General features: G+C 52.0%; 107 protein-coding genes (2 of these 107 cut by a window edge). 58 read left to right on the top strand and 49 right to left on the bottom strand.

All coding sequences use genetic code 11. The features are described from left to right. The 16 genes from INP79_RS09490 to INP79_RS09415 all read left to right on the top strand — a co-directional run. Positions 1-318 carry the 3' portion of an efflux RND transporter permease subunit gene (locus INP79_RS09490; protein ID WP_194754054.1) on the top strand. The gene continues 2,829 nt to the left of window position 1, outside the view, so the window shows 318 of its 3,147 coding nt (coding positions 2,830-3,147); the start codon falls outside the window, past its left edge; it ends in the stop codon at positions 316-318. Positions 319-322: 4 nt separating this feature from the next. Then, positions 323-1,777 carry an efflux transporter outer membrane subunit gene (locus INP79_RS09485; protein WP_194754053.1) on the top strand — a complete coding sequence of 485 codons (1,455 nt, stop codon included), beginning with the start codon at positions 323-325 and terminating at the stop codon, positions 1,775-1,777. A gap of 161 nt (positions 1,778-1,938) precedes the next feature. After that, on the top strand, positions 1,939-3,210 hold the full coding sequence (locus INP79_RS09480; protein ID WP_194754052.1) for a nitrate regulatory protein: 1,272 nt from the start codon (positions 1,939-1,941) through the stop codon (positions 3,208-3,210). 431 nt (positions 3,211-3,641) lie between these two features. Then, complete coding sequence (locus tag INP79_RS09475; RefSeq protein WP_370583267.1) at positions 3,642-4,910, top strand: CmpA/NrtA family ABC transporter substrate-binding protein; 1,269 nt, start codon at positions 3,642-3,644, stop codon at positions 4,908-4,910. Between the two features lie 20 nt (positions 4,911-4,930). Then, the gene (gene ntrB, locus INP79_RS09470; RefSeq protein ID WP_194754050.1) at positions 4,931-5,857 is read left to right on the top strand and encodes a nitrate ABC transporter permease; all 927 of its coding nucleotides are present in this window, start codon (positions 4,931-4,933) and stop codon (positions 5,855-5,857) included. A 21-nt stretch (positions 5,858-5,878) separates the two neighbouring features. After that, complete coding sequence (locus INP79_RS09465; RefSeq protein ID WP_194754049.1) at positions 5,879-6,688, top strand: ABC transporter ATP-binding protein; 810 nt, start codon at positions 5,879-5,881, stop codon at positions 6,686-6,688. A gap of 88 nt (positions 6,689-6,776) precedes the next feature. After that, complete coding sequence (locus INP79_RS09460; protein ID WP_194754048.1) at positions 6,777-8,249, top strand: alginate export family protein; 1,473 nt, start codon at positions 6,777-6,779, stop codon at positions 8,247-8,249. An 18-nt stretch (positions 8,250-8,267) separates the two neighbouring features. After that, complete coding sequence (gene cobA / locus INP79_RS09455) at positions 8,268-9,053, top strand: uroporphyrinogen-III C-methyltransferase (RefSeq protein ID WP_194754047.1); 786 nt, start codon at positions 8,268-8,270, stop codon at positions 9,051-9,053. 20 nt (positions 9,054-9,073) lie between these two features. Continuing rightward, positions 9,074-11,500, top strand: coding sequence for a nitrite reductase large subunit NirB (nirB, locus tag INP79_RS09450; RefSeq protein WP_194754046.1), 2,427 nt, complete (start codon positions 9,074-9,076; stop codon positions 11,498-11,500). Between the two features lie 51 nt (positions 11,501-11,551). Then, positions 11,552-12,763 (top strand): NarK/NasA family nitrate transporter, encoded by a 1,212-nt coding sequence (locus INP79_RS09445; protein ID WP_194754045.1) that lies wholly within the window; start codon positions 11,552-11,554, stop codon positions 12,761-12,763. Positions 12,764-12,797: 34 nt separating this feature from the next. Then, positions 12,798-14,486 carry a bifunctional protein-serine/threonine kinase/phosphatase gene (locus INP79_RS09440; RefSeq protein ID WP_194754044.1) on the top strand — a complete coding sequence of 563 codons (1,689 nt, stop codon included), beginning with the start codon at positions 12,798-12,800 and terminating at the stop codon, positions 14,484-14,486. Between the two features lie 46 nt (positions 14,487-14,532). After that, positions 14,533-14,844 carry a nitrite reductase small subunit NirD gene (gene nirD / locus INP79_RS09435; RefSeq protein WP_194754043.1) on the top strand — a complete coding sequence of 104 codons (312 nt, stop codon included), beginning with the start codon at positions 14,533-14,535 and terminating at the stop codon, positions 14,842-14,844. A gap of 80 nt (positions 14,845-14,924) precedes the next feature. After that, positions 14,925-17,633, top strand: a complete 2,709-nt coding sequence (locus tag INP79_RS09430; protein WP_194754540.1) for a nitrate reductase — start codon at positions 14,925-14,927, stop codon at positions 17,631-17,633. Between the two features lie 461 nt (positions 17,634-18,094). After that, positions 18,095-20,659 (top strand): nitrite reductase large subunit NirB, encoded by a 2,565-nt coding sequence (nirB, locus tag INP79_RS09425; protein ID WP_194754042.1) that lies wholly within the window; start codon positions 18,095-18,097, stop codon positions 20,657-20,659. Between the two features lie 15 nt (positions 20,660-20,674). Beyond that, positions 20,675-21,055, top strand: a complete 381-nt coding sequence (nirD, locus tag INP79_RS09420) for a nitrite reductase small subunit NirD (protein ID WP_194754041.1) — start codon at positions 20,675-20,677, stop codon at positions 21,053-21,055. A gap of 21 nt (positions 21,056-21,076) precedes the next feature. Then, entirely contained in the window at positions 21,077-25,243 is a 4,167-nt protein-coding gene (locus tag INP79_RS09415) for a sulfite reductase subunit alpha (protein WP_194754040.1), read from the top strand. 193 nt (positions 25,244-25,436) lie between these two features. Here the strand turns inward: INP79_RS09415 and INP79_RS09410 are convergent, their stop codons facing one another. After that, positions 25,437-25,751 carry a helix-turn-helix transcriptional regulator gene (locus INP79_RS09410; RefSeq protein WP_194754039.1) on the bottom strand — a complete coding sequence of 105 codons (315 nt, stop codon included), beginning with the start codon at positions 25,749-25,751 and terminating at the stop codon, positions 25,437-25,439. A gap of 86 nt (positions 25,752-25,837) precedes the next feature. Between INP79_RS09410 and INP79_RS09405 the strand changes: the two genes are divergently transcribed. Both INP79_RS09405 and INP79_RS09400 read left to right on the top strand, forming a co-directional pair. Next, positions 25,838-27,028, top strand: coding sequence for an MFS transporter (locus tag INP79_RS09405; protein ID WP_194754038.1), 1,191 nt, complete (start codon positions 25,838-25,840; stop codon positions 27,026-27,028). A 24-nt stretch (positions 27,029-27,052) separates the two neighbouring features. Further along, entirely contained in the window at positions 27,053-28,159 is a 1,107-nt protein-coding gene (locus INP79_RS09400; RefSeq protein WP_194754037.1) for an NADH:flavin oxidoreductase/NADH oxidase, read from the top strand. 103 nt (positions 28,160-28,262) lie between these two features. Here INP79_RS09400 and INP79_RS09395 read toward each other — a convergent pair whose 3' ends face one another. Next, on the bottom strand, positions 28,263-28,904 hold the full coding sequence (locus INP79_RS09395) for a hypothetical protein (protein ID WP_194754036.1): 642 nt from the start codon (positions 28,902-28,904) through the stop codon (positions 28,263-28,265). Positions 28,905-29,629: 725 nt separating this feature from the next. On the opposite strand from INP79_RS09395, the gene INP79_RS09390 reads away from it, so the two are divergent. The 13 genes from INP79_RS09390 to INP79_RS09330 all read left to right on the top strand — a co-directional run bounded on the left by INP79_RS09390 (position 29,630) and on the right by INP79_RS09330 (position 40,682). Then, a complete protein-coding gene (locus INP79_RS09390) occupies positions 29,630-29,794 on the top strand; it encodes a Flp family type IVb pilin (protein ID WP_194754035.1) in 165 nt (54 codons plus the stop codon). Between the two features lie 83 nt (positions 29,795-29,877). After that, a complete protein-coding gene (locus INP79_RS09385) occupies positions 29,878-30,414 on the top strand; it encodes a prepilin peptidase (RefSeq protein ID WP_194754034.1) in 537 nt (178 codons plus the stop codon). Between the two features lie 54 nt (positions 30,415-30,468). Continuing rightward, on the top strand, positions 30,469-31,308 hold the full coding sequence (cpaB, locus tag INP79_RS09380; protein ID WP_194754033.1) for a Flp pilus assembly protein CpaB: 840 nt from the start codon (positions 30,469-30,471) through the stop codon (positions 31,306-31,308). 67 nt (positions 31,309-31,375) lie between these two features. Next, the gene (locus INP79_RS09375; RefSeq protein WP_194754032.1) at positions 31,376-33,016 is read left to right on the top strand and encodes a type II and III secretion system protein family protein; all 1,641 of its coding nucleotides are present in this window, start codon (positions 31,376-31,378) and stop codon (positions 33,014-33,016) included. 9 nt (positions 33,017-33,025) lie between these two features. Next, positions 33,026-33,325, top strand: a complete 300-nt coding sequence (locus INP79_RS09370; RefSeq protein ID WP_228519846.1) for a hypothetical protein — start codon at positions 33,026-33,028, stop codon at positions 33,323-33,325. A gap of 43 nt (positions 33,326-33,368) precedes the next feature. After that, complete coding sequence (locus tag INP79_RS09365) at positions 33,369-34,562, top strand: pilus assembly protein TadG-related protein (protein ID WP_194754031.1); 1,194 nt, start codon at positions 33,369-33,371, stop codon at positions 34,560-34,562. Between the two features lie 21 nt (positions 34,563-34,583). Continuing rightward, positions 34,584-35,075: a TadE/TadG family type IV pilus assembly protein gene (locus tag INP79_RS09360; RefSeq protein WP_194754030.1), complete on the top strand. Its 492-nt coding sequence runs from the start codon at positions 34,584-34,586 to the stop codon at positions 35,073-35,075. Then, positions 35,072-35,485: a TadE/TadG family type IV pilus assembly protein gene (locus INP79_RS09355; RefSeq protein ID WP_194754029.1), complete on the top strand. Its 414-nt coding sequence runs from the start codon at positions 35,072-35,074 to the stop codon at positions 35,483-35,485. Before INP79_RS09360 ends, INP79_RS09355 begins: the two co-directional genes overlap by 4 nt. Before the next feature lie 8 nt (positions 35,486-35,493). Next, a complete protein-coding gene (locus tag INP79_RS09350) occupies positions 35,494-36,648 on the top strand; it encodes an AAA family ATPase (RefSeq protein WP_194754028.1) in 1,155 nt (384 codons plus the stop codon). Between the two features lie 14 nt (positions 36,649-36,662). Next, positions 36,663-38,021 (top strand): CpaF family protein, encoded by a 1,359-nt coding sequence (locus tag INP79_RS09345; RefSeq protein ID WP_194754027.1) that lies wholly within the window; start codon positions 36,663-36,665, stop codon positions 38,019-38,021. Positions 38,022-38,024: 3 nt separating this feature from the next. Further along, positions 38,025-39,005: a type II secretion system F family protein gene (locus INP79_RS09340; RefSeq protein WP_228519845.1), complete on the top strand. Its 981-nt coding sequence runs from the start codon at positions 38,025-38,027 to the stop codon at positions 39,003-39,005. Between the two features lie 13 nt (positions 39,006-39,018). After that, on the top strand, positions 39,019-39,951 hold the full coding sequence (locus INP79_RS09335; protein WP_194754026.1) for a type II secretion system F family protein: 933 nt from the start codon (positions 39,019-39,021) through the stop codon (positions 39,949-39,951). A gap of 20 nt (positions 39,952-39,971) precedes the next feature. Further along, positions 39,972-40,682 (top strand): tetratricopeptide repeat protein, encoded by a 711-nt coding sequence (locus tag INP79_RS09330; RefSeq protein ID WP_194754025.1) that lies wholly within the window; start codon positions 39,972-39,974, stop codon positions 40,680-40,682. 185 nt (positions 40,683-40,867) lie between these two features. Here the strand turns inward: INP79_RS09330 and INP79_RS09325 are convergent, their stop codons facing one another. The 11 genes from INP79_RS09325 to INP79_RS09275 form a co-directional block, all read right to left on the bottom strand. Further along, positions 40,868-42,028, bottom strand: coding sequence for an LLM class flavin-dependent oxidoreductase (locus INP79_RS09325; RefSeq protein WP_194754024.1), 1,161 nt, complete (start codon positions 42,026-42,028; stop codon positions 40,868-40,870). Between the two features lie 28 nt (positions 42,029-42,056). Further along, entirely contained in the window at positions 42,057-43,151 is a 1,095-nt protein-coding gene (locus tag INP79_RS09320) for an LLM class flavin-dependent oxidoreductase (protein ID WP_194754023.1), read from the bottom strand. Between the two features lie 33 nt (positions 43,152-43,184). After that, positions 43,185-45,002, bottom strand: a complete 1,818-nt coding sequence (locus INP79_RS09315) for an ABC transporter ATP-binding protein (protein ID WP_194754022.1) — start codon at positions 45,000-45,002, stop codon at positions 43,185-43,187. After that, positions 44,995-45,846 carry an ABC transporter permease gene (locus INP79_RS09310; protein WP_194754021.1) on the bottom strand — a complete coding sequence of 284 codons (852 nt, stop codon included), beginning with the start codon at positions 45,844-45,846 and terminating at the stop codon, positions 44,995-44,997. The genes INP79_RS09315 and INP79_RS09310 overlap by 8 nt, the downstream gene beginning before the upstream one ends. 35 nt (positions 45,847-45,881) lie before the next feature. Next, positions 45,882-46,988 carry an ABC transporter permease gene (locus INP79_RS09305; RefSeq protein WP_194754020.1) on the bottom strand — a complete coding sequence of 369 codons (1,107 nt, stop codon included), beginning with the start codon at positions 46,986-46,988 and terminating at the stop codon, positions 45,882-45,884. Between the two features lie 8 nt (positions 46,989-46,996). Then, positions 46,997-48,595: an ABC transporter substrate-binding protein gene (locus tag INP79_RS09300; protein WP_194754019.1), complete on the bottom strand. Its 1,599-nt coding sequence runs from the start codon at positions 48,593-48,595 to the stop codon at positions 46,997-46,999. Beyond that, positions 48,595-49,818 carry an LLM class flavin-dependent oxidoreductase gene (locus tag INP79_RS09295; protein WP_194754018.1) on the bottom strand — a complete coding sequence of 408 codons (1,224 nt, stop codon included), beginning with the start codon at positions 49,816-49,818 and terminating at the stop codon, positions 48,595-48,597. The genes INP79_RS09300 and INP79_RS09295 overlap by 1 nt, the downstream gene beginning before the upstream one ends. Before the next feature lie 60 nt (positions 49,819-49,878). Beyond that, complete coding sequence (locus tag INP79_RS09290) at positions 49,879-52,575, bottom strand: TonB-dependent siderophore receptor (RefSeq protein ID WP_194754017.1); 2,697 nt, start codon at positions 52,573-52,575, stop codon at positions 49,879-49,881. Positions 52,576-52,727: 152 nt separating this feature from the next. Continuing rightward, the gene (locus INP79_RS09285; protein WP_194754016.1) at positions 52,728-53,159 is read right to left on the bottom strand and encodes a hypothetical protein; all 432 of its coding nucleotides are present in this window, start codon (positions 53,157-53,159) and stop codon (positions 52,728-52,730) included. A 518-nt stretch (positions 53,160-53,677) separates the two neighbouring features. Then, positions 53,678-54,868, bottom strand: coding sequence for an ammonium transporter (locus INP79_RS09280; protein WP_194754015.1), 1,191 nt, complete (start codon positions 54,866-54,868; stop codon positions 53,678-53,680). Between the two features lie 193 nt (positions 54,869-55,061). After that, positions 55,062-55,736 carry a hypothetical protein gene (locus INP79_RS09275; RefSeq protein WP_194754014.1) on the bottom strand — a complete coding sequence of 225 codons (675 nt, stop codon included), beginning with the start codon at positions 55,734-55,736 and terminating at the stop codon, positions 55,062-55,064. A gap of 80 nt (positions 55,737-55,816) precedes the next feature. Between INP79_RS09275 and INP79_RS09270 the strand changes: the two genes are divergently transcribed. From INP79_RS09270 to INP79_RS09260, 3 genes are read left to right on the top strand one after another with little or no spacing between them, the layout of a single operon-like run. After that, positions 55,817-56,125: a DUF3301 domain-containing protein gene (locus INP79_RS09270; RefSeq protein ID WP_194754013.1), complete on the top strand. Its 309-nt coding sequence runs from the start codon at positions 55,817-55,819 to the stop codon at positions 56,123-56,125. Positions 56,126-56,139: 14 nt separating this feature from the next. Beyond that, on the top strand, positions 56,140-57,012 hold the full coding sequence (gene gluQRS, locus INP79_RS09265; RefSeq protein WP_194754012.1) for a tRNA glutamyl-Q(34) synthetase GluQRS: 873 nt from the start codon (positions 56,140-56,142) through the stop codon (positions 57,010-57,012). A 35-nt stretch (positions 57,013-57,047) separates the two neighbouring features. Further along, positions 57,048-57,920: an Hsp33 family molecular chaperone HslO gene (locus tag INP79_RS09260; RefSeq protein WP_194754011.1), complete on the top strand. Its 873-nt coding sequence runs from the start codon at positions 57,048-57,050 to the stop codon at positions 57,918-57,920. A gap of 6 nt (positions 57,921-57,926) precedes the next feature. Here INP79_RS09260 and INP79_RS09255 read toward each other — a convergent pair whose 3' ends face one another. Continuing rightward, on the bottom strand, positions 57,927-58,721 hold the full coding sequence (locus INP79_RS09255; RefSeq protein WP_194754010.1) for an RNA methyltransferase: 795 nt from the start codon (positions 58,719-58,721) through the stop codon (positions 57,927-57,929). 767 nt (positions 58,722-59,488) lie between these two features. Between INP79_RS09255 and INP79_RS09250 the strand changes: the two genes are divergently transcribed. From INP79_RS09250 to INP79_RS09240, 3 genes are all read left to right on the top strand, one after another. Next, positions 59,489-60,205: a pseudouridine synthase gene (locus INP79_RS09250; RefSeq protein ID WP_194754009.1), complete on the top strand. Its 717-nt coding sequence runs from the start codon at positions 59,489-59,491 to the stop codon at positions 60,203-60,205. A 38-nt stretch (positions 60,206-60,243) separates the two neighbouring features. Further along, positions 60,244-60,567 carry a quaternary ammonium compound efflux SMR transporter SugE gene (gene sugE / locus INP79_RS09245; protein WP_194754008.1) on the top strand — a complete coding sequence of 108 codons (324 nt, stop codon included), beginning with the start codon at positions 60,244-60,246 and terminating at the stop codon, positions 60,565-60,567. A gap of 119 nt (positions 60,568-60,686) precedes the next feature. After that, a complete protein-coding gene (locus INP79_RS09240) occupies positions 60,687-61,676 on the top strand; it encodes a diguanylate cyclase (RefSeq protein ID WP_194754007.1) in 990 nt (329 codons plus the stop codon). A 21-nt stretch (positions 61,677-61,697) separates the two neighbouring features. Here the strand turns inward: INP79_RS09240 and INP79_RS09235 are convergent, their stop codons facing one another. Together INP79_RS09235 and INP79_RS09230 are read right to left on the bottom strand one after the other, a co-directional pair. Next, on the bottom strand, positions 61,698-62,138 hold the full coding sequence (locus tag INP79_RS09235) for a bacteriocin (protein ID WP_228519844.1): 441 nt from the start codon (positions 62,136-62,138) through the stop codon (positions 61,698-61,700). Between the two features lie 42 nt (positions 62,139-62,180). After that, positions 62,181-62,627, bottom strand: a complete 447-nt coding sequence (locus INP79_RS09230) for a glycine zipper domain-containing protein (RefSeq protein ID WP_194742645.1) — start codon at positions 62,625-62,627, stop codon at positions 62,181-62,183. 146 nt (positions 62,628-62,773) lie between these two features. On the opposite strand from INP79_RS09230, the gene INP79_RS09225 reads away from it, so the two are divergent. Then, complete coding sequence (locus tag INP79_RS09225) at positions 62,774-63,373, top strand: lipocalin family protein (protein WP_194754536.1); 600 nt, start codon at positions 62,774-62,776, stop codon at positions 63,371-63,373. A 60-nt stretch (positions 63,374-63,433) separates the two neighbouring features. On the opposite strand, the gene INP79_RS09220 is transcribed toward INP79_RS09225, so the two are convergent. The 3 genes from INP79_RS09220 to INP79_RS09210 form a co-directional block, all read right to left on the bottom strand. Next, positions 63,434-63,871: a BON domain-containing protein gene (locus tag INP79_RS09220; RefSeq protein WP_047517073.1), complete on the bottom strand. Its 438-nt coding sequence runs from the start codon at positions 63,869-63,871 to the stop codon at positions 63,434-63,436. Between the two features lie 146 nt (positions 63,872-64,017). Further along, positions 64,018-64,533: a BON domain-containing protein gene (locus INP79_RS09215; protein WP_194754006.1), complete on the bottom strand. Its 516-nt coding sequence runs from the start codon at positions 64,531-64,533 to the stop codon at positions 64,018-64,020. A gap of 139 nt (positions 64,534-64,672) precedes the next feature. Then, the gene (locus INP79_RS09210) at positions 64,673-66,163 is read right to left on the bottom strand and encodes a CHASE3 domain-containing protein (protein ID WP_228519842.1); all 1,491 of its coding nucleotides are present in this window, start codon (positions 66,161-66,163) and stop codon (positions 64,673-64,675) included. 277 nt (positions 66,164-66,440) lie between these two features. On the opposite strand from INP79_RS09210, the gene INP79_RS09205 reads away from it, so the two are divergent. The 5 genes from INP79_RS09205 to INP79_RS09185 all read left to right on the top strand — a co-directional run bounded on the left by INP79_RS09205 (position 66,441) and on the right by INP79_RS09185 (position 68,988). Next, positions 66,441-66,857, top strand: a complete 417-nt coding sequence (locus INP79_RS09205; RefSeq protein WP_194742649.1) for a YqjD family protein — start codon at positions 66,441-66,443, stop codon at positions 66,855-66,857. Positions 66,858-66,869: 12 nt separating this feature from the next. Then, on the top strand, positions 66,870-67,352 hold the full coding sequence (locus INP79_RS09200) for a hypothetical protein (RefSeq protein ID WP_194754005.1): 483 nt from the start codon (positions 66,870-66,872) through the stop codon (positions 67,350-67,352). A gap of 36 nt (positions 67,353-67,388) precedes the next feature. Then, on the top strand, positions 67,389-68,021 hold the full coding sequence (locus INP79_RS09195; RefSeq protein WP_194742651.1) for a response regulator transcription factor: 633 nt from the start codon (positions 67,389-67,391) through the stop codon (positions 68,019-68,021). A gap of 84 nt (positions 68,022-68,105) precedes the next feature. Next, positions 68,106-68,486, top strand: coding sequence for a response regulator (locus INP79_RS09190; protein WP_194742652.1), 381 nt, complete (start codon positions 68,106-68,108; stop codon positions 68,484-68,486). Between the two features lie 25 nt (positions 68,487-68,511). After that, complete coding sequence (locus INP79_RS09185) at positions 68,512-68,988, top strand: hypothetical protein (protein WP_194754004.1); 477 nt, start codon at positions 68,512-68,514, stop codon at positions 68,986-68,988. A 23-nt stretch (positions 68,989-69,011) separates the two neighbouring features. Here INP79_RS09185 and INP79_RS09180 read toward each other — a convergent pair whose 3' ends face one another. Then, the gene (locus INP79_RS09180) at positions 69,012-69,890 is read right to left on the bottom strand and encodes a TraB/GumN family protein (RefSeq protein WP_194754003.1); all 879 of its coding nucleotides are present in this window, start codon (positions 69,888-69,890) and stop codon (positions 69,012-69,014) included. 128 nt (positions 69,891-70,018) lie between these two features. On the opposite strand from INP79_RS09180, the gene INP79_RS09175 reads away from it, so the two are divergent. Then, positions 70,019-72,532 (top strand): patatin-like phospholipase family protein, encoded by a 2,514-nt coding sequence (locus INP79_RS09175; RefSeq protein WP_370583249.1) that lies wholly within the window; start codon positions 70,019-70,021, stop codon positions 72,530-72,532. A 24-nt stretch (positions 72,533-72,556) separates the two neighbouring features. Further along, entirely contained in the window at positions 72,557-74,200 is a 1,644-nt protein-coding gene (locus tag INP79_RS09170; protein WP_194754001.1) for an alkaline phosphatase D family protein, read from the top strand. Here the strand turns inward: INP79_RS09170 and INP79_RS09165 are convergent. Next, a complete protein-coding gene (locus INP79_RS09165) occupies positions 74,197-76,422 on the bottom strand; it encodes a YgiQ family radical SAM protein (protein ID WP_194754000.1) in 2,226 nt (741 codons plus the stop codon). The genes INP79_RS09170 and INP79_RS09165 overlap by 4 nt on opposite strands. 267 nt (positions 76,423-76,689) lie before the next feature. On the opposite strand from INP79_RS09165, the gene INP79_RS09160 reads away from it, so the two are divergent. Genes INP79_RS09160 through INP79_RS09145 form a run of 4 tightly spaced genes read left to right on the top strand, consistent with a single transcriptional unit; the run spans position 76,690 to position 81,403 of the window. Then, positions 76,690-79,476 (top strand): EAL domain-containing protein, encoded by a 2,787-nt coding sequence (locus INP79_RS09160; protein WP_228519841.1) that lies wholly within the window; start codon positions 76,690-76,692, stop codon positions 79,474-79,476. Positions 79,477-79,481: 5 nt separating this feature from the next. Continuing rightward, positions 79,482-80,180 carry a leucyl/phenylalanyl-tRNA--protein transferase gene (gene aat, locus INP79_RS09155; RefSeq protein ID WP_194753999.1) on the top strand — a complete coding sequence of 233 codons (699 nt, stop codon included), beginning with the start codon at positions 79,482-79,484 and terminating at the stop codon, positions 80,178-80,180. Beyond that, positions 80,167-80,907 carry an arginyltransferase gene (locus INP79_RS09150; protein WP_194753998.1) on the top strand — a complete coding sequence of 247 codons (741 nt, stop codon included), beginning with the start codon at positions 80,167-80,169 and terminating at the stop codon, positions 80,905-80,907. The genes aat and INP79_RS09150 overlap by 14 nt, the downstream gene beginning before the upstream one ends. A gap of 1 nt (position 80,908) precedes the next feature. Further along, a complete protein-coding gene (locus tag INP79_RS09145; RefSeq protein ID WP_194753997.1) occupies positions 80,909-81,403 on the top strand; it encodes a hypothetical protein in 495 nt (164 codons plus the stop codon). Positions 81,404-81,414: 11 nt separating this feature from the next. On the opposite strand, the gene INP79_RS09140 is transcribed toward INP79_RS09145, so the two are convergent. The 4 genes from INP79_RS09140 to ribD all read right to left on the bottom strand — a co-directional run bounded on the left by INP79_RS09140 (position 81,415) and on the right by ribD (position 85,333). After that, on the bottom strand, positions 81,415-82,056 hold the full coding sequence (locus INP79_RS09140) for a class II aldolase/adducin family protein (RefSeq protein WP_194754533.1): 642 nt from the start codon (positions 82,054-82,056) through the stop codon (positions 81,415-81,417). Positions 82,057-82,080: 24 nt separating this feature from the next. Beyond that, a complete protein-coding gene (gene mtnA / locus INP79_RS09135; protein ID WP_194753996.1) occupies positions 82,081-83,148 on the bottom strand; it encodes an S-methyl-5-thioribose-1-phosphate isomerase in 1,068 nt (355 codons plus the stop codon). Positions 83,149-83,419: 271 nt separating this feature from the next. Continuing rightward, positions 83,420-84,220 (bottom strand): TatD family hydrolase, encoded by an 801-nt coding sequence (locus INP79_RS09130; protein WP_194753995.1) that lies wholly within the window; start codon positions 84,218-84,220, stop codon positions 83,420-83,422. A gap of 6 nt (positions 84,221-84,226) precedes the next feature. After that, positions 84,227-85,333 carry a bifunctional diaminohydroxyphosphoribosylaminopyrimidine deaminase/5-amino-6-(5-phosphoribosylamino)uracil reductase RibD gene (ribD, locus tag INP79_RS09125; RefSeq protein WP_194754532.1) on the bottom strand — a complete coding sequence of 369 codons (1,107 nt, stop codon included), beginning with the start codon at positions 85,331-85,333 and terminating at the stop codon, positions 84,227-84,229. A gap of 160 nt (positions 85,334-85,493) precedes the next feature. Here ribD and INP79_RS09120 point away from each other — a divergent pair, with 160 nt between their 5' ends. Together INP79_RS09120 and INP79_RS09115 are read left to right on the top strand one after the other, a co-directional pair. Continuing rightward, positions 85,494-87,641 (top strand): RimK family alpha-L-glutamate ligase, encoded by a 2,148-nt coding sequence (locus INP79_RS09120; protein ID WP_194753994.1) that lies wholly within the window; start codon positions 85,494-85,496, stop codon positions 87,639-87,641. Beyond that, positions 87,638-88,777, top strand: coding sequence for a phosphoserine transaminase (locus tag INP79_RS09115; protein ID WP_194753993.1), 1,140 nt, complete (start codon positions 87,638-87,640; stop codon positions 88,775-88,777). Before INP79_RS09120 ends, INP79_RS09115 begins: the two co-directional genes overlap by 4 nt. A gap of 12 nt (positions 88,778-88,789) precedes the next feature. On the opposite strand, the gene INP79_RS09110 is transcribed toward INP79_RS09115, so the two are convergent. The 4 genes from INP79_RS09110 to INP79_RS09095 form a co-directional block, all read right to left on the bottom strand. Then, complete coding sequence (locus tag INP79_RS09110; protein WP_024929304.1) at positions 88,790-89,167, bottom strand: hypothetical protein; 378 nt, start codon at positions 89,165-89,167, stop codon at positions 88,790-88,792. Positions 89,168-89,186: 19 nt separating this feature from the next. Next, on the bottom strand, positions 89,187-89,651 hold the full coding sequence (gene nrdR / locus INP79_RS09105; RefSeq protein ID WP_194753992.1) for a transcriptional regulator NrdR: 465 nt from the start codon (positions 89,649-89,651) through the stop codon (positions 89,187-89,189). Positions 89,652-89,672: 21 nt separating this feature from the next. After that, positions 89,673-90,920 (bottom strand): serine hydroxymethyltransferase, encoded by a 1,248-nt coding sequence (gene glyA / locus INP79_RS09100; RefSeq protein ID WP_194742669.1) that lies wholly within the window; start codon positions 90,918-90,920, stop codon positions 89,673-89,675. 383 nt (positions 90,921-91,303) lie between these two features. Continuing rightward, positions 91,304-93,322, bottom strand: coding sequence for an AsmA family protein (locus INP79_RS09095; protein WP_194753991.1), 2,019 nt, complete (start codon positions 93,320-93,322; stop codon positions 91,304-91,306). Between the two features lie 142 nt (positions 93,323-93,464). Between INP79_RS09095 and iscX the strand changes: the two genes are divergently transcribed. From iscX to INP79_RS09080, 3 genes are read left to right on the top strand one after another with little or no spacing between them, the layout of a single operon-like run. Next, positions 93,465-93,659, top strand: a complete 195-nt coding sequence (gene iscX, locus INP79_RS09090; protein WP_194742671.1) for a Fe-S cluster assembly protein IscX — start codon at positions 93,465-93,467, stop codon at positions 93,657-93,659. After that, positions 93,660-95,066, top strand: coding sequence for a phosphomannomutase/phosphoglucomutase (locus INP79_RS09085; protein ID WP_194753990.1), 1,407 nt, complete (start codon positions 93,660-93,662; stop codon positions 95,064-95,066). It abuts the gene before it with no gap. Between the two features lie 11 nt (positions 95,067-95,077). Continuing rightward, a complete protein-coding gene (locus tag INP79_RS09080) occupies positions 95,078-95,584 on the top strand; it encodes a TIGR02281 family clan AA aspartic protease (protein WP_194753989.1) in 507 nt (168 codons plus the stop codon). A gap of 36 nt (positions 95,585-95,620) precedes the next feature. Here the strand turns inward: INP79_RS09080 and INP79_RS09075 are convergent, their stop codons facing one another. From INP79_RS09075 to INP79_RS09055, 5 genes are all read right to left on the bottom strand, one after another. Further along, the gene (locus tag INP79_RS09075; protein WP_194753988.1) at positions 95,621-96,064 is read right to left on the bottom strand and encodes a hypothetical protein; all 444 of its coding nucleotides are present in this window, start codon (positions 96,062-96,064) and stop codon (positions 95,621-95,623) included. Positions 96,065-96,158: 94 nt separating this feature from the next. Continuing rightward, on the bottom strand, positions 96,159-96,521 hold the full coding sequence (locus tag INP79_RS09070) for a putative quinol monooxygenase (RefSeq protein ID WP_194753987.1): 363 nt from the start codon (positions 96,519-96,521) through the stop codon (positions 96,159-96,161). A 23-nt stretch (positions 96,522-96,544) separates the two neighbouring features. Continuing rightward, positions 96,545-98,098 (bottom strand): M48 family metalloprotease, encoded by a 1,554-nt coding sequence (locus INP79_RS09065; protein ID WP_194754531.1) that lies wholly within the window; start codon positions 98,096-98,098, stop codon positions 96,545-96,547. A 38-nt stretch (positions 98,099-98,136) separates the two neighbouring features. Further along, entirely contained in the window at positions 98,137-99,768 is a 1,632-nt protein-coding gene (locus tag INP79_RS09060) for an alpha-D-glucose phosphate-specific phosphoglucomutase (protein WP_194753986.1), read from the bottom strand. A gap of 93 nt (positions 99,769-99,861) precedes the next feature. Further along, positions 99,862-100,521: a YoaK family protein gene (locus tag INP79_RS09055; protein WP_194753985.1), complete on the bottom strand. Its 660-nt coding sequence runs from the start codon at positions 100,519-100,521 to the stop codon at positions 99,862-99,864. Positions 100,522-100,729: 208 nt separating this feature from the next. On the opposite strand from INP79_RS09055, the gene pqqA (INP79_RS15585) reads away from it, so the two are divergent. Then, positions 100,730-100,801: a pyrroloquinoline quinone precursor peptide PqqA gene (gene pqqA, locus INP79_RS15585; protein WP_081624291.1), complete on the top strand. Its 72-nt coding sequence runs from the start codon at positions 100,730-100,732 to the stop codon at positions 100,799-100,801. Positions 100,802-100,878: 77 nt separating this feature from the next. On the opposite strand, the gene INP79_RS09045 is transcribed toward pqqA (INP79_RS15585), so the two are convergent. After that, a complete protein-coding gene (locus tag INP79_RS09045) occupies positions 100,879-101,694 on the bottom strand; it encodes a sulfite exporter TauE/SafE family protein (protein ID WP_194753984.1) in 816 nt (271 codons plus the stop codon). A gap of 104 nt (positions 101,695-101,798) precedes the next feature. On the opposite strand from INP79_RS09045, the gene INP79_RS09040 reads away from it, so the two are divergent. Beyond that, complete coding sequence (locus INP79_RS09040; RefSeq protein WP_194753983.1) at positions 101,799-102,425, top strand: LexA family transcriptional regulator; 627 nt, start codon at positions 101,799-101,801, stop codon at positions 102,423-102,425. A gap of 69 nt (positions 102,426-102,494) precedes the next feature. Here INP79_RS09040 and pqqA (INP79_RS09035) read toward each other — a convergent pair whose 3' ends face one another. Further along, positions 102,495-102,566 carry a pyrroloquinoline quinone precursor peptide PqqA gene (gene pqqA / locus INP79_RS09035; protein ID WP_081624291.1) on the bottom strand — a complete coding sequence of 24 codons (72 nt, stop codon included), beginning with the start codon at positions 102,564-102,566 and terminating at the stop codon, positions 102,495-102,497. 145 nt (positions 102,567-102,711) lie between these two features. On the opposite strand from pqqA (INP79_RS09035), the gene INP79_RS09030 reads away from it, so the two are divergent. Then, on the top strand, positions 102,712-104,016 hold the full coding sequence (locus tag INP79_RS09030; RefSeq protein ID WP_194753982.1) for a Y-family DNA polymerase: 1,305 nt from the start codon (positions 102,712-102,714) through the stop codon (positions 104,014-104,016). A 13-nt stretch (positions 104,017-104,029) separates the two neighbouring features. On the opposite strand, the gene INP79_RS09025 is transcribed toward INP79_RS09030, so the two are convergent. The 3 genes from INP79_RS09025 to INP79_RS09015 form a co-directional block, all read right to left on the bottom strand. After that, positions 104,030-104,896, bottom strand: a complete 867-nt coding sequence (locus INP79_RS09025) for a DMT family transporter (RefSeq protein WP_194753981.1) — start codon at positions 104,894-104,896, stop codon at positions 104,030-104,032. 66 nt (positions 104,897-104,962) lie between these two features. Then, a complete protein-coding gene (locus INP79_RS09020) occupies positions 104,963-105,256 on the bottom strand; it encodes a DUF1330 domain-containing protein (protein WP_194753980.1) in 294 nt (97 codons plus the stop codon). Beyond that, positions 105,253-105,945 carry a type 1 glutamine amidotransferase domain-containing protein gene (locus INP79_RS09015; RefSeq protein ID WP_194753979.1) on the bottom strand — a complete coding sequence of 231 codons (693 nt, stop codon included), beginning with the start codon at positions 105,943-105,945 and terminating at the stop codon, positions 105,253-105,255. The genes INP79_RS09020 and INP79_RS09015 overlap by 4 nt, the downstream gene beginning before the upstream one ends. A 97-nt stretch (positions 105,946-106,042) precedes the next feature. Here INP79_RS09015 and INP79_RS09010 point away from each other — a divergent pair, with 97 nt between their 5' ends. Continuing rightward, on the top strand, positions 106,043-106,951 hold the full coding sequence (locus INP79_RS09010; RefSeq protein ID WP_228519840.1) for a LysR substrate-binding domain-containing protein: 909 nt from the start codon (positions 106,043-106,045) through the stop codon (positions 106,949-106,951). 6 nt (positions 106,952-106,957) lie between these two features. On the opposite strand, the gene INP79_RS09005 is transcribed toward INP79_RS09010, so the two are convergent. From INP79_RS09005 to INP79_RS08960, 10 genes are all read right to left on the bottom strand, one after another. Beyond that, positions 106,958-107,596, bottom strand: coding sequence for a response regulator transcription factor (locus tag INP79_RS09005; protein WP_194742684.1), 639 nt, complete (start codon positions 107,594-107,596; stop codon positions 106,958-106,960). Next, positions 107,593-108,972, bottom strand: coding sequence for an ATP-binding protein (locus tag INP79_RS09000; protein ID WP_194753978.1), 1,380 nt, complete (start codon positions 108,970-108,972; stop codon positions 107,593-107,595). The genes INP79_RS09005 and INP79_RS09000 overlap by 4 nt, the downstream gene beginning before the upstream one ends. Positions 108,973-109,068: 96 nt before the next feature. Next, positions 109,069-110,031: a beta-propeller fold lactonase family protein gene (locus tag INP79_RS08995; protein WP_194753977.1), complete on the bottom strand. Its 963-nt coding sequence runs from the start codon at positions 110,029-110,031 to the stop codon at positions 109,069-109,071. A gap of 152 nt (positions 110,032-110,183) precedes the next feature. Continuing rightward, positions 110,184-111,248: a YncE family protein gene (locus INP79_RS08990; RefSeq protein WP_228519839.1), complete on the bottom strand. Its 1,065-nt coding sequence runs from the start codon at positions 111,246-111,248 to the stop codon at positions 110,184-110,186. A gap of 26 nt (positions 111,249-111,274) precedes the next feature. Further along, positions 111,275-111,667, bottom strand: coding sequence for a thioredoxin family protein (locus INP79_RS08985; protein WP_194753976.1), 393 nt, complete (start codon positions 111,665-111,667; stop codon positions 111,275-111,277). Between the two features lie 14 nt (positions 111,668-111,681). Then, positions 111,682-112,029, bottom strand: a complete 348-nt coding sequence (locus INP79_RS08980; RefSeq protein ID WP_194753975.1) for a hypothetical protein — start codon at positions 112,027-112,029, stop codon at positions 111,682-111,684. Between the two features lie 25 nt (positions 112,030-112,054). Further along, positions 112,055-112,651: an SRPBCC family protein gene (locus INP79_RS08975; protein ID WP_194753974.1), complete on the bottom strand. Its 597-nt coding sequence runs from the start codon at positions 112,649-112,651 to the stop codon at positions 112,055-112,057. 31 nt (positions 112,652-112,682) lie between these two features. After that, the gene (locus tag INP79_RS08970; RefSeq protein ID WP_194753973.1) at positions 112,683-113,771 is read right to left on the bottom strand and encodes a vWA domain-containing protein; all 1,089 of its coding nucleotides are present in this window, start codon (positions 113,769-113,771) and stop codon (positions 112,683-112,685) included. Next, positions 113,771-114,373 carry a hypothetical protein gene (locus INP79_RS08965; protein ID WP_194753972.1) on the bottom strand — a complete coding sequence of 201 codons (603 nt, stop codon included), beginning with the start codon at positions 114,371-114,373 and terminating at the stop codon, positions 113,771-113,773. The genes INP79_RS08970 and INP79_RS08965 overlap by 1 nt, the downstream gene beginning before the upstream one ends. Beyond that, positions 114,370-115,343, bottom strand: partial view of a VWA domain-containing protein gene (locus INP79_RS08960; RefSeq protein WP_194753971.1) — the 3' portion only. 58 nt of this gene lie beyond the right edge of the window; the window shows 974 of its 1,032 coding nt (coding positions 59-1,032); its start codon lies beyond the right edge, outside the window — the gene reads right to left on this strand; the stop codon is at positions 114,370-114,372. Before INP79_RS08960 ends, INP79_RS08965 begins: the two co-directional genes overlap by 4 nt.

The following is a 115,343-nucleotide window of genomic DNA, read 5'->3' as shown; positions in this document are numbered from 1 at the left end:
GCTATCCTGATTGTCGAATTCGCCAAACATTTACAAGAGCGCGGCCAGCCATTACTCACAGCCACGCTGGAAGCGGTGAAACTGCGCTTGCGGCCTATCCTGATGACGTCGCTCGCCTTTATTTTTGGCGTACTGCCGCTGGCATTTAGTCACGGTGCAGGCGCAGTTAGCCGCCAGGCGATTGGGACCGGCGTACTCGGCGGCATGCTGACAGCCACCTTCCTCGGTGTGTTTTTTGTGCCACTGTTTTATGTGCTGATCCGCTCACTGTTCCCTTATCACGCAGAAAATGCGCCAGCAAACACAGCCCACGATTAAATCTATGAAAACATTACCTCAGAAAAAGTTGGCAGGATTACTGGCGCTCACACTGAGCCTGAGTGGCTGCATAGACCTGGCACCGTTTTACACACGACCAGCCGCGCCAGTCCCAGCCACATTGGGCACGGCACAAAGCGACCCCAAAGCGTTTACTGACCTGCCATGGCAATCCTTTATCAGCGATGAAAAATTGCGCCAGGTGATTGACCTTGCATTAAAGAACAACCGTGACCTGCGGGTGGCTGCCCTGACTATAGAGAGGTCACGTGCACTCTATCAGGTGCAGCGCGCAGACCTGTTCCCAACCATCGCCGCCAGTGTCACCGAAACCGCCTCCAAAGGCATGGCCAGTGCTGCCAACAATACGGCAGGCAACACCTCTGGTGCGACCACAGGCACCGCTGGCAGCAGTAACAGCAGCGGCAATATCTCGCATATTTACCGTGCCACCGTCGGCTTTAGCGCCTACGAACTTGACCTGTTTGGCCGCATACGCAACCTCAACCAGCAGGCCTTGCAAACCTTTTATGCCAATGAAGAAAATCGTCATAGCACGCAGATCAGCCTGATTGCAGAAGTAGCCACCGCCTGGCTGACATTGGCCGCTGACAAGCAACGCCTTGCCATCGCGCAGCAAACGCTGCAAAGCCAGCAAGCCACTTACGATATCAACCAGAAAATGTTTGAACTGGGCGTCGCCAACGCGCTGACCTTGAAGCAATTGCAAACCAGTGTCGATAGCGCGCGCGTCGCCATCGCTACTTATACCATGCAGATCAAGCAGGACAGCAATGCACTCAACCTGCTGGCCGGGAGCATGGTGCCTGAACAGTGGCTACCAACAAGCCATTTGTCCAGTGTCGTGTTCACCCAGTCTTTGCCTGGCGGCATCAGCTCTGACACCTTGCAGCAACGGCCAGATGTACGCGCGGCAGAACATTTGCTGGAAGGCGCCAATGCCAATATCGGCGCCCTGCGCGCAGCCTTTTTTCCTACCATCAGCCTGACCACCACGGTCGGCTCAGCCAGCACAGAGTTGTCCGGCCTGTTTGCCAAAAACTCCGGCATCTGGACCTTTGTGCCGCAAATCAGCCTGCCTATCTTCAATGGTGGCCGTAACCGCGCCAATTTGACCTCGGCAGAAAAAAATCGCGATATTCTGCTGGCACAATACGAAAAAACCGTGCAAACCGCCTTCCGCGAAGTGGCTGATGTACTGGTACAACGTGAAGGCTTGCAATCACAACTGGAGGCACAGCAATCGTTGAAAAATGCGGCTTCGGCGGCTTTCCTGCTGGCAGATGCTCGCTTCAAGAATGGCGTGGACAGCTACCTGGTCGTGCTGGATGCCCAGCGTACGCTCTACACGGCAGAACAGTCACTGGTCACCCTGCAATTGAGTGATGCCACCAGCCAACTCACCTTGTACAAAGTCATGGGCGGCGGCTGGCATTAACCATCGCCACCAGACCACTCTTTTAGCTCCCGCCACAGATTCACGGTGCTGAGTCAGTGCGGGTGCTTTACCTCTCCCCCTCTTGCCGCACATGGGGCGACACCGTTAGAATTCACCCCCCTTTAAAAAGACGCGCACGTTTCTTGCTTTAATTTTTGCAAATGCAGACAGAAATCACTTCCGAACACACCATCATCCTGGCCAAGATCAGACATGTTGAAGAGCTGGAGCGGCTCGTCATTTGTACTGAATTTGTCGAATCACTGGGACAGATGATTCACCAGATCCAGGCCGAGCGTGGCGCCAGTTGCTTATACCTGGCCTCGGCCGGGCAACGCTTTGCCAAGGAGCGGGCTGATCTGGTGGCGCACAACACCTCACTCGACATCCAGTTCAAGCAGGCTTTGCAAAAGCACCTGGATGCAAACCCGCTGGCAGATGCTCGGCAACTGACGCTGGTATCGTGGGTTTTGCTCGGCTTTGACCAGCTCACCGCATTGCGGCACCAGGTCACGTTACAGAAAATCTCTTTTATTGATTGCATACAATCGTTTACCCGCCTGATTGGCAGCCTGGTGTCACTGATTTTCGAAATCACCGACAATACCGTCAACAGCAAGATTTCAACCAGCTTGCTGGCACTCTACAACCTGGTGCAAGGCAAGGAGTTCGCAGGCCAGGAGCGCGCCGTAGGCGCGTATATGTTTGGCTCGGCCAGTGTGCAACAACCACATCAGCAAAAACTGCTGGAACTGATTGCCTTGCAGGAACGGCATTTTGAATCGTTTTGCCAGTTTGCCTCCCCGGCCTTGCGTGAGGCCTGGGCCAGCGCAGGCGTGACAGAAAACGAGCGCAAACACCAGCAATACCAGGCCAAACTGACCGGTGCCAGGCCAGGCCAAGCCTTGCAGGCCAAAGATGCAGACTGCTGGTTTGAGCTTTGCAGCCAGCGGCTGACCGAGCTATGGCAAATCCAGTGCCAGCTCATCAGCGATATGCACCAAACCCTGCAAATCCTGGTCGCAGAGGCGCAACAAGACCTGGCCAACACGCGCAAGCATTTGCAGCAATTGCAAGATAAAGCCAGCGTTTCCAGCCGCGATAGTGCCTTCTTCAATCTGTCGATTCCGGTTGAAAACGCCTATGGCTTTTTAACGGATACGGCCAGCCAGCCCTATCCGATAGAGTCCGTCATCTCCCTATTGCAGCAGCAATCGCAGCAAATTGCCGAAATGGAATCCGAGTTGTCAGAAACCAAAAAGGCACTCACTGAAAGAAAGCAAATCGAGCGCGCCAAAGGCTTGCTCATGAGCACCTTGGGGCTAAGCGAAGTCGACGCTTATAAAACCATGCGTAGCACGGCCATGGAACAAAAACGCAAAATCATCGATGTAGCAGAAAACATCCTGCTACAACACAAGCAGCCGCAATAATGGTGCGATAGACATGGTGCATCCGCACTTGTATGGTGCGCACATTTTGTGCGCACTGCCGCGCAAAATACACACACCAATCAAAAAAATCACATAAAAATCATCCACTTAAAAACAAACAAAAAACTGGCACACCATTTGCTAATTACCGTTTAAGCAAGCTCATCCTCACCAGGCGGGCAAGCGAACGGAGCAGTCATCAATGGCGATCACCGCTTCGATATAACAAGCATTTATATCCACTGCAACGCGGTGGGCAATGCAGGACAAAGGCGTCCTGAGTGTAGACAAACGATTGTCTGCATTCAGGACGCCTTTTTTGTTTTTACGTTTCCAGTTAATTCACTTTCCAGGGAGTAAACATGAGCAGTTCTGATAAAAAAACAACGGTTGAGTCTGCGGTGGTTGAGTCAGCAGCACCAACCACGATAATGACGCCCACCACACTAGTGACGGTTGACCAAACACGCCGCCAGTTCTTCCGCCAGGCGATTGCCGGTGCCTTTGGTGCCGCCGCCATGATGAATATGGTGCCTTCTGCTGTACGCAGCCAGGCTTGGGCTGCAGGTTCAGATGCACCGGAAATCACCGAAGTGAAAGTTGGTTTTATTCCACTGACCGACTGTGCGCCTATCATCGTCGCTGCACAAATGGGCTTCGATAAAAAATACGGTATCAAAATTGTGCCGTCCAAAGAGGCTTCCTGGGCAGGTGTGCGCGACAAGCTGGTCAACGGTGAACTGCATGCCGCTCATGTGTTATACGGCCTTGTGTACGGCGTGCAAATGGGCATAGGCGGCCAGCAAAAAGACATGAACGTGCTGATGACGCTGAACCACAACGGCCAAGGTATCACGCTGGCTAACCAGTTGAAAGAAAAAGGGGTGACCAGTGGCGGAACATTGAAACGCCTGCTGGATAACGAAAACCGCGACTTCACGTTTGCGCAGACTTTCCCGACCGGCACCCATGCCATGTGGTTGTATTACTGGCTGGCGAACTATGGCATCAACCCAATGCAAGACGTCAAAACGATCGTCGTGCCTCCACCACAAATGGTCGCCAATATGCGTATCGGCAATATGGACGGCTACTGTGTGGGCGAACCATGGAATGCACGTGCGATTTACGACAAGATTGGTTTCACTGTCGCCACAACACAAGACATCTGGACCGATCACCCGGAAAAAGTATTGGGCACCACGGCTGATTTTGCCGCCAAAAATCCAAACACCGCGCTGGCATTGACCAAGGCCATCCTGGAAGCTTCCCGCTATATCGACGCCACCAAGAACCGCGCCGAAGTGGCCAAGCTGATTGCAGGCAAGGCTTATGTGAATGCACCGGAAGAAGTCATTGAAGGCCGCTTCCTGGGCCACTACGACAACGGCATTGGTAAAAAATGGGAAGACCCGAACTACATGAAGTTCTTCAACGATGGCAAAGTCAGCTTCCCTTACCTGTCCGACGGCATGTGGTTCCTGACCCAACACAAACGCTGGGGCTTGCTGAAGTCCGACCCTGATTACCTGGGCATCGCGAAGAAAGTGAACCGCATCGACATCTACACCGAAGCCGCTAAATCACTGGGTATCGCAGTGCCGACAGACGTGATGCGTAGCAGCAAACTGATGGATGGCGTGATCTGGGATGGCAAAGACCCTAAAGCTTATGCCAACAGCTTCAAGGTCAAAGCCTAGTCTTTTAAAGGAGAGTCACCATGAGTGTCGTCAGCTTTAACAAGGAAAAAATCATGCAAAAAAGCGGGGAAGCTGCGAAAGTAGCACCTGAAAAACCTGTTGTTTCTGTGGTTAAACCTCTCTCGACCACAGCCACAGCAGCCAGTCCTCCGGCACCAAAACGCTGGAAAGGGGCGGCAACGGCCAAGCTGGTCTTTGAGTGGTTGTTGCCGCCTGTGATTGGTTTGCTGGTATTTGCAGCTATCTGGGCCACGGTTTCTGCACTGACCCAGGGGCTGCCAGGTCCGGTGAAAACCTGGCAATCGGCCGTCGAGCTGTTCAGCGACCCGTTTTACATCAACAATCCGAACGACATGGGCATAGGCTGGAACATCCTGAACTCGCTCAAACGCGTCGCCACTGGTTTCGTATTAGCAGCGATTGTTGGCATCCCCATGGGCTTTGTGATTGGCCGTTACACATTCATGTCCAGAATGGCAGCCCCCATTATCAGCCTGCTCAAACCGGTATCGCCACTGGCCTGGCTGCCGATTGGCCTGCTGGTATTCAAAGCCGCTAACCCGGCAGCGATCTGGGTGATTTTCATTACTGCCGTCTGGCCCATGATTATTAACACCGCCGTCGGCGTCAGCAAAGTGCCGCAAGACTATATGAATGTGGCCAAGGTACTCAACCTGTCCGAGTGGAAAATCGTCACCAAAATCCTGCTGCCGTATGTCATGCCATACATGATGACCGGCGTCCGCCTCTCTATCGGCGCAGCCTGGCTGGTGATTGTGGCGGCTGAAATGCTGACCGGCGGTGTTGGGATTGGCTTCTGGGTATGGGATGAGTGGAACAACCTGAATGTAGAGCACATCATCATCGCCATCTTTATTGTCGGCATTGTTGGCTTGCTGCTGGAACAGTTGCTGGTGCTGGTCGCAAAACGCTACAGCTACGAATAACCGGGAAAAGGATTCTTAATTATGACGACCAATGTAATGCAAGACCGTTATGTGCTGATTGAAAACGTCAACATGACATTCCATACCAAAAAAGGCAGTTTTCAGGCACTCAAGGACATCAACCTGAACATCCGTGAAGGTGAGTTCATTTCCATCATCGGTCACTCCGGTTGTGGCAAATCCACCGTGCTGAACCTGATTGCCGGTTTGCTGCAACCCAGCGAAGGCTACCTGTTTTGTGCCGGGCGTGAAATTTCCAAACCAGGCCCGGAGCGCGCTGTGGTGTTTCAAAACCACTCTCTGCTGCCATGGCTGACTTGCTTTGAAAATGTCTACCTGGCCGTAGAACGCGTGTTTGGTGAGAATGAAGGCCCGACACAACTGGCTGAACGCACCCGTGCTGCGCTGGAACTGGTGGGCCTGAGTCACGCCATGGAAAAGCGCCCCAACGAAATCTCAGGTGGCATGAAACAGCGCGTGGGCATTGCCCGTGCCCTGGCGATGGAACCGAAAGTCCTGCTGCTGGATGAGCCCTTTGGCGCACTCGACGCACTCACCCGTGCCAGTTTGCAGGATGAGCTGATGAGCATCATGGCACGCTCTGGCTGCACCGCCGTGATGGTCACGCACGATGTAGATGAGGCCGTATTACTGTCAGACCGCATCGTCATGATGACCAACGGCCCGGCAGCCACCATAGGCGAAATTCTGGAAGTGGATCTGCCACGTCCGCGCAAACGTCTGGAACTGGTAGAAGACCCAAGTTACACACATCTGCGCAGCGAAGTATTGAAGTTTTTGTATGAGCGCCACGCTAAAAAAGCAGCATAGATAAAAGTAGTGCTGACGGGCGGTCACCCGCCAGCACCGCATACCTCATCGAAGTATGGTTACCCCACATTGCATAAAGGAGCAACACATGAACGCTAACTCACACCCACGCTTGCGTCAAGTTTCAGTCGCAATTTTACTGGCCGCTTTAAGCATGCAAGCCATGGCAGAGGAAGAAGCACTCCCTGAATACACCTTCATGGATGCCATTAAAACTGGCAAAAATATGACCAGTTTCAGACTGCGTTATGAATATGTGGATCAGGATGGTTTGCAACCAGGCACATTCCCTAACAACACAGCAAACCCGACAGCAAATAAAGAGCTGAAAGCGGCCAATGCGCTGACCTTGCGCAGCCTGATCGGCTGGCAAACAGCGCCATACCATAATTGGAGTGTCGCTGGTCAGTTGATTAATGTTTCCAAGTTGTCTGACAACTTTAATGACAGCACCAACAACACCTTGATTAACAGCGTTTCTAACCAATCCAGCAATGTCGAATACGCCAAGGTTGTGGACCCTGACTACACTGGCGTCAACCAGTTGTTTGTCGAGTGGACCGGCATTAAAAACACACGCGTACGTGCTGGTCGTCAGCAGGTAAATCTGGACAATGTACGCTTTATTGGTGATATCGGTTTCCGCCAAGTCATGCAGGTATTTGATGGCGTATCGATTTTCAACAAGACCATTCCTGACACTGAAATTTTTGCTGCTCACTTTGAAGGCGTAGAGCAAATTACCAGCAAGTACCGCTCTGATGGTGCACTGGATATCGTCAACGCACGCTATCGTATTTCCCCGACCGAATTTCTGGTGGGTTATGCCTATCTGGATGGTTTCCAGGACTTAGGCATGGGCCGTGCCTGGTTTGGTAATGGCACGACACCTGCAGCCAATGCAGCTGGCAAAGGAGGCGCTGCCAACCAGAATGCAGACCAGGGCAACAAAATTATCGGTGTTCGCCTGGATGGTACACACCCGTTTACCCCGAATTATCGGGCACACTACACCGCAGAATACGCCAAGCAAACAGATTACAGTGGCGGTGACTCACGCATTGACGCCCACTACTACAAATTGGGCGGCGGATTTGGTATCGATAACTTCAATATGCGACTTGATCAAGAATTGTTGTCCAGCAATAACGGCAAGTATGCCTTCCAGACCCCGCTGGGTACTAACCACCTCTTTCAGGGCTGGGTAGACAAATTCTTGGCAACGCCACTTGAAGGCATTAAAGATACCTTTGTTACGGCAACTTACCGCTATGGCGACTTTGTATTTTTTGCTGACTACCACCTGATTGACTCAGACAAAGATTTTTATACTACTGGTGGCGGAAGCAGCCGCAATGGCAGCCGTTACGGTACTGAATGGAATGCCGCAGTGACCTGGAATGTGGACAAGAACTGGATGACCAAACTGGAATACGGCAAGTTTAGTGAAGACGACCACTATGCTTTATTGCCAAACCTGGCCAGCAACAATGCTGCAGCCATCCGTGGCCGTGTGCGCGACACCGAAAAATTATGGCTGACTGCCATGTATACGTTTTAACCTGATAAGGAATTGCCTATGACTTCAGCCGCAAAAGTTTATTTAGTCGGAGCTGGCCCAGGAGACCCGGACCTCATTACGCTCAAGGCCATCAAGGCCTTGCAGCAAGCCGAGGTGGTGCTGGTCGATGACCTGGTGAACCCGGCCCTGCTCGCGCATTGCCCGCAGGCACGCATCGTGCCGGTCGGTAAGCGCGGCGGCTGCAAGTCTACCCCGCAGCACTTTATCAACCGTATGCTGGTCGCTCTGGCCGAGCAAGGACAAGTGGTCGTTCGCCTCAAGGGCGGCGACCCGTTTGTGTTTGGGCGTGGTGGTGAGGAAATGCTGGCTTTGCGTGCGGCCAATATTCCTTACGAAATTATCCCAGGCATGACCAGCGGGCTGGGCGCTTGCGCCAGCATGGAGGTGCCAGTGACGCACCGTGGCTACAACCACGGCGTGACGCTGATTACCGGCCATACCCAGAACGGCGAACCGCTGCCATGGCAAGCCCTGGTAGAAAGCAATACCACACTGGTGATTTACATGGGTATGCAGCACCTGCCCGAAATCACACGTGGACTGATCAATGCAGGCATGTCAGCCGACATGCCTTGTATGGTGGTAGAGAATGGTACCCGCCACAACCAGCGGGCGGTGACTTCTTCTCTGCAAGCGATCCCTTACCTGGCACATACCGAAGGCCTCAAAAGCCCGGCGATTATTGTCGTCGGTACAGTGGTGACATTAGCTAAAAACAGCCAGCAAGAACAAGACTGGCAAGCAAACCTGCAAACCTGGCTCAGCGTAGCCAATGCAGCATAAATATAACAGGAGCGATTTTGATGATAAAACAGAAACTGGTGGTCGTTGGCAACGGCATGGCCGGCATGCGGGCAGTGGAAGAACTGCTCAAAATTGCACCGGACATGTATGACATTACCGTGTTTGGCGATGAGCCTTACCCTAACTATAACCGCATCATGTTGTCGCCGGTGCTTGCCAATGAGCAGACCATAGACGACATTATCCTAAACACACGTGAATGGTACGCAGAGAATAATATTACCCTGCATACTAGTGCGCGCATCAACAAGATAGACCGCAAAGCGCGTGCCGTAACTGCCGAGAATGGTATCACCGTCGAATATGACCGCCTGCTACTGGCGACGGGCTCCAAGCCATTTATCTTGCCTATCCCGGGTGCTGACCTGGAAGGCGTGCTGGGTTACCGCGACATTAAAGATACCAACGACATGATTGCTGCGGCCAAAACGCACAAGCATGCGGTGGTGATCGGCGGTGGCTTGCTGGGCCTGGAGGCGGCCAACGGCCTGAAAATCCAGGGCATGGATGTCACCGTGGTACATAAAAACGAGTGGCTACTGGAGCGCCAGCTAGACAAAGTCTCAGGCAAGATGTTGCAAAAATCCCTCGAAGCGCGTGGCCTGACCTTTTTGCTGCAAAAAAACACTGAGCAACTGATAGGCAAAGATGGCCGCGTCGTCGCGGTACGCTTTACAGACGGCCAGGAAATCCCGGCCGACCTGGTGGTGATGGCCGTTGGCATCCGCCCCAACTACGCCCTGGCCGAATCCGCTGGCATTCATTGCAACCGCGGCATTGTGGTCAATGACACCATGCAAACCTATGACCCACGCGTCTATGCGGTGGGTGAGTGTGTGAGCCACAGAGGCATTGCCTACGGCCTGGTGGCGCCTTTATTTGAAATGGCCAAAGTGTGCGCCACACATTTGGCCAACTTCGGCATCGGTCTATACAAAGGCTCTGTCACTTCAACAAAACTGAAAGTGACTGGCATTGATTTGTTTTCGGCCGGTGATTTCATGGGCAGTGACGATGCCGAAGAAATTTTGCTGCACGACGCGGTCGGCGGGGTTTACAAAAAACTCGTGATCAAAGATGACACAATCATCGGTGCCGTGCTGTATGGCGATACGACGGATGGGGCCTGGTATTTCCAGCTGCTGCGCGACAGGAAGCCGATACACGAAATTCGTGATCACCTCATGTTCGGGCAGGACAGTCTGGGCAATACCGGCCACCAGGGTCAGGACAAAGTGTCCACCATGACTAACGAAATGGAAGTGTGTGGCTGTAACGGTGTTTGCAAGGGCACCATCGTCAAGGCCATCCAGGAAAAAGGCCTGTTCACCATAGACGACGTCAAGAAACAAACCAAAGCCGGTTCCAGCTGCGGCAGTTGTACTGGCCTGGTCGAACAGATTCTGGCTTCGACGCTGGGTGGCGGCTATGCGCCGCCTTCCAGCAGCAAAGCCGTGTGTGGCTGCACTGACTTCAACCACGAAGAAGTACGCGATGAAATCCGTAAACATAAATACCTGAGTATCCCGGCTGCCATGAAAGGCATGGGCTGGAAAACGCCTAACGGTTGTGCGACTTGCCGTCCGGCCATGAATTACTACCTGATTTCGACCTGGCCACATGAGGCCAAGGATGATCCGCAATCCCGCTTTATCAACGAGCGCGTGCATGCCAATATCCAGAAAGACGGTACTTACTCTGTCATTCCGCGCATGTATGGCGGCGTCACCTCGCCTGACCAATTGCGCAAAATTGCCGATGTCGCCGACAAATACCAGGTGCCGATGGTGAAAGTCACTGGCGGCCAGCGCATTGACCTGCTGGGTGTAAAAAAAGAAGACCTGACCAATATGTGGGCAGATCTGGATATGCCATCTGGCTACGCTTATGGCAAATCTATCCGCACCGTGAAAACCTGCGTCGGTTCCGAGTTCTGCCGTTTTGGTACGCAGAACTCCACCCAACTCGGCATCGATATTGAGAAAGCCTTTGACCATATGTGGGCACCACACAAGGTGAAATTCGCTGTCTCTGGTTGTCCGCGCAACTGCGCTGAATCCGGCATCAAGGACGTCGGCGTCATTGGTGTCGACTCCGGCTGGGAAATCTATGTTGGCGGTAATGGCGGCATTAAAACCGAAGTGGCGCACTTTTTATGCAAGGTCAAAACGGCCGAAGAAGTCATTGAGTACTCCGGCGCCTTTATCCAGATCTACCGTGAAGAAGCACGCTATCTGGACCGCACTGTGCACTGGATAGAACGTGTCGGCCTCGACTATGTAAAAAAACGTATTCTGGAAGATGCCGAAGGCCGCAAAGCAGCCTACGAGCGTCTGCTATATGCCTTGCAGGGTTCGGTCGATCCCTGGGCTGAGCGCGTCCAAAAACGCGATGAACACAAAGAATTCGACACCATTACCATTTAATCTAAAATGTGGCGGACGGCAGCAATGCGCGTACGCCCGGGAGAGTACAACATGCAAAAAAGCTTTTGGGAAGTCGGACATAAACCGACCTTATTTTCAGCCTTCTTTTATTTTGACCTGAGCTTTATGGTCTGGGTCATGCTGGGGCCACTGGCGGTGCAAATCGCGGCAGACCTGCAGTTAAACCCGGCACAAAAAGGCCTGATGGTCGCTACCCCTGTGCTAACCGGCGCTATTTTGCGCATTGTCATGGGCGTGCTGGTAGACCAACTCAAACCGAAAAAAGCCGGCCTGATCGGCCAGGTCATTGTGATCGCCGCCCTGCTCACCGCCTGGTTGCATGGCATACAAACTTATCAGCAAGCCTTGCTGCTAGGCATGTTCCTCGGCTTTGCCGGGGCCGCCTTTGCCGTGGCCTTGCCATTGGCCTCACGCTGGTATCCGCCAGAGCATCAGGGCACAGCGTTGGGCATTGCTGGTGCCGGTAACTCAGGTACAGCATTAGCTGCCCTGTTTGCGCCAGGCCTGGCAGTCGCGTTTGGCTGGAGCAATGTATTCGGCCTGGCGCTGATTCCGCTGCTGATTGCGCTGCTGGTGTACTCCGTTTTTGCCAAAGATGCGCCAGATGCGCCTGCAGCCAAATCACTGTCGCAATACCTGGCGGTGTTAAAAGACAAAGATGCCTGGTGGTTTATGTTTTTCTACAGCGTGACCTTTGGCGGCTTTGTCGGCATGGCGTCTTCACTCACCATTTACTTCCATGACCAATATGGCCTGGACCCAGTACACGCTGGTTACTTTACCGCCGCCTGCGTGTTTGCCGGTTCACTGGTACGCCCATTCGGTGGTTTGCTGGCTGACCGTATCGGTGGCATCCGCTCCCTGAGCACCATGTATGTACTGGCTGCTATTTTCCTGTTCATCTTGAGCTTTGGCATGCAAACACAAGCTGCGGGCCTGGCAGTGGTCGTGTTAGCCATGGCATCCCTGGGCATGGGCAATGGCGCGGTATTCCAACTGGTGCCGCAACGTTTCCGCAAGGAAATCGGCGTCATGACCGGCCTGGTGGGCATGGCAGGCGGCGTAGGTGGTTTTTACCTGGCCTCCAGCCTGGGCTACTCCAAACAAATCACCGGCAGCTACCAGATCGGCCTGACCATTTTTGCAGGACTGGCTGTGCTGGCATTGGTAGGCTTGTCTAGCGTGAAAAACCGCTGGCGTACTACCTGGGGTTCTGCCACTGTGACCAGTGCTAAAATCTAAACCAATCTCCACCGGTCATGAAACGGAACCATAAATGAAGTTAACCTTCAGTGTAGGCGAAAGCAGTGTCACAGGGCCCAGGCCTCGTAATGAGGACTATATCGGCCTGGTGACGCCTGCTGACGCCCAACTGGGGATCAAGGGTGCACTGCTGGCTGTGGCGGATGGCATCAGTGGCGGCGCCGGTGGCGCCGAAGCCGCTGAAATGACCGTGCGCACCTTGTCGGCAGACTACTATGCGACCCCTGACACCTGGACCGTACAGCATGCGCTGGACAAGGTCATTCAGGCCGCCAACCGCTGGGTGCTATCACAGGCACGTAAGCACAGCCACATGGCAGGCATGGCCACTACCTTATCGCTCATGGTGTTGCGCGGGCAACGCTATGTACTGGCACACGTGGGTGATACCCGTATTTACCAACTGCGCGAGCAATCCTTGCAATGCCTGACCACTGACCACGTCTGGGATAGACCAGACATGCGCCACGTGCTCAAGCGTGCGGTCGGCCTGGATGACCAGTTAAGTGTCGATTACGCCGAAGGCTTGCTGCAAACCGGCGACGTCTATGCCATTGTCAGTGATGGCGTGTGGGCAGCGCTGGGTGAGGCTGATATACACAAAGTGCTGATGCTATATCACACCCCGCAACTCATGGCCGAGCACCTGACCAACCAGGCACTGGAAAAAGGTGGCCAGGATAATGCTTCGGCTGTCGTGGTGCGTATTGACCAAGTCGGGCAGGACCACCTGACCGATATGCTGGCTGATGCACTGAGCCTGCCAGTTCCAGCCAAGCTGGCGATTGGCGACCAACTGGACGGTTTTACCGTCACGAAAATCCTGCACGACTCACGCGTTAGCCTGCTGTATCAGGTCAGGAATCCGACAGGCCAGTTGTTTGTGCTCAAAACACTACAGCCAGCCAGGGCTGATGACAAAACCAGTTGCGAAGCCTTGCTGAACGAAGAGTGGCTGGCCAAACGCGTGGTCTCACAATGTGTGCCACAGGTGCTGCCACTCACCCGTGAACAGCGCAGCGCACTCTATTACGTGATGACCTGGCATGAAGGCGCCACCTTGCAGCAGCGCCTGGAAGCCGGACATCATTTCACCATGAACGGCGTGGCCAATATCGGCCAGGACTTGCTACGCGGCTTGAGCATGTTGCACCGCTTGAATATCGTGCACCGCGACATCAAACCGGCCAATATTCATATCGGCAGCGACAACCGCCTGCGCATCCTTGACTTGGGCGTGGCGCTGAACACCACCTTGCCCATGCCTGAGCAGATGGAAAACCCCGGCACACCAAGTTTCATGTCGCCAGAACTGTTTGATGGCAAAGTGGCTGACCGTCAGGCAGATATCTACGCCGCCGGGGTGACGCTATATCACTTGCTGACCCGTAAATATCCTTACGGCGAAATCGAACCTTTCCAGTCCCCGCGCTTTGGCGAGCCTATCCGCCCTAGCCGCTATCGCCCGGAAATTCCGGCCTGGCTGGAAAACGTGATTTTAAAAGCCATTGCCAGAAAACCGGCTGACCGTTTTGAAACGGCCGAAGAGATGCTGCTGGCACTGGAACATGGCGAACTGAAGCCGATCGTGATTCCGCGTACGCCGCTGATTGCCCGCGCACGCCTGGTCAAATGGCAATGGCTGGCCGTGATTTCATTGTGTATTAACCTGTTATTGATTTATTTGTTACTGGTCTCTTAAGCCATTGCGCTGTGAAACCCAGAGTCAAATTGGAAACGAGGAAATAATGAGTTGGACAAAAATTTGCCCGGTAAACGACATCCCAGCCCTGGGCGCACGTGTTGTGCGCCACGGCGAAGTGGAGATTGGTGTCTTCCGCACCGAAGATGACCGTGTCTTTGCGCTCAACAATAGCTGCCCGCACAAAGGCGGCCCGTTGTCACAAGGTATTGTCTATGGTGACAAAGTCGCCTGCCCATTGCATAGCTGGAAAATCAGCCTGGTCGATGGCAAGGCAGAAGAGCCGGATGTCGGCCATACCGCCTGCTATGCCGTCAAAGTGGAAAACGGCGACGTTTACCTGCAATTAGAAAAGTAGTTTAGCAAACCAGGCAATCTATGACGCAACAGCAACAACTTCAGGCATCCAACCATACGCTGACGACGGCAGAACCAGTCATGTTCTACCCGCAACGGCGTGAAACACGCAGCACCTGCTGCTATTGCGGGGTGGGCTGCGGCGTCATTATTACCACGGAAGGCAAGCAGATTGTCGACGTCAAAGGCGATCCCGAACACCCGGCCAACTTTGGCCGCCTGTGTACCAAAGGCTCTACACTACACCTGACCGCCAAGCTGGATGCACGTGCGCTGTATCCGGAAATGCGCCTGGACAGGCAACAGCCGCGTGAGCGCGTGACCTGGGATACCGCCTTGAATCATGTTGTGGACAAGTTTGCCGACATTATCCAAACTCACGGACCAGATGCGGTGGCCTTCTACATCTCCGGCCAGTTACTCACTGAAGACTATTATGTGTTTAACAAACTGGCCAAAGGCCTGATAGGCACCAACAATGTCGATACCAACTCACGCCTGTGCATGAGCTCAGCCGTGGCAGGTTATAAAGTCACGTTGGGCGCCGATGCACCCCCGGCCTGCTACGAGGATATCGACCATACACAATGCCTGTTTATTGCTGGCTCCAACACCGCCTTTGCGCACCCGATTGTATTCCGCCGCATTGAAGATGCCAAGGCTAAAAATCCGGACATGAAAATCGTCGTCGTTGACCCGCGCCGTACCGACACCGCACAAGTGGCCGATTTGCACCTGGCCATCTTGCCCGGCACTGACGTGGCGCTGTTTAACGGCCTGCTGCATGTCATGCTGTGGGAAGGCTTGCTGGATATGCAATATATCCGCGACCATACCGAAGGCTTTGAAGCACTCAAGGAAACCGTGCGCGAATATACGCCAAAAATGGTGGCCGATATTTGCGGCATCGCTGAAAAAGATATTATCCAGGCCGCCAAATGGTTTGGCCTGGGCCCAACGCTCTCCATGTATTGCATGGGGCTTAACCAGTCCATCCACGGCACCGAGAAAAATGCCACCCTGATTAACCTGCACCTGGCCACCGGCCAGATCGGCAAGCCAGGCGCTGGCCCGTTCTCACTGACCGGCCAGCCTAACGCCATGGGCGGTCGCGAAGTGGGCGGCATGGCTAATTTGCTGTCTGGCCACCGTGACCTGGCCAATGCCGAGCACCGCGCAGAAGTCGCCCGCTTGTGGGGGCTGCCTGAGGTGCCTGCCACGCCAGGCAAAACCGCCGTCGAAATGTTCGAAGCCGTCAAAAATGGTGAAATCAAAGCCATCTGGATTGCCTGCACCAACCCAGCGCACTCCATGCCAGACTTGAATAATGTACTGGCCTCGTTGCGCAATGCCGAGCTGATCGTTTTGCAGGATGCATTTAACAACACCGACAGCAACCAGTACGCCGACGTGTTTTTGCCTGCCACGACCTGGGGTGAAAAAGAAGGGACGGTCACCAACTCCGAGCGCCGCATTACGCGTGTACGCCCAGCGGCACCCAAGCCGGGCGAAGCACGGCACGACTGGGAAGCCGTGGTGGAATTTGCGCAGCGACTGGAACAAAAGTTAGGTAAAACCAGCACCCTGTTTAATTACCCGGATACCGAAACCATTTTTAACGAGCACCGTGAAACCACGCGTGGACGTGACCTCGACATCACCGGCCTGAGCTACAGCATCCTCGAAACACAAGGTCCGCAACAATGGCCGTTTAAACCTGGCGCCAACCAAGGCGAAGCACGTTTATATACCGATGGCGTGTTCCAGAAACCAGGCGGCAAAGCGCAGTTTATGAGCGCCGCGTATAAGGGCACCGCCGACAAACCAGATGCGCGCCACCCTTTCCACCTGCTGACTGGCCGCCTGCGTGACCAATGGCATGGCATGAGCCGCACCGGTATTGTGCCGCAGCTGTTTAACCATGAAGAACAGCCAGTGATCTGGATGCATGCAGACGATATGCAGCGCCGTGCGATCAAGCATGGCGATATTGTCAAAGTCAGCAACAAACGAGGCAACCTGGTCGTCCGCGTGCAAGCTTCTGACGAAGTGCAACCGGCGCAACTTTTTATGCCTATGCACTGGAGCAGCCAGTTTATGCACGGGCTGGGCGTCAATGCATTGATGCCGCCTGCTTTTGACAAAACCTCCAAGCAGCCCGAGCTCAAACACACGGCGGTCAAAATCGAAAAATTAGACTTACCATGGCAAATGGTGGTCATGCGCAATTGCGAAGACGCACAACTCATCAGCAAGGTGCGCAAATTGCTCAAGTCATTTGACTACGCCAGCTGCGGTTTATATGGCCGTGATGCCGGCATGGTCATGCTGCGTGCCTCACATCATGCAGCGCCTGACGCGGCATTGATCGCCGAGCTGGATGCCCTGCTGGACATGACAGAAGATGCCCCCATGCTGACATATAACGATGCCAAGCGTGGCATCAGTAAACATATCCTGGTGGAAGAAAACAAGGTCACCGGTGTTCGGCTCATTGGCGAAACGCTGGCCGCCGACTGGTTGCGTGAAGTGATGACCAAGGGCGAGCTCACCAATGAGCTACGCCGCTGGGCACTTGCGCCCCTGAGCGCACCACCAGCCGGGCAACACAGCCGTGGCAAAATCATCTGCAATTGCCTGGATGTCTCGGAAAACGAAATCATGGAAACCCTGGAAATGGGTGCGGATCTGCCCACCTTGCAGAACAAACTCAAATGCGGCACCAGTTGTGGTTCATGCGTGCCAGAGCTCAAGCGCCTGGTCAAACTGCATGGCAAAGTGCACGCCTGATGAGCGCCAAACCATATTTATAATGAAGCAATACTGAGCGAAAGATCAATTCTGGTGCAATTGCACTGATATGCATCATTATCGTGCGTCAGCCTTACTCCGCCCCTTTGTCGGGACAGGTATCGGGTGGAAAAATCGTTCTGCCAGCTAGTGATAAACCAAGGTAGAACAATCACTTAAAGCATTCAAACCACTCACAGCAATCCCTTCTAAAATTCTGGCATGCCAATTGCTTATCTGGCATTAAATCTCGTTTATTGACGACGAAAAATTTTTAACAAGGGCATTTCCGCAGTCAGGAAATCCCTTTATGGACAACGGCGTCCATAGCTTATTTACATGCTGCCAAGGGTGGTTGCTAGATAAGCTATGGGCGCCTTTTTTCGTTTTTAAGCCTGGTAAATATTGAGTTAAACCGCAACGCATGTATCCATATGCTTGCATCAGATGGGGAACACACGATGAATCAACTTACCCGCGTAGTAGTTGTCGGCAACGGCATGGTGGGACATTATTTTATGCAGGAACTGGTGAAACGCCATCCAGACCTGTTAGCCGCAAACCTGCAAGTCACCGTCTTGGGTGAAGAACCACGCCCGGCGTATGATCGTGTGCACCTCTCCAGCTTTTTCTCAGGCAGCTCCGCTGAAGACTTATCCTTAGTCGAGCCTGGCTTTTATGACCGCCCTGGCCTGGAATTACGCCTGAATGCGCGCGTTGGCCATATTGACCGCCACCAGCATACCGTCACGCTGACAGACAACACCGTCCTGCCATACGACAAGCTGGTACTGGCCACCGGCTCTTTCCCCTTTGTGCCTTCCGTCGCTGGCCGTGATCGCGAAAACTGCTTTGTCTATCGCACCATTGAAGACCTGGAAGCAATGACAGCCGCAGGCAAAACCGCTAAGAGCGGCGTAGTCGTCGGCGGCGGCCTGCTGGGCCTGGAGTGTGCCAAAGCCTTGAAAGACATGGGCCTGGATACCCACGTGGTGGAATTTGCGCCACGCCTGATGGCGGTACAAGTAGACGAAGCTGGCGGCAAAGTGCTACGCAGCAAGATCGAGGAACTAGGCGTACACGTGCACACCAGCCGCAACACAACAGCCATTGTGGATGGTGCAACGGCTCGTCACCGCATGGTATTTTTTGATGAAACCTGGCTGGAAACTGACATGATCGTGTTCTCTGCCGGTATCCGCCCACGTGACGAACTGGCACGTGACGCTGGCCTGGCCATAGGCGCCCGCGGCGGCATCGCCATTGATGACTTCTCCCGCTCCAGTGACCACGACATCTACGCCATCGGCGAATGTGCTAGCTGGAACGATGAAATGTACGGACTGGTCGCACCTGGCTACGACATGGCCCGCACGGCTTGCGCACATCTGACAGGTGAAACCACCTCCACCTTCCAGGGCGCGGACATGAGCACCAAGCTCAAACTGATGGGCGTGGATGTCGCCAGTGTTGGTGACGCCCATGGTAAAACCCATGGTTGCCGCAGCTATCAGTACACGGATGAAGTACGCAATATCTACAAAAAAATCGTCGTCAGCGAAGATGGCAAAAAACTGCTGGGCGCGGTGCTGATCGGTAATGCCGATGAATATGGCACGCTGCAACAGATGACAGTCAACGAAATGGCCTTGCCGGAAAATCCTGAGTTCCTGATTTTGCCAGCCAGCGATGGTAAAGAAAAACCTGGCCTGGGCGTAGATGCCTTGCCTGACACGGCGGTGCTCTGCTCCTGTAACAACGTCAGCAAAGGCGCGATTGGTGAGGCCGTGGCGGCGGGTAATTGCAGCATAGGTGCCATCAAGTCCTGCACCAAAGCGGGTACGGCTTGTGGTGGCTGCGTGCCACTGGTCACGCAAGTGATGAAGGCGCAGATGGTGAAACTGGGCATGACCGTCAACAACCACCTGTGCGAACACTTCCCTTACTCACGCCAGGAGCTATACCACCTGGTGCGCGTCGAGCAGATTAAAACCTTTGGCGAGCTGTTGCACAAGCATGGCAAAGGCATGGGTTGCGATATCTGCAAACCGACCGCGGCCAGTATCCTCGCCTCTTGCTGGAACGACTTTATCCTCAAGAAAGACCTGGCCTCACTGCAAGACTCGAACGACTACTTTTTGGGCAATATCCAGAAAGATGGCAGTTACTCCGTCGTCCCGCGTATGCCGGGTGGTGAGGTCACGCCTGATGGCCTGATTGCCATTGGCCAGATTGCCAAAAAATACAATTTGTATACCAAGGTCACTGGCGGTGCCCGTGTCGATATGTTCGGTGCCCGCGTTGAGCAATTACCTAATATCTGGGAAGAATTGATCGCGGCTGGTTTCGAGTCTGGCCATGCTTATGGCAAATCATTGCGCACCGTAAAAAGCTGCGTCGGTTCTACCTGGTGCCGTTATGGCGTGGACGACAGTGTCGGGCTCGCCGTGCAGTTAGAGAACCGTTACAAAGGCCTGCGCGCCCCGCACAAAATCAAGTTTGGAGTTTCTGGTTGTACGCGTGAATGTGCCGAAGCCCAAGGTAAGGACGTCGGTTTGATCGCTACTGAGAATGGCTGGAACCTGTATGTATGCGGTAACGGCGGCATGAAACCGCGCCACGCCGAGCTCATCGCCAGCGATCTGACCAAAGAAGAAGCGATCCGCATGATAGACCGCTTCCTGATGTTCTACATCCGCACCGCCGACCGCCTGCAACGCACCAGCACCTGGCGTGACAATATGGAAGGCGGCCTGGACTACCTGCGCGATGTGGTGATTCATGACTCGCTGGGCCTGGGCGCCGAGCTGGAAGCACAGATGCAGCACGTGGTGGACAACTACCAGGATGAATGGAAAACCGCCGTCAATGACCCAGAGGTACGCAAACGCTTCCGTAGCTTCGTCAATAGCCAAGCAGGGGACAGCAACATCGTCTTCGTGAACGAACGCGAACAGATGCGTCCTGCCACCGTAGAGGAAAAGAGAAGCGCAAAAGTGATTCCTATCCTCGCCACCACAGAATAATCAATGGAGTCACAGATGAGTCAAGTACAACAAGCAGCATCAGAGGCTGCTATCAATCAAATCACGGGCGATGTAGGCGCCTGGCACCTGGTGTGTGCGCTAGAAGACATCTGGCCGAATATGGGCGTATGCGCCCTGCTCGAAGGCCGTCAGGTTGCCATTTTCCGCCTCCAGGATAACCAGCTCTACGCCATGGATAACTATGATCCGCACAGCGACGCCAACGTGCTCTCTCGTGGCATCGTCGGCGACTTGGGTGGAGAACGTGTAGTCGCCTCCCCTATCTACAAGCATCACTACCAGTTGCGCACTGGTGTTTGTATAGAGGATGCAAGCATCAGCCTCAAGACTTACCCGGTAGAGCTGCGCGATGGCGCAGTCTGGGTGCAGGTCTAGGTCACATCGGGGTCCGGGTCTATGGTCACGCAGGTAAAATCAGTCTGTCCTTATTGCGGTGTCGGTTGCGGCATTGTGATGGAAGTAGAAAACCATAAAGTGATCAAGGTCTATGGCGACAAGCAGCATCCGACCAACTTTGGCCGCCTGTGCACCAAAGGCAATACCTGCGCACAAGCGATTGCAGACTCTGGCCGCTTGGAATATGCCTATGTGCGCCCGGCACGCGGGCAAGAATCGGTGCGCACCGGGCTGGATATTGCCATCAAGGAAACCGCCCGCCGCCTGCGCGCCATTTTGGACCAACATGGCCCGGATGCGATTGCCCTGTATGTTTCAGGTCAGATGTCGATAGAATCGCAGTACCTGGCTAACAAGCTAGTTAAAGGTTATCTCGGCAGCAACAATATTGAATCCAACTCACGCCTGTGCATGGCCAGCGCAGGCAGTGGCTATAAATTATCACTGGGCGCAGATGGCCCACCAGGCTCTTACCAGGACTTTGACCAGACGGATTTGTTCTTCGTCATTGGTGCCAATATGGCCGATTGCCACCCGATTTTATTCCTGCGCATGATGGACAGGGTGAAAGCCGGGGCGAAATTGATTGTGGTAGATCCACGCCGCAACACCACCGCTGACAAAGCAAACCTGTTTATGCAGATCAAGCCGGGCACCGACTTAGCCTTACTCAATGGCCTGTTGCATCTGCTGGTCAAAAATGGCCACACCGACGCCGCATTTATTGCCGAATTCACCGAAGGCTGGGAAGTCATGCCAGACTTTCTGGAAGCATATTCGCCAGCAAAAGTCGCCGACATCACAGGCCTCGATGAACACGCACTCCGCCAGGCCGCGGAGTGGATAGGCACCAGCAAAAACTGGATCAGTTGCTGGACCATGGGGCTTAACCAAAGCACGCATGGCACCTGGAATACCAATGCCATTTGTAATCTGCACCTGGCGACCGGCGCCATCTGCCGCCCTGGCAGCGGCCCGTTCTCTCTCACCGGGCAACCTAACGCCATGGGCGGGCGCGAGATGGGCTATATGGGCCCGGGGCTGCCAGGCCAGCGTTCGGTGCTGGTCGAACAGGATCGCCAGTTTATCGAAAACCTGTGGCAGGTGCCCGAAGGCACGCTGCACACCCGCCTGGGTGGCGGCACCGTAGCCATGTTTGAGCAAATGATGGCTGGCGACATCAAAGCTTGCTGGGTGATTTGCACCAACCCGGTCGCCAGCATGGCTAATCGTAAAAATGTGATTGCAGGCCTGGAAAAAGCCGAGCTGGTGATTGCGCAGGATGCCTTCCTGGATACCGAAACCAATCGCTATGCCGACATTTTGCTGCCTGGTGCCCTATGGGCCGAAGCAGAAGGCGTGATGATTAACTCAGAACGCAATATGACCTTGATGCAGCATGCCGTGAACCCGCCGGGTGAAGCCATGGCGGACTGGCAGATTATTGCCAAAGTCGCTTGCGAAATGGGCTTTAGCGAGGGCTTTAACTACGCCTCTGCTGCCGAGGTATTTGAAGAAATCACGCGCGCCTCTAACCTGAAAACCGGTTATGACATCCGCGGTGTGAGCCATGACAAGTTACGCCAGCAACCCCTGCAATGGCCATGTGCGCCAGACAACACAGAAGATCGCCATCCGATTCGCTATCTCAACGACGGCATCAGCCAGAAGCTGACCATTCGCGAAGATGGCAGCCAACCGCGCATTGCGTTTGCCACCGCCAGCGGCAAAGGCGTGTTTTTTGCCCGCCCGCATATGGAGGCGGCAGAACTGCCTGACCCGGACTATCCCTTTGTATTGAATACCGGCCGCCTGCAACACCAATGGCATACCATGACCAAAACCGGCAAGATTGCCACATTAAACAAACTGAACCCTGGCCCGTTTGTAGAGCTGCACCCCGAAGATGCTGCTGCGTTGGGCATACAAGACAAAGACCAGGTCGAGATTCGCTCGCGGCGTGGCCGTGCAATATTACCGGCCGTGGTGACCGACCGCGTGCGCGCGGGTAACTGCTTTGCGCCTTTTCACTGGAACGATGTCTTCGGTGATGACCTCACCATTAATGCCGTCACCAGTGATGCCATAGACTCCATTTCGCAACAACCCGAATTCAAATTCTGCGCCGTCGCCATGACACGCGTCGCGCCCGCTCAGCGCCCCGCTAGCCAGGCAGACGATGCGCACATCACAGTCACCAGCACAGGTGACTCGACAAAGAATAATAAGGAACTCAATATGAAAGATATCGACGCTTTAGCCAGGTTGCTGGGGCTAGATAAGCAACCGGAAATTATTCTGGATGCGCAGGAACAACTTTACTTGCAAGGATTTGTCACCGGCTTGCGTACCGAAGAATCGCGCCAACTGGGTGGCGTGCCCACGCTGCCGGAAAATGCACCGCTCACTCCGGCCAAACATATGTTGATTAACGGTATTCTGGCAGGCTTGTTTGCACGTAGCTGGCTGCCAGAGGGCGCTAGCCTGCCTGCAGGCTTGCCAGATTTTTCGACAACGCAAACAAGTGCCACCGCCACAGTCACGATTCTTTGGGCCTCACAGACAGGCAATGCCGAAGGCTTTGCCGAAAAATGTGCCGAGCGTATCAAAACCAGCGGCCTCAAGGCTGTAGTCAAAACGATGGACAGCATCAATCTGGCAGACCTGGCCATGACCAGCCAAGTGCTCCTGCTTGCCAGCACCTTTGGCGATGGCGACCCTCCGGATAATGGCAGCCAGTTCTGGCAGGCAATCCAGGCAGACAATGCACCAACCCTACAGAATACGCAGTTCTCGGTACTGGCCTTTGGCGACTCCAACTACGATCAATTCTGCGGCTTTGGCCGCAAACTGGATGCACGACTCGAAGCGCTGGGTGCACAACGCCTGAGCGATCGTGTGGACTGTGAGCCGGACTTTGAACAACCCGCTAACGAATGGCTGGGCAAAGTGATGACTGCCTTAGCCAATAGTACCGCCAGCGTGGCGCAACCCGCCATGGCACTGGCAGGCGATGTGGATGAAGCCGTGGCAGAAACGGTCGTAGCAACGCCTTCAGGCTATACCCGCCAGCATCCCCTCAAAGCACCATTAGTCATTAACCAGCGCCTCAATGCCAACGGTGCAGAGAAAGAAATACGCCAGTTTGGCTTTGACCTGAGCAATAGTGGCTTTAGCTATGAAGCGGGCGATGCACTCGGCGTCTGGCCCACCAACTGCCCCGAACTGGTAGGCGACATGCTGAATGCGCTCAAACTCTCCCCCTCCACCATAGTGAGCGTCAAAGATCACGGCGACATCGCTTTAGTCGATGCACTATCGCATCACTTTGAGATTGCCCGCATCACGACTGACCTGCTCAAATTTGTGCAAGCACGCAGTGCTAGCACCACGCTTGCCAGTTTGATGGCCGACGAAAAAACCCTCAAAGACTGGCTATGGGGTAAACAAATTATCGACGTATTACAGGCATATCCGATCAAGGTAGAAGCAAGCGAATGGCTGGTAGTGTTAAAACGCCTGCAACCACGCCTTTACTCCATTTCGTCCAGCCCGAAAACGCATCCCAACCAAGTGCACCTGACGGTTTCCACCGTGCGTTACGGCAAAGACAACGCGCGTGGCGGCGTTTGTTCCACCTTTATGGCCGACCGTGCTGGCGATATTAATGTGCCTATCTTTTTGCAACGCTCTGCACATTTCCGCCCACCAAAAAACCCGGATGCTCCATTGATTATGGTCGGCCCCGGCACCGGCATCGCGCCATTTATCGCCTTTTTGCAAGAACGCCAGGCCACCACAGCGCCCGGTAAAAACTGGCTGTTTTTTGGTGAGCAGCACGCTGCCACAGACTTTTACTACCGCGAAGAATTAGAGACACTACAACAAGCAGGCGTGTTAACCCGCCTGGATACCGCCTTCTCTCGCGACCAGGCTGACAAGATTTATGTGCAACACCGCATGCTGGAGCAAGGCGAGCAGCTATGGCAATGGCTGCAACAAGGTGCGCACTTTTGCGTGTGCGGCGATGCCAGCCGCATGGCAAAAGATGTGGATGCAGCCTTGAAAAACATTATTCAAATTCACGGCAAGATGACGGCAGAAGCCGCGGCTGACTATGTCGCCAAGATGGCGCAGGAAAAGCGCTATGTGCGGGACGTTTACTAACGAATATGTGCAACGGGAAGAACGTCATGCTGGCTTGATGTAAGTCCGTATGCAACATTGTGAACGGCTACATTTTCAGCCCATACACTATGTGAAGCTGTAGTCGATCTGATTATCTGATGGAAAAAACATTAAAGCCCGCAAAATAAAAAACACCTCTGAATTTGAGGTGTTTTTCAACAATAAATCATACTTATGATGATTTATTCAGTGCAATTAAAACCGACTGCAACACCCCAGGAAACTTCTGCTCAATCTCCGCAACCCTGAGTGCATTCATATGCTCTGTGCCTTCAATCAAGGTTTCAACTAATCCGGCTGCGCGCAGGATTTTAAAGTGATGCGACATGCTGGATTTAGGACGATTCAGGTCGAGTTCGCCGCAGGTGAGTTTGCGGCCAGCATTCGCCAAACGGCCTACAATCTCCAGGCGCGTCGGGTCAGACAGCGCATACATAATGTCTGTGAGCTCTACCTGATCCATATTGGGATGTTTAATTTGCCGCATATGTAAAATTTATCACAACGCTTGATATTATTCCATAGTTCGACTATATTCGAACTATGGAAGTTAATAAAAGTGTTTAAGCTGCAATGAAAAAAGAACCATCTTCACAAGGCATCCCCCTCGCCTTATATGCCCTGATGGCCGGCGCCTTTGGTATCGGCACCACTGAATTTGTGATTATGGGCTTGTTGCCAGAAGTGAGCCGCGACTTGCAGGTCAGCATCCCCATGGCTGGCTTGTTGATCAGCGGTTATGCGCTGGGCGTGGCGGTCGGCGCGCCCATCATGTCCATCCTCATGGCCAAATTTTCGCGCAAGCGTTCGTTATTGTGGCTGATGGCCATTTTCACGCTGGGTAATTTGATCTGCGCGGTGGCGCCTGATTACACCACGCTGATGATTGCACGCGTGGTGACTTCGTTTGCGCATGGCACCTTTTTTGGCATAGGCGCAGTGGTCGCCACCAGCCTGGTGCCTAAAGATAAACGCGCGCTAGCAATTGCATTAATGTTTACCGGCCTGACGGTCGCCAATGTGATTGGCGTACCTGTGGGGACCTGGTTAGGCCAATTACTGGGCTGGCGATCAACCTTTTGGGCGGTGACCATGATAGGTCCGTTGGCGTTGGCCGCCATCTATTTTCTGGTGCCCAGTGACCATCATGCAGAAAAAGTGGCAGTTAAGTCTGAGATCAATGCCTTATTGCAACCGCAGGTCATTGCCGGCTTACTGCTGACCATTATTGCAGACACCGGCTTGTTCGCCATACTCACTTATGTCGCACCGATTTTGACCGATGTGGCTCATTTTTCACCCACTGCCATCTCCCCCGTATTTTTATTGTTTGGGGTAGGCATGATGATTGGCAATATTATTGGCGCCAAACTAGCGGACATCAACCTCGATAAAACACTGATAGGTGCGTTGATGTTTATCATCGCCACCTTGGCCTCGTTCTCGCTGTTTTCGCATAACCAGATTGCCGTCGTCAGCCTGGTGGGCTTACTCGGCATTGCGGGCTTTGCGATGGTGCCGTCATTACAGATAAAAATCCTCGAAAAAGCCAGCGGCGCACCTACCCTCGCCTCCGCCATGAACATTGGTGCCTTCAATGTGGGTAATGCCGCCGGTGCCTGGGTCGGGGGGCTGGTTATTTCCTCAGGATTAGGACTCACCTCGATAGGCTGGATTGCTGCCTGCATTGTATTTGTCGGACTCGTATTGGCGGTGGTCGAACTGCGACTGGTTGCAAGCCGCCCTCATTCAACACCTGCGTAAACACCTAATCATCAAAGGACCATCATGGCTGACTTATTTTCAAGCTATCAATTAAAAGATGTCACTCTCAGAAACCGCATTGCGATTCCACCTATGTGCCAATACATGGCCGAAGACGGCGTGGTGAATGACTGGCATTTGGCGCATTACACCACCCTCGCCCGTGGCGGCAGCGGCTTGGTGATTGTAGAAGCCACTGGCGTCGCGCCAGAAGGCCGTATTACACCGGGCTGCCTGGGCATATGGAATGATGCACAAGCTGAAAAACTGCGTGAAATTGCGGCGGCGATTAAAGCGGCTGGTGCAGTGCCCGGCATCCAGATTGCGCATGCAGGCCGCAAAGCCAGTGCAAATAAACCGTGGGAAGGCGATGACCATATCTCGGCAAATGACTCACGTGCCTGGCAACCTATTGCACCTTCGGCCATTGCGTTTGGTGGTGACTTGCCACGCGTGCCAACAGAAATGACGATTGCAGATATTCAACGCGTAAAAAATGACTTTGTCGCTGCGGCCAAACGCGCGCTGGATGCAGGCTTCGAATGGCTGGAAATCCACTTTGCGCACGGCTACCTCGGGCAAAGCTTCACCTCCGCCCATTCCAACCACCGCACAGATAGTTACGGCGGCAGTTTTGAGAACCGCTCACGCTTTACCATTGAAACACTGGAAGCGGTGCGCGAAGTGTGGCCAGAGAACTTGCCACTCACTGCACGATTCGGCGTCATTGAATACGATGGCAAAGATGAAGAAACCTTAAGTGAGTCAATTCAACTGGTGAAAGCCTGGAAACAACGTGGCCTGGATATGCTGAGCGTCAGTGTAGGCTTTACCATTCCGCAGACCAATATTCCCTGGGGCCCTGCATTCCTTGGACCAATCGCGCAACAAGTCAGAAATGAAGCCGGCATTTCAGTATCGTCTGCCTGGGGGTTTGGTGCACCAACACTTGCGGATAATGCCATTCGCCAGGAACAACTAGACTTGGCCATGATAGGCCGTGCGCATCTTGAGAATCCGCACTGGCCTTACTTTGCGGCAAAAGCGTTGCATAAGGAGAATCCCGCCTGGGTGCTGCCAGCGCCTTATGCACATTGGCTGTCACGTTACAGAAGCCCTACTCAGGAATAATCAACCACGTTCCCCGATAAACCTGCCAGCTGGCAGGTTTATTTTTTCATGCCTTTCAGTAAAAAAGTGATGTCTCCGTAACAAAAAACATCGGTAAAAACCATTATCCATCATAACCCATTAATTTTAAGCGGTTCAGCTCACTGCTATTTTCAGCACTGTGGCACTCCAGCACAGCCAGGTCACCCTCTTTAAAATTAAGCTTGTCCATCGAGTTAATGTTTTTGGCAAATTGGGCGTTCAGCTCGCCGCACCTCTTATTACGGCTATTGACATACTGCAGATACTCTTTTTTCCTGAGTTCGGCCGCGGATGAACCATCATTCATCAGTTTGGTATACACGTTTCTCAAACGGAGTTCGGAAATGCTCCACAAACTGAAAGCAACCGTCTCATTGTTAATACTGGGTTCTGCAGCAGAAGTTTCTACCGTGACAATCTCACGCCTGGGTTCAAGTATGGTCTCTGTCGTTTGCACAGGAGGCGGCGTACTCTCAACCTCCAAGGAAGCTGCCTTTGCCGGCGCTGTTGACTCTCCCTGTTGCGAAGGCGTGATCAAGGCAGGCGCAGCGTTAATATCCAACTCCTCCTCAATGGAAGGTAGTTCTACCTGCTGTTCGGATGTTGTTAAACTGTCTACCACCGCCGCAGCAGGCTCAACGATTGGCGGCAATACCACATCTTTCCAGTTGACGACCATCCATACCAAGACAGCCAACCCTATCGTATAGAACAGGAAGGTCACATATAAACTCCATTTCTCATGTCCTATGTGACTACTACCGCAGTTGGGACAGTGAGCCGTTTCAACGTCATCTGATGGATACCAGACCTGCCCGCACGATGCACAAACCTGCTGGGGTGAAAGAAAAATACTCATCCTATTCGCTTTATTAGTTAGTGGATTGATGAATGACATACAGTTTTAATGTGCGTTCATTTTGATTAAAGCGATTGTTTTTTCACTGGTTCACTTTTCACTTTCACACCCGTCTGATTTATTTGACTCAGCCGACAGATTCAATTCCCCGGCAGCATACATTTGCCATTTACCTGTATCCAACCTCTCGCTCAGCTAACTTTTTTGAAATACACAAAACCCAGTAATGATTTTGAATCTATGCCAATTTATTGAACATGTCCGATGGGGAGGGAAGAAAGGTGTCAACGTTAACGCCCCGCTAATGAAAATCATTATCATATTTTCATGACATTCACAATTACATTTACACCAAACATAGTAAATGTTGGTTAAATACCACGTATTTTAGTGGGGTATCTATTGCTTTTAATTTTGCAAGTTCGATACTGTAATCATTGTATTTCCGTGAATAGTTATCCAGGTAATTATTTTCACGATAGCCCAAATGGGTACTTGGCGACTAAAAAACAATACGTAAAATACAATCATGAAATACGCAATAGATCTTGTATTTCATGTGACAAAAAATATCTTTTCGGGAGATGATGATGAGCGCAATCGTTAAATTTATGAAGGATGAAGATGGCGTCGTCGCCATCGAGTATGTCATTATTGCTGCAGCACTGGTCGGTGTACTGGCTGCCGTATTTTCTGGGATGGGTACCACTCTGACCACCAAGCTGCAGGCCATTGTGAACAGTATCACCACCTAGACTCAGCAAGCGTATCGGGTTCAGCCTATGATATCCATTAAAACCTCTTACCCCACTGGTGAGAGGTTTTTTTGTTTCTGAACATGACAAGTTACGCAGTGCTTGAATTATGGTTATTGGCCGGTGTATTGATTTACGCCTGTTACACCGACCTGCGATTTCGCAAAGTGTATAACACACTGATTGTATTTGGCCTGATAAGCGGTTTGGGACTATGGCTATTAAATGCCAGCGCATCAGGCGCGATGCAATGGTTACAAGGTGTGGGGTTAGCGTTCATGTGCTTTATGCCACTTTATTTGCTGAAAGGCATGGCAGCAGGCGATATCAAGCTTGCCATGGTAGTCGGTGGCATTGTAGGTTCGGCGGCATGGATGCCAGTTGCGGTGTGTATCTATCTAGTTGGTGGAGTGTTGGCGATGGGAGTGGTGTTAATGCAAAAACGGGGCATGCAACTCATCAGAAATGTGAATGCACTACTGTTTTTCAGGTTACACCATACGCCTATCCAGCTAGGTATGGAGGATGAGACAGATGGCATCAACAGTGTAGGCAGAATGCCGTACGCACTGGCGATTGCGATAGGTACGTTGATGGGGGTGTACACACAGTATATGTAGTCTGGCATTCACGACCATTTCATTTGCAAGTTTTTTTCGAAAAAGAGAACAAAAATGAATATGCGTGCAATGACAATGTTGTTGTTTGCCTTGTTAGCAGCGATTGGAGCGGTCGTAGCGGCATCCAAATGGTTGCAAACACGTTCGATGCAAACTGAAAAAGTAGTGGTGATGGTCAGCCCACTCAATATGGGTGAAAAAATCAATGTGGGGATGCTGAAACGCATCGATTGGCCCAAAACCAGTTTACCCGAGGGCTTCTTTGGCGAGGTCGAGAAGCTAGACGGACGGGTAGTCAAATATAGCCTGCAAAATGGCGAGCCTGTGCTGGAGTCAAAACTGGCACCAGTGGGCTCTAAAGGCGGCTTATCTGCCGTGATTGCCGAAGGCAAGCGCGCCATCACGGTCAAAGTCAACGAAGTGGTCGGCGTGGCTGGTTTCGCGCTGCCAGGCAATTACGTTGACATGATCGTCAATACCAACCAGGCCGAACGCAACGGCGACGAAGACAATATTTCCAAGATCGTCCTCAAGCACATCCTCGTGCTGGCCGTGGGCGATGACGTCAATGCCAATGCCGACAAACCCAAAGTCGTCAATGCCGTCACCCTCGAAGTCACCCCGGAGCAGGCAGAAATGATAGACCTGGCACGCAGTGTCGGCAATCTCTCCCTGGTATTACGCAATCAGGCCGACCCCGGCGATGTTGCTACCCAGGGTATCACTAAAGAAGCCTTGTTATCTTTGGTCCCGAAAAATACAGGGCCGGTGATGCCCGTGATCAGTAAACCCAAGACTAAAAAAATGATTGTTGCGGCAGCGGCGCCAATAGTGGTGACTAAGAAATGTACCAAGGTATTAACAGGGACGACTGAGTCACTTGAGTGTTTTTGACTCAAAAAGTAAGTGAACAATAACTCAAACAATATTGAAAACCTTAGGTTTTCAGAGGGGGTCGATCATGGATTTCTTCTCATTGAAGAGAACGCATATCGCATTTGATCACAAGTCAAAATATGCGTTGAAGTTGTCTCTACTGGCCGCGGCGCTCATCACTGCCACGTTGCCTTCCTTGTTGATTTCGGCCGAGAAAACCAAAGCGGCAGTCATTGAAACCAACGATTACATTGGCAATGGCGATGCCAACTGTGACGGCGAAATTGCCCACCCCACCACCATGCACCTGCCGCTGGGCAAGTCTACCTTAATGAGCCTGCCGGAGCCGCTGGCGACACGCAGTGTGGGCGACCCTGGCATTTTGCAAACCAAGCTGGTCTCATTAAAAACCCTCTATCTGCTTGGGGTGAATATAGGCACGACCAATATGATCATCAAAGGCAAGAGTGGCAAATGCACCTTTGTCGATGTGGTCGTCAATATGGATGCAGAAGGGTTGCTGCAAACATTATCAGAATTGCTGCCTGAGGAAAAAAACATCAAGGTCACTGCCGCCGCAGATTCGCTCATCGTCTGGGGCTCGGTGGAGGATGCATTGACGGCCAACCGGGTGATTGATATTGCACAGACCTTTGTCAGAAGAAGAACCATGCCGGTATTCGCCAGTGGCGACAACACCCAGATGCAAATGCAGATGCAGATGCAACAACAGCAACAATCACAGCAGCAGCTGAATAATCCGCTACTACAAGAGTTTGTGAATCCACGCATTGTAAACATGCTCACCGTCTCAGCCCAGCAACAGGTGATGCTGGAGGTGAAAGTAGCCGAAGTGTCGAAAACGCTGCTGGATAAACTAGGCGCTAGTATTGCCCTGAGTAAAACCTCAGGCAGTTGGACTTACACCTTGTTAGGTAACTTCCTGTCGACATCGGGCAGTGCCACCGGCGGCTCCATTGGTGGCTTCAAGTCAGCCAATAAAAACTTCACTTTGGATGCCGAAAAACGCGATGGCTTAATCAAGGTGCTGGCTGAGCCAACCATCATGGCCATTAGCGGCCAGGAAGGCAGTTTTCTGGCCGGCGGGCGTATTTTCATCCCTGTGGCGCAAAATGCCGGCGCGGGCAACACCATCACGCTGGAAGAAAAAGAGTTTGGTGTAGGCGTGAAATTCACTCCTACTGTACTGGCGGGTGGACGCATCAATCTACGCGTGGCACCAGAGGTCTCAGAGCTCAATCGTGAAGGCATAGGCGTGACCGCTACCGGATTTAGTGGCACCGCCATTTTACCGGCCTTCACCACCAGAAAAGCCTCGACCACCGTACAACTGTTTGACGGACAAAGCTTCGCCATTGGTGGCTTAATCAAAAACAATACCACAGCCAATATCAAGGCTTTCCCGATTCTGGGAGAGATTCCGATCATCGGTGCATTATTCAGAAGCTCTGACTTTCAGAACGATAAAACCGAACTGGTATTTGTGGTCACACCGCACCTGGTGAAACCAGTGAACCCGGCAGACATTGACCTGCCTACCGGCCGCCATACAGACCCTAACCGCAAAGAGTTTTTCCTGGGCGGCAAACTGGAAGGTAAACCGGACGGAGATACGCCAGCCAAGACCAATGCTGACGAAAAACAACCCGCAAAAAAAACTGATGAACCAAGCGCAGACAATGCGACTGGATACGATCTTAAATAGGATGCCAAAATGAAACCGCTAAATCTATATGTGTTGTTGGGAGTGGCCGTCGGTGTGTCAGCATGTCAAAGCACCATGCCACGATATGAACGCGAGTTTGGTGAAAGCGTCCGCAATACCCTGCAGGCGCAGATCATACACCCGGCTGCCGCCAATAACCCTGACCCGGTCAATGGGCTGGATGGCCGCGCTGCGCGTGACTCGATTAATAGTTACCAGAAGTCGTTCTCCAAACCTGTCCCTCAACCCAGTGTATTTAATTTTGGGGTGGGCGGCACCAGTTCGAATAACGGCACAGGCAACCAGTAGACAGGGAGCGTATCCGCATCAGTTTCTGCCTATGGAGATTGATATGTTAATGACCAGACATTGCAAACAAGCTAAGCAGTCAGGTTCGATTGCGCTGATGGTATTGCTGTTTTTGCCATTATTGCTGGTGATGGGCGGCCTGGGCGCGGATTTAGGCAAACTGTATGTGACTAAATCCGAGCTGCAAAATGCAGCAGATGCCTGTGCGCTGGCTGGGGCGGCACAATTTGATGGCCTGACCAATGAACAAACCAGGGCCTCCGGTGCCGGGCTGACCGTGGCGCAAAATAACCGTGCCTATTTCCAGAAAAATGCGATTGCCTCTGGCGAAGTGACGATTACTTTTCCAACGTCATCCAATGGCGTTAATGGTAAATACGTACGTTGCAGCATTAGCCGTAGTGGCATCAGCAACTGGATTACGCCGCTATTGAACCGCATAGGCGGTAGTGTGAATGCCACCCAGGCACTGACTGCGGTTGCCACCGCCACCACCCTGCCCTCACAAACGGCCTGTGCCATTCCGATTGGCATTTGCCAGCCAGATGTCGCCGGAAAAAATCCGGGCGACTGGCTGTCTGGCATCGCGTCACCAAACAACGGCAACAAAGACACTACACTCTCCGGCCATTTCCGCTGGGTAGACTTTACCAGTGGCGGTGGCGGTGCCAATGAGCTGGCAGATATATTGAGTGGCAAACAGTCTACCGATTGCTCGGTGAAGGCATCGACAAATCAATATATAGGCACTCCTGGCTACAAAGCCTCATTGCGTGATGACTTTAATACCCGCTTTGGTATCAAAAAGAAAAACGAAGCCTCCTCAGGCTACTTTCCAGACGTGAGCGGCAAAGGCTACTACAACCCAGCCCAGACCAATCGCTATGTGGCCGACTTTGTGCCCAACGCTGTGCCTAACAATACCGCTTATAGCGATATTTCGGGCATCACTATCAGCAATGCATACGGTTATATGACTAGCACAGACCTCAAAGCATATGGCACTAACCGGCGGGTAGCCATTGCACCGGTGGTGGATTGCACAACAATGAAGCTCAAATCATTTGTTTGCGTGTTTTTGCTGCATCCGATGCCGACCACCAGCAGCGTCAACTTTAATATGTATATTGAATATCTGGGCAATGCATCTACCTCCGTCACGCCTTGCAGCAAGGCAGGCGGCCTGGTGGGTGGCGGCTCAGTGCTGGGGCCCAAGGTGGCGGCCTTGGTCGAGTGATGGCGGAATGGTGAAATCATCATGAACAAACGCACAACACATTCCGGGATCGCCGCCATCGAGTTGGCGGTGGTGCTGCCTTTTCTGATCATTGTCATGCTGGCAGGCGTCGACCTGGCCAAGACCATGTTTCAGTATAACGAGCTGGTCAAAAATGTACGCGATGCCAGCAAGTACCTGGCCGGACATACGCGGCCGATGAATTGTGCCTCCACCACAGATCCGGAGGTCCTGGCTTACAAAACAGCAGTGACTGAAAGCAAAAACCTGGCTGTTTGTGGCTCGCTCAGCAGCTGTTCGACCGCCTCTGTCTCTGGTCTATCCACCAGCAAGGTACAGATTCAGTATGTGATGGTCGGCAGCGTGACCATGGTCAAAGTCGGCATCAATAGCATGAGCCTATCTTATATCACCAAGCTGTTTTCAGGCTCACTGGCGCTGGGCAATATATCCAGCACGTTTTATCAACCACAACTGGATACAATCAGCACGAGCTGTAATCAACTGACATGAACACACGCAAATCACAACAAGGGGTCTATGCCATCGAGTTTGTACTGGTCTCGGGATTTCTGTTTCTGCTGCTGTTTTCGATTGTCGAGCTAGGCAAAGTGTTGCACTACTACGATGCAGCCTCACAGGCTACGCGCGCGGCAGCCCGTTTAGGCACGGTTTGTACCCAGAATAGCAATGCCATCAAAACACAGGTCACCAGCCGCCTGCCCTTTGTCACGAGCAGCAATGTGGTGGTGACTTATTTGCCGGGCGGATGCACGGTGGCGGATTGCCAAACCATCACGGTGGCATTGAGCCAGGCCGTTTATACCTCGGCAGTGTTTGGTTTTAATGTGACCATGCCCAGTTTTACCACCACGCTCCCCAGAGAAAGCCTGGATAGTCAATATAACGCTAAGTGTAGTTAGGTGTGGATATGAAAATACTAATAATAAGTGAAAACAACCAAGTCATTCAAAGCCTGTCAGGCTTCCAGACGCTCTACCAGCGGGGCTTTGAATGTGTTGCCTACCAAACCAACCTGGTGAGCGCCAACCAGAAAATTGCCGCCGAACGGCCAGATGTGCTGATGATTGATGTCAGCCGCTCGGATGTTGCCGAGTTTGACCTGATTGAGCGCTACAAAACACAATACAGCCAGATGACGTTCATGCTGTTATCTGAGGAGGTCACTTCTGAAATGCTGCTCAAAGGGATTCGGGCCGGTTTTTCTGAAGTGTTGGCGCTGCCATTGTCAGAGCAAAGCCTGATTGCGGCACTGGAACGTTATATGGCCAGGTCACGCGCAACGCGTGGCGTCTCGACTAAGGTCATCAGCGTGATCTCCTGCAAAGGCGGTGCCGGCGCAACTTTTGTGGCCACCAATCTGGCTTATGTCATGGCCGAATATACCCACAAGCGCATTTTGCTGATTGATGCCAATCCCTATTTTGGCGATGCTTGCATGTATTTGTCAGATGAAAAAGCCGGGGCTTCACTGGCCGAGCTTTGCCAGCAGATTCACCGCCTGGATTATGCGTTTCTGGATTCCTCGCTGATTGAAATCACGCCACGCCTGAAAGTGCTGGCAGCCTCGGATAATCCTGCGCATGCCTCGGACGTCAAACCTGAACACCTGGAAAAAATCATCGAGGTAGCGGGTAATTATTACGACCTGATCATCCTGGATTTGGGCCGCCATATTGATGCATTGACGGTCAAGGCGATGGACCTGAGCCATCAGATACTGCCCGTGGTGCAGTTAGTGCTGCCCTATATCCGCGATGCCAATTACCTGTACCGGATTTTCAGTTCGCTGGGCTACGCCAAGGAAAAAATCTATTTCCTGGTCAATCGCTACGACAAGAATGACAAGTTAAAAATTTCAGACTTTGAGCAAGCACTGGGCTTGAAAGTCAGCGACACACTACCCAACGAGTATGCCCTGGTGAACCACGCCATCAATCAGGGCGAAGCCGTTTACAAACTGAATCCGAAATCAGACATGGCAAAAAAACTTAAACAACTGGCTGAAAAATTCACTGGTGAAAAAGTGGCCTCTGCCGGATTTTTCTCTAACCTTTTTAAATAGCCGGAGGCTGCATCATGTCTCTTCGTGAAAAATTGCAATCCGCCAATAGCAGCTTTAATGCACACCATCATCATATGGCCGAAAATGGCCAAGATAGTGGCGGCTACTCCGCGCTGAAAAGGCAGGTACATACCCAGATTCTCGATCGCATTAACCTCGAGAAACTGGCGACCTTGTCGGATGAGCAAATTAAAAAACAGATCAACGAGCTGGTCAGTGTCATTGTTGACGAACAAAGCATTGCCCTCAACACGGCTGAAAGAGGTTCACTGGCCAGGGATATTCAATATGAAATGTTTGGCCTGGGACCGCTGGAACCGCTGCTGAACGACCCAGCCATCTCCGATATCCTGGTCAACGGCTACAACCAGGTCTATATAGAACGCAAAGGCATGCTGGAATTAACGCAGGTGGAATTCCAGGATAACCAGCACTTGCTCAATATCATTGAACGCATTGTCAGCCAGGTCGGCAGGCGGGTCGACGAATCCAGCCCGATGGTGGATGCCCGCCTGGCCGACGGCTCACGGGTCAACGCGATCATCCCGCCGCTGGCGCTGGATGGCCCGGTGATGTCGATTCGCCGTTTTTCGGTGAGCCCGTTGCTCACTGACGACCTGATCAAACTCAAAACCATGACGCCGCAAATGGCGAACTTAATCAGCGCCTTCTCAAAATCCAAAATGAATGCCGTCATCTCAGGCGGCACTGGTAGCGGCAAAACCACCATGCTCAACCTGGTGTCTGGTTTTATCCCCAAAGACGAACGCATCGTCACCATTGAGGACGCGGCCGAATTACGCATGCAACAACCGCACGTGGTGCGGCTGGAAACCCGGCCACCCAATATTGAGAACAAGGGCGAAGTGACGCAAACCGCGCTGGTGCGCAATGCCTTGCGCATGCGTCCAGACCGGATCATTTTGGGCGAAGTGCGTGGTGCCGAAGCACTGGATATGTTGCAGGCAATGAACACCGGCCATGAAGGCTCGTTTGCCACCATCCATGCCAACAGCCCGCGCGATGCCCTGGCCAGGATGGAAAACATGGTAGGCATGGCAGGCGCCAATTTAACCTTACTGGCAACCCGGCAACAAATCGCCGCCGCCATCAATGTGATTATCCAGGTCTCCCGCCTGGTGGACGGCACACGCAAAATCGTCAGTATTCAGGAAATCACCGGCATGGAAGGTGAAACCATTGCCATGCAGGAGATTTATGGTTTCAAGCAAACCGGTGTCGATGAACAGGGTAAAGTCAGGGGCTACTTTTATGCGACTGGCGTCATCCCGACGTTTATGCAACGGCTTAAATCCTATGGGGCTGCACTGCTGGAGTCCGATTTTGACCCGACAGTCAGGTACGAGGTGTAGCTTATGAAGATCAATACACAACTCATGTTATTTGCGGTACTCGGCTTTTTCGCCTGTTTTCTGTTTTTTGAAGCGATCCTGCTGGTATGGAAAGAAAAGCATAGCGCAGAGGCCAGAAAACTTGCCAGCCGCCTCAAGGGCGTTGCCAGCGACAATGTTTACCGCAATGAAATCAGCATCCTGCGTAGCCGCATTCAAGACAGCCAAAGCCAGTTAATAAAAATTATAGGGTGGTTCTTTGATATCAGGGAGTTGGATATCCTGTTACTGCAATCTGGCAAGTTATGGTCTGTCGAGCAATTTACCCGCTATATTTTCCTGTTCTTTGTCTCAGGGTTTGTCATCGGCCTGGTGTCTGGTTTTGACTGGATATGGTGCATGCTATTTGGTGCCTGCGCCAGCCTGCTACCATTAATGCACATCTATCTCGAGCGCAGCAAACGCCTGAAACTGGTAGAGCAACAGCTACCGGATGCCATCGACTCCATGGCGCGCTCGCTGAAAGCGGGCCACTCGTTCCAGAGCGCTTTCAAGATTGTCAGCGATGAATTCGCCGAACCACTGGCCGGGGAATTCCGTATCTCCCTTGAGGAGACCAATCTTGGCGTACCGCTGGGCGAGGCCATGTTAAATCTTAGTCGGCGCGTGCCGATTACCGACTTGAAGTTTTTTGTGATTGCTATCCTGATTCAGCGCGAATCAGGCGGCAACCTTGCCCATGTGCTGACGTCCATGAGCAAGATTATTCGTGACCGTTTTCAGTTAATGCGCGACATCAGCACACTGAGTGCCGAAGGCAGGACCTCGGCCTGGGTCATGTGGCTGATGCCGGTGATGATTGTGCCGTTAATGAGTGCTATTACGCCTTATTATGCCAAGCTGCTATTCGGCACAGAAGTGGGGCTGACATTATTGAAAATCGGTTTTGTCTTGATGATATTTGCAGGTTTATGTATGCGCAAGATTATTCAAATCAAAGTGTGATTGGCGGTCTATCATGAACGAAATCATTGTTTACATCTGTGTCTTCGTTGCCGTCTTTGCCCTGGCAATGTTTATGTTTTCGTTGTTCTCGCATGACAAATATGCGCGAAGGCTAAAATCGCTGCAAACCACACAACACAGCACGCAACTTAAATCAGATGCGGATGACGAATTCGCCTTTAAAGTCGTCAAGCTGGTCGAGCCGTTTGCCAAACTCACCTTACCCAAAGATGGTTGGGAAACCTCACCCCTTAAAGTGCAGTTTCTGCAAGCTGGCTGGCGCGGCGAATATGCACCCAGTTTATTCTTCGGCATTAAGACGCTGCTGACCTTTGCCATTCCGCTCTTGTTTTACCTGCTGTTAAAAGAGCAGTTTTCACGTGACAACTCGCTCAGCCTGGCCGTCATTTTGTTCTCAGGGGCCGCCATGGGTCTGGTGCTACCAAAAATATACCTGGATTTTGTCATCAGCCAGCGCAAGGAAGAGATTCTTGGCGCGTTTCCAGATGCGCTGGATTTGCTGGTGATCTGCATGGATGCTGGCCTCAGTTTTGACCAGGCACTTACACGCGTGTCACATGAAATCAAAATCAAGTCAAAAATCCTGCACGATGAAATGGAACTGATTCTGATTGAAGTGCGCTCAGGAAAAAGCCGTGAGCGTGCACTCAGGCATTTTGTCCTGCGTGTCGGCATTGAGGATATCAATAGTTTTGCCTCTATGATTATTCAGGCCGAGCGCTATGGCACCAGTGTCAGTGAGTCACTCAAGGTCAGCTCCGAAGAGTTGCGTTTGAAAAGAAAGCAACGCGCAGAAGAGAGAGCGGCAAAGATTCCAGTCAAGTTACTGTTCCCTGTGGCTTTCTTTATGCTGCCAACCTTGCTTTTTATTCTGGCGGGTCCCGCAATCATGGAAATATTCAGCGCGATCCATCTTGGCCCCTAGCATGTAAGGAGGAAGCTGCGATGCATTTAACCTATATAGTGATCTTTTCTTCACTCCTGGCACTGGGATGCAGCCACCAGATCCGTGACGAAAAACAGGCCTCGTTCCAAATCAAGCCTACCAGCAATATCGAACTAGTCTCAGCCAGCTCAGCCGCTGATTACGACCAGATAGGCCTGAATTACGAACGACTCAACAACATCGACATGGCGGTGGTCGCCTATCAAAAAGCGTTGCACATGGAGCCGCAACACATTGCCAGCCTGCAACATTTAAGCGCGCTACTCATGCGCCACAATCGCACCGACGAAGCCATTGCGGCTCTGGAACAACTGGTCAGCATTGAACCCAGCGCCAAAAATTATAACAACCTGGGCTTTGCCTATATGCAGAAACAGGATTATGCCCATGCAGAAAAGGCCCTGCATGACGCAATCGCCGTGGATGGTCAGTACCTCAAAGCCAAAAACAACCTGGCGTTACTTGAAATGTCAGTAGCCGCCGGTAAAAGTGAGCCACTGGTAATGGCACAAGCGCCTGCCGCATCCCACACATCGCCAGCGACCTTGCAACAGAAAGGTAAATACATCTATGGCTTGGAATATCAAACCAGCCCACCTGATGCACCAGCGGATGCAGTGGTCACCGTCGACGCGCAACCCGCCAAAAAACCAGGCACTGGTGCGCTGAGTGCGATATTGAAATTACTCTCGCTGGCGCTGCTGCTCTAATCGCTTGTAGCCAAGCGCGAACGTACTCCGTTTTGCAGCAGGTTGAGATTGGTATCACAAATATCACTCGCAGCCCCCAAGACGCTGCAAACAAAAAGCCTGCCATCAAAAGTGGCAGGCTTGTTTGTTGACTCAGGCACATCACTGATTACTCTTGGCAACAAAAGACTCCTGAGACAGGTCGTTCAATCCTCAGTCACCTGCTGCCTGCGCTTTAATAATGGCAACACATGCTCGCCCAATCTGTAGGTTTCCTCCAGATGCGGATAACCTGCCAGAAAGAACATTGAAATACCCAGGTCTTGGTATTCCTGTATGCGTTTCGCTACGTTTTGATAGCTGCCCACAATCGCGCAACCAGGTGGAATGCCGATGTAACCAAAACCAGACCAGACGTTGGGGTGAATAAAGAAATCTTCAAAGCGCTTTTCTTCTTCACTCAAATAGTCATACTCATGACTCAAACGCCTTGCTGAGCGCAGTCCGGCATGAGCAGCCACCGACTTGGCAGCTTTGGTTTGAATCCCGTCATCAAAAAATCTTCTGGCCTCTGCAAAAGCTTCCTCTTCTGTAGCTCTTGCAATCACATCAATGGATAGCCCGAAACGGATATTATCGCGGCCATATTGTTTGGCTCTATTTTTGACATCCGCAATCAGGGCAGAAATTTCAGCTGGGGTTTCAGCACGCATCAAATAATAATCTGCATGCTTAGCGCCAAACTCACGGGCCGGAATAGACGAACCGGCGGTGCAGATCAGCGGTAAAGCCGCTTTTTTGTGCGCGCCCTTTCTGCCACCACCATCGGCTGAATAATACTTACCGCTAAAATGAAATGATTCGTTATTCCAGTAGCCTTTCACTACTTGCAAAAACTCATCGGCCCGTTCATAACGATCGTCATGTGAGATGTTATCCCCCACTTGCTTTTGCACCACTTCAGAACCGCCGTTGATAATATTCCACACCAACCTATTGCGGCTGGCACGTTGGTAGGTGGCAGCCATTTGCACGGCCGCCCAGGGGGAGAAATGATATGGCTGAAAGGCCGACACAAATTTCAATCGCCGCGTTTCCCTTGCCAGCAGTGAGCACACCGTCCACGGCTCCTCACCGCCGGGTGCATTCACCATCAGCACACCATCAAAGCGGTTGATTTCGGCTGCACGCGCAATCTGCGATAAATAATCGATATAGCTAAAATCATCTTCAACATCAAATTCAGACACGGCACCTGTACCCTCACCCGGCGTTCTATGCCAGTCACCCCGATTTCTCGGATCTCCTGGCAAATATTGCGTGTCCCCATGTAAAGGTAAACGCGTGAAATATAAAGTATCACTCATGTTTATTTTTCTATCCTGTCCACTTGATCTATAAACCAACCACTTTCGTGGCAGCCTGTTTGGCGGCTTCCCGTTTACGCACCTCTTCCCTGACAGCAGGAATAATGTAGCGGCCATAGTCAATCGCGTCATATAACGGGTCATAACCACGGTTCAGGAAAGTCGTCACACCAAGATCGTAATAGGCCAGGAGGGATTCAATAATCGTCTCTGGCGTACCAACGAGTGAGGTCGAGTCAGTACCGCCACCAATGGCCGTAGAAGTGGCCATAAACAGGGCTTTGTCATGCACATCGCCTTTTTGTGCAATAGCAAGCTGTCGCTCGGCACCACCACTATTGCCGCGGGCACTGGTGAATGGATTAGGCTGGTAATGTTGCTTTAATGAAGCGACAATATGGTTGGCTTTTTCCCATGCCAATGCCTCTGTCGCGCCAATAATCAGGCGTACCGACATACTCACCCTGGGCGCAACCACGCCAGCTTCTTTTGCATAGGCATTCAATTTACCAATGCGTGCCGCAATATCCTCCAGAGGTTCAGCCCACAATGCATATAAATCCGTATGTTGTACCGCTACCTGGTATGCCCCGTCCGAAGAGCCTCCCAGCGAAAGAGGGATATGTGGTTGTTGTACCGGCTTAATCGGCGAAAAGCCGCCTTTAATCTGAAAATACTTGCCTTCAAAATCAAATGGTTGCTCTGAGGTCCAGGTTTTTTTCACAATCTCGAGGTATTCGCCTGCACGCTCATATCTGGCCGCCTTATCCACCAGATTCTCACCATGTTCAGGCTCTGCCGCGTGGCCGGTGACTGTGTGCAACCGGATTCGGCCACCTGTCGTATGATCCAGCGTGGCATACGCTCGTGCCGCAAGCGTGGGCGCAACCAATGCAGGTCGGTGTGCCAGCATAAATCCTAGTTTTTCGGTATGTGCAGCCGCGTAAGCTGCCAAAAACATAGGGTCGCCACCACCATTCGCTATCAGCACCCGGTCAAAATCCGCCTGCTCATGCGCCCTGGCAAGGTCGCGTAAATACTCAAGGTCAATTTTCCCCCTATTCGCCGCCACAGGCGCTAACTGATTTCTGGGAAATAACCCGCCAACAAACTCTACCGGCATGACACGCTCTCTTTCAACATATTGATTTAATGATTAAATATCAACGATTGACGGTGAATCGTTAATTAACTCCTTAGTGTAGGGTTGGCGCGGCTGATCAAGCAACGTATCTACCTCCCCTGACTCCACAATGCGTCCATGTTTCAAGACCAGCACACGATCTGATATCGAACGCACAATGCCCAAATTGTGGGTGACGAAAATGATCGCCAGCCCATTTCTCTGCAATGACTTGATTAACTCTAAAATGGCTGCCTGTACGGAAACATCCAATGCAGAGGTGATTTCGTCGCAAATCAGCAAACTGGGCTCACATACCAGTGCCCGTGCAATCGATACCCGTTGCAGCTCACCGCCGGATAACTCCTTGGGGAAGCTGTCGGCGATGCGGGGATCAAGCGCGACACGTTTCAAGGCGGCAGCAACCACTTCATGGCTATCTTTAAGTTTTGACGGAAAATAATGGCGGACGGTATTTAACAGGGTCTGCCTCACCGTTTGCCTGGGGTTGAGTGACTGGTATGGATTCTGGAAAATATACTGAATTTGATGGCTAAACGCGGCAGACCGCCCTCTTGCAGCAAGCGCCAATGCCTGACCGTTGAAATACAAACTTCCCAGCGCCTGTGCATTGAGCCCCGCAATTGCTCTTGAAATCGTCGTTTTGCCAGAGCCGGACTCCCCCACCAAGGCCAGGCACTCACCTTTTTTCAAATGAAATGAAATGTCCTTCAATACCTGTTTGCCATCAAAACTGGCGGATAAATGTTTCACTTCCAATAATGGTTGTTGACTGCCCAAGACTAAGACACGTGAGCTCGCGGGCCCAGTCGAACGAATGATTTTGAGTTGAGGTGCGTGTGCTGGGAGATTGATGCATGCAACTGCATGATCCTCACGCGCACTCAGCGGCTCTAATGCTGGCATACTGGTTTTGCACTCTAATTTGGCCCGTTTGCACCGGGGCTCAAACACACAACCTGCCCCCCTGGATTGCAAAGAAGGCGCATTGCCTATGATGGGCACAGGAATCGTATGTAAATGAATATCAGGAATGGCGTTGATTAAACCTTGGCTATAAGGATGAAGCGGCCGCGAAAACAGTGCAGTCGCACTGGCTTTTTCAGCAATGCGGCCACCATATAAAACAATCACATGGTCGGCGATTTTTTTCACTACGGCTAAGTCATGCGATACATACACCGCAGCAACGCCATAGTGTTGGCATAATTTTTTAACCGTCAACAATACTTTGGCCTGAGTCGTCACATCCAACGCCGTGGTTGGCTCATCCAGGACGATCACACTGGGGCGAGTGATAAAGGAGAGTGCTAGCAACACCCGCTGCTGCTGCCCCCCAGAAAGCTGGTGCGGATAGCGGTGCAGAAACGCATCCTCATGCGGAAGCTCTACCTCTTTTAAAGCGTTGACGATACTCGCCTGTTGCTGGGCTACATCCAAGCCAGGCTCGTGCGACCTCAGCACATCCGCCAAATGGGACCTGATAGTGATCAGTGGATTTAAGGCCGTGGACGGATTCTGCGGGACATAACTGACCTGCTTTCCCCTCACCTGGCGTAACGCCTCCTGATCCAGTCTTAGGACATTCAATCCTGCAACATTGACTTCGCCATGCACAATTCTGGCGCCATGACGCGTATGCGCCAGCAAGGCAGTTGCAATGGTTGTTTTTCCTGAACCTGACTCGCCAACCAACGCGAGTATTTGCCCTGCCAATACAGTGAAACTGATATCGGAAACAATCGCTGTACCATCGTTCAAACTGACGTCCAGGTTTTTGACCTCAAGCGCCAGGCTTGCCTGCGGCTGCACATGTAATTGATTAAGCATGCTCACTGACCTCAGTGGATTCATTGATTCTGGAAAACTTCCTTCCGAAGCCCTCAGCAAGTAAGTTAGTGCCCAAGGCAAAGAGTGCAATTAATAAAATCGGAACAAGAATGGAGAAGGGTTGGATCTGTAATCCACCTTTGTTCTCATTAACCATCAATCCCCAGTCAGCCTCGGGTGGCGCCACGCCATAGCCTAAAAAACTCAGCCCCGAGAGTAAGGCCACCGACCATGACAGCATGGTGCCCAGATGAATCAATAGCGGCGTTAGAATGTTAGGCAGGATTTCACGCAACAGGATTTGGTGATGGGGATAGCCCATCATCTCCGCCACTTCAATGTACTCATGTTTTGAGATAGACAGTGCCAATCCCCTGGTTAAACGAATGACACCAGGTACAAAAGCAATCGCTACGGTAATTGCAATCAACCATTTATCCCGGCCTAACATCGAGACAACAAGCAATACCAAAATAAGATGCGGGAATGCCAGGAAAATATCAGCTGTCCAAATAATGACTTGATCAACTCTCCCCTTAAAAAAGCCAGCCACCAGGCCCAAAACCACTCCTAGCACAAGGCCTAGCAATGCAGAGGCTATCGACATCCAAACGATAGAGATGCCGCCATGCAATACCCTGGAAAATACGTCCTGTCCGAGATAATCAGTGCCTAAAGCGATCCCTGCTTGTGGCAAGCTATATCTGGCATCCACCATTTCCTGGGCGGCATAGGGTGCTAGCCATGGTCCCAATATTGCCAAAAGCAAGATCAAGGACGTCAGCAGCAAGCCGACATTGATCTGGCTGTTATTTGAGTAAAAAAACTGTTTGATTGCGTGCATGATGTGATGTTTCAACCTATCTGGTTAACAGAAATTCAGGCAGTTCTGAGCTTGGGTGTTAATAACACGGTCACCACATCCGCCAGCAGATTGATCACCATCACTCCCGAAGCCAAAAACACCACCACAGCCTGGATAACTGGGATATCCCGAATATCCACAGCGGCATTTAAGGCGCTGCCTATCCCTGGATAAGCAAATACGACCTCCACTACCAATGCCCCGCCGAGGAGGACACTGGAAATTAAGGCAATCGCCTGTATGGCAGGAATCACTGCATTGGGAATGGCATATTTCCAGATGATTTGCGTGCGACTCAAGCCTCTTAAATGGGCGGAAATAATAAAGTCTGACTGCAGCACCTCAATTAAAGAGCCCCGGATCAGGCGCACCAGGTAAGGCAGGCTTGATAACACCAGGGTGAGCATGGGCAGTACCATAAACTGCAACTGGCTCCAGACAGACTGGTTCGCTTGAATCAGGGAAACCGCTGGAAAAATATTAAACACCAAGGTTGAAAGCAACATCACCAGGCCATAAGCGATGGCAAAACTGGGCACCGCTTTCACAAAAATCAGAAACGAAATTGCCAGGCGATCCAATAACGCATCTTTATGCAAAGCGAGATAAATACCGATGGTGAACGCCGCAGGGATTAATACCAACAGTGTCAAGCCCAATAAAATCAGTGTATTTTTTACTTTACCTGCAATGAGATTTACCACCGGCATCTTAGAGTCGATTGAAATGCCAAAGTCTCCCACTAGAGCCGGTTTTATCCAGTGGAGATATTGCGTCACCAATGACTGGTCAAGCCCTAATTGATGACGCAATATTTGAGTTGCTTCTTCAGAAGCCTCCGGCCCCAGAATAACGCGTGCCGGGTCGGAAGGCAGTGCTTGGGTGGCGACAAACACCAGCATTGAAATGACAAACAAACCAAGAATGCTTGAAAGCGTACGTTTAGCTATCCACTTTAACAAATTGGTAGAAATGATCCCCTTTTTGCGCACATGACTGGGCAACGGGCTGCTGTGTTCTGTCACCTCTGCCAGTCCTCGGTCGATAGGGCCAGCAGTTGCAGGCAACGAGATCTGTTCAGGCGTCACAGATGAGAAATCTTTGAGCTCTAGATTTTGCATAGCTTGATTTACACCGATTGATTGAGCCATAACTTGTCAAAACGCCAGGTTGGGAAATGTGAACGCTCGGGCTTCAGGCCGCCAACAGATTGAGAAGCCAGGTCCAGCGTATTCACAAAGGACCATATGATTAAGCCACCTTTGTCATGCTGGATCTGCTGTGCCTCATGGACCAAAGGCGTACGCTTCTCAAGGTCTTTGGTAGAAATCGCCTGCCTGAACAAGGTGTCGAACCGCTCATCTGCAAAATGTGTTTTATTGGCACTGGAAAGAAAGCTGTCCACGGTAGATGCTGTATGTAAAAAGCTACCACCCAGTTTGCTATTGCAGCTCAATTGCCAATCTGCACGTTTAGGGCCACCAAATGTCGCCGCATCCACCTGGTTGATTTTAATATTCACGCCAGCTTTTTTCGCTTGAGCGGCAAACACTTGCGCTACTGGCGAACCACCGGCCACAGCAGAAAGTCCAGGCCCTACGGTGAGCTCCACGGTCAACCCTTCATAGCCCGCCTGCTTAATGAGTGATCTCGCCTGCTCAGGGTCATATGGCCGTTGTGGGATCGCGCTGTTAAAAGTGGGATCCAAAGGCGAGTAAATATCATTAGCGACTCTGCCCTGACCTGCCAACGCACGATCAATCACCTCTTGCCGATCAATCATTAACCTGAAAGCCTGCCTTACACGGTCATCTTTAAAAGGCTCCACACTCAGGTTTAAATCTATCGATTGGAAACCATGCGTCTGATTGGTAATGACCTGGATATTTTGGTTGCGATTGAGCGCAGTGACTTGCTCAGGCGCAACGCCGTTTGCCATATCAATCTGACCGCTTAATAGCGCGGAAATACGTGCATACTCATCTTTAAAATCAATAATCTCCAATTCATCTGGATAAGGCTGACCAGACTTGTAGAAATTAGCGAAGCGGGTAAAAACAGAGCGTTGTCCAGGCACAAACTCTTTGAGCTTAAACGGTCCTGCTCCCACGGGATTGGTCACTGGGTGATAATCCACTGGCACAATGCCGCCAAAGTTCACCCAGGCATCTGGTAAAGAGAGTAATCCCGTACCACCTCTAATCGGGATTTGTACGGTACGATCATCCAGTTTGACTAAGTTATCCCTATCAATCCACTTCACGTAGCCTAAGTAAGGCGACGCCAGTTCAGGGTCGGACAGCCGACGGGTTGAGAAAATCAGATCGTCTGCGGTAATGGTTTTACCATTATGAAACTCCAGGTCTTTTTTAAGACGAATAGTCCACAATGTCGCATCATCATTGACTTCAACTTCCTCAGCTAACGCCAGGTCTGGCGTCATGTGCTCGCTCCATTCCCACAGTTTGCTGTACAACGCAAAACCACGAATGATGGCACTGGCAGTGGTAGGCTTATGCGCATCCAAATCCCCTGCCTTACTGCCATCAATAATGCCCATGCGTAGCCTGCCACCATATTTTGGTGTACTTGATTGCGTAGAGACGCCTTGAGCGGTAGATGCCTGCTCATCTCTGCATCCAGATAGCAAACCTCCACCCAAGAGCAAACTACCGCCAATGGCAGCGCCTCTGATGAGAAAGCCTCTTCTTGATAATTCGCTGCTCATTACGCGGCCTCCTGCTGATTCACATGAACATCTTCCGGACGTACGCCTCGCAATGGATAGTTTTCTTTACGCACCGGTGATAACACCGGCACTTCAAAACCATGATCCAGGTCCAGAAGCGGGAACAGCAAATCGGCCACGCGATGGGCCTCTTCAATTAATGGCCAGCCGGACAAAATGAAGGCGTGGGTGCCATTTGCCTCAAACTCTTTAATCCTGGCCGCCACATTCTTTGCGCTGCCGACCAGCGTCGTACCCGATAGTGGCGCAACGATGTTAAAGCCATGCAAGGCAGGCCCAGTCCACACATTGGGATAGATTTCGTAATCTTTGGCTTTGGGCAGATACCCTGCTCTGACCGCCTCAATATTTTTTTGTACCTGAGGATTGTCACTCTTGAAGGTTTCAAAAGTTTCGCCCGGCGGCAGTTGCCTGATAATGCAATCCTTAGCGTACTGCACTGAGGTGCGGTCAACTAAATATTGCGCATACTCCCAGGCCTCTTCTTCGGTTTCGCGTACGATAATTTGCAACCGTGTGCCAAAAGTGAGTTTTCGGCCCAATTTCTCTGCTTCTGCGCCCACCCTTTTAAACTTCTCGCATAATGCAGGCGGTTTGTCGGCAAAGCTGAGGTATACATCCAGCAACTTGGCCGCTTGCTCCACGCCAGGTGCGGAGGTACCCGCTCCCCACAACGGAATACTAGGCAAGTGCTGGGTGAGCTGGCCGCGGTTAGGCGTCACCAGCGGCGATGGCTTGGGCGCAATCTTGATATATTTGCCGTCATAGCCACTACTATCGCCCGCATACACTTTGCTGAAAGCATCCCAGTACTCATAGCTAAACAAGTAGCGTTCATCATGTTTGATATGAAATCCCAGAGAGGGCAGCACACCGTCGTTGCCATTAATCACGTTGTAAATCAGGCGTCCGCCGGAGAAGCGGTCTATAGTCTGTGCGATTTGGGCCAGCTTGGCAGGGGCGATCAGGCCAGGATGCACGGCAGCGACAAATTTCATGCGCTTGGTGGTCGCCAGCATAGAGGCGGTTAAGGTATGCACCTCATCTTGCCCGGTGGCAAGCAATGCCCCGTAAAACCCTAATTTATCAATGGTGCTTGCCAACTGTTGCAAGTGCTCGAACCCGGTGTTCCAGCGCCCATCTGCCTCCCATGGCACGGGACCATCAGGAGCGGTGAGATACCATAAAATTTTGACTGCCATTTGTATTCCTCTTACTTAGCTAATAAATCATTCACAATCCATATTGACCTTGGCGCAACCTTAAAAACGGTATGCATAAGTCGCCTGAATCGCGAAGGGGGCTGTTGGGGTAATAAACTCGGAGGTGCCGCCAGTTAAGCCAGTGACATAATTCTTTTGATTAGTGATATTCAAGAACCTGATAGAACCATCCCATTTAGGCTGGCGGTAATACACCGTCAGATTCAGGTTGTATTCATTCGGCACTTTGACGGTACGTGCAATATTGGTATACCAGCTACTGGTCCACCAGCCTGCAAGCTCAGCGCCCAAGCCAGAAGGCAGGCGATAATCCAGAAATGCATTCACAGAGTATTTGGGAATGGCAGGCGCAGTGATGGAGCCTGGCGCCGCCGCCCTGGTCAGCGAGTTGCCATCTGCAAACACGGTTGCATTGTCAGCCACAAACCCGACTGGCGAGAAGAAGCCTGAAGGGTACGAAATATTGCTATATTTGGCATTAATCGTTGATAGGTTTGCACCCGAGCTTAAGCGATCTGTCGCTTGGAAGCGTATAGCAGATTCCAGCCCTTTCACTTCCAGGTAAGTCATTTTGCCTGTGGTGTCCGGACTCAGGTCACGTGTCTGACGATAGCCAGCCAATGAGATGAACAGTCTGTTGGGGATAGGCTCAGACTTAATCCCAACTTCACGCAGCTCACTTAAGCTGTGGAAAGCCAATGGATTCAAGGTGTTGCCAGAAGGCGCCCATGTAAGCACATCGGCAAAACCACCGGTATTTAATGCATAGGAGTGATCATAGGTGTAATAAATGGTGGTGTTCTCCAGCGGCTTGAAATAAGCCGAAGCTTGCACGCTAGGCAGCCAGAAGTTTTGCTCATCACTGCGCTCCTGACCGGCAGCGACCACCAGCGGGTTCTTGATCTTGGCATTAATATGGGTAGTGTTTAAGCCCAAGTTAAATCCGACCCGTTGATTAATGGCGATATTTTGCTGTGTAAAAAAGGAGCTGCTGGTCCAACTGCCTTCACCGGTATACACCGCACCACCACTGGCAGGAGAGCCCCCTACTTCGGCATACAAACCATCACCAGCCGGATACATTCTTGGCAAGTTCAAATAGCCAAAATAGCTAGACAGTTGAGGCACACCTGCCGTACCAATCCATGAGCCAGAATCACCAGTCACCGGCAAGCCATATAAACCGGCAGGCGTTTTAAGCGATAGCGGCGCCGTTAAATCATAGGGAGCCACCGTGAAGCTGTTATTGGCAGCCAGTGTTTTAAAGCGCTCGTGACGAATCGCAAAGCCGGTATTGCTATTGTCCTGAATGTCCAAACCAAACAAGTTGAAATTGGTTTTTCCACGCAACTCAAAACGGTTATCAAAAATCTTGTCTTCAAATTGCGCCAGGAAACTCCCGATGGAATTGGTCGTGTCTTTTGAGTATTGAAAGAAACTACTATTGACAATAGACCAGTTCGGATTGAGGTCTACCGCTATCTTTAATTGTGAGGTACCACGTTTGGCGGTGTTTTCATCATTCGGGTTTGAGAAGTCATTTCTGGAGACTGAGGTGAGGCCATTACCAGCAAGCGTTGGATCATATACCCAGCCGCGTACGGTGCCTGCCTGTCCTGGCGTCGTGAACGGCGCGGCAACGGTTGCTCCGGCGATAAACTGGCCTTGCGCATTTCGTGTACGTTGCTGCCAGCCGATGACTTGTGAGTTATAACTGCCATTGGCGTAAACAGGTGAGTAATATTGCGTCACCCCACCAACAACCTTGCTGATAATAGGTGTGGCACGGCCAGCGTAATACTTGCCACTATCAATTAACTCTTGGGTCGCCCGGTTCCAGCCATGCGTGACGTTAAAATCATAGTAGTCATCGTAACTGGCGTTCCAGTCAATACGCACATTATCAGTTGGTTTGAAAGCCAGGGCACCGTAGACGGCATTAAAGTCATTGCTGACATTCTTGTAATAATCATTCGACCGTTGCGGCGTAATACTGACGCGGTAAGCCACCTTGTCATTGATCGGGCCGGTGGTGTCATAGGTAACCCGTCCCGAAAAATATGAATCACCACTCGGAATCAAGGTGCCGAGTTGCACGTTGATTTGGCTACGCTGCTTGTCAAAGTCCGGTTTCTTGCTGATGTAGTTGGCATAACCGCCACTACGTGAACTCGGCCCAAACACTTGTGAAGGCGGACCAGCCACAATATCGACGGACTCAAATGCATTCAGGTTGAACGGATGACGCACATTGTAAGTACGTTGGCCATCCTGGAATATTTCTGAGTTCTGGCCACGGATTAACGGCGCAATCGACACATTCTGGCCGCCGTTCCTGGTGATTCCTGGTGCATACTTCACCATATCATCCGCGGTTTTGATCGGATCTCGTTCCAGTTGCTCTGCTGAAATCTGAGAGACTGAGCGTGTAGTATCTAATACTGTTGTTTCAGTGCCGTAGACTGACGAGCTCGGTCTTGTGGGTAAAACGGTTTTTAGCCGCTTGCGCTTCACAACAACCGCGCCTAACTCGCTATCTGATTCTGCACTCGCCGTGTCCTCGTCAATGCCTTCGCTGTTTAACGCTACTGGCTGCTGACTGGCGGCTTCATTAATATTGGTTTCTGCTGTGTCCTGCACCTCGGCAAATGTACTGGTTGTGGCGATAAAATTAAAAATGGTTGCACCGGTAATTAACTGCTTGAATGCGATTGAACGCCTCTTCTTAACTGACATGCTCTTCCCTTATTACGTTTTATAAAACTGACGATTGCAATTTTTCCAATTGCCTTAATTTTGATAAGGGAGATGGCAATTCACGTGCCAGACATTTTTTAAAGCAAATTACAAATCAAAAAGAATGTCTCCAGGCGCGGCTAAAAACATGATTAATTTTTGTTCGCCTTCAACAGACTTTTATGGCGTCGTATAAAGGTATACACATACGATGTTGAAATCTTTTTTGCCAGGTACTTCTCAAGTTCCTCCTTTAATACCTTCGCATCTATCTCATTGTTTAATTGATATTTTTCTCTAAACTGTGCGACAAACTGAATTTCTTGCTCAGCACTCATCACCACATGGTGCCTCCCCCCTCGAGACGCATGTTTCAAGGGTTTCCCATGTAAAAACCTGGAGCGCAACTGCGATACCCAATTATTAGAAAAGCCCAATACCTTGGCTGTCTCATCGATATCCATTTGATGCGCTGTAGGCAAGATAAACGCTAAAGCCTGCTTAATTTGATCTACATTTTTTGACTCTTTTATAATTTGGTAAGCCGTTATTTTGAGTTTTTCGTATTCTTGGTCATCCACCATGTCACCTGCGCTTTATTCTTTAGTTTTGATTTGCAATTGAATTTCTTTTAAAAAAAGCAATGTTTATTCATGCGCATTTTTTTGTCTCAGTACAAACATACTGTTTGTAAATTAACAGTTAAAACATTCTGAAATTTCATTACTTTTGATGTGAATGAATAGCAAGTTGGCGCATGGATGCTTTATGGCCCATAAAGGCCCGATCCACCCCGGCAAAATCATTCATTTACAAGTGACTAATTCGCAATATATATGCCAGACAACCGCAACAGTCCTTGTTTTATCTAAAATCAAGGTGTGTTGCGGAAGCGGGAATGTTGCTATGCAATCACCACTTCACAGGTGACTGGTATGAAGCAGTGCTGCAAAATACATCGCAGCACGCATGGCAATAGAAGACTGAGTTCGCACAAATACTTAAAGCAAATGCCAAAAGCAAAAAGGCCCTAAACGTTGGTTCAGGGCCTTTTTAATCAATCTCTCAAGAACTGAGCGATATACGTCATCACACTATGTAGCTAATCACCAGACACAGACGGAATTTTATGAATACTTAAATCAGCACCATCAAACTCAGACTCAGCGTCAAGCCGAATACCGACCAGCTTTTTCAACAAGCCATACACGACGGTTCCGCCTATCACGGCAATCACTACACCGGTCAATGTGCCTATCAATTGGCTGACAAAGCTCACGCCGCCCATACCGCCCAGTGCGCTGCAGCCAAAAATACCCGCTGCAATGCCGCCCCAGGCGCCGCACAAGCCGTGCAATGGCCAGACACCTAATACGTCATCGATTTTGAGGCGGCTTTGGGTCACCGTGAATGCCCACACAAACAGGCTGCCTGCCACTGCACCAGTGACTAGTGCGCCTAGCGGGTGCATCACGTCTGAGCCCGCGCACACCGCAACCAGGCCGGCTAATGGGCCGTTGTGTACAAAACCCGGGTCATTTTTACCCAGCACCAGCGCCGCCAACGTGCCGCCTACCAGCGCCATGAGGGAATTAACCGCCACCAGGCCGGAGATATTTTGAATCGATTGTGCAGACATGACGTTAAAGCCAAACCAGCCGACCGTGAGTATCCAGGCGCCTAAAGCGAGGAAAGGAATATTCGAAGGCGGATAGGCATGCAGGCGGCCATCCTTGGTATAGCGGCCATTACGTGCACCCAGCAGGATGACAGCGGCCAATGCAATCCAGCCACCCATGGCATGCACCACCACAGAACCCGCGAAGTCATGAAAACCTGCGCCAAAGCTGGCTTTCAGCCAGTCTTGAAAACCGAAATGGTTATTCCAGGCAATGCCTTCAAAAAACGGGTAAACAAACCCGACAATCAGGAAGGTTGCGGCCATTTGCGGGTTAAATTTGGCACGCTCGGCAATGCCGCCGGACACGATGGCCGGAATCGCAGCCGCAAATGTGAGCAGGAAAAAGAATTTCACCAGGTCGTAGCCACTTTTCGCTGCGAGGACATCCGCGCCGCTAAAAAAGTTGATGCCATAGGCAATGCTGTAACCAATGAAAAAATAGGCAATGGTAGACACACAAAAATCCACCATGATTTTGACCAGGGCATTGACCTGATTTTTTTGACGCACGGTGCCGACTTCCAAAAAGGCAAACCCGGCATGCATTGCCAGCACCATGATGGCTCCCAGCAATACAAACAAGACGTCATTCGCTGACACTAATGCTTCCATTTCGCTCTCCAACTATCGTTTTATATACATGGGCGTTTGCCTTGCAGGCACGCCTTATTTTTTATGCGCATGGGGAAAGCAAATATCAGACCATTTATATGTGGTTGATTTTAAAGGAAGTGCATTTTAGGCTATCGCCAAAATGCACCAAAAACGAACACACTAAAGTGCATTGCACATTTTAAGTGCATTTTTACATAATTTCAGGTGGTTGCAGTTGTTTGAGCATTTCCACTGCATCAGGATGCGCTGCCCAAAAATAGTAAAACTCACGCACGGCGTTTAAAAACAGGTGGCGGGTATTTTTGAGGTTAAATAAAGGTAAGGTCGCATCGGCGGTGATGCGGAAAGCATTTTTCTCTGTCATCGGTGCTTCACGCAAACGCAGTAACATCAGTTTTGCCATGCGTGTGCGCAGCTCAATGTCCATCTCCTGCTTATGCTCCATGGACTTAAGCGCTTTGACATAACCGTTGAGCGCCCATAGCTCTGAGGTTTCAAACTTCTCAGACTGCAAGGCTGGCCAGACGGACTGCAAGTCGATGACGGCCGGTTGCCAACTGATGGGGTGCAACTCAAAACCAACCGTGTCTGCATACTGCATGACAGCTTTGACATCGCCACGCCAAAACGGGTAGAACTCGCGGATAATGGTGAGCAACTCAGGCCAGCGTGGTGCCGGTTTATCGGCCAGGCAATCGTCAACCGCCTGGCGGTAAGCGGTGCTGGTACACTCCAGGTCTGCCAGTAGGGGGCTTAACTCTGCCAGCAAGGCATCGCGCTGCGCCATAATGGCGTCATCCGCCCCCTTACCATGCAATAAATTATAATAAGCTTGAATAGCGTCTGCTTCGCGACTTGAACTCATAACAGGCTGCACTGATATTAGGAATATGAACTTGAAACATCATACACTGAAACATATGATCGCTTTACGGGAGAACAACAATGGCTGAATGGGCTTTATTAGCCATTTTAATTGCTGGCGCATGGTTTTGGATGGACTCTGTCGCCAAACGCGAAGCGGCCTTAAAGATAGGCCGTCAACTGGCAGAGCGTTGCCAGTTGCAGTTTTTAGATGAAACTGTCGCCTGCTCGCGCGTCGGCTTTGCTCGCGACGGCAATGGCCGCATGCAACTGCAGCGCACTTATACTTTTGACGTCTCCAGCCAGGGCGTGGAGCGCATGGCCTGTCATTTGCAACTACGCGGCGCGCAACTGGTGGCTTGGCATATTCCGCCCTACGCAGCACAATAACACTCCCTCAACATATGGTCGTCGGCCGCTTTGCTCCCTCACCCACCGGGCCCTTGCATTTTGGCTCACTGGTCGCTGCGGTCGCCAGTTATTGCGATGCAAAAAATCGTGGCGGACAATGGCTATTGCGCATTGAAGACGTGGATCAAACCCGATATGTTGCGGGCGCCAGCGAAGAGATTATTAATACCCTGCAACGCTACGGCTTTGTGTGGGATGGCGACATTGTTTACCAAAGCCAGCGCAGTACACACTACCAAACCGCCTTGGAGCAACTGCACCAGCGTGGCCTGGCCTACCCCTGCACCTGCTCACGCAAAGAGATTGCCGATTCCAGCACACTGCTCGGCATAGAAGGCGCCATTTACCCGGGCACCTGTTTGCAACATGCCACCAAACCTGGCGCCGCAACTGCCTGGCGCATCAAAACAGACACGCAAACCATTGCCTTTGCAGACCAGATTCAAGGCCAGCAGCAACACCAGATGGCCAGCGACATTGGTGACTTCGTCGTGAAACGCGCCGATGGGCTGTTCAGTTATCAATTAGCCGTAGTGGCAGATGACGCATTGCAAGGCGTGACACATGTGGTGCGCGGGGCTGACTTGCTCAACTCCACCACGCGGCAAATTTACCTGCAACAGTTACTGGGCTACCCAACGCCGGTTTACGCCCACATTCCGTTGGTACTCAATGCCGACGGCCAAAAACTAAGCAAACAGACATTGGCCACTGCATTACCAGACGATAATGTCGTCGCGACACTGGTCGCAGCCCTCACTTTTCTGCAACAACGATTACCGGATAATGCCCTGTCATTGCCACTGGCAAACTTGTGGCAATGGGCCATCGCCCACTGGCAACTGCCGAAAGTTACCAGCGATTAACAATTAGGGCGTCATCCAAATGGTAAAATAGCGGTATGAACCAAGATCGCAACCAAGACCAATTACACCCGTTTATTTTTGAGCAGTCTGCCGTGCGTGGCAACTGTGTCCAATTAGACCAAAGCCTGTCGACCGCGCTTGAGCACCAGACATTGCCACCGGCCTTGAAAAAAGCCATCGGCGAGTTTACCGCCGCCAGCGTGCTGCTGACCGCCACCCTCAAAATGCAAGGCAAGCTGATTTTGCAATTGCAAAGCCAGGGCGCATTGCAATTACTGGTGGTGGAATGCACGTCCGGGTTGAATATCCGCGCCACAGCCAAAGTCAGCGGCGAATTGCATGGCGACCACCTCACGGCCTGGCTCAAACAAGGACAATTAGTGATTACCTTAATGCCAGAAGAAGGCGAGCCCTATCAGGGCATTGTGCCGCTAGAAGGCGACAGCATTGCCAGCATGCTGGAAAACTACATGTTGCGCTCGCAACAAATTGATACGCGTTTGTGGCTAGCCTCAGATGGTGAACGCGCCTCAGGCTTGCTACTGCAAAAGTTGCCGCAACAACAAGAAAGTGACCTGGATTGCTGGAACCGCGTGCAACACCTGGCAGGCACCGTCACCGATCAGGAATTGTTAAACCTGGACACCGTCACGCTGCTGCAACGCCTGTTTGTAGAAGAAGATGTGCGCTTGTTCAGTGGCCGTGAAGTGCAGGCCTTTTGCAGTTGCTCACAAACCAGCGTCACCAATATGCTGCAAATGCTGGGCATGGCCGAAGTACGCAGCATCATTGAAGAACAAGGCAGCGTGCAGATTCAATGTGACTTCTGCAACAAGCACTATGTGGTCGACGAGCAGGAAGCGCTGGCCTTATTTGACGAAGACGATGACCACGAGGTCACGCACTAAAAACAGTTAATCCGCCAGCAAGCGTTGGCGCTGACACTCAAACAGCGCCACCGCCGTGGCCGCCGCGGCATTCAGTGACTCCAGCGCCAATGTCCCCTGATGCGCCATCGGGATGGTAATACAGGTGCTCACGGCAGATTGCAAGGCGGCTGAAATTCCCGCGCCTTCATTGCCCACAGCAAACAGCACCGGCTCACGCAAGGCTTGCTGATACAAGCTGTCACCCTGCATGGTCAGCGCCAGGGTTTTACCGGCAAACGCATCAACGACTTCTACCGCATCAACCCCTTCCACCACCGGCAACACAAACTGCGCGCCCTGCCCGCCACGCAACGCCTTGGGCGACCAGGCATCAGTACAGCCCTTGCTCAAATAAGCCACCTGCACCCCGGCCGCCGCCGCCGTGCGTAACATACTGCCCAAATTACCCGGGTCTTGGATATCCTCAATCAGCAAGGCAAAATCCACGCTCTCAGGTAAAGCTGGCTCAGGAATATCCACCAGTGCCATCACGCCACTGCTAGACGCCACCGGCGCCAGTTCGGCAAACATCAAGGTCGGCAGCAACATGGTATCCACATCAGACAACCGCTGAATCAACCCAGTCGCCTCTACCGTGCTATGCCCTTCCGGGATAATCAGCAAACGCGGCTCGCCATAGGTTTGGCAATACGCCTCGATTAAATGCACGCCCTCGAGCAACGTTGACGCTGTTTTTTTACGCTCGCGCGACTGATCGAGCAGTTTGCGTAGCTGTTTAAAAACGGGATTATCGCGAGAGGTGATGTGTTTGAAAGCCATGAGTGGGATTATACGTGAATTGGTTAGGTCGCTGATTTGGGATTGGCTGGAAAAAGGATTCTTTTGTATTTTGGATGATGAATTTAGGCTAGGTTCTTTTTCGCCCTTAGGCGAGTTACTTTTCTTTGCTTGCACAAAGAATAAGTAACCAAAAGAAATGCACCCCAGCTTCCGCTTGTATCCTGTGCTACTCGGCTTGCCGGGCATCCATCGAAACTCGCCCTGACAAGCCACACAGAACGTGGCTTGTTGCGGAACTCGGACAGTCGATGGCCGAAAACTCCCGTCAACCCTGCGTTGCTCGGCGCGGCAGATGGGGACCCCGAAACCCAGATGAACACCACCATTAGTGCTCTTAACAAACCAATCTGGTTTTTTAACCGTTCAAGCTTCTATGCTGTAAGTTTGGCGAGATAAGTCCCATCCCATCACGCTGAGTAGCGGAGACAAAATAAGAGTAGAGGGAGCGACTGTCCGAATCCCGCAGCAGCTCACGTTTTGTGTGAGCTGCCAGGTTGAGTTTCGTGACCGGCTTATTTTGTTGAGCAACGCAAGGGAGCCTTTAGGCCGTGATGGCTGGGTGCCCTCCTCTTTGGTTACTTTCTGAGGGGCAAGCATCAGAAAGTGACTCGCCGAAAGGGCGAAAAGGATTCTGACAACCCAATCCACACGCTCCCTAACATGCCAACCAATCCAAGAATCACTTTCTAGTACATCAAAAAACCAGTCACCCCAAAGCCCCCTCCCAATTCACGTATAATCCCATCATGGCAAAAACATTAGATCTAGAACGTATCCTGCATCGCCAGGGTTTTGGCACACGCAAGATGTGCCGCATTTTAATCATCAACGAAGAAGTCACCGTCAACGGTGAAATATGCGATGACCCGGACGCCAAATTTGCCCTGGACGACACACTTCACTTCACCGTGAGTGGCGAAGCCTGGCAATATCGCGAACATAGTTATCTACTAATGCACAAACCTGCGCATTATGAATGCACGCACAAAACCCAGTTCCACCCAACCATTTATACCTTGCTGCCCGAGCCGCTGGTGGAACGCGGCATTCAATGTATAGGCCGCCTGGACGAAGATACGACAGGTTTGATTTTACTGTCGGATGATGGACAGTTTATCCATAAAGTCAGCTCGCCCAAGCACCACGTGCCCAAGGTATATGAGGTGACTTGCAAACACGCCTTGAGTGCGGCTGACCTTGAGCATTTGCTGACCGGCGTTAAACTGATTGACGAAGAGGAAACCATTGCGGCACTGGCGGTGACCAGCGTGTCGGCAACGGTGATCCACATGACGCTGGCGGAAGGAAAATACCACCAGGTCAAACGCATGATTGCTGCAATTGGCAACCGTGTTGATGCGTTGAAACGCATTCAAATTGGCCAACTAACCCTGCCTGACTCATTGGCGGCAGGCGAATGGCGCTGGCTGACGGCTGAAGATTTAATTGCTGTCCAGTCTTAATGTGCGCCTTGTAATCACATCACTCACAAGGAAATTCTATGACGTGGCTAACCCTGGTAATTGCTGGCTTGTTTGAAACGGCCTGGGCCATAGGCTTGAAATATACGGATGGATTCACCCGCTTCTGGCCATCATTCTGGACCATTCTGGCCATGGTGATCAGCGTCTGGTTATTGGGTCTGTGCGTCAAGTCTTTGCCCGTAGGCACAGCTTATGCCGTGTGGGTGGGCATAGGCGCCGTTGGTACGGTAATTGGCGGAATCTGGCTGTTTAATGAACCGGTTTCTGCACTACGCATCATCAGTTTGTGCTTGATTATGGCAGGAATTATCGGACTTAAACTCGCCACCTCGCAGACTTAATCACGCGGCCTTCAAGCAAAGACCGTCAAAACAGACGGGGGAAACAAGTGTATTTTTTTGTATCCGCACGCAAAAAAGCGGTATGATCATGACACCATCGTTTGACTGGAGCGAGTATTTTGCAACCTCCCGCCATCCCGGCCAATGAAATAGAGCGCCTGCATGTATTACATGCACTGGCTATTCTCGACACCCAGGCAGAAGAACGTTTTGACCGCCTGACCAGGATTGCAACGCGCATGTTCGATGTGCCGATTGCGCTGGTCAGCCTAGTGGATACCAACCGCCAGTGGTTCAAGTCGTGCATGGGTTTGCCTGTACTGGAAACGCCCAGAGACATTTCCTTTTGCGGTCATGCCATTTTGGGCAATGACACTTTTGTCATCAATGATGCCTCAAAAGACCCGCGTTTTCTGGACAATCCCCTGGTGACGGCTGCACCGCATATCCGCTTTTATGCAGGCAGGCCGATACGCACGATGCGTGGCTTTAAAATTGGCACCTTATGCCTGATAGACTCCAAGCCACGCGTCTTTGACGCCGAGGATCTCGCGGACCTGAACGATCTGGCCGTGATGGTGGAAAATGAGCTGGCTGCGATTGAAATGGCAACCATGGATGAACTGACCGATTTAAGTAATCGGCGTGGATTCATCATGCTCACTGAGAAATACCTGAACTACTTCACCCGCCACCACGTGTTTGCCACGCTGGTCTTTCTGGACTTGAACGGATTTAAACCGATTAATGACACTTATGGTCATGACGAAGGCGACCGGGCCTTGCAGGCTTTTGGCAAGGGATTGAAACTGGTGGGCCGCAGCTCAGATATTTTTGCCCGGCTGGGTGGAGACGAGTTTGTCATATTGCTAGCGAATGCCCGCCAGCACGAAGCACACATTTATGTAGACCGCTTAACGACGTACCTGGATACGGTCAGACAGCAGCAACGTCAACCATACCAACTCTCGTTTGCGCAAGGCATCGTCGAGTTCGACCCACAACTGCCAAAATCCGTTGAGCAACTGCTGGTGGAAGGCGATGCACTGATGTATCAACGCAAAAAATCTACCGCGTTGTTACACCAGCCTCACCCCGCCATTAAATGACTTGAATGGACGGGGACCAGCTTAACTACCCAGCAATTTTTGCGCTTTGGCCGTGGCGTTATTGGCCGAACGTTTTTTAGCGCTGACCGCATGGTGATTTTTTCCGGACCCGGCCTGTTGTGCCACACAGGCACCACCGGCACTGCCCAGACCAGCGCCGATCACGGCCAGTAATCGGCCGCCACCCAAGCCGCGGCCGAGAATCGCGCCGCCGGCACCGCCGACCGCCCCACCCAGCATGGTATGAGGCTGCGTCTTGCCACCATTGGCAACCACGCTACCAACGGCGCCACCGACTGCCCCGCCCAATATCTCACCGGCTGGGCCCAGCATGACTGCACCAATCGCTGAACCAGCCAGGCCACCGACGCCACTGGCACCGACGGCCTGATTGTTGCAACTTTGCGCCTGCGCAACATGACTCAGGCATAACAGGCTGACAGATAATCTCCAGATTCTCATACAGATCCTCCAGGCTAAATGCCCATGCGTGATGATTGGGAGTTAATCATGATCATGATGACCACGGCCATGATGGTGGCCATGTTTTTTACCTTTTTTACCACGGTAACTTCTCTGGTATGGATCAGGTTCGTCAATCACTTTACCAACCACTGCGCCGCCAGCACCACCTACTCCTGCGCCAACCACCGCACCAGTCGTGGTTCCGCTCACCTTACGACCAACAATCGCACCGGTTGCGCCGCCAGCGGCACCACCCAAAATAGCGCCTGTACGACCTGAACGGCCAGTCGTCGCCGCACCTCCCAGGCCACCACCTACAGCGCCACCAATCACTTCACCCGTGCTGCCACCGAGTACGCTACCTACCGCAGTGCCTGCAGCGGCGCCTACGCCACCGCCCAACCCGGTTTCCAGATTATCCGCCATGGCGGTTGTCGATAACAATGCCAATACACCCCATACCTTGCACATATTTAAAAATTTCATATCTTCCCTTGTCTGAATAACTACTTGCTTGAATGTTGCCTTGATTAATTTTATCGTTTGAATTTATGTTATTTTAAACTGTCCTCTCAGACAGCATTGCTTTTAATATCTTGTTTTTTAATATTCCCAACCGACTCACTGACATGATGCCAGCTACCCGTTTATCACTGCTGCTTTGCCCTTTGCTTGCGCTGACCTTAACCGCCTGCTCAGCCCCTTTACCACCACAAGCAGCACAGGCCGTTGTAAAACGTTTTGACCCGACCCAATATGTGGGCACCTGGTATGAAATCGCCAGATTGGACAACACATTTGAAAAGGGGCTGGAACAGGTGACTGCCAACTACAGCATTGAGCCGGATGGCACACTCAAAGTGGTTAACCGTGGATTTAGTCCAGAGAAAAACGACTGGAGCGAAGCCATAGGCAAAGCCAAGTTTGTCGATCCGGCCAATGCAGATGGCAGCCGTACTGGCCGCCTCAAGGTATCGTTCTTCGGGCCGTTTTATGGCGATTACAACATTCTCGAAGTAGACCAGCCTTATTACAACTATGCCCTGGTAAGCAGTGGTCGTGACTACTTATGGATACTGTCACGCACACCGCAACTCACCTACCCCATCAAACAGCACCTGATGGCCAAAGCCAAAGAGCTGGGATTTGCCACTGACCAGTTATTGTTCATCCGCCAGTCCAACCAGGTTGAGTACGAATCCGGTCGACATGTGATGCCCCAGCATCACTAACTCCTGCCGCGTCAATCCACTGGAGATCAACGCGCGGGAGGGCTGCCCCTCCCGCTCTGTTCATTGCGCGTCTATCTGTTTGCTTTCTGGCTGCTCACTTTCAGGCCCGGCCGCGGGCGCATCCATCACAGGATCCAACCCTGCTGGCACAGGCGCTGGCACGACTTCACCCGTGCTATAGCGCAATGCGCCTAATACCGCATACACGCCATCGGCCTGCTTGGCCAGTTTGGTGACCGTTTCCACATCCTGCTTGGAGGCCACTTCACCGCTCAACTGCACTACACCTTGCGCATCGGCATCGACCTGAATATTGGACACATCCACACCATTGGTTTGCAAGGTGTTTTTCACATTATCAACCACGGTGTCGCTAGGCAGAAAATTGTACATAGGCTCAGCTTTGGCTAGCACACCCGCAGCCAGTGCATTGGCACTACCGCCCATTAATAATGCAATCATCGTACTCATTGCCAGATATCGGTTCATCTTATTCATGATGTTTCCTTTCTGTTGCATAAGGTGGCGAGTTGTTCAAGTTGTACAGAGGATGAATCAGTCAACACATGAAAGAACAACCCGCCGCAAGAAAAAAGCAAGCTACGCACTTGGGAGAGGATATGTAGCTTGCGAGGGGGTGTTTATTAGCCTTTTACCACGATAGCGTTTTTCACAGATTTCACGCCTTCAACGCTGGCCACCAGTTGCTCGGCCTTGGTTTTAAGGGCTGAGTCAGCAACAAAACCGCTAATCAGCACTTCACCTTTGTGCGTTTCGACACTGATTTTGAGCGACTTCAAAGATTCTTCTTCCAGCAAGCGCGCTTTCACTTTAGTGGTAATCCAGCTATCTGACATCGCGCCTTTAATCGCTTTTTGACCAGTCTGTGTTTTGAGCTCTGCATATTCTTCGTAGCTCAAACTACCATCCTTATCATGGTCATAGGCTTTAAAATCTGGTTGCTTAACCCCTTTGTCCTGCTGCACTTCAGACCAGGTAAGTGAGTTATTGGCATTCTTGTCCAGGGTATTAAACTCTTCCAGGTAAGGTTTTTCACCATTCTGGACTTCCTGTAGATCGAATGCGAAAGCATTGAGTGTGATGGTTGTCGCCAACAGGCCGCCAAAGATTGTTGCTTGTGTGTATTTTGACATTAACATGAGCGTCTCCTTTTTCACGCGTTACACAAAACAGTTCTGCTGTCTTGTGTTGCCATATTAATCAGCCACGTGTGTCAGGTCAGTCGTCCAACGACTGAATGTCATGTCAGAATAGGCCTACATTGAGGCTGGGCTGCACTTAGGCAGCTGCAGGATCACTCTTGAGATAAGGCAAAAGCACACGCGTGCTGGCGCCTTGTTGCGGGGCGCTGGAGATTTCATAATGCCCGCCAATCGACTCCACACGGTTACACATGCCGCTGATACCATGCGTGCTATTGGTGAGTTTTTCCGGGTCAAAGCCGATGCCGTTATCGACAATCTCCAATTTGATATGCTGCTCGTCATGCATTAAATGCACAGAGACTTCAGTTGCCTTGGCATATTTGCTGCAGTTATTCAAACTCTCCTGCACCAACCGATAGACAATCAGGCTCACCGTCTCGTTAATCGCCATTTCCTGCTCAGGCATGATGATATCCATTTGCCACTGGTTACGTACCCTCGCCTCGTCAATCAGGTTCTGCAACGAAGCAATCAGGCCAAAACTCTTGATCATGGCCGGATGCAGGTTTTGTACGATTTCACGTTTAAAGTTAATACTACGATCGAGATACTGATTGGTTTTCTTCAGTTTTTCAGTCACTTGCGGTAACTGATCCTTCAAATGCTTGATGGCCCACGAAATATCCATCTTGATCGCCGTCAGCAAAGAGCCCAGTTCGTCATGCAACTCGCGGGATAATTGATAGCGCTCATGCTCAATATTGGTTTGTGCCTGCAACGCCTGGCCCTGCACCGTCGTGGTCAGGCGCTGGATATTGCGTTCATACTCGGCGTTCTCATCGGTGAGGCGTACATATAAATTGGCCTTTTCCGCCAGCTCGCGTAACAAGCGGCGAATCACCAGCACCACCAATGAGACAAAAATCAGCGGGCAAGCCATGACAAACCAGCGCATCAGTTTGCGCGTGGTATCCCGCGTATCGGCCACTTCGTCACGGTAATCCAGCACCAGCTTTTCAAACTGGCGGGACAAGACTTCAATATTCCGGCTTTCCTTGACCCCTGAATCCAGCTTGACGACCGCCAATGCTTTATCAAACTGGCGTTTTTTGGCGAAATCAATGGTCACATTCATTTCGGCGGATTTTTTGACAATACTGTTCACCAGCTCGCTCATGGTGTTTTGTATCACCGGATGCTTGACCAGGTTGGTATGGTTGAGCAACTTATTAATATTGCGTAAATGCTGGCCCATTTGCTTGGTGGCATCATCATACGGCTGGAAATAATGTTCCGAGCGTGTCAGCAGGTAACCGCGCTGCGCACTTTCAGCGATGGCCAGGTCAGACTGGGTTTTCGAAGTTTCGAACAGCAACTGGTCTAGCATGGCTAACACATCGGTTTTTTCACGCGTGGTGACGATAAAACGGTCATTCACCACCAGCATGGCCGCTGCCAGCATCAGGCTCACCGTGAGCAAAGCCACCGTGTTACCGCCAAAGGTATCACTGATTTTCTCCAGTCGATCAAGCAGGGCGATAAGGGTGGTTCTGACTTTTTGCATGGCGGTTGAGTGAAAAGATTGAAAAATCAGGCAATCCGGCGTAACGTTTTTTGCATGCATTGTTCACAATGCATCAGTCGCATCATAGCGGTGTTGCGAGTTAACAGCAACGTAAAGATGTGTTGACGCACCAATTTATGTACTGTCAGAGAATTCTGACTTTGATATCGGTGGCTGGCCGATAGGGAGATGACAGGCCTGTTGGGTAAGATAGCCACATGTTGAAAACACTTTTCGTTTAATCAACTGTCCAATCAGTCATCACGGTTTATTTGTGATTCTGAAGACGACACTGTAAATAGGTATTTAAACCACGATTTAAAAAAGGAGTTTCAAAATGTTTAATTTTTCAAAAGACAATGTTGAGAACACGACCGATCGTTTGGCCAAACACTCTGACCAGGCCATTGAGCAAATCGCTGCGCAGGTAAAATCAACTGCCAATGAGTTGCTGGATGCCGTCAATGACACCGCAGACAATACACAGGACAAGGCAAAGGAACTGATTCATACCTTGAAAAGCAATATTGACCGCTTAACCAATGAAGAAAATGCCGCGGCACTGGCCTCTAACTTGAGTTCAAAAGCGAGCCGTGTCAAAGAGCAGGTGCAGCGCGAAGTCAGCGACACTTATCACTCCATCAAAGACAAGACCGCAGATACCGTGCAGGAGCATCCATTGGGCACCGTGCTGGTAGCCGCTGGTGTCGGTTTGCTGATAGGATACCTGTTGGGCACCAAACGTCGTGAATAAGCAAGGAAAGCTATGTGGGTAAACCTCTTGAAATTTGCCGCTGTTTTGTTTTTAAATCGCAAAGTGAGCGCATTGAAAGGTAGTTTTTTCAATCTGCGTCATCACGTGGCCGATTACACGGAAGATCGTGCGCAACAATTAAAACAGGACTTTCTCGAGGAAACTGAACGCTTAGCCACCAGCATGGTAGGCATGCTGGTGGTGTTTAGCATGTTCATTTTCACCGGTTTACTTGGCTTGATGTGGCTGTTTTCCCTCTTGTGGGAGCATCCACACCGCTCCTTGATTCTTGGCCTGGCCATGCTGGTGCCAACCATTATCGGTACGATTGCTTTTATTTCCGTACGTGCCATCTGGCACAAAAAACCGCTGTTTGCAGACTCCCTGGCCATGATTAGCCAGGACTGGCGGTTGTTTAGAAAAGAAATGGCACCCGCAGAACAAACAGACGCGGCTGCCGCGCCAGACAATGATGGCGCAAAACCTGCAAATTAAACCCTTAACCCTGACTAATAAGTTTAAGAGAACCGCATGAAAAGAATTCTTTTGGTAGATGATCACAGCATTGTACGTGATGGTTTACGTAACCTGATCGAGCTGGAAACGGATCTGCAAGTGACGGGGGAAGCCTCATCCGGGGCAGAAGCGATCCAGTTGGTACGCAAAAACGAATATGATGCCATGGTGCTCGATATTTCCATGCCGGACAAAAACGGGGTGGATACCCTGCATGAATTGAAACATGTGGCCCCCAACCTACCCGTGCTGGTACTGAGTGGTTATGCAGAGGATCAATATGCCTTGAATTTAATGCGTAATGGTTGCAAGGGCTATTTAACCAAAAATGCAGACTCGGATGAGATTATCCTGGCGATTCGCACCGTCTCTGCCGGCAAGCGCTACATTTCCGCTGAACTGGCCGAGCTGATGACCAACGAACTCAGCCACCCCTCAGAGAAGCAATTGCACGAGACCTTGTCTGACCGTGAGTTCCAGGTCTTCGTTAAACTGGCCACCGGCCAAACGCCAACCGCGATTGCAGATGAATTATTTATCAGTATTAAAACGGTAAGCACTTACCGTAGCCGCATCCTGGAAAAAATGGCCATGAAATCGAATGCTGACTTGACCTACTATGCCATCAAATACGGTTTGCTTAATTAAGCCGATACGATTGAACGCATGAATATAACCGCCAAGCAGCCTGTGTTAACCCTTTATTGGACATCAGTCACTGGTTAAACCGTCATGTATAGATTATTGTTAGTTGAAGATTCCGCACTGATTCGTGATGTCATCGTCGAGATGTTGCATGACTGTGACCAACTGGATGTCAGGGATATCGCCACCACCAGTGACGAAGCCATTGATTTGCTCAATGCAAGGCAATACGACATGATCGTGCTAGACATTGAGTTAGCCAAAGGCACGGGCTTTGATGTGGTGCGCCACACCCGCCAGCAGGGCTATCCGTTTAAAGCCCCTGACATCGTTATGCTGACCAACCACGGCAATAGCTATTACCGCAACCTGGCGCATAACATGGGCGTTGAGTACTTTTTTGACAAGTCCCTGCAATTTGATGAGTGCATGGATGTGATCCAGCAACATGCAAATGCGTTGAACTAACCCTCATCTCCTCTCGCAAACCGACATGACCATCGCTACCTGGGAATTACTGAGCTACATCGTCACCGTCGTCGGTTTGCCACTCGCCATTCTCACCTTTGTGCTGGAACAGCGTAAAGAACGTGAAAATGAAGATGAAGAAGTCTACCAATTGCTGGCAGATAACTATACTGACTTCCTTAAACTGGTCATGGCCTATCCTGACCTGCAATTACGCTCACAAAGAGACCCCATGCCCATGACGGCAGACCAGGAAGAGCGCAAACTGGTGCTATTTGAAATCCTGATTTCACTGTTTGAACGCGCCTATTTGCTCACTTATGACCCCGACATGCGCGGCAAGCGCCTGCGGCGCTGGATGTCCTGGGAGGACTATATGCGCGAGTGGTGCCTGCGTGAAGATTTCCGCCAGCATTTACCGCGGTTACTGGTTGGTGAAGATGCAGATTTCGTCGCGCACATTACGCGTATTGCACAAGAGGCCAGCCCTCACCGTACGTAAAGCCGCGTGGGATTGCAACTGCCTTATTTCTTCAACGATGTGAGTTTAAACCCGGCTTGTTTAAACGCTTGCAACAAGCCATTCTGCCCGGCCAGATGCGCTGCGCCAACGGCAATAAATACCGGGCGCTGCCTGGCCTGGTCGATACTGCGTGCGGCCATCACCACATTGCGCTCATCCAGCAACTTCACCCGCATACGCTGCCACAATGCCGCAGGCAAGATGCCGCGTGTCATGGCGTCATCCATATTGGCCACCTGGTCGGCATCTCCAGCCAAGTAAGCCTTCATCAACCGTTCAAAATCACTCTCCTTTTGCTTCTGGCTACGTTTGAGCACCGCACGTAACATCAACAATTGCTCGTCCAGCGTCATGCCATCCATGACGCCAAAATGCTCTTGTGCACTTTCCAGGCCCAACACCTGTTTATCCAGTTCTTCCGCCTTGGCTTTGAGTAAAAAGTCCTGCGCGAACGGTGTTTGTGGCTTGGGCAGGTCAAACATCACCGCCAGCAACCACGGCTTCATGTTGAGGACCCGCTCCATCGGGATCACATGCATTTCGGCCAGACTGGCGACTTTATCCAGCTCAGCTTCTGACAAGTATTGTTTCAGGCTACCCTGTGGCAATTGCAACAAAGATGCTGGTGGTGCATCTGCTACTTCGAGCATAAACGCATCCACCTGTTTAAGCGCCTGCAACACCGCAGGGGAGAAATCCGTGACACGATTGTCGTCTGTGTGCATGGTCCCAAACAGGTAACTCACCTGCCCGGCTGGGGACTCGAGCTGCCAGAACAAGCTTTTTTCGGCAGCACAGGCCTGCTGGCCCAGCCATAAAAACACCGTGGCACTCAGCCATAGCCCGCGCGTCAGGCACTTCATCGCTTTATTCATCCACATCAGCCACCACTCCTAATTACCTATCAGCCGACATCCTCTCATAAATTACAACGCCCATGCCAATTTCACCTATCGTCGATACATGCCATCGACCAGGTGTTGTCACTTATTTGATACGGAGATACCATGTGTTAAATAATATCAACAAGATGCTCAGGGAGATTGCCATGCACCCGACCGACCAGGCAGCAGAAACCGACCCGCATAAAACGCATTCTTTTGAAGCCGTGCTGGATGCGGAAATGCGGGGCATGGCACATTTGCGCCAGGACATTCATCGTGAAAACCTGATTGGCCTGGCCTTTTCTGGTGGGGGCATCCGCAGTGCCACGCTCAACCTCGGTATCCTGCAGGGCCTGGCAAAAAAAGGCCTGCTCAACAAATTCGACTATCTTTCAACCGTCTCTGGCGGTGGATATATTGGCGCCTGGTTTTCCAGCCTGATCAAACACAGTAATCATGTCAATACTGTACAGGCCGAACTGGTGTTATCCACACAGCCGCAAAGTCCCGTCGCGCGCCAGCTCACTGCCACTGAAAAAGCGATTCTCTGGTTACGCAGTTATAGCAACTACCTGACACCCAAAACCGGTTTATTCACGGGCGACACCCTGGCTGCCCTCGCACAATGGATGGCTAATACGCTGCTCAACCAGGTGCTGCTACTCTGCGTGCTCATCGTCTTGATGATGTCTGTGATCTTTTTCAGCCACTCAGACATACAGGGCACCTTGCTACCCGCATTCACACTGGATAGCGAGCTGTTACGACAACTGTTTGCAAATACCGCACAAACGGTCACGGGTAAAACAGGCATCGTCCTGGCATTAATCAGCCTGGCCAGCTCATTCTACTTCAGTCGCCGCAACTGCCTCGGCAGCGCCCACGCACTTTACCCGGTGGCGGCATTTCTGTGTGGGGTGGTAGGATTTAGCCTGCTGCTGTGGGCCATTCCACCATCCAGCTGGCAACAGCTATTCACCACGTATGCGGTCGATGACGAGGCAAATCATATCCAGCCAAACTACTGGATAGGCTTGGGCGTGCCGGTGATTTCACTCCTGATTTCTGCCGGGCTGGTCGCCATCATGGGTCTCAGTGGACGCCTGTTAGACGTCAGTACGCGTGAATGGTGGCATCGTATCGGCGGCATTAATATTGGGTTTTGTGTCATCTGGCTGGCGCTGTTCGCTTGCGCACTTTATATTCCGGTGCTGATTCATCACTGGCTGGGCAGTCTGGGGACCACGGAAAAAAGCCTGACCGGCGTTGGCTCATGGTTACTGGCTTTTTTCACCGCCAGACTAGGTAAAAGCCGCACGACAGGAGCGGAGCCACCCAACAGCCTGAAAGGCAAATTCACCACAGCCCTGCCCTATATCGTGGTGGCACTCATCCTGCTGGTCTCTGGCTACCTGAGTTTCAGCTTGTATCTTTCGCCGCATCGCGGCCTGTGGTTTGCGGCTGCTTTGTTGATCGTCGTGCTCGGCAGCTGGCGCATTGATATCAACGTGTTTTCATTGCACAATTTTTACCGTAACCGCCTGACGCGCTGCTATCTGGGTGCCACCAACAATCACCGTAAACCCAACAGTTTTACCGGCTTTGATAATAATGATGATGTCGCCATGTCCTCGTTGCGCGGACAACGGCCTACGCATATTGTGAATACCGCTGTCAACATCAGCGATGGCTCACAACTGGCCTGGCAACAGCGTCAGGCGGCTTCGTTTATGTTTAGCCCTTATTACTGCGGTTTTAAATTACCCGATAACGAAGTCTGGTATGACACCTATCACTATACTGGCGAAGGCGGCCCGGAACTGGGTAGCTTGGTATCCACCAGCGGGGCAGCAGCCAGCCCTAATATGGGTTATCACACCAATCCGGTCATGGGCTTTATCATGACTATTTTCAATGCGCGTCTTGGGCGCTGGTTTGGCAATCCCTTGCATGAGAATTACTTTAACAGGCTGCTGATGCGATTTAACTGCAAACTGCGGCTGCGCAACCCGCCACAACGGCAATCACCCTTCTGGAACCTGTTTTACCTGATCAAAGAGTTAATCACCAACACCGGTTCGACCTCTGGCTATTTATACTTGTCCGACGGTGGCCACTTTGAAAACCTGGGTATTTATGAACTGGTACGCAGGCGGTGCAAACTGATCGTTGCTGTCGATGCCGGGGCTGATGGCTGCTATGAATTTGAAGACCTGGGTAATGCGATCCGTAAATGCAAAGTGGATTTCGGCATCACCATCAGGCTAGATATCAATCCATTATTGCCGGTCAATGATTGCAAATATGGCTTGTTTAAATGCGGCTCACAGCACTTTGCGATTGGCAGCATTGACTACCTGGGCGATGGCGATCCGGCACATATGGGCTACCTGGTGTATATCAAAAGCTCGCTGACGGGCGATGAGCCCAGCGACCTGATTAATTTCAAATTGCAGGAACCGAGCTTTCCGCACCACAGTACGGTAGACCAGTTTTTCAGTGAATCGCAGTTTGAGAGTTATCGCAGACTGGGCGAACATATTGCACAAAACCTTAAACTGCCAGCCAGTCATCCGGATAAAATAGTGGCCGAGCAGATACAAACGCTATTACCAGGCCTGCTGGATACTGCGACTTAAGCCATATCAACATACGGAGCACGCATGTCATTACACAATATTGTATTAGGGCCCTTGCTGGGGCTGGAAGGTGAGCACGAAAAAGCCACCATTTACAGTGTTTGCTTTCTCTCAGAAAACGACGTCAGCGCCGCTACCCTTGCTTATCGCATCGCCAAGCAAAGCTTGCGTAGCGAATTCACCCTGATCAGCAGCCTGGAACGCGGCAAGTTCTGGCGCGCAGAAATCGCCATTCCAGTGACACAGCTAGACCAGGTCTGTGATTACCAGATTTTAATTGATGCGCAACCGGCCAGTTATGCACAAACGCGCAACAATCTGGTCACTGACTGGTCATTTTTCTGCCCGGCAGCCAAGCAGCAGGTACAACTGGCATTCGCGTCATGCAATGGATTTTCATCAGATAAGGTACGCACACAACATCCGGCGCCGATCGACTATCTGTGGCAACGCATGCAACAACAACAGGCCGCACATATGGCGGCTATGCCTTATACAGAGGTCGTCAATGCGCCTTATGCGGCCCTGATCATGGGCGGCGACCAGATTTATGCAGATGCCATCTTCAATGAAAAGCAGCCCTTGTATGCCTGGTCACAAAAGCCATTGAAAGATCAATTGACCGCACCAGTCTCTGACACGCTCAGGCAGCGTATCGATACGTTCTACTTCGACACGTATATCAGAAGCTGGACGCAATCGTCGGCCTTACGCTACTGCCTGGCCAGTATTCCCAGCGTCATGATGTGGGATGACCATGACATTATTGATGGTTGGGGCTCACAACCCTATCGCCTGGAAACCAGCCCGACCTACCAGGCCATGTTTGATAGTGCAAAAAAGTATTTCACGCTGTTTCAATTGCGAGGGACCAACAACCGCGCCTTGCAGCAACGCAACACGGCACCCACGCATTTTGGCATGACGCTGCGTTTTCGCGATTACGGTCTGCTGGTCATGGACAACCGCAGTCAGCGCACTTTGCACAACATTATGGGTAGTGGTAAACAAGACTTCATTCAGGGATTGGCCGACTTACAGGCAGACTGGCAAGCTGGTCAGAAGTTGCTGATACTGAGTGGCGTACCTTTTCTTTACCGGCATTTTTCTGAAAGCGATCGCAATATCCGTCTCAGCATCCAGTTTGATGCTTATGACGATATGGCGGACCACTGGCGATTCAGCACGCATTACGATGAAATGTGCAGTATTTTGCAACGCTTGCTGCAGTTTCAAGCCGCCTTGCAAGCCAACACGCCAACCAAAGTCTTTATCATTTCCGGCGATGTGCATGTGGCAGCCAGCGGTAGCTATCGTGAACAATCTGGCACGGGGAATATCGTACAACTGATTTCCTCTGGCATTGTGCACCCGCCGCCACTGAGCATGGAACAATCCGTGATCCGGCTGGCTTCCAGCGTCACACAGCCGGATATTGACCTCGGTGGTGGCTGCGTCTTATCCGCCACGCTACGCAAAGACGGGGCTGGCAATCGCTTTTTATTCCACCGCAACTATGCCTGCATGCATGAAGGCAGCGACCACAAGGTGTGGGTCAACTGGCATTATGAAACCATTGATTTCCCGCATGCGAATGACCTGGCGGTCGGAGCGCAAAAGCTGCTTGGCCTAACACTCGGTTATCAAGTGCTGGGTTTGCCTTATTAACGGCCTGCGCCAGGTTTTCTGGCTTTATGCTTGTAAGCAGGATTCTTGGTCTGGTTAAAGCCTTTAGGCATGGGTTTGGCCTGAAAACGGCTGCCATCAGATTGCACGATTTGCTGCAATACCGCAGGCTGATAAGCGGGCACCAAATGCTTTTTACCGTTGCCAATTAAATCGGCGCGACCCATCTTCTTGAGCGCTTCACGCAGCATGGGCCAGTTTTGCGGGTCATGGTAGCGGATAAACGCTTTTTGCAATTTGCGGATGGTGCCGGTTTTAGCGACCGGCACGTTTTCAGAGTCTGGCGTGACTTTGCGCAAAGGGTTTTTGCCACTGTGATACATGGCGGTTGCCATCGCCATCGGTGTCGGCGTGAACGTCTGCACCTGGTCAAGACGGAAATCATTGCGCTTGAGCCACAATGCCAGGTTAATCATATCGTCATCTGTGGTGCCAGGATGCGCAGCAATAAAGTATGGAATCAAATACTGTTTTTTGCCTGCCTCGGCACTGAATTTCTCAAACATGCGCTTGAATTCATCATAGGCGCCCATGCCCGGTTTCATCATTTTACTCAGCACGTTTTCTTCTGAGTGCTCAGGGGCAATTTTCAGGTATCCGCCCACATGATGCTGCACCAGCTCTTTAACGTATTCTGGTGATTTCACGGCGAGGTCATAACGCAGGCCTGAACCAATCAGGATTTTTTTCACGCCACGCAGGTTACGCGCCTTGCGGTAAAGCTGGATCAGCGCCGAATGGTCGGTGTTGAGGTTTTCGCACACGCCTGGATAAACACAAGACAGTTTGCGGCAGTTTTTCTCGATTTCTTCAGACTTGCAAGACAAGCGATACATATTGGCCGTTGGCCCGCCGAGGTCAGAAATCACGCCAGTGAAACCATCCACCTTGTCACGGATTTCTTCAATCTCGCGCAGAATGGAATCTTCGGAACGGCTCTGGATAATGCGGCCTTCATGCTCGGTGATCGAGCAGAAGGTACAGCCGCCAAAACAGCCTCGCATAATGTTGACTGAGAAACGGATCATTTCCCAAGCCGGGATATTGGCACCTTCATAAGCTGGATGCGGCTTGCGCGCGTAGGGCAAGTCGTAAACGTAATCCATCTCTTTAGTGGTGAGCGGAATCGGCGGCGCATTCAGCCACACTTCGCGGTTACCATGTCTTTGCACCAGTGCCCGCGCATTGCCGGGGTTAGCTTCCAGATGCAGCACGCGTGAGGCGTGCGCATACATCACCGGATCACTCACCACCTCTTCATACGAGGGCATGCGGATGACCTGGCGGTCACGCGGCACTTTGCTGGCTTTGAGCGGTAGCGGCAGGCTGATAGTCGGCGCGGCGGCAGTCGCCTCGCTGCCTTTATCATCGGTCGCGCAACTGGCATCGCCCTTGCCCATTTTCATGGCATACGGGTCTTCGTGTTTGTCGATTACGCCAGGCCTGTCTAGCCGCGTTGAAGGCACTTCTAAAAAGTCATCCGGCACCTGTTTACGGATAAATGCCGTGCCGCGGATATCCTGGATCTCATGCACAGGCTCACCGCGCGCAATACGATGCGACAGTTCCACAATGGCACGCTCCGCATTGCCATACAACAGAATGTCAGCTTTGGAGTCGATGAGGATAGAACGGCGTACTTTATCCGACCAGTAGTCGTAATGTGCAATGCGGCGCAGGCTGGCTTCGATACTGCCGATGACCAGCGGCACATCTGAATAAGCCTCTTTACAGCGTTGTGAATACACCAAGACGGCCCGGTCCGGGCGTTTGTTGGCTTCAGCATTAGGCGTATAAGCATCGTCAGAACGGATTTTACGGTCTGCCGTGTAGCGGTTGACCATACTATCCATATTGCCGGCAGTCACGCCAAAATAGAGGTTGGGTTTGCCCAACACTTTAAAGGCAGCGGCAGATTGCCAATCTGGCTGCGCAATAATGCCGACGCGGAACCCCTGTGCTTCCAGCAAGCGGCCGATGAGCGCCACGCCAAAACTGGGGTGGTCGATATAAGCATCCCCACTCACCAGAATAATGTCGCAACTATCCCAGCCCAGCGCATCCATTTCGGCGCGGCTCATCGGCAGCATAGGCGCAGTACCAAAGCGCTTGGCCCAATAAGGACGATAGCTGTTAACAGGTTTGGCAATAAGGGAGGTGTAGATTTCCACGCGGGTGACCAGCAATGCTTGAGAGTTGCGCATTTTACGCGTTAATTGATTGATTTGAAATCATTTTTCTTAAAAAAATGAGGTGTTTTTACCGTCACAAGCACGCGGATGACAGAATCCGGCCTCGCACAAAGAAAAGCCCCCACGCAAAACAAACTGTGTGCTGAATCAGACGCTCAGCGCGAAAAGACAGGCATTCGCCGTTAACAGGTGTATTTATGATTGCGGCAGTTGTTAAAGCCCTGTATAACCATGATCAAGAGTGGGGTATTTTTTTACATAATAATTATTAAATTAACAATGAAGCATTACACGCTATTTAAAAAGATTTTATTACCCTTGGCAGCCTTTGGCCTGTTAATCGGGTTCATTTCATTTGCCTTTATTTTCAATCATCACCTGAATAATATTGAAACCAAGGCCAACGAGGAAACACAAAAACTCGCCAACCTGTTAGTCACCGCCAGAACACTGGTCAGTGAACATGTGCTTTCCAGCATGGCGCTGCTGAAACAATATGCCTCGGTTGAAGGCCAGCCCAATATTCACGGCGTCACCGATATGCTGGGGACACAGGTGCCTAACCTGCGCTTTGGCGACAGCCCGCAAACCGGCAGGACCATCCTGGTCGACTCTGTTACCCGCATCGGCAGTGGCACTGCCACCATTTTTGTCAAACGCGGCCAGCAGTTTCTACGTATTGCCACCAATGTAAAAAAAGCCGATGGCAGCAATGCCTTTGGCACCGAACTGAACCCCTATGGCAAGGTGATTGAAAAGCTGCAAAAGAACGAAACGTTCTACGGCGTGGTTGATATCCTGGGCGAGGCCTATCTGTCACGCTACGAACCCATGCACGACGACCAGGGTCGTTTGATTGGCGCCTGGTATGTTGGTTACAAACTGGATTTTAACGCCATTGACCAGGCAATCCGCCAATGGGGGTTTCTAGAAAAAGGCTTCGTTGCCATTACCGATGGCCGTGGCAAGATTCGTTTCCTCACCGGTGGTATCAGCAAGCAGCAGGCGCTAGACGCCATGGAAGACAAGCAGCAGCGCTGGAAAAAAGTCAGCAAAGAAGTGCCGGAATGGGATTTCCAGATTAACATCCTGTATCCCATCAATGAGGCTTACTGGTCGGCGCTGGGCGCGCTGTCACCGGTCATGATCATTGCACTGATCCTGACGCTAGTGGTGTTAATGGTGGTCATCAGCGGCTTGCAGCGTTTTGTTTTGAACCCCCTGGGTGGTGAGCCGGAAACGGCAAAACTGCTGCTGATGCGCATTGAAAGTGGCGATTTTGCTGAAGACCATATTACAGCCACGCCGGACACCCTGATCGCCAACATGGTCAAAATGCGGCGCCGTCTGCGTGAAATGGTGAGCCAGATACAAGCCAGTGCCAACCGGCTCAAAGTCTCTGCGAGTGTGTTTGACCATGCGCATGACGCCATTTTTATTACCGATGAACATGGTCTGATTGTGCAATGCAACCCCTCGTTCAGTGTCGTCACCGGCTATACGCAGGCAGAGGCCATTGGCCAATCCCCGACCGCCCTGGGCATTGCCTGCGAGCAACCGGATTTCTTTCAAACCTTGTATGAAGGCGCGCAGGCCTTTCAAGAATGGCAAGGCGAAGTGTGGAACCGCCATCACCAGGGGCATGATTACCTGGTGGAGCTAGAACTGTCGCCAGTCATGAACCAGGCGGGCGAGTTCCAGCACTATGTCGGACTATTCTCCGACATCACCCGTGCCAAAGAACAGCAGAACATGCTGGAACACCTGGCGTATCACGATGTATTAACGCAGTTGCCCAACCGCGTGCTGTTTTCCAGCCGTTTGCAGCAAGCCCTGCTGGAAGCCGAGCGCCAGCAATCACTAGTCGCCATCTGCTATATAGACCTCGATGACTTTAAAATTGTGAATGACCAGTATGGTCACGAGTTTGGTGACAAGCTGCTCATGCAACTGGCCAGCCGTCTGAACAGCATCCTAAAACCGCAAGATACGCTGGCCCGCCTGGGTGGCGATGAGTTTGCCATGTTATTGTGTGGCGGCCGCACACAAACCGAATACACGCGCTTACTCAAAAAACTGCTGGCGGCGATTGAAAAGCCGTTTGCGATTGATAAATTCAAGTTCTCGATTTCCGCCAGCATCGGCTACACGCTTTACCCGATTGACCATAACCCGCCTGATACCCTGCTGCGCCATGCCGACCATGCCATGTACCATGCCAAAACGCATGGCGGGCACCAGTTTCACCTGTTTGACCTGGCCTCGGCACAACAGTCGCAACAACAGCAACTGCTGTTACGCGACCTGCTGAATGGCATCCAGAACAGTCATATCAAACTGGTTTACCAACCGCAGGTGTGCATGCAATCAGGCAAACTGTTTTGCTTTGAAGCCTTGTTACGCTGGCAACACCCCTTGCGTGGCCTGCTTTATCCGAATGACTTTCTCAACGCGGTCGAGCATACCAGCCTGATTATCGATATTGGCAACTGGGTGATTGAAGAGAGCCTGCGACAACTCACGGAATGGCAGGACCACGGCTTACACACACAGGTCTCTGTCAATATTGCTGCACAACACCTGATGCATAAACAGTTTAGTGACCACCTGGCCAGCCTGTTTAAAAAATATCCCAATATCAATCCGCAGCAACTGCATATCGAGATCACCGAAAGCGCCGCCATCAGTGACTTTGCCCGCGTCAACCGTGTCATTCAACAATGCCAGTCGCTGGGCGTGGCTTTTTCTATTGATGATTTTGGCTCGGGTTACTCGTCACTGATTTATTTACGCCGCCTGCCGGTTGATATCATCAAAATCGACCAGTCTTTTATACACAATATGCTGAGCAACCAGGAAGACCTGGCAGTGATTCGAGGCGTGGTCATGCTTTGTCGCGAGTTTGGCCGTAAAGTAGTAGCAGAAGGCGTAGAAAAAGCAGAGCAGGCACAGCTACTGGCGGAATTAGGCTGCGATTATGCACAAGGCTTTGGTATTTCGCGTGGCATGCCGGGCAACAAGGTTATAGAATGGGCAGGCAGGCACGACCCCTACCAATTTAACTGACGTTTATGCACGAACACTACTACCCGCTGCCGGGCGGGCCAGTACTCATTCTGGACACAAAAACGCCTTTTCCGCCATTGCAGCAGGCATTGACCGAGCCCAATGGACTCATTGCCATTGGCGGCGACTTAACCGCAGACAGGTTACTGGCTGCTTACCGGCAAGGGATATTCCCCTGGTTTAGCCCTGGCGAACCGATTCTGTGGTGGAGCCCTGACCCACGCATGGTCTTGTTTCCGCCAGCCTTGAATATCAGCCGCTCATTACGCAAGGTCATTCAGCAACAACCGTTCGAGATCCGCTTTAATACTGCCTTCAATAGCGTCATCAGCGCCTGCGCAGCTACGCCACGGCCCGGGCAACCCGGCACCTGGATCTCTGACGATATGATTGCCGCTTATCAGAGATTGCATGTGCTGGGCTATGCGCACAGCGCAGAAGCCTGGCAAAACGATCAGTTGGTGGGTGGGTGCTACGGCGTGAAAATTGGCCGCATGTTTTATGGCGAAAGCATGTTTCATCATGTCAGCAATGCCTCTAAAGTGGCATTTGCCCACTTGGTGCAATGGTTAAACGCGCAACAAGTCGGTATGATTGATTGTCAGATGTATACGCCGCTGCTGGCAAGCTTTGGCGCGTATGAAATCCCTCGAGACCGGTTTATCGCGCAATTGAACGATTTGGTGCAATATGACGTTACCTAATGATGCTCCGCTGCAAAAGCTGCAGTTTTATGTCACCACTGCCTATCCGTGTGGCTACCTGCCCAAAAAGCTGGCACAAAGCCTGATTGCCACCCCGCAAAACCTGGTCGACGGGCCAGTCTATAGCGGCCTGATCCAGCAAGGGTTCAGACGGAGTGGTAAATTTGCCTACCGCCCGCACTGCGAACACTGCAATGCCTGCATTTCAGTACGCTTGCCAGTCAATGCCTTTCAAATCACGCGTAGCCAGCAACGCGCCTTTAAAAAACATGCTGACCTGCAAGTGACAATAGTCGAAGCCAATTACGACGCTGAACACTTCGAGCTTTACCAGGCTTACCAGCAACAGCGCCATCACCACGGTCCAGACCATATTGCAGACCTTGAGGACGAGGCCGCGCAGTACCAGCAATTTTTGTGTCAGAGCAATGTGGAAAGCATTATGGTTGAGTTCCGCGATGCTTACGGCGCGCTCAAAATGGTCAGCGTGATCGACATCGTGGCGGATGGTTTGTCTGCGGTCTACACCTTTTACGACACGGCCGATAAAGCTAGCTATGGCACTTATAGTATCCTGTGGCAAATCGCCTGGGCCAAACAGCTAGGGCTCCCCTATTTGTATTTAGGCTACTGGATCGCCGACAGCCAGAAAATGGCCTATAAACAGCAGTTCCAACCACAGGAAAAACTAGTGGATGGCGAATGGATAGCCAGTCCTCAGCCATAACATGAAATACACCGCGCAGTCGCTCGCCAGGCAGTTTTGTCTGGGGGTGTATGTCAATGCCGTAGATGCCATGCTCTGGCGCGACACCTTCGACTATATGGCCAGACTCAAAGATGACTCTGTGTTTCAAAAAGGTCAGCTTGCAACACTGTGGGCGCAATACGGCGGTGACCTGCGTGCCAAAATAAAAGACGACGCCCTAGTGCTAAAAGTACTCAAAAAAGCACTCCCTGGTTACCACGGCGAGGGCTTTACTTTATACCGTGGCGAAAGCTGGTTTTTATTTGACAACGACCAGATCGGCTTTTGCTGGACCACCTCTGAAGACATTGCAATCACTTATGCCAAAGGCCTTAATGCAGTAGAGTCTGGTGGCGTGCTGCTCAAGTGCTATGCGCCACCGGAGGCCATTCTGGCCATAGAAAACAATGTGTTTATATGTGACCCAACATACTTATTGCGTTTGAGCACCTTGGCGTTGTTTCCCAAGTTGTAGGCCTACCTGCCCTACTTGTCCCACTGCCCATAGCCTTTAAACTGGGCGTGCACCTCACGCATCTGCTCAGGCGTTAACAACGCAGGCTCCCCAAGTTGCAATAAGCGCCAATACTGCTCGCACAAATTCTCTACCTCAACCGCGATAGCCAGTGCCTGCGCCAGGTTTTTACCTAAAGCGATCATGCCATGGTGTGCCAGCAAACAGGCTTTGCGGTCATGCAATGCACTCACTGCCACATCGGATAGTGCCTGCGTGCCAAACAAGGCATAAGGCGCGCAGCGGATGTTGTCGCCACCCACCGTGGCAATCATATAATGAAACGGCGGCACATCACGCGCCATACAGGCAATGGTGGTGGCAAACATGCTATGACAATGCACCACCGCATTTACCTCAGGACGTGACTGCAAAATATCACGGTGAAAATACCACTCGCTAGAAGGCTTTTTACCAGCCTCCGCCTGTCCCGTCCAATCCATATACACCATACTCTGTGTGCTGAGCTGTTCGGCAGGCACGCCTGAGGGGGTAATCAAGAAACCATCGTCCAGCCGGATACTGGCATTACCAGAAGTGCCCTTGTTGAGTCCGGTGTGCACCATCTGCTGGGCGGTCTGCAATAATTGTTGTGCGGGCGTGGCGGTGGTCATTGTTGAGATAGACATTGTTTCCCTTTAAACGGCCAGCGTGTGTAACTGGGCTGGCGTAAACACGCCGCGTTCAGTAATGATGCCCGTGACCAGCCGGGCAGGCGTGACATCAAACGCCGGATTGAGCGCCGCGCTTTCATGCGGAATCACGCGGATGCGTTGCACCCGGCCGTCTGCGCCCTGCCCTTGCATATAAGCCACCTCGTCTGCGTCGCGCATTTCAATTTCAATATCCGCACCACGTGCCAGCTGCCAATCTATCGTTGGTGTAGGTACCGCCGCATAAAAAGGCACGTTTTGGTCAAACGCGGCTAGCGCTTTTAAATAAGTGCCTATCTTGTTACACACGTCCCCGCCACGTGTCACGCGATCAGCGCCCACAATCACCATATCCACTTGCCCGTGCTGCATCAAATGCCCGCCGGCATTATCGACAATCACCGTATGCGGCACGCCATGTTGCGCCAGTTCCCAGGCAGTTAAACTCGCCCCCTGGTTACGCGGCCGCGTTTCATCTACCCAGACATGCACCTTCAGGCCCGCATCATATGCCGCATAAATCGGTGCCAGCGCAGTGCCGCCATCTACGGTCGCCAGCCAGCCCGCGTTGCAATGGGTGAGGACATTCACGATCTGCTGCGGATTAACCGAGCCCCTGGCGGCAATGAGCGCTTTACCATGCTGACCCAGCGCCAGGTTCTGTGTCACATCTTCATCGGCAATCGCTTGCGCCAGCTGCCAGGCCGCCACCGCGCGGGCAGATTCTGGTAAAGCCAGCAAGGCTTGCTGCATGCGTTGCGCCGCCCACGCCAAATTTACTGCCGTTGGCCGGGTAGCACACAATTGCGTGACCACATTCTGCACCTGTGCATCACTGGCGGTTTGCTGAACGCCTAGCGCAACGCCGTAAGCAGCGGCAGCGCCAATCAAAGGTGCACCCCGCACTTGCATACTGCGAATGGCATGACACATTTGCGCCAGGGTAGTCACTTCCACCGTCACAAACTCAAACGGTAAGCGGGTCTGATCAATCAGGCAGACAGCCTCCGCTTGTTGCCAGATGGTACGAAAATGTTGTTGTTTGATACGCATAAAAAGAAATCTGCTGACGAGTAGTCATTAATTGTAAAAGTTGTAAAAGGCCTTGCTTTTCCTGTAGGACAAACACCGTATTTTTCCATCCACAAAATCTGTGGATAACTTTGTGGATTGCTGTGTCTTAATTCCGTAACTTACCAATTTAAAAGGACTTTTTCCAAAAGTTCATTTTTTAATCTATTTTTTTACTCAATAAAATCAATAACTTACAACGCACCACTATAATTGAAACACTTTCGACACATTCTTAATGTGTCACTTTAAGTCATGTGCATAAATGGGCTAATTTCGGTAAAACTTGCGTAGAATTTTTGCCTATCATTTCAATGAGTTGCGAAGTTTCCAAGCCACGAATTAGGCACAATTCCTCCGCTATTCTTTTTAATTGAACAGGGCTGTTTCGCCCCTGGTGACCGATCCAAACCGGAGGAATATCAGGCGCATCGGTCTCCAAAACCAGCAGTTCCAGCGGCAATTCAGCGGCCAGTTGCCGGATTTTTAATGCGCGTGGCCAGGTCATGGCCCCACCGAAGCCTAATTTGAATCCTAACTGCCCAAAAACCGCCGCTTGCTGCATGCTGCCATTAAACGCATGGGCAATGCCGCCATGTACGCGATGCTTGCGCAGGTATTTGAGTATGCTGTCTATCGCACTGCGCACATGCAGGATGACGGGTAACTCAAATTGTTTAGCAATCTGTAGCTGCCCTTCAAACAAAGCAATCTGTTTGGCTTCATTCTCACGCGTCAGGTAAAAATCAAGGCCGATCTCACCAATCGCCAATAATTGATGCGCCTGTGGTCCGGCCAGTACCTCCGCGACAATCTCCTGCAATTGCTGCAAGGCGTCATCCGGCGCTTGCGCCACATACATGGGATGCCAACCCAGCGCAAAGCCAGCCTGCGGATGTTGTGCGCACCACTGCATAATGGGTTGAAACGTTGCCTGCGTGACGGCCGGAATCACCACGGCACGTACGCCTTGCGCTTTCGCCTCTTGCCACACTTGGTCTCGATCTGCATCGAACTCGCTGGCATCAAGATGGCAATGGGTGTCTATTAACATAAAAGATTAAGGTTGCAGTTTAGCCTGGATACGTAGATCCTGGCCAAACTGGCGTACATCGAGAATATGCAAATCGCGCACCGCCGACATCTGCGTGAGCTCGGGCAGGGCAAACATGCCGCGGGCAGTATGACCCATCAACTTAGGCGCGTAATACAGCAATAATTCGTCAACAAAACCATTTTGCAGAAACGCGCCATTCAAGGTCGCCCCGGCCTCGATCAGTACCTCATTGCATGGCAATGCGGTTAAAGCCTGCATCAACATGGCCAGATCAACCTGTGCTTGCGTGCCAGGCACGGCTGTATTGGGTGCATGCAAAGTGCGTACGCCCATCACCTGTAACACCTCCAGCTTGGCCGCATCGCCTTGCGCGTAAGCCACCAGCGCATTGCCATCCTGCAACACCTTGGCATCAATCGGGATCCGTAACTGGCTATCGACAATGACGCGCAAAGGTTGCCTTGGGGTTTTGACCTCACGCACAGTCAAGGAGGAATCGTCTTTTAAAATGCTGGCAATACCGGTGATAATGGCGCAACTTTGCGCGCGCCAATGATGCACGTCGCGGCGGGCAGCAGGCGAAGTAATCCATTGGCTGTCGCCATTGGCCAGTGCGGTCCGGCCGTCCAGGCTGGCCGCCACCTTGAGACGAACATAAGGCCGTTGCTGGGTCATGCGCAGGATAAAGCCGGGATTCAGTGCGAGTGCTTGCGCTTCGCACACCCCAACAGTCACCGCAATCCCTTGCGCCTGCAAGCGAGCAATGCCATTGCCTGCTACCAGCGGATTCGGATCCTGCATCGCCACCACCACCCGACTGATGCCAGCATTGACCAGCGCATCGGCACAAGGCGGCGTACGACCAAAGTGACTGCACGGCTCCAGCGTCACATAGGCCGTCGCGCCACGCGCCTGCTCACCAGCCGCGCGCAAGGCATGTACTTCGGCATGCGGCTCACCCGCTTTGAGATGCGCCCCCTCACCGACCACCTGGCCGTTGTTGACGATCACGCAGCCTACACGCGGATTAGGGGTCGTTGTATATAATCCGCGCGCAGCCAGCCGCAGCGCACGCGTCATCCATTCAATATCTTGTGAGGTCACTTGCATAGACTGCCATGATACAAAAAATCCCGTGCTTGCGGTTTTTTTGTACATAAGCCTCCTTTCCAGCACGGGATATCACGCCCAAGTGCGAACTGCCGAATACAGTGGTATTTGCCAGTTTTTTTAAGGTTAGCCCGCGCGCGTAAGAGCGCTACACTGGGCTATGATTTATATCGCCGATCCCAATCCATGGCTGGCCCTGTATGCACAACCACTGCATACGCGCCTAACACCGCCCACCGCAGACTTGCAGGATTTCTTATCCGAGTATGGCCGCACGCACGGATTACCAGAGACTGTGCGCCTGGACACAAGCATAGACTGGCAGGATACCCTCGCGCAGGCACTGGCACCACTCCCTGAGAGCCTACTGGATACGCTGGGTAAATCCATACTGGGTATTTTCTTTGCAACGGGCCTGGATGCCTCCGGTTTTACTGATATGGTCGCACTGGGGGATGGCAGTAACAATATCGGCTTTGTGATTGTGCTCGACAGCCAGGCATTTAGCCAACCATCGGCAAACGCCTGGGCCAGCTGGAAAGAAAATTCAGCGTTCATTGCAGACCCGCAGGTGCAAATCAGCGTAGAAATCACAACGCCGGAAAACGACCATCGCATACAGGCACTGCGTTTTCTGCTATTGCATGAATTCGGCCACATACTGGCCACCATGACTGACCTCTGCCCCCAGGACTGGTCATTCTCATTACCTAAGCTGGCAGGTCACTTTAGCAAACTGAGCTGGCAAACCAGTGGCAGCAAGGCGATCCGGCCAGAACAGAACTTCCCTCACCGTGAGAAGATCAGCTTCTATCGCCAGCCGACCCTGCATGCCAGCCAGGCATTGGACTTATACCGTGACCTGGCGAGAACATCGTTTCCCAGCTTGTACGCCAGCATGGATGTACAAGAAGACTTTGCCGAGTGCTTTGCCACCTATGTGCATACAGAATTACTGGGGCAGCCTTACCACATGCAGGTGACGATAGACGGCAATCCGGTCTATCGCAGTGATGACTTCTGGGCGTCGGCCCGTGCCAGCGAAAAAAAGCGTTATATGCGTAATCTACTTGAAGCATTGGCGCACAATAACGCAAGCCATACTTTCCAGGGGCTGGCGCCCTTTCTGCGTATGAGCCTGAGTGGTGCAGATTTGCGGTCACATGCGCAATCACTGTTGGTACAAGCCAATCAGGACCAGGAGAATGCCATTTTGTGGATGAACCTGTCCACTGGCTTTTTATGCCTCAAAATGCGTGACATGGGCCTGGCGATTCAGGAGCAAGCCTTGTCTTTGCAACGCCTCTATCGCCGCCCGGCAAACTGTCAGCCGCCACGCTTCCGCCTGCTCATGATCATGACCCCAGGCGACTTATCTGAAAACACACCGATTGATTGCCTGCTCGAAAACAGCCCGGTAGAACTCCTGTATTACTACGCATCCGTCGAGCAGCCTTTGCCATCCCCCATGCCTGAACACGACGCGGTGATGGTCGCGCTCTCAGATAGCCAGGCCAACCGCGCCTTGTTACTGGCAGTACAAGCCAGCCTGCTTGCTCATGCACAGCCAGTGATTAATCCGCCACACCTGCTGCCCAACGTCAACCGTGACCAATTAAGTGAACTGCTACAAGGCATCTCCGGCCTGGATATGCCACGCACACACCGATTGACCCGTAGCCAGGTTGTTACGCGCTTAAGCATGCAACATCCCGCAGGAGCAACCGACCACGATGCGCTGCCCAGCTTGCCCTTGATTATCCGCCCGGTCGGCTCGCAAGCCGGTAACGACCTGGCCAGAATCACACAGGCAACTGAACTGGCAGACTATTTGAAACAAGTCCAAAGCACTGCGTTTTTTGTATCGCGTTTTGTTGATTACAGCAGCCAGGATGGTCAGTTCCGCAAATACCGCATTGCCATGCTGCGCGGCCAGCCGTTTATCTGTCATATGGCAATTTCCAGTGACTGGATGGTGCATTACGTCAATGCCGGTATGTATGACTCTGCCGACAAACGGGCCGAAGAAGGCGCGTTTATGCAAAACTTCGCCAGCTTTGCCGCCCGCCACCAATCGGCACTGGCGGCGATTTACCAGCGCCTGCAGCTCGACTATCTGTGTATCGATTGCGCAGAAACCAAAGACGGCAAATTGCTGGTATTCGAAATTGACCACATCATGGCCGTCCATGCCATGGACTCTGCAAGCCTGTTCCCATTTAAAGCCGGGCAAATCGCCAAGCTACAACAGGCCTTTGAGCAATATTTATATGCATTACAGCCGCAACCTTTACTGGAGAGCGCATGATGAAACTGAGTGCCAATCAACTGAATTTTTCTGGCGGCCCGGGGGCGTTGCCCGAGAGCGTATTGCAACAACTGCATACTGCCATGCTCTGTGTACCAGAAGTCGGCCTGTCGATTCTGGGTATCAGCCACCGCTCTGAATGGTTTGCGCAAGTGGTGCATGAGTTGGAAGATAATATGCGCCAGCTCATGGGCTTGCCAGCATCCACACGCGTGCTGATGATGCAAGGCGGTGCCACGCAGCAATTCTCCATGTTGCCAATGAATTTGCTGCGCAATGGGCAATCTGCCGATTATATTCACAGCGGTTACTGGAGCGGCAAGGCCATTCATGAGGCGGAGAAATCCGGCCAGTTACAACTGGCCTGGAGTGGTAAAGCGGACCAGTTTGGCCGCCTGCCCAACGATGCCGAATTACAGTTATCCAAAGATGCGGCATATTTTCACTACATTTCCAACGAAACGGTAGAAGGCCTGCAATTTCATCGCGTGCCTGGTCGTGACGATGTGCCACGCATCTGTGATATGTCCTCAGACCTGTTATCGACACCTGGGGACTTTAACCGCTACGCCATGATCTACGCCCATGCACAGAAAAACATCGGCCCGGCCGGGGTCACCATGGTGATTTTGCGGGATGACTTTATGAATAGCCTGCCAGATGACCTGCCTGGCTTTATCAACTATCACGCGCAAGCCGATGCGCATTCAATCTACAACACACCGCCAGTGTTTGCGATTTATAGCGTCTTGCTGGTCACGCGCTGGTTACGGGACGAAATCGGTGGTTTGCACAACATCGCCAAACGCAATCAGCAAAAAGCGGACTGTTTGTATCAAGTGTTGGATGACCACGCCGACTTTTACCGTGGCCGCGCCGCCGTCGCTGACCGCTCGAAGATGAATGTGGTGTTTAACTTGCCTAACGCCGAAATTGAACAAGCGTTTTTGCAACAGGCGCAGCTGGCAGGATTTTCAGGTTTGAATGGTCACCGCAGCATAGGCGGTATCCGCGCTTCGATTTACAACGGCCTGGAGATAGCAGCCGCTGAACAGCTGGCTGACTTTATGCAGACATTCCGTAAGCGTTATAAAGCGACAACACAAACTACAGTTCTGTCACCTGCTTACGCTTAACAGGCCGGACGCTTAGTGGGAAGAAATCTGGCTATGGGTTAAACGCCCATCCTGGTCAAAATAAATGCGCAGGGCATGGTAAACATGCATGCACTTACCAAGGTCGTACTCCAGCGCATTAGCGTCTTCCAGGCTAGGACGCCCCAGCAACGCCATGACGGCTTCTTTTTTAGCGCCACGGATAAGGATGTGATTTTTCAGGTCGTAGGCCATGTCACCGCGGCGACATTCTTTTTGCACTGTATTGGCAAGCTCCATCCAGCGTGTCTGGTCAAACTTGTCACTGCCAAACACCGCCTGGTCTTTAAATGCCCACCAAGTAAAAAACACAATGGTGAGAATGACAGTGAATACCGCTAACGCAATTGCAGACAACTTGATCAGTTTCATGCCCCCGCCACCTTTCGGATTATGTATCGCTATCGGTTACATCCAGGTCACGGATAGCGTTATGGAAATCATCCACGTCCGAAAAGCTTCTATACACCGAAGCAAAGCGGATATACGCCACCTGATCCATTTGTTTTAACTCTTGCATCACGGTCTCACCCAGCAGGCGCGCAGGCACTTCGCGCACGCCCAAACCGAGCACTTTTTGAATAATGCGGTCCAGCGCCTTATCGACATACTCCGTCGGCACCGGACGCTTGTGCAGCGCGCGCGTGAATGACACGCGCAATTTTTCGCGCTTGAACTCTTCGCGCGTGCCATTTTGCTTCACCACCTGCGGCAAATGCAACTCTGCCGTTTCATAGGTGGTAAAGCGCTTATCGCAGACCTGGCAACGACGACGCCTGCGGATAGAGTTTCCCTCCTCATTGAGTCGGGAATCCACCACCTGCGTATCATCAGCACCGCAAAAAGGACATTTCATGGCTAAAAACGGCCGTAGAAATTACTTGCCGTACACCGGGAATTTGTCAGTCAAGGCGTGTACTTTGGCTTTCACCGTTGCAATCACTTCTGCATTTTCCGGGTTGTCCAGCACGTCGGCGATCAGGTTAGCCACTTGCTCGGCCTCAGCTTCTTTAAAGCCACGGGTGGTAATCGCTGGTGAACCGATGCGGATACCGGAAGTCACGAATGGGCTCTCAGGATCGTTAGGGATCGCGTTTTTGTTCACGGTAATATGCGCCTGGCCCAGGAATGCATCAGCTGCTTTACCGGTCAAACCTTTAGGACGCAGGTCAACCAAAAACACATGTGACTCAGTACGACCAGAGATAATGCGCAGGCCACGTGCCGCCAGGGTTTTGGCCATCACGCTGGCGTTTTTCAACACTTGCTCTTGATACACCTTGAACTCAGGTTGTGCTGCTTCGAGGAAAGCGGTCGCTTTACCGGCGATGACATGCATCAACGGACCACCTTGCAAGCTTGGGAACACGTTGGAGTTGATGGATTTTTCAAACTCGGCTTTAGCCATGATGATACCGCCACGTGGGCCGCGCAGAGTTTTGTGCGTAGTAGAAGTCACGAAGTCAGCATGTGGCACCGGGTTAGGATACACACCAGCGGCGATCAAGCCTGAGTAGTGCGCCATGTCGACCATGAAATAAGCGCCCACTTTTTTAGCGATTTCGGCCATACGTGCCCAGTCAAAACGCAGGGCGTAAGCAGACGCGCCGCCAATCAGCAACTTTGGTTTGCACTCGATAGCAATACGCTCCATCTCGTCGTAGTCAATTTCCTCTTTGTCGTTCAGACCGTAAGGCACAATGTTGAACAACTTACCGGACAGGTTGGCCGGGGAACCATGCGTCAAGTGACCACCGTGGCCCAGGTTCATCCCCATCACGGTATCGCCTGGTTTCAGGATGGAGAAATACACAGCCTGGTTAGCTTGTGAACCGGAGTGTGGCTGTACGTTGGCATACTCGGCACCGTAGAGCGCTTTCAGGCGGTCAATCGCCAACTGCTCGACTTGGTCAACAAACTCACAGCCGCCATAGAAACGCTTGCCTGGATAACCTTCTGCATACTTGTTAGTCAGTTGCGAGCCTTGTGCTTCCATCACCGCTGGGCTGGTATAGTTTTCTGAAGCAATCAGCTCGATATGCTGATGCTGACGCTCTACTTCAGAAGAAATCATTGTGGCCAACGCCGGGTCTGCAACGCTTAAGTTTCTTGAAAAGCTAAACATGACGATCAAGTTTCCGTATTCACAAAAATAAAGCGTGATTTTACCATGAGGCGACCCCTGCATGCATCTTTAGCATCACACAGACAAAGACGCCCCGATTTTGTGCTCAAACACCGCATCATCAAGTCACAAGATAGTGGATGCAATCATTCAGTGCGCCAACAAGGCAACAACTGCACCAAATAAGTGCACACAATCCAACAGTTGCTGAACTGGCAGCAGACCGAAAAAACACAAAAACAAACTATCTATATGATTTAAATAGGATTATTAAACTTGGCACAACTTATGCTAATTAATAACCGTAAGCGTATATCTCCAAAATCGCTCCCTAAACCCAACTTCGGTTGGGTTCTTTTTTTGTCATCGCCCACAATAGGCCTTTAATGCTTGCGCGCTTTCAGTTGTTGCAGCGTTTTCTGGCAACCTTCATCTGCCGTATCTGACGCACTGCCAGGATCAAGAAAAGGCAGTATCACCGCAAATGGGTTAATCAACGCCAACAGCACCCCACCTGCAACACGCGCGGCAATCGGCCCTGGGCTCAGCGATACCCTGGGATCGACAAACGGCCCGGTGACCAGGATGGGCGAGCGCACCGTTAATGGTGAGAAGTTTTTCGGGCTGGCTTGCAGCTTGAGGTTAAGCTGTTCCTGGCCCAAATTAACATCACCGAGTACGTTCACGGTGGTCACCGGCGTATCGATAATGGCAGCCTCTGGCGTCAGCACGCCCTGCTTGGCATGCCAGCCCATGGCCGCACATTGCATGGGTAAAGGTTGATCGCCTTTCATCAGCACGCCCACGGCTTGCGCAATATCCAGGCCTGCCGCTTCCACCACCAGGTGTGAAATCTCGCCTTCGCGCACCATGAGTGCCAGCTGACCATCTAGCGACTTAAGCAAAGTCGCCGTGGAGCGGCCACGTCCTTGCAAGCTGGCCTTGCCATTTAACTTGCCTGAAATATACGCCGGTGCCGCGTTGGCTGACGGTTGCTTGTCTGATGACTTTTTAGTGTCAGGCGTCACTTTCAGCCATTGCTCCAAACGGATATCGCGCACTGCCAACTGGATATCCCACTCGGGTGCTGGCGGTGGTGATAAGTCAGTATTGCTGGCATCATGCGCATCGATACTCAGGGCGCCTGTGAGCGTACCTTGTGCGGTACTGGCTTCGAGTTCAGCCAGGCTTAATTTGTGTTTAAGCAGGGTCAGGCGCAACTTCAAAGGTGAAATCCGCTGTTTAAAGGCATTGCCTAAATCCACCGCATCCAGATGCACATCAATATCTGCATTCATGCGGCCATAAGTAGTGAAATCCAGTGACTCGTCCGGAAAGAGTTTGCCTGGATGCGCTTTACCCTGAGTTGCGCCAAAGGCGGGAGCCAAATCAGCCAGCATAAGTAGCGTACCTTGCAATTTCCCGCGCAGCATGGGTGTTTCAGGGGCAAAGTCATACACAAACTGCCCGGATAAACGGCTACGCCCAATGTGCGCAGAAAAAATATTCACTTGCCATTGATCAGTGCCTTTTTCAATGTCGGCACTGACTTTAAACGCAGCGGTACGTGGAAACGTCAGGTCAAGCAGATCGCCCACATCGGCCAGCGACCCACCCTTGACCTCCACCCTGCCTTTCACGCGCTGGGTGCCGAACAAGTCATATACCGCACCACGAAACTGTGCATTGACAGCGCCATATTTCAACCAGCCTTGAGAGTTAATCGGCGGAGACTTGCTGCCCTGTGTGGCTACTGGCAAAAAGCCTTGTGTGACGAGCTCGCCCAGTATCGGTAACTTGCGAAACTGGCCATTGACCTTGACGCGGGATTCCGGCGTGGCGAGATGTTCACCTTCTTCGGTAAAAAAAGTCACGGCCAGTTGGGCATCTGTGACGGCGTCAGCGACTTTTGCCTGCCCCTGATTCACCGCCAGTTGCTCAATCAACGGAAAAGGCCGCGGTGGGCCGCTGTCATCTAGCTCAAACGCCCAACTTGCATGCCTGTCTGCGCGGCGCAACAGGTAGGCATTCAGCTGATCCGCACGAATCGCTTCAATGCGATAAGGATCGGTTTCTTTGAGCGACCATAGATCGCGATAACGCAACGCCAGGTCCAGACCATGTGCATCCACAAAATAAGGCGCGTCAAAGCCTTCTGGCGCCGATAGTTTTAACCCTCCCACCTGCAGGCGAATGCCGCCCAGCAACTGCAAACGGAACGGGCGCTCAATCACGACTGAACGGTGCAATTTATCTTGCAGCAATTGTTGCAACGGCTGACGCAGAAACGGCCACCCGGCGATTTCACAGGCAATCACGGCCAACACCAGCACAAGCAAGGTCCCGGCGACCCACCTGGTGACTGCTGCAGATTTTTTTGTTGTTATTTCAGTCTCATTCATAGCTTGTCATGATGACAATGATAAGCTGGCCTGGCTAGTCCTCCGAGGCTGACACGCGTGTAGGCCGATTCTGTCAAAGCAATTGCTGCTGTCAGTTATAATGAAGATATAAACACACCCTTAAATACTGGAGCCGATTGTAATGAAATGGACCGATAGCCAGCGTATTGCTGAAGACCTGTATGACAAATTCCCCGAGGTGGACCCAAAAACCATTCGCTTTACCGACCTGATGCAATGGGTATTGGAACTGGATGGCTTTAATGACGACCCAGCCCATTGTGGCGAAAAAATCCTCGAGGCGATTCAACTGGCCTGGATTGAGGAAGCCGAGTAAATGACCACTTTCCTGCCAGCGTCTATTTTCAAAGCCTACGATATACGCGGCATCGTCGGTGAGACGCTGACAGAAGACATTGTGTGCCAGATCGGACTGGCACTAGGCACACTGGCACAAGAGCGCGGCGAGCACAGTCTGTGTGTTGGCTACGATGGCCGTTTATCCAGCCCCTCCCTGGCCGCCGCCCTTACAACAGGCCTCGTAGAAACGGGGATCAATGTCATAGCCTTAGGCATGGTCACCACCCCGATGCTGTATTTTGCGGCGCACTACTTAACGCAGACCAGCAGTGGCGTCATGATCACCGGCAGCCATAATCCGCCAGCATACAACGGCCTCAAAATGGTGGTTGCGGGCGAAACCCTCAGCAGCGAAGCTATCCAGGCACTCAAGCAATCGATTATCCAGCAGCAGTTCACACAGAGGTCCCGGCCAGGCAAGCAATCGTTTCACGATATTCTTCCAGCTTATCAAGAAGCCATTGTGTCAGACATCCAGCTCGCGCACCCCATACGCGTAGTGATTGACTGCGGCAATGGCGTCGCTGGTGCTTATGCACCGGCCTTATTTAAAGCCCTGGGCTGCGAAGTGGAATCCTTGTTTTGCGAGGTGGATGGCCACTTTCCCAACCACCACCCGGACCCGGTTGAGGCCAAGAACCTGCAAGATGTGATACACACGTTACAGGCTGGCGAAGCAGAAATCGGCATTGCCTTTGATGGTGACGGTGACCGTCTGGGCGTGGTCACCAAGTCCGGCCAGATTATCCGCAGCGATCGTCAACTCATGTTGTTTGTTGAAGACGTGCTGCAACAACAGCCAGGCAGCAAAGTAGTGTTTGATGTGAAATCCACGCGCCATTTATCACCGTTTATACGCGAGCACGGCGGCAAACCGGTGATCTGGAAAACCGGCCACTCGCTGATGAAAGCCAAAATCAAGGAAACCGGCGCCGCTATCGGCGGTGAGCTTTCCGGCCACCTGTTTTTTAATGATGCCAAGCAAGGTAAGCCACGCTGGTTTGGCTTTGATGACGGCCTGTATAGTGCCGCCAGACTGTTGGAAATCATCAGCCGCAGCCCGGATGCCAGCGCCATGCTCGAAGCGCTGCCCGATAGTGTCAACACCCCCGAACTGCAAATCGCCATGCAAGAAGGCGAACCGCACGCCTTGATTGCCACGTTGCAACAATCGGCTCAATTCGCAGATGCGATTGAAATCATCACCATTGATGGCCTACGTGTGGAATATGCCGATGGCTTTGGCCTGGTGCGCGCATCCAATACCACGCCCGTACTCACGCTACGTTTTGAAGCGGATAGCGACGCCGCATTAACTCGCATTCAACAAACGTTTAAACAAGTCATCAGCTGTGCCAATCCTGACTTGAAAATTCCGTTTTAAGCCACCATTGAATGAGCATGCGATATGCCACACAACGACTCTACTCTCGCGGGCGCGGCCTGCTTTACACACTGATCTGGCTGGGTCTTGCCGCGTTGGTCTGGTTTTTGGTCGACCGCGTGCAGCACCCGAACACCCTGGAACAAATCGGTCAGCAACAAGTCGTCAGCCTTAAACGCGGCCCTGACGGCCACTACAGCGCCGAAGCCCTGATTAACGGCGAACGTGTGCGCGTGCTGGTCGATACTGGCGCCACTGGCGTGGCCATTTCGCAAAGTGTCGCTGACCGTTTGGGCCTGGTCAGCCGTGATGCCATTAACACGCACACGGCCAACGGCAATGCGGTGTCTTACCTGGTACGGTTGAAAACTGTGCAATTGGGTGGTGTGGTTGCGCATGATGTCGCTGCGACGATTTCACCGGGGCTGGAAGGCGATGCCCTGCTTGGTATGAGCTTTTTAGGCAGAATGGATGTGAGGTTGTATCGTGGAGTAATGACGATACGGGATGGTGAGTAGTACGCGTGAGCACACGGGTTGCCCACGCGCCAGCGATTATGGTGCCTCAGCTGGTAATGGTTTCCCTTGCTTGACAATAGCCACCGCCTGAGCAAACCGTTTATGGAACGTCGTTTCAGTTAAGGTTGTGGCGACATTCACTGTGACGCGGCGCTTGGTCACGACAGTGACCTTGGTGTCGTCGTCTTTCACTGGCTCCACCCAGGCCCCCATCACAGCGCCCCATGAAACCAAATTAACACCGCTACTCGTGAGCATATAGTGCTGGTCTCTATGCTCTTCAATCGCATCCGCACCTTCCCATCTGAAGACGGTTTTTGCAATTTCCCAGGCTTGTGCTTCTGTTACGGCATAGTTCTTGGTAGTGCCTTCAGCACCGCTTTGTTTCACTTTGACCACATCTTGCATGGTTGAGCAACCAGCCGCAGTCATCGCTAACGCCACTAACAGGGCGCTGGCAACGCTTCTTTTGATATTCATTCTTATTCTTTCAAATTATTAAGTAAAGATTGGTTAATCCAATCCGGCGCCACATTAGCAGATTTTGCGTAGCAAAGCCATGCGTTGCACACAGCTAGCGCCTGACGCCATATTGCAGCACAAACCACTGCGGATTCATTCCGGCCAGTGGCGCACGTAATGTCGCCAATTCCGCCTCAGGCCCATGCACTTCGATGCGCACCAGCGTAGACACCTCGCCCATCTCATGCAAAATCGGGCGCAGGTTTTCAAGATGGGCTAACAAGGCTGCCGCATTCTCAAAGCCTTCGCGGCAATGCGCGAGGTCGCCATCAAAACTAAAGCCATAATACAAACAGCCAGGCTCACGCGCTGACCACTCCACATACTTCTCACAGATGGCGCGAAAAGCAGCGGCTTTGCCAGGATGAATCTCAAAGTAAGGGGAAACAGAACAGCAGGTATCTTGGGTAGCCATCGCGCACTATCGTTGTTTAATTATTAATTTGCCAGCTCAGCACCTTCAACCACGACGCGGAAGAATTGCAATGCCGCCTGGTCCTGGATACGCACGCCAGTCGCCACCGAGCCGCGTTTGCCCGGTGCGATACCGCCCGTAATCAGCATGGATCGCGTCTGGTCAACCAACCGCCCGCGGTTATCGTATTGCAACATACGCACCTGCACTCGGCCAACCTGCACGCTGCTATTGTTCTGCACCGCGGCATACACCATGCCGGTGTTATCTGCCAACGGGCCAGAAGGCAGGTAGCGCGCGGGGTTGCGTGGTAAATCTATGCGCATGGCACGGCCAGCGGCCTCTTTGCCGATCTCGGAATCCGAACTGGCAGCGAGTTGGTAGTGCTGCAAAGCCAACGAGGTCTCGCCGCGGCCTTCGGCAATCTGGCCGAGCAAGGCATAGCCAGGGGCTGTTGGCAGCAAAGTGTTGGCTTTTTTCAGGAAAGGCTCGGCCTGCGCTTTTTTGCCATCATTAAATAAGGCAATCCCGCTTTGCACGTAGGGCTTGAAGTAGTCAGGCTGCATCTGAATCGCCTTGTCGTAAAAGGCCAGCGCTTCCGTGGTGTTTTTCTTGGTCAAGGCAATATCACCCAACAACTCCTGGAAACGCGCCTCGTGCGGCTCGATACTGATCGCTTTTTTGGCCAACGTTTTGGCCTTTTCGGCATCGCCTTTTTGCAATGCTTCCTTGCCTTCGTCGTAGGCTTTATAGGCTTCACGCGTCGCCATGAGTTTGGCGACTTTTTGTGCATAAACGTCTTTACCCATCTCGCCGCCAGCGCCCAATTCTGCCAGCGTTTTCTTGTTATCATCCACACGCTCTTGTGACGGCGGATGGCTGGCAAACAGGCCGGAAATAAAGTCTTGCCGTTTGCCTTCGCTCAGGCGTACAAACGTCTCTTGCAAGGTGACGGCCGCAGCCGGGTCATAGCCAGCCAGTTTCATATACTTCATGCCATAGTGGTCAGACTCTGACTCAGCATCGCGGCCATATTTACTGGTAATTAACTGCCCGCCCAGCTGCGCGCCACCGACGACCAGGTTGGCATAATTAGAATCACGCGTAGCCAGTCCCACCGCCAGCATAGCGCCTTGCATAAACATGCCACGCTCCATGCCTTTGGCACCGTGACGCGCCGCCGCATGCACAATTTCATGGCCTAGCACGGCAGCTAACTCAGCCTCACTGTGCAACTCGTAAAGCAAGCCACGGTTAAAGGCGATTTTGCCGCCCGGCATCGCCCAGGCATTCGGCACCGAGTCATTCAGCACCACAAACTCATAAGGTAAATCCGGGCGGTCAGAGACCGCCGCCAGTTTTTGCCCCACTTGCTGCACATAGCGTGTCAGTTCTGCATCCAAGGTGTAATCACCGCCTTGCGACTGGCGTGCAGGGCTATAATTTTGCTGGCCCAGTTGAATCTCTTTGTCTTGCGAGACAAACTGGAACTCGCGTTCTTTCGTCACCGGGTTGACACCGCAGGCCAGCAAGCCTGCGGACAACACCACCGGGCAAAGAATACTTTTTTTTATCATGGTCATGCAGCCATTTCCCCGCGGCTATTCTATTGTTTTTACGTGATCACGGTTGGCTGTTGCCTGCCAGTGAGTGACGGCAGTTGCGAAATCTGGTGTGACACGGAAATCAACTCTGCCAACGCCTCTTGTGCATCCAACTGCTGCTGCGCGGCATCTTCAGTAAAGGCTTCGAGGTAGACACGAATGGTCGCCCCTTCAGTGCCCGTGCCCGACAAACGAATGACCACACGCGAGCCGCAGGCGAACAAGATACGCAGTCCCTGACCAGTGCTGACCGAACCATCAACAGGATCCGTATAGCTAAAATCATCGACTGTTTTCACGGTATAACTGCCAAACACTTGTCCTGGCAGGCTGGAAAATTGCGCCTTGATATGGGCAATCACAGCATTGGCCTGCTCGGTGGGTACGCCTTCATAGTCGTGACGCGAATAGACATTGCGGCCATAAGTTTGCCAGTGTTTACGCACCAGGGACTCGACGCTCTCGCCAGTCACAGCCAGCAGATTGAGCCAGCACAACACTGCCCACAAGCCATCTTTTTCACGCACATGGTCGCTGCCAGTGCCAAAGCTTTCTTCGCCACACAAGGTCACGCGACCAGCATCCATCAGGTTGCCAAAAAACTTCCAGCCAGTAGGCGTTTCGTAGCAATCAATGCCCAGTTTAGCCGCCACGCGGTCAACCGCACCACTGGTCGGCATGGAGCGCGCCACGCCGGACAAACCTTGTGCATAGGCCGGAATCAGTTTGGCGTTTGCCGCAATCAACGCCAGGCTATCAGAAGGGGTGACAAAAAAGTGGTTGCCCAGGATCATGTTGCGGTCGCCATCGCCATCAGACGCCGCCGAAAAGTCAGGCGCTTGCGTGCCGTAGGCAATCTTCACCAGGTCTTCGGCATAGGTGAGGTTAGGGTCCGGATGGCCGCCACCAAAGGTTTCTGAGACCTCGCAGTTCATCAGGCTGCTGGCAGGTGCGCCCAGTCGCTCACCTAGAATCACCTTGGCATAAGGCCCGGTCACGGCATGCATGGCATCAAATTGCAGCTTATGACCTGCGGCCAGCCAGCGTTTAATCGCGGCAAAGTCAAACATGCTTTGCATCAGGTCAGCGTAGTCAGCCACCGAGTCAATCACTTCAACTTCAAAACCATCGAGCGTGGTCACGCCTATGCTGGACAAGTCCACCTCGGGCAAATCGGCCAGTTTGTATTGTGTAATCTGTTTGCTATTAGCAAAAATGGCGTCGGTGATTTTTTCTGGTGCCGGTCCACCGTTGCTGGTGTTGTATTTGATGCCAAAATCATCATCAGGCCCGGCCGGGTTATGGCTCGCAGAGAGGATAATGCCGCCAAAGGTCTGGTATTTGCGGATGATGTGAGAGGCGGCAGGCGTGGACAGGATGCCGTTTTGCCCCACCAGCACTTTGGCAAAACCATTGGCTGCCGCCATTTTAATAATCACCTGAATGGCCTCTTTATTAAAAAAGCGGCCGTCGCCTCCCAGCGTCAGGGTAGCCTTTGCGGGAATATCCAGCGTATCAAAAATACTCTGCACAAAGTTTTGCAGGTAATGGGCTTGCTGGAACACGCGTACTTTTTTACGCAAACCAGAAGTACCGGGTTTTTGATCAGAAAAAGGATGTGTTGCGACAGTTTGAATCGACATGGCCTTGGCTTCTTGAAATGTTAAAAACTCTAAACTTGATTGTATTACAAATCGGTGACAGTTTTATGTGATGGTTGGTCAAACATGCATGGTTTATCGGGCGCGATGGCCAATACCGAAATACAACACCGATAAGCCGACGAGATGACACACTGGCCACCATAAGGCGTTAAATTGCTGCTGCATAAAAGCATAAGCACCTAGCACGCCACCAGTGACAAAACCGCCAATCAGGATTAAGTAAAGCATTAGCCGTCTTTTATCGACTGCTTGACCACGCAAGCGCAGGCCGAATGCAATGCCGATATCCGTAAACAATCCAGACACATGCGTTGTGCGCACCACCGCCCCGCTAAAGGTGCTGGTCATCGCATTTTGCAATCCACAAGCGGCGGAAGCCAGCCACTGGCCGCTGAGCCAGCCCTGATTGAGCAACAACACAGCCACCGTGAGTAACCCCGCCTCTATCCACAACGCAAGATGATATTGCCTGCCCAGCTTGAGTGCCTCATGACCAATGACCATGCCACTGATGATCGCGCCCAGCACAAAAAAGAGCATCACGCACAGCAAATGCAGCACTTGCAAGACGTCACCTTGCATGATTTCAATCGAGAAAAAAGTAGAAATGCCGGTCAGGTGCGACACTGCCTGATGACGAAATCCCAGCACGCCAACGGCATTCACGAAGCCCGCATTCATGGCCAGTAAAAATCCGCCCAGCTCCACCCAGCGAGGCAAGCGCTGCATCATGTTACACCCTCGTTTTCCGACTTGTTGTGTCACTACATTTTACGCTGCCAGCGCACAACGACAACAAAATCGCGCCGCTAAAACTACGTAAAATCATGAGCCGTTTTTACGGATTGGCTTCAGGGTGGTTTTGAAACACTGGCGTATAGTGACAGTCATACAAGTACATCAAGCACGATGTACTACCAAACAACTAAAGGAGACTATCATGTGGACTAAACCAGCTGCGACTGAAATGCGTTTTGGCTTTGAAGTGACTATGTACGTCATGAACAAATAATCAGTCTTATCTATTCAGATAGATTGAATAAAAAACCGCCGGAATACGGCGGTTTTTTATTGCCTGCAGCAGTAGACTCAAGCCAACTGCGACCACAGCAAATTGAGGCTCACACCCATCAAAAAGACGGCAAAAATACGTTTTAATACCTTGACCGGCAAACGCTTGGTCAGCGCCACGCCTGCCGGGGCAAATAACACGCTAAGCGGTGTAATCAGCATAATGGCAGGCAAATAGAGCAGGCCAAATGTATCTGGCGCATGTGTCGCCTGTCTGGCAGCGTCTTGCAAATAACTCACTGTGCTCGCCAATGCAATCGGGAAGCCTAGTACCGCCGACGTCCCGATCGCCTGTTTCACCGACACATTGCGCATTGCCAGGTAAGGTACGGTCAATGTGCCACCACCAATGGACACCAGCGCAGAGATCACACCAATCAGCAATGACACCAGGCTGATTTCCACCTTGCCCGGTACTTTGTGCTGGGTGGGTTTGCGATCCAGGAATAACTGGATCGCCGCAAAAAAAGTAAACGTGGCAAAAAACAGCGTCAAGTAAAACGCATCGAGGTGAATCGCCACCAGGGTTGCCAGCAAAGAGCCAATAAACGCCATCGGCACCATGGCCCAGACATACGGCCAGACGATATTCTGGTTTTTATGATGCGCCAAAATACTGGAAAGGGAAGTAAACACGATGCAGGCCATCGAGGTCGCCAGCGCCATATGAAAAGCCGCATCAGCCGAAAAGCCCTTGGCCACCAGCATGGCATGCAACATCGGCACCAACACAATGCCGCCACCAATGCCAAGCAACCCAGACAATACGCCGACCACCACGCCGATCAGGCAAAACAGCGCATATTGCTCAATAAATAACTGTATCCAGTCCATGCGACACCCATCCGTTGAAAGCGCAACAGTATAACGGCTGACTCAACACCATTTGCATCTTTTTCTTTACGCTGGCCTGCAATAATTTTTGTTACAATAATCAAATGAGCGATCAATATGTGAAAAAAGCAGGTGGCAGACGGGCGGGCGCGGGCCGTAAACTCGGCTCTGGCTTATACCAGGAAGCCACCACCGTGATGCGTGTGCCTGTCAGCCAGAAAACCGTGATTGGTGACTTGCTGGCGGCCTATGCCAAACAACAGCAACAACGGCAAAACAGGGGGAGTCTGGACAGTCCGCAAGTGTTCGCGTTTCCTGACAGTGCAGCGCAACCGATGGCGGTGCCGCTCTATGCATCCAAGATACCCGCCGGGTTTCCTTCCCCGGCTGATGATCATGTTGAGCAGCGACTGGATCCTAGCGCATATTTGATTGATCAGGCCGACACCACTTTTTTTGTCACCATACAGGGTGAGTCGATGATAGAAGCTGGCTTGATGCCAGGCGATAAAGCGGTCGTAGATAAAGGTAAATCACCCGTGGTCGGCGATATTGTGCTGGCAATGATAGATGGCGAGTTCACCATTAAAACGCTGGCCAAACAACAAGATGGCACACCAAAATTGTTGCCAGCAAACTCGTCTGGCCGCTACCCCCCTATCCTGATTCAAGCGCCCATGCAGTTTGAAGTCTGGGGGGTAGTGATAGGCTCATTCAGGCGATTCCGGTAGCATCAAGGGCAATAAAAAACCCGGCACCCATTGATCATGGGCAACCGGGTTTCATGAACGCAGATAAATTTATTTGTTCATGACATACATGGTTACTTCAAAGCCGAAACGCATTTCGGTAGCAGCTGGTTTAGTCCACATAATGATCTCCTTTTTTGATTCCCCGAACCGACCCCATGTCTGGCTCGTGTGAATGTATTATCGGCCCATGCCGCAACAATCCTGCTATTGCGGATCATGAACAGCGTTTAGGGAATTTCATGAAACACCCCTCATGCAAATAAATATGCCAGCATTCAATCAACCTACCATCAGGGCGATGGCGCTTGTCGATGTGAATAATTTTTACGTCAGTTGTGAACGTGTGTTTAACCCCAAACTGCGTGACCGCCCGGTGGTGGTGCTCAGCAATAACGATGGTTGCATTATCTCCCGTAGCGCAGAAGCCAAAGCGCTGGACATCCCCATGGGTGCGCCGTGGTTCAAGGTACGCAAGTATGCCGAGCAAGAGGGTGTGATTGCCTATTCGTCAAATTATGCTTTGTACGCAGACATGAGCAACCGTGTGATGTCGGTGCTGCGGCAGTTTAGCCCGTCACAGGAGGTGTACTCAATTGACGAGTCATTTCTCGACTTGACTGCGTTCTCCAGGCGAGACCTGACTGCCTATGCACAGCAACTCAGGCAAACAGTGCTGCAATCGACGGGCTTGCCAGTGTGTGTGGGCATTGCCAGCAGCAAAACGCTGGCAAAACTGGCGAATCATTGTGCCAAACAACACATCACGTTGAATGGCGTCTGTAACTTCAACACCATGCCAATCACATCGGTAGACGATACCTTGCGCGATATCGACGTCGGCAATGTTTGGGGCATAGGCCGCAATTTGAGCAAGCACATGCATGATGCAGACATTCATACGGCCTATGACCTCAAGATGAGCGATGCGGCGACCATGCGCCAGCGGTTTAACGTGGTGATGGAGAAAACCGTGCGCGAATTGAATGGCACGACTTGCCTTGAGTTAGAACAAATACGCGGCCCACAGCAGCAGATTCTGAGCACGCGCAGCTTTGGCCATCCTGTGCGTGACTTGCAAAGCCTGGCTGAAGCCGTCACGCTATATACAACCCGCGCTGGCGAAAAGCTGCGCAAGCGCCGATTATATGCAGGCAGTGTCTACGTCTATATCCGCACCAGCCCGTTTCGCGATGCACAACAGCAATACGATAACAGCCTGCGCCTGCCACTGCATATCGCCACCAACAACACCTTGCAACTAGTACAGGCAGCCCTGCTGGCGTTACGGCAGATCTACCGGCCAGGCTATGACTATATGAAAGCAGGTGTATCACTAGGCGAGTTGGTGACAGCTGAGGCGCAGCAACAAGACTTGTTCCAGTCCACGGACTCGCACGAGAAAGCAAACCGCTTGATGCATGCCTTAGACACTATCAATCAAAAAATGGGCAGAGCCACCCTCAAACTGGCGAGCGAAGGAGTACAGCGCCAGCAACCCTGGCGCATGAAGCAGGCGCTTAAAAGCCCTGCTTACACCACCAGCTGGGATGGGTTGTTATCGGTTGACTAAACCACTGCCTGCGTTAAGCCGCTTTGGATAACGACACCGAGCTAAACGTCACCGCACTGATCACCAGCATGGCACCGATCAACTGCGCATGATTAGGCGGCACATGCTCAAACGCCGCAATCACCATCGTGGTGACTGGCACGAGGTTCATAAAGATCGCCGCTTTTGATGGCCCCAAGTTGGAGATGCTCGCGTTCCAAAACAGATAAGCCAGCACCCCGCCGCCTAGCGACATCGTCAGCAGCGCAGCCCCGGCATGTATGGTTGGCACCACCATCTGATCACCGTGAATGACAGCAGCCATGGTCAACGCCATCGCGCCAACCGTCATGATGCCCGCAGTATTGGCGATGCCACCCACCTGTTTGGGCAGCATCTTTTTAACCAAGACGTTATAAAGCGCCCAATTGAGGGAAGCAATCAGAATGTAGATATCGCAAACCGCAATTGTCAGTTGCGCGCCCGCACCCAGCACCACGATCGCCACACCAGCAATACCAATCGGGAATGCGATCAGTTGTTGCCTGCTTGGCTTGTCACGCAGAATCACATAACCCAGCACGGCCGTCAGCAAAGGATTCAAGGCCATAATTAACGCACCATTAATGGCAGAAGAGGTTTCCATGCCCAGAAAGAAAAACAGGTTAAAGCCAAATACGCCAACCACTCCTAGCGTCAGATATGCTTTCCAATGCTGCGCAGGAATCGCCTCTTTTCGCATTTGTGCAATCAAGACCATGACAGCTGCGGCCAGCACATAGCGACTTGCGCCCGCCACATAAGGGCCCATTTCAGCAATGACTGGCCGTGCCAGATTGAAATTGGCGCCCCAGAAAATCGCTGCCATGGTGGCCATCAAATAAGTTTTAAAGTGATTCATCCGAGTTCTCTATAACCGCTCAATATATAAAAGTGACACAACAAACCGTTATAGCCTGCGTCCGCTTCAGCCGTCAATCCCCTCCACAATAAACACCCGATATTGTGCGCCCTGGTGCCTATGTCTAACGGCCTGCTGATATTGCGGACTGTGGTACCAGGCTTCGGCCGCTTTGACGGTGGGAAAGCGATGGATCAAACACCCCTCAAAGGCCGGGCCTTCGAGGATATTGAGCGCGCCATACCTCACCAGCGGCGTAACCGCATGCCCCTCTCGGGCGAGAGGGGCCAGGCTGGCATAAGTATCCATGGCGGCCTGATCCGTGGTCTGTTCACGCATCATGACCACATAGGCACTCATGATGCTTGCGCACCTTGCAGACGTTGTACAAGAGACTGTGCAGCTAAGGCAGATGACGCTGGATTTTGCCCGGTAATCAACAAACCATCCTCGACCACATAGGGTTGCCAGTCAGCGCCTTTTGAAAAAATACCGCCATGATTGGCCAGCATATCTTCGACCAGGAAAGGGACGACATTGGTTAAGCCGACAGCTTCTTCTTCGGTATTAGTGAAGCCAGTGACTTTCTTGCCAGCCACCAGCGGGCGACCATCTGGTTGTTTGGCATGACGCAATACTCCAGGCGCATGACAAACCAGCGCGACAGGTTTACCTGCATTCAATGTCGACTCAATCAAGCTAATGGAGTCGCGGTCCTCTGCCAGATCCCATAATGGCCCGTGCCCACCTGGATAAAACACCGCATCAAAACCATTATGTGACACCGAGTTTAAGGACACGGTATTCGCCAGGGCTTTGCCTGCTTCTGCATCAGCTTCAAAACGTTTGGTATCCGCCGTTTGAAAAGCGGGATCATTACTTTTAGGATCCAGCGGTGGCTGGCCACCTTTAGGCGATGCCAATGTCAATTGCGCACCCGCAGCCTTAAACGCGTAATAAGGCGCAGCCAGCTCTTCGAGCCAGAAGCCGGTTTTGAAGCCGGTATTACCCAGGGTGTCATGCGAGGTGAGGACGATCAGGATGTTCATTTAAAGCTCCTTAGTGATTGAGTGATCAGGTGAGTCCATCATGAACGCTTTGATTCCATTTTTGAAATTTATTATGTATATTTCAGTTATTCACCACATGAATATTAAAATGCGCTACGACCTGAATCTATTACGAGTATTTATCGCCTTAATGGAAGAGCGCAGTGTAACGCGTGCGGCTGACCGGCTGGGCATCACGCAGCCAGCATTGTCGAATGCATTGAACCGCCTGCGGGAGATCCTCCAGGATCCATTATTTATCCGTGAACGTTATGGCATGCAGCCGACACAGAAAGCGGAGGCGTTGGCGCCAGTGATTATGGAAGCCATTGGGCAACTGGATGAAATCGTACTGGAGCAGCAAGCTTTTGACCCAGCCAGTGCCAATTTGTTATTCACGATTGCACCTAATAGTTATGTCGAATATGTGCTGATTCCGGCAGTCGTGGCCAAGCTGCGCGTACTGGCCCCAGGCATCAAGCTGCGCATTATTCCTTACGGCAATGATCTTGCTGAAACCGGGGTGATTTCAGGCAGCACGGCGCTGGTCATGGGGCGTTTCGTCGACCCGCCAGACAACCTGATTGTGCAGCACCTGATGGATGACAGGCTGGCTTGTGTGGTGCGCGCCGACCACCCGACCATAGGCAATGAGATCACCAAGGCGCAATATGAGCAGCTAAAACATGTGAATGTATTACCACCAGGACGCATGCGCGCAGGGTTGTTTCAGGCGTTGGACCGGCAGGGCTTAAAACGTGAAGTGGCGGTGTCGGTCACGCATTTTCTTTCTGTACCAGAAGTGATCTCCGTCACCGATTATTGCACCACACTGCCGATCCAGATTTGCCGCCGCCTAGCCAATGATACGCGCTTAAAAATATTGCCAACGCCAGTTGACCTGGGCACTTTCCCGGTGGATATCGCCTGGCATGTCAGATACCGGCATGATCCGGTGCATCGCTGGCTACGGTCATTAATTGAAGAAGTGGCACGTACGCTCTAACAATGGCTAGGCGGCATCAATCAGGCCATGCTTCATGGCCAGCCGCACCATTTCCACCGGGCTGTTCACCGACAGTTTCTGCTTGATTAGGGTGTAATAGTTAGCCACGGTCTTCTGGCTGATTTTAAGCATATCGGCCACCTCTTCCACGCGTTTGCCTTCGGCCAACAGCCTGAACACTTCGAACTCACGCGAAGTGAGTTGCTGCAAAGGATTACTGTCGCCGATCAGTGTTTGCAAAGCGACTTTCTGTGCCACATCCTGGCTCAAAAAGGTGCGGCCTTTGGCCACATCCAGCACCGCCTGCACCAAATCCTCTGCCACACCGGTTTTAGTCACATAGCCCTTCACACCGGTTTTAAGTGCCTGCGCGGCAAACGACACCGCCTCGTGCATGGAGAAAATCACGATTCTGGCTTGCGGATAGCGCTGCAAAATACGCTTGGCAGCTTCCAGGCCGCCCATGCCGGGCATGGAAATATCCATCAGCATGACATCTGGCAGAATCTCGCCGTACACCTGATATGCCGACTCCCCGGTATCTGCCTCGGCCACGATTTCAATCGACTTATGGCTTTCGAGCAAACGACGCAACCCTGAACGCACCACGCTGTGGTCATCCACCAACACTACTTTAACTGTCATGTCACTGCTTCCTGAAAACCTTCTGTTGTGTGAAAACGGACTTCGATACGCGTGCCCTGGCCCGGCGCACTCGTAATGTTCATGCTACCCATCAAGCCCTCAACCCGCTCCTGCATACCCGCCAGACCATAACCGCGACTTTGCACACTGGTATCAAACCCGCGTCCGTCATCCTCCACCAGCAGATACAAGCCCTGCTCACTTTCAGTCACTTCTATCGTCACGCGTGTCGCAGCGGCATGCTTGCTGATGTTGGTCAGGCATTCCTGCAAAATTCGGTAGATCGTCACCGACACCGACTCATCATGTTGGCTCAGGTGGTTTGAAATCGCATTCACCACCATGATGCCGCGGTTACGGTCATGCCAGTGATGAATCAACTCGGCCAGTGCCAGGCTAAGCCCCAACTCATCCAGCACACGCGGGCGCAAACGCGCCAGGATATCCTGAATAGTCACCATCATTTGCCGTGTGATCTGCGCAATTGCCTGTGCGCTTTCACGTGCGACGCTGAGTTTTTTCGCTGCCACCAGCGCACTGGCATCTACATGCACGGCGGTCAGGTATTGGCCGATTTCATCATGCAGGTCACGCGCCAGCTTTTTACGTTCTTCTTCCTGCAAGTGGATAATCTGCTGCGTTAAACGATGGTTGTTACGTATGCTTTGCTCCAGCGTGCTGGCCATGCTGTTGAACTTATCACTGATTTCACTCAGTTCCACTTGCTCAAACCCGGGCAAACGGCTTTGATATTCGCCGCGTTCAATCTGGTTCAGGCCATGAATAATCTGCTTCACCGGTTTAAACGTCGCACGTACCGTCCAATAAACAAACAACAACACACTCAAACCAAACAGGCCGACAATCGCCAGCAAACCAGAGGTGTCATCCCAAATTTCGCGCAACTCAAAACTTGGGTCCGGCGTAATCACCAGCTCGCCGATAAAACGCCCATTTAAAATAATATTCTTGCGTTTGGGTTCGTTGAGCACGCTGGAAATATCCAGCAGACGTACAAACCACGCAGGGGGCTCTTCACCGGTAGGAACCAATCGCGTCGAGCGGTTAGACTCACGCAAGCGGCCATTCATATCAAAAAAATCCACCTTCAAATGGCGGATATTGGTCAGCTCATCCAGCCTGAACAGATTGGTTTGACCATTTTCACTGTGATTCAACCAGCCAAAATCTGTCATGTAATGCGCAATTTCCGCATCCAGCAAATGAATCACTAGGTTGGTACTTGAATCTACTTCTGCTAATACGTCTTCACGTGCATTCTTCACCACGGATACTGCCCAGGTCAGCAATAAGCCGAGCAATAACAAGGTAATGATCAGGTTAAGTTTGAACTGAAGACTGAGAGATTTCATCATGCTGTGTGGATTTTAAAGTCGATCGCCCAAAAACTGTCGGGAATTTTTCCCGATTCATACCCCTGGCATGCAGGGATACCACGCATTATAGGCGGACTAGCGAATCACCACACCCCAAGGCAAGGTGCCGACCGGGATATCCTTTAACCGCTGATTCGTTTGCGTATCAATCACGGACACGCTGTGACTACGGCCATTGGCGACATACAATTTTTTGCCATCTGGCGTCAGTGCCATATTCCACGGCCGTTGCCCCACCGCGATAGTGGCAATCACCTGACGGCTGGCAGTATCAATCACGCTAATATTATGGTCGCCGCCATTGCTGACATAAATGCGGCTGCCATCGGCATTGACCTTGACGCCATTAGAGCGCAAGCCGACTTTGATATTGCCCTGCACTTTCCAGTCACTGCTGGAGACAATTTCCAGCAAATTTGCTGCTTCGTTAGCGACATAAGCCCATTGACCATCTGGACTAAAGCCCACGCCACGTGGATGCTTGGTGGCAGCAATCACATGTTCGGATTTGAGTGATGTCAGATTAATCACGTCCACATTATTGCTTTCTTCGTTGCTTGCCAATAACCACTGCTGATCCGGCGAAAACACACAGTGCTCGGGGTTTCTGCCCTGGGTATGAATCGTGTGTTTCACCTTGTTGGCCTGCAGGTCTACCAGCGCCACGGCATTTTCTTCCTCCAGGCAGGCCGCCAGCAGCTTGCCATCCGGCGAAATATCGATGCCCTCAGGCTCATCGCCGACCTTGATCAAGGCGACTTGCTTGCCTTGTTGGGTATCTACCACAGCTACCGCATTTTTATCGCGCACCACGACATACAAGTTTGGATTGCCAAGGTGTACGGCAGCTGCCTGAACTTTTTTACCGAACTGGCCCTTGGCTGGCAGGCGCCTCACCACCTCATCGGTACGGGTGTCAATGACCGACACGGTGCCATCTTTTTCATTGGGCACATACGCGAAAGATTGGGAGAACGCTGAGAAAGAGGTAGTGGCCAAAGCCGCTGTGAATAGAAGCTGTTGCAGTGTGCGTTGCATAGAGTGTCCTTCAAAAAATCGACCAGTTGCTGCAACAACTGGCCTGAACATGGAGATATACTTTATGCAAATCAATTAAATTAAGTCATTTAAATTGATAATTGCATATTAAGCATGCTGCGACCGCCCCAATAGCGGCAGCCTTCCCGATTTCATCGGGATTTTCTCCCGACAAACTGACCAAACGCCCGCGGCTGCGCGCCGACAGCCACCGTTGCGGTGACGGCCAAACGCTCACTGTCGATGATGGCAATGACGTTATCCATCCAGCTGACCACCACTACCTGCTGGTGCTCAGCATCGAAAGCAATACCTTCCGGCGTACCCGGCACACGAATCTTGCGTATGGTTTGCCGTGTTTCCAGATCAATGACACTTACCGTGTCTTCACCGGTATTGGTGACAAACAAGCGTTGCCCACGGCTGTCTGCCGTTACGCAATAAGGATGTTCGCCCGTCGCCAGCGTCGCGACCACCTGATCACGATGGGTATCCACCACACTGACCGTGTTTGAATACACATTCACGACAAATAACTGCTTGCCATCCGGGCTGATATTCAAACCAAACGGATGCTGCCCAACCGGGATACGTTGCCGTTCCTTGTGGGCACGGGTATCGATCACGCTCACGTCATTGCTATCACGATTCGCCACATACAATATGGCATCATCGTGACTTAACTGCAGCCCGCCAGGCGCCTGCCCGACTTGAATCTGCGCCAGTACATGCCCGCTTTCAGCCGCTAATACCAGCACGCTATCGTGATACCAGTCCGCCACATACAGCCGGTCACCGCGGTTGTTGACCGTGAGGCCGACAGGGGCAATTGGCAGCATGATGGTGCGTATCACCGCCTGGCGTTGCATATCAATGACCGACAACGAGTGCCCCTCGACGTTGCTGATATACACGCGCTGATTACGCGCATCTACCGCCACGCCGACCGGGGCCTTACCCACCGCAAGCGTCTTTACCACTTGCTGCTGTTGCAGGTCGACCACTGAAACCGTGTGCTCTCCCTGATTGGTCAGATAGGCATAGTCCGCGGCCTGCACCCAGGTGCACACACAGATGCCCAATATGCCGTACAACATGTTCAATACTTGTTGGCGCATCCAGCTAATGCCAACACTATAAGCGGGACGCTGCTCTGGAGATTGAGAGCCTCTCCCGCGTGCAGGCAGGAATTTTTCACCGATATTTCGGGTATTCATACACGCAATCATGTGATTGCACTGATTCAGGCAGGGGTGGATTTTTGTGTGAAGTGCGCATCTATGGCCGCCATGTCCAGCGCTTGCCACATCTCGAGGTGGTGCTGCAACTCATGGGCCTGCATGGCGCCACTCACCATATCAATCACCACGCGCTCGCGAATAACCATCAAGGCAGGGACTTGCGCCACCTGGAAATTACCGGCCAAGTCTGTCGCCACATCAATATCCACCGTGGCAAATAGAACTTGAGGCACTTGTGCCGCCACTTCGGCAAAAGTTGGGTAAAAGGTCTGGCAAGGCGCACACCACTTGGCCGTGAACAACAATACGATAAAGTCATGGCTGGCCACGTATTGATTAAACTGCTGCTGACTCTCTATCGTCACGGGCAAGTGACTCGGGGATACTGAATTCATGATGGCTCCTTGCGCTAAGGCTCGCCTGCCACAGGCAGGCGTTTAATGCTGTGAATGGTCCAATGCTGCGGCCCGGCAATGCTATGTGAACAACCCAATTCCTTTTCCGGTGACTCTGCGGTGAGGAGATGCCTGGTGTGGTCTGCAGTTTGTACCTGCATAAACCAGCGGTCCACCCACACCTCAACCCGACCGGCGGCAGCCTCTACCAACTGTAATGACACCATCTTGCCGCCATGTGCCAGGCACAGAGAGTCATCGGTCTCAATCAGCCCGGCCAACGCCGCTTCCGGTGATTCCGCATGACTGCACGGACTCAGCGCCAGTAACAGAACGAAAAAGAAATAGTGACTCACACGCATGCACATAACCTAGACATGCATGCTTTTAGGCACATACGGACAGGCCCAGGCTTTTAAACACCGGGCGCATGGCTACACAAATTTTATTGCGCCAGCCCTTGGTATTGGCAGCCGCGTTCTGGCGTCCTTCTTTCAGGCCTTGCAGGCCGTCTTTAACAAAGCTATCCACTGCACTTTTAGCGGACTCATCATCCTGCCCGGCAGGCGGCTCATTGCCGGTAAATGCGCGGTAGTAGCGTGCGGTCCACACCACTTTGGCGTTGCCGCCGTCAGCAGTGACTTTGATTTTGCCATTGAGCGAACTCACAGGCAGCGCTTCCAAGTCAATGTCACCGGACAAACGGTAAGCGACCGTCATCTCCGCCGCAGATACTTCATCAATTTCCTGCAACAATTGTTTGCCATTTTTCAGCGTGATTTTCTGCTGCTTATCGTTCACTGCCTCGCAGGCGGTCACTTGCGGATGCCATTGCGCCAGGCCGCACTGTGCACTCACGCGTTTCCACAGTGCATCAGCGGATGCTGCCACCTGGATGGATTCATCCGTTTTTTGTGGTGTCGGGCCATGCGCCCAGACCTGTGCACTGAACAATAATCCAGCCAGTAATAAAGACCACTTCATTTCTACTCCTTCTCGATAAAATCTATAACACTTATTTGCCAGGCCGCCTGAGCGCGCGACCCCATTGCCTGACACCAGCCCAGGCGCGCCAGCCTGCCCCTGACCAGGGGTGCCCGGCAAAAGTCAATGCCAGGTAAACGCCCCAAGCCACACAAGCAGGCCAGGCGAGCCAGGGCCTGAGGTCAGTCTCTGCCCAGCGCCAGGCGGTCATGCCCAGGCCAGTCGCCCAGTCACTGCTTTGCGCTGCCGCATCCAGGCGGACAAAATGCAAGCCAGTGGTATTTGCCAGGCGTTGCAGGTTTTGTGCATCCAGTGCAGACAAATGTGCGTTTTCCAGTAATGCATTGCCTGGCCCATGCCCGGCATTACGGTCATGCTGACCTTGCTCCATGGCCAATACCGACAGGGTTTCTGCCATGCCAAAATTACCAAAGCGCTGCACCTCTTCCTGCTCCCAATAACCAGCCACCGCATTCTTTTCATCCAGCTTGGGGATTTTGCTCGGCGTGGGTTTACCCATCCCAACCAGATACCCTTGCACATCGCCTGGCTTGCCTGCATAACTGGGCATATATTTCGGATTGGCTGGCGGCGCCTGCTGGCCATCGGTAAAAAACATCACGCGCATCTGCTTGCCTAGTTGCGGCGCTTGTTCCAGGGCGTGATACACCCCATGCGAGATAAAAGAATCGGCCGCCCACGCCATGCGCCAGTCCATGCTGGCGACAGTTTGGTCCAGAGCTGCAAAATGACTGCATACTTCTACCGGCTCTACGACATTGACCACATTGCGCTCAGTAAACATGCCCAAGGCGACTTGCGACCCACAAGGCAGTGCAGACAAGGTTTTGCGTATGCTTTGCTTGGCCATCTGCAAACGACTCATGCTTTTGCCTGCCACCTGGTAATCCGGCACGTTCATGCTCTGTGTGATATCGACGACGAAATACCAGTCATAAACGCGGTTAGGCAACCGCCAGTGCGGCTTGAACAACACCAGGGTTAACAGCAGCAATATCAGTATCAGGCAGCGCTTGCGCCAGTCTGCCTGGCTGTTGCCTGCCATTGACCAGCCTGACACCAAGTGCCTGACCCAAGGTTTCACAACATGACGCCACATCAGGGCATGCCTCTGGGGTTACCCGGCATAGCAGGCCAGCCGCTAGGCTCTTCTTCCGCCTTGATCTGCTCGTCTTCATATTGTTGTGGGCCAGACATGCCATGTGTGGTGGGTGCCAGGCGTAAGGCGAGATGATAGTTATATTTCACCTCTGACCAGTCGGGTTCGATACGCAAGGCCTTCTGGTAGCTTTCCTTGGCCAGCGCCACCAGTGGCCCAGCCTCATCCCAGGCAGGCAAGCCACGCTGTTCCAGCAAACGTGTGGCCGTGCGCATATAAATATTGCCTGAATTGAAATACGCTTGCTTGCGCAAGGGATCATCTGCACTGACCTTGCTCACCAGCGCAGCATATTGCGCCAGCGCCTGCTCCGGCTTGAGCTGGTTGTCATAAAACACGGCATTGGCAAACAAGGCCTGTGGCGTCTGGTTGGCACCCAACAGTGTCTGTTCAATCAACTCATGCGGCACCAGGCGATTGCGATAGACACTGGCCTGGTAGACTTCAATTAATTGCTTGATCAGCATGACCACTGTCACCAGAACGACCAGGCTTGCCCACAATACGCCACGCCGCATGACGCGGCCCCATTTTTCATTCATGATTGCCACCGTTTTAACTCCAATCCAAACATCGCCATCAGCACTGCGGCAGCCAGCCAAGCCAGGCCATAGGCGTATTGGCTTAAATCTCGCCGCGATACCGGTTCCAGATAGCGGGTTGGTTTATTTTTCAACTTGGAGATATCGCGTACGGCCGCCATCACCGCTTCCGGGTTCTCTGCCTCATACACGCGATAAGGCACATTCAGGGTTTGAAAATATTCATGCAGGGCATATTCAGGATAAGCATCTATGTTTTCACCTTCGGCCAGGCTTTGCTTGAGGCTGACCCCACTTTCGGAACGCAGGTAAATCCAGTACAAAGACGCCTGTTGCCGCATAAACATGGCCCGCAGCATGTCCTGGGTTTTACCATCCAGATGTGCACCGCCATCCGACACTAGCACCATCGCCCGGGCACCGGTCACCGGCTGGTCGTCAAAATAATCCAGTGCCATGCCTAAACCACGCGCCACGGCGGTGAAGCCCATGCCACCGGCTTCAGTGGCATCCAGGGCAGCCTGCACAAAGGCACGGTCATTACCCAGCGGCGCTGCCAGAATCGGCGATGTGCTAAACGTCACCATGCCCATCAAGTCATCTTTCCCCTGGGCGACCAACTTTTTAAGCACACTGCGGGCGACCTCCATCTTGGGCACTCTTGCCAGCGCATCGCCCTTTTTCACAAAAGACTCATTCATGCTGGCGCTACGGTCCAGCACGATCATGACATGCGCACCGCGCCCAACCTTTTCCACATATTGAGACTTTAGGTAAGGGCCACTCAGTGCCAGGCTCAAGGCCAGGATAAACACGCTCAGCGCCATCTTCCATACCCTGTCCAGCCAGGTCGACAAAGGGTCTTCCGGCAACCTTTGTAAAGCAGGATGTGGAAAATTCAGTTGCCCGGTGAATAGCCACGGCAATACAGCCAATGGCAGCAACATCAGCGGCCAGGCCTGCGCCAGCC

The sequence above is a fragment of the Methylophilus sp. QUAN genome, from assembly GCF_015354445.1.
In the GTDB taxonomy this organism is placed as follows: Bacteria; Pseudomonadota; Gammaproteobacteria; order Burkholderiales; family Methylophilaceae; genus Methylophilus.
The sequence above is the reverse complement of the archived record's forward strand: the minus strand, read 5'-3'. Positions and strand labels throughout refer to the sequence as shown.

Bases quoted from the DNA above. Each gene is read 5' to 3' on its own strand.
- INP79_RS09485 (WP_194754053.1), top strand. From the start codon at position 323: ATGAAAACATTACCTCAGAAAAAGTTGGCAGGATTACTGGCGCTCACA.
- INP79_RS09480 (WP_194754052.1), top strand. From the start codon at position 1,939: ATGCAGACAGAAATCACTTCCGAACACACCATCATCCTGGCCAAGATC.
- INP79_RS09475 (WP_370583267.1), top strand. From the start codon at position 3,642: ATGACGCCCACCACACTAGTGACGGTTGACCAAACACGCCGCCAGTTC.
- ntrB (WP_194754050.1), top strand. From the start codon at position 4,931: ATGAGTGTCGTCAGCTTTAACAAGGAAAAAATCATGCAAAAAAGCGGG.
- INP79_RS09465 (WP_194754049.1), top strand. From the start codon at position 5,879: ATGACGACCAATGTAATGCAAGACCGTTATGTGCTGATTGAAAACGTC.
- INP79_RS09460 (WP_194754048.1), top strand. From the start codon at position 6,777: ATGAACGCTAACTCACACCCACGCTTGCGTCAAGTTTCAGTCGCAATT.
- cobA (WP_194754047.1), top strand. From the start codon at position 8,268: ATGACTTCAGCCGCAAAAGTTTATTTAGTCGGAGCTGGCCCAGGAGAC.
- nirB (WP_194754046.1), top strand. From the start codon at position 9,074: ATGATAAAACAGAAACTGGTGGTCGTTGGCAACGGCATGGCCGGCATG.
- INP79_RS09445 (WP_194754045.1), top strand. From the start codon at position 11,552: ATGCAAAAAAGCTTTTGGGAAGTCGGACATAAACCGACCTTATTTTCA.
- INP79_RS09440 (WP_194754044.1), top strand. From the start codon at position 12,798: ATGAAGTTAACCTTCAGTGTAGGCGAAAGCAGTGTCACAGGGCCCAGG.
- nirD (WP_194754043.1), top strand. From the start codon at position 14,533: ATGAGTTGGACAAAAATTTGCCCGGTAAACGACATCCCAGCCCTGGGC.
- INP79_RS09430 (WP_194754540.1), top strand. From the start codon at position 14,925: ATGTTCTACCCGCAACGGCGTGAAACACGCAGCACCTGCTGCTATTGC.
- nirB (WP_194754042.1), top strand. From the start codon at position 18,095: ATGAATCAACTTACCCGCGTAGTAGTTGTCGGCAACGGCATGGTGGGA.
- nirD (WP_194754041.1), top strand. From the start codon at position 20,675: ATGAGTCAAGTACAACAAGCAGCATCAGAGGCTGCTATCAATCAAATC.
- INP79_RS09415 (WP_194754040.1), top strand. From the start codon at position 21,077: ATGGTCACGCAGGTAAAATCAGTCTGTCCTTATTGCGGTGTCGGTTGC.
- INP79_RS09410 (WP_194754039.1), bottom strand. From the start codon at position 25,751: ATGCGGCAAATTAAACATCCCAATATGGATCAGGTAGAGCTCACAGAC.
- INP79_RS09405 (WP_194754038.1), top strand. From the start codon at position 25,838: ATGAAAAAAGAACCATCTTCACAAGGCATCCCCCTCGCCTTATATGCC.
- INP79_RS09400 (WP_194754037.1), top strand. From the start codon at position 27,053: ATGGCTGACTTATTTTCAAGCTATCAATTAAAAGATGTCACTCTCAGA.
- INP79_RS09390 (WP_194754035.1), top strand. From the start codon at position 29,630: ATGAGCGCAATCGTTAAATTTATGAAGGATGAAGATGGCGTCGTCGCC.
- INP79_RS09385 (WP_194754034.1), top strand. From the start codon at position 29,878: ATGACAAGTTACGCAGTGCTTGAATTATGGTTATTGGCCGGTGTATTG.
- cpaB (WP_194754033.1), top strand. From the start codon at position 30,469: ATGAATATGCGTGCAATGACAATGTTGTTGTTTGCCTTGTTAGCAGCG.
- INP79_RS09375 (WP_194754032.1), top strand. From the start codon at position 31,376: ATGGATTTCTTCTCATTGAAGAGAACGCATATCGCATTTGATCACAAG.
- INP79_RS09370 (WP_228519846.1), top strand. From the start codon at position 33,026: ATGAAACCGCTAAATCTATATGTGTTGTTGGGAGTGGCCGTCGGTGTG.
- INP79_RS09365 (WP_194754031.1), top strand. From the start codon at position 33,369: ATGTTAATGACCAGACATTGCAAACAAGCTAAGCAGTCAGGTTCGATT.
- INP79_RS09360 (WP_194754030.1), top strand. From the start codon at position 34,584: ATGAACAAACGCACAACACATTCCGGGATCGCCGCCATCGAGTTGGCG.
- INP79_RS09355 (WP_194754029.1), top strand. From the start codon at position 35,072: ATGAACACACGCAAATCACAACAAGGGGTCTATGCCATCGAGTTTGTA.
- INP79_RS09350 (WP_194754028.1), top strand. From the start codon at position 35,494: ATGAAAATACTAATAATAAGTGAAAACAACCAAGTCATTCAAAGCCTG.
- INP79_RS09345 (WP_194754027.1), top strand. From the start codon at position 36,663: ATGTCTCTTCGTGAAAAATTGCAATCCGCCAATAGCAGCTTTAATGCA.
- INP79_RS09340 (WP_228519845.1), top strand. From the start codon at position 38,025: ATGAAGATCAATACACAACTCATGTTATTTGCGGTACTCGGCTTTTTC.
- INP79_RS09335 (WP_194754026.1), top strand. From the start codon at position 39,019: ATGAACGAAATCATTGTTTACATCTGTGTCTTCGTTGCCGTCTTTGCC.
- INP79_RS09330 (WP_194754025.1), top strand. From the start codon at position 39,972: ATGCATTTAACCTATATAGTGATCTTTTCTTCACTCCTGGCACTGGGA.
- INP79_RS09325 (WP_194754024.1), bottom strand. From the start codon at position 42,028: ATGAGTGATACTTTATATTTCACGCGTTTACCTTTACATGGGGACACG.
- INP79_RS09320 (WP_194754023.1), bottom strand. From the start codon at position 43,151: ATGCCGGTAGAGTTTGTTGGCGGGTTATTTCCCAGAAATCAGTTAGCG.
- INP79_RS09315 (WP_194754022.1), bottom strand. From the start codon at position 45,002: ATGCTTAATCAATTACATGTGCAGCCGCAGGCAAGCCTGGCGCTTGAG.
- INP79_RS09310 (WP_194754021.1), bottom strand. From the start codon at position 45,846: ATGCACGCAATCAAACAGTTTTTTTACTCAAATAACAGCCAGATCAAT.
- INP79_RS09305 (WP_194754020.1), bottom strand. From the start codon at position 46,988: ATGCAAAATCTAGAGCTCAAAGATTTCTCATCTGTGACGCCTGAACAG.
- INP79_RS09300 (WP_194754019.1), bottom strand. From the start codon at position 48,595: ATGAGCAGCGAATTATCAAGAAGAGGCTTTCTCATCAGAGGCGCTGCC.
- INP79_RS09295 (WP_194754018.1), bottom strand. From the start codon at position 49,818: ATGGCAGTCAAAATTTTATGGTATCTCACCGCTCCTGATGGTCCCGTG.
- INP79_RS09290 (WP_194754017.1), bottom strand. From the start codon at position 52,575: ATGTCAGTTAAGAAGAGGCGTTCAATCGCATTCAAGCAGTTAATTACC.
- INP79_RS09285 (WP_194754016.1), bottom strand. From the start codon at position 53,159: ATGGTGGATGACCAAGAATACGAAAAACTCAAAATAACGGCTTACCAA.
- INP79_RS09280 (WP_194754015.1), bottom strand. From the start codon at position 54,868: ATGGAAGCATTAGTGTCAGCGAATGACGTCTTGTTTGTATTGCTGGGA.
- INP79_RS09275 (WP_194754014.1), bottom strand. From the start codon at position 55,736: ATGAGTTCAAGTCGCGAAGCAGACGCTATTCAAGCTTATTATAATTTA.
- INP79_RS09270 (WP_194754013.1), top strand. From the start codon at position 55,817: ATGGCTGAATGGGCTTTATTAGCCATTTTAATTGCTGGCGCATGGTTT.
- gluQRS (WP_194754012.1), top strand. From the start codon at position 56,140: ATGGTCGTCGGCCGCTTTGCTCCCTCACCCACCGGGCCCTTGCATTTT.
- INP79_RS09260 (WP_194754011.1), top strand. From the start codon at position 57,048: ATGAACCAAGATCGCAACCAAGACCAATTACACCCGTTTATTTTTGAG.
- INP79_RS09255 (WP_194754010.1), bottom strand. From the start codon at position 58,721: ATGGCTTTCAAACACATCACCTCTCGCGATAATCCCGTTTTTAAACAG.
- INP79_RS09250 (WP_194754009.1), top strand. From the start codon at position 59,489: ATGGCAAAAACATTAGATCTAGAACGTATCCTGCATCGCCAGGGTTTT.
- sugE (WP_194754008.1), top strand. From the start codon at position 60,244: ATGACGTGGCTAACCCTGGTAATTGCTGGCTTGTTTGAAACGGCCTGG.
- INP79_RS09235 (WP_228519844.1), bottom strand. From the start codon at position 62,138: ATGAGAATCTGGAGATTATCTGTCAGCCTGTTATGCCTGAGTCATGTT.
- INP79_RS09230 (WP_194742645.1), bottom strand. From the start codon at position 62,627: ATGAAATTTTTAAATATGTGCAAGGTATGGGGTGTATTGGCATTGTTA.
- INP79_RS09225 (WP_194754536.1), top strand. From the start codon at position 62,774: ATGCCAGCTACCCGTTTATCACTGCTGCTTTGCCCTTTGCTTGCGCTG.
- INP79_RS09220 (WP_047517073.1), bottom strand. From the start codon at position 63,871: ATGAATAAGATGAACCGATATCTGGCAATGAGTACGATGATTGCATTA.
- INP79_RS09215 (WP_194754006.1), bottom strand. From the start codon at position 64,533: ATGTTAATGTCAAAATACACACAAGCAACAATCTTTGGCGGCCTGTTG.
- INP79_RS09210 (WP_228519842.1), bottom strand. From the start codon at position 66,163: ATGCATGCAAAAAACGTTACGCCGGATTGCCTGATTTTTCAATCTTTT.
- INP79_RS09205 (WP_194742649.1), top strand. From the start codon at position 66,441: ATGTTTAATTTTTCAAAAGACAATGTTGAGAACACGACCGATCGTTTG.
- INP79_RS09200 (WP_194754005.1), top strand. From the start codon at position 66,870: ATGTGGGTAAACCTCTTGAAATTTGCCGCTGTTTTGTTTTTAAATCGC.
- INP79_RS09195 (WP_194742651.1), top strand. From the start codon at position 67,389: ATGAAAAGAATTCTTTTGGTAGATGATCACAGCATTGTACGTGATGGT.
- INP79_RS09190 (WP_194742652.1), top strand. From the start codon at position 68,106: ATGTATAGATTATTGTTAGTTGAAGATTCCGCACTGATTCGTGATGTC.
- INP79_RS09185 (WP_194754004.1), top strand. From the start codon at position 68,512: ATGACCATCGCTACCTGGGAATTACTGAGCTACATCGTCACCGTCGTC.
- INP79_RS09180 (WP_194754003.1), bottom strand. From the start codon at position 69,890: ATGTGGATGAATAAAGCGATGAAGTGCCTGACGCGCGGGCTATGGCTG.
- INP79_RS09170 (WP_194754001.1), top strand. From the start codon at position 72,557: ATGTCATTACACAATATTGTATTAGGGCCCTTGCTGGGGCTGGAAGGT.
- INP79_RS09165 (WP_194754000.1), bottom strand. From the start codon at position 76,422: ATGCGCAACTCTCAAGCATTGCTGGTCACCCGCGTGGAAATCTACACC.
- INP79_RS09160 (WP_228519841.1), top strand. From the start codon at position 76,690: ATGAAGCATTACACGCTATTTAAAAAGATTTTATTACCCTTGGCAGCC.
- aat (WP_194753999.1), top strand. From the start codon at position 79,482: ATGCACGAACACTACTACCCGCTGCCGGGCGGGCCAGTACTCATTCTG.
- INP79_RS09150 (WP_194753998.1), top strand. From the start codon at position 80,167: ATGACGTTACCTAATGATGCTCCGCTGCAAAAGCTGCAGTTTTATGTC.
- INP79_RS09145 (WP_194753997.1), top strand. From the start codon at position 80,909: ATGAAATACACCGCGCAGTCGCTCGCCAGGCAGTTTTGTCTGGGGGTG.
- INP79_RS09140 (WP_194754533.1), bottom strand. From the start codon at position 82,056: ATGACCACCGCCACGCCCGCACAACAATTATTGCAGACCGCCCAGCAG.
- mtnA (WP_194753996.1), bottom strand. From the start codon at position 83,148: ATGCGTATCAAACAACAACATTTTCGTACCATCTGGCAACAAGCGGAG.
- INP79_RS09130 (WP_194753995.1), bottom strand. From the start codon at position 84,220: ATGTTAATAGACACCCATTGCCATCTTGATGCCAGCGAGTTCGATGCA.
- ribD (WP_194754532.1), bottom strand. From the start codon at position 85,333: ATGCAAGTGACCTCACAAGATATTGAATGGATGACGCGTGCGCTGCGG.
- INP79_RS09120 (WP_194753994.1), top strand. From the start codon at position 85,494: ATGATTTATATCGCCGATCCCAATCCATGGCTGGCCCTGTATGCACAA.
- INP79_RS09115 (WP_194753993.1), top strand. From the start codon at position 87,638: ATGATGAAACTGAGTGCCAATCAACTGAATTTTTCTGGCGGCCCGGGG.
- INP79_RS09110 (WP_024929304.1), bottom strand. From the start codon at position 89,167: ATGAAACTGATCAAGTTGTCTGCAATTGCGTTAGCGGTATTCACTGTC.
- nrdR (WP_194753992.1), bottom strand. From the start codon at position 89,651: ATGAAATGTCCTTTTTGCGGTGCTGATGATACGCAGGTGGTGGATTCC.
- glyA (WP_194742669.1), bottom strand. From the start codon at position 90,920: ATGTTTAGCTTTTCAAGAAACTTAAGCGTTGCAGACCCGGCGTTGGCC.
- INP79_RS09095 (WP_194753991.1), bottom strand. From the start codon at position 93,322: ATGAATGAGACTGAAATAACAACAAAAAAATCTGCAGCAGTCACCAGG.
- iscX (WP_194742671.1), top strand. From the start codon at position 93,465: ATGAAATGGACCGATAGCCAGCGTATTGCTGAAGACCTGTATGACAAA.
- INP79_RS09085 (WP_194753990.1), top strand. From the start codon at position 93,660: ATGACCACTTTCCTGCCAGCGTCTATTTTCAAAGCCTACGATATACGC.
- INP79_RS09080 (WP_194753989.1), top strand. From the start codon at position 95,078: ATGAGCATGCGATATGCCACACAACGACTCTACTCTCGCGGGCGCGGC.
- INP79_RS09075 (WP_194753988.1), bottom strand. From the start codon at position 96,064: ATGAATATCAAAAGAAGCGTTGCCAGCGCCCTGTTAGTGGCGTTAGCG.
- INP79_RS09070 (WP_194753987.1), bottom strand. From the start codon at position 96,521: ATGGCTACCCAAGATACCTGCTGTTCTGTTTCCCCTTACTTTGAGATT.
- INP79_RS09065 (WP_194754531.1), bottom strand. From the start codon at position 98,098: ATGATAAAAAAAAGTATTCTTTGCCCGGTGGTGTTGTCCGCAGGCTTG.
- INP79_RS09060 (WP_194753986.1), bottom strand. From the start codon at position 99,768: ATGTCGATTCAAACTGTCGCAACACATCCTTTTTCTGATCAAAAACCC.
- INP79_RS09055 (WP_194753985.1), bottom strand. From the start codon at position 100,521: ATGATGCAGCGCTTGCCTCGCTGGGTGGAGCTGGGCGGATTTTTACTG.
- INP79_RS09045 (WP_194753984.1), bottom strand. From the start codon at position 101,694: ATGGACTGGATACAGTTATTTATTGAGCAATATGCGCTGTTTTGCCTG.
- INP79_RS09040 (WP_194753983.1), top strand. From the start codon at position 101,799: ATGAGCGATCAATATGTGAAAAAAGCAGGTGGCAGACGGGCGGGCGCG.
- INP79_RS09030 (WP_194753982.1), top strand. From the start codon at position 102,712: ATGCCAGCATTCAATCAACCTACCATCAGGGCGATGGCGCTTGTCGAT.
- INP79_RS09025 (WP_194753981.1), bottom strand. From the start codon at position 104,896: ATGAATCACTTTAAAACTTATTTGATGGCCACCATGGCAGCGATTTTC.
- INP79_RS09020 (WP_194753980.1), bottom strand. From the start codon at position 105,256: ATGAGTGCCTATGTGGTCATGATGCGTGAACAGACCACGGATCAGGCC.
- INP79_RS09015 (WP_194753979.1), bottom strand. From the start codon at position 105,945: ATGAACATCCTGATCGTCCTCACCTCGCATGACACCCTGGGTAATACC.
- INP79_RS09010 (WP_228519840.1), top strand. From the start codon at position 106,043: ATGAATATTAAAATGCGCTACGACCTGAATCTATTACGAGTATTTATC.
- INP79_RS09005 (WP_194742684.1), bottom strand. From the start codon at position 107,596: ATGACAGTTAAAGTAGTGTTGGTGGATGACCACAGCGTGGTGCGTTCA.
- INP79_RS09000 (WP_194753978.1), bottom strand. From the start codon at position 108,972: ATGATGAAATCTCTCAGTCTTCAGTTCAAACTTAACCTGATCATTACC.
- INP79_RS08995 (WP_194753977.1), bottom strand. From the start codon at position 110,031: ATGCAACGCACACTGCAACAGCTTCTATTCACAGCGGCTTTGGCCACT.
- INP79_RS08990 (WP_228519839.1), bottom strand. From the start codon at position 111,248: ATGAATACCCGAAATATCGGTGAAAAATTCCTGCCTGCACGCGGGAGA.
- INP79_RS08985 (WP_194753976.1), bottom strand. From the start codon at position 111,667: ATGAATTCAGTATCCCCGAGTCACTTGCCCGTGACGATAGAGAGTCAG.
- INP79_RS08980 (WP_194753975.1), bottom strand. From the start codon at position 112,029: ATGCGTGTGAGTCACTATTTCTTTTTCGTTCTGTTACTGGCGCTGAGT.
- INP79_RS08975 (WP_194753974.1), bottom strand. From the start codon at position 112,651: ATGAAGTGGTCTTTATTACTGGCTGGATTATTGTTCAGTGCACAGGTC.
- INP79_RS08970 (WP_194753973.1), bottom strand. From the start codon at position 113,771: ATGTGGCGTCATGTTGTGAAACCTTGGGTCAGGCACTTGGTGTCAGGC.
- INP79_RS08965 (WP_194753972.1), bottom strand. From the start codon at position 114,373: ATGAATGAAAAATGGGGCCGCGTCATGCGGCGTGGCGTATTGTGGGCA.